This is a genomic window from Streptomyces sp. NPDC001443, from assembly GCF_053597355.1.
On the sequence record NZ_JBSFIA010000020.1, the window covers coordinates 56,964 to 150,137 of the forward strand.

Sequence of the window (93,174 nt, forward strand, 5' to 3'; positions counted from 1 at the left end):
CACGCGCCGAAGGAGGCGCGGGACACGCGGGGGCGGCTCGTGCTGGCCCTGGGCGAGGTGACCGGCCATGCCCACGCGGTGGTCGGTCCGGGCGAACTGATCCGTGAACCCGGGCCGTTCGGGCCGCTGCTGCTGCATCTGCCGGAGGGCGGCCGGGTCGTGCACGAGGAGCATGCGGCGATCACGCTGCCCAAGGGATGGTTCCGGGTGATCCGGCAGCGGGAGTACGTACCGGGTTCCGTGCGGCTCGTGGCCGACTGAGCGGCACTGTGGGCCGGGCGAGCGGGACGGGCGCGACCGGCGGGACGGGCGCGGGGAGAGGGAACGGATGGCGGACGTACGCGTGGCGGGAGAGACGGCGGTGGCGGCAGTGACGGCAGACCTGGTGGCGGGGGACGTGGACGGAACGGACGGGGTGCCGGTGGACGCCCTCCAGGGGTGGCGTGCGTGCGCCGCCGCGGTCGAGCCCGCGGACCGCGCCGAGGCGGAGGCGGGCATCCTGCTGGCCTACCGGCAGGCCGGACTGGCCGCGCCCGAGCGCGTGGTGTGGGCGGGTTCCCCGCGCGAGGGCGTGACCCTGGTACGGGCCCTGTCCGACGCGGACCGGGGGGCGAGCGTGCGGGAGGCGGTGCGCAACGCGCCCTGGGCGGCCGCCCGCCGTGCCGCGCACGAGCGGCTGGGGGCGGCGGGGTGGTCGGCGCACTGGTCGGCGACCGGAGGCCGGCTCTGGGACACCACGCAGGCGCTCGTGGAGCGGATCCGCCGGGGCGTGCTGGACGAACTCGCCGGCGAGGACCTGCGGGTGGAGACGGAGATCCGGCTGATCCTGCTGGACGCTCTGCTCGGCCAGCACGACGCGCCGTGGCTCGCCGCCCTGAGCGCGGACGGACCGGCGCCGGACGGACCGGCGCTGGACGGACCGGCCCGGGTGTGCCGCAGCGCCGGCTGGTGGTGGCCGTTCGAGAAGGTCGTGGTGGTGTGCGAGCGTCCCGTCGCCCTGCACCGGGACGAGGCCGGCCGGCTCGACCGGGGTGACGGCCCGGCGCTGGCGTTCCCGGACGGCTTCGCCCTGCACGCCTGGCGTGGCATGCCGGTGCCTGCCGCCTTCCTCGAGGAGCTGCGCACGCTGACGCCGGAGCGGATCCGCGCCGAGGAGAACGCCGAGCTGCGCCGGGTCATGCTCGAGTACTACGGCTACGACCGCTATCTGAGCGACTCGGGCGCCCGCCCGGTGCACCGCGACGAGACGGGCACGCTCTGGCGGGTCGAGCTGGAGGGTGACGAGCCGGTCGTGATGGTGGAGGTCGTCAACTCCACACCGGAGCCGGACGGCGCGCACCGCACGTACTGGTTGCGGGTTCCGCCGACGACCCGCGAGGCCAGGGAGGGCGTCGCGTGGACGTTCGGCCTGGGCGCCGAGGCGTACGCGCCGCTGCGGGAGACGTGATCCGGTCGCACCTCTGTTCTCGTGGCGCGTGTCGGGCGATGATCCATGCCGTCTCCCGGCACACACCGGGAACCTGGAGCGAGGAGACGGCACGTGGGCACTGAGGCGGCGGCGAGCGTTCTGGTCACCGGCGGAACCGGTTTCGTGGGCAGCCATCTCGTGCGGCGGCTCCTCGAACGCGGCTACCGGGTGCGCACCACGGTCCGCAGCACCGCGGACACCGCCAAGGTGGGGCCCCTCACGCAGATGCGGGAGGCCTTCCCCGGGCGGTTGGAACTGTTCGAGGCGGATCTGCTCGTGGAGAACTCCTTCGACGAGGCGATGCGCGGCTGCCGGGTGGTCTTCCATGTCGCGTCGCCGTTCCTCATGCCGGAGAAGATCAGGGACGGCCGCCGGGACATGGTCGACCCGGCCCTGCTGGGGACACGCAATGTGCTCGGGAGTGTCGAGCGGACCGCGGAGGTCGAGCGGCTCGTGTTCACCTCCACCGTCGGCGCGATCTTCGGTGACTACGCCGACGTACGGGCCATGGACGACGAGGTGTTGACGGAGAAGTACTTCAACACCACGAGCACCGTGGACAACAACCCGTACCACTACGCCAAGACGCTCGCCGAGCGGGCGGCCTGGGACGCGGAGGCCGCGCAGGACCGCTGGCGCATGGTGTCGGTCAACCCCGGTCTGGTGCTCGGCCCCTCGCTCACCCCGGCGTCGCGCTCCGGCAGCCTGTTCCTGCTCGACGAGCTGTTCAAGGGGTACTTCTGCTACGGCGCACCCGACTTCAGCTTCACCACCGCCGATGTGCGCGACGTGGCCGACGCCCACATCGCCGCGGCGGAGAACCCCGGCGCGAAGGGCCGCTACATCGTCGCCGCGGAGACGATGACGTCGTTCCACGAGATGTCCCGCATCATCCGTACCCGTCATCCGCGCAGTCTGCGCCTGCCCCGTACGGCTCTTCCGCACTGGCCGGTGCGGATCCTGGGCCCGGCGTTCGGGCTGACGCAGGACTACATCCGCAAGCACCTCGGGATCCGGTTCCGGGTCGACAACAGCCGCAGCGTGCACGAACTGGGCCTCGTCTACCGGCCGATCGAGGAGACTCTGCTGGAGCACTACGAGGCCTGGCTGCGGCAGCGGCGCGCGTGAGGCGGGCTTCGCCGCGGCAGCGGCAGGCGTGCGGCGGGCGTCCGCGACGGAGATCCCGACGGGGATCGCGGACGTCAACAGGGGCGCGCTGTACGGGTGACGGGGCCGCACGGGATCATGATCCCCATGTCTCACACCTCTCGACGAAGACTCCTCGCCGTCCTCGCGGCCTCCGCCGCCTCCGTACCGCTCGCCGGAGCGGCCGCGGCCCCGGCACGGGCCGCCGGCAACGGCGCCCTCGCGGACGTCGAGCCGTTCGCGGGTCCGGCCGGACTGTCCTCGGCCCGCTCCTCGGTGACCCTGGCCCCGCTGGACGCCTCCTACTTCACCCCGGTGACACTCACCACCCCGCTCACCACGACGGTGCTCGCGGGCACTCCGGCCCGTACCGAGGTCACCTCCGGCGGCAGGCGGGTCGCGCTGCTCACCCAGGGCGCGCGGACGGTCGTCCTGCCGGGCCCGCAGCGCACGTTCGCCGAGAACAAGCGGCCCTTCGCGGACGACTTCCAGCGCACCCTGCCGGATCCGGTGCTCGACGACGGGAAGTACTGGGGCACGTCTCCCGGCGGTGGCAGCTGGTACACGCTGGGACCGGCGGAGACCGACTACGCGGTGGTGCCGGGCAGCGGTCTCATCAGCCTCACCACCGACGGCGCCAGCCGGCACGCCAACCTGCACGACGAGGAGATCACCGACGTCGACGCCCGCTGCACGGTCCGGTTCGACAAGGTGCCCACCGGCCAGGCCTGTTCCGCCGGTCTGACGTTCGGCTACCAGACCACCCACAACAACTACCGGGCTCGGCTGTCCTTCCTGACCTCCGGCGCGGTCGAGCTGCGCGTCGAGAAGGAGGTGGACGACACGGTGACCCAGTTGGTCACCGCCGTCACCCTCGCCACGGGCGTGCCCGCGGGAACCGACTGGACGATCCGGGTGCGCCGGGAGGGCACCCGGATCCGGGCCAAGGCATGGCGTGCGGCTTCCGCCGAGCCGGCCGCGTGGTCCGCCGACGTCGTCGACGCCACCTTCGGCAAGGGCCGGGTGGGCCTGCGCGCCCTGGCCAACACCGGCTGTACGAACCTGCCGGTCACCCTGTCCGTCAGCCGCTTCGAGGTGGACGCCGCGAACTGGGAGACTCCGCCGACCGTCACCCACGGGGACTGGGTGCGGGTGCTGCCGGAGCCGTTCGACGGCACCTGGACGGCACAGTTGGAGCAGACGATCCGCGGCTGGGCCGGTTCCTGCGTTCCCGACGTCCTGGCCCACGCCGCGATGTTCCTCGGCGGCGCGCCGACGGTCACGGCCGGGGCCGGACCGGCCCAGGGCAGACAGGTGCTGGGCGAGGCCGGGTACGGCTACCTGGACCCGCAGGGCTACCGCCTCGAGGGCGCCGACTTCCACGAGTACATGAACACGGGCTGGACCTTCCCGGACGGCACCTACGTCAAGCCGTCCAGCAAGCAGGTGGGCAACATCGACTGCTCGGGCTACACGCGGATGGTGTACGGCTACCACCTGGGCGTGCCGCTGGCCGCCGGCGCGGACACCTCGGGCCGGCGGATCCCGCGCCAGTCGCGGGACATCGCCGACTACGCCCCCGGGGTGGTCGTCGACCGCACCGACGGCACCAATCCGCCCGCCGCGACGCTGCTCCAGCCCGGCGACCTGGTGCTGTTCAACGCCGACTCGGGCGACGACGCCAAGGAGAACACCGTGATCGTCGACCACGTCGGCATCTACCTCGGCAAGGACGCGGCCGGCAAGCGCCGCTTCCTCTCCAGCCGCAAGACGGTCGGCGGGCCCACCATGTCCGACCTGGGCGGGGCGTCACTGCTCGACGGCACGGGCACGTACGCCACGAAGCTGCACACCGTGCGTCGTATCTGAGCCCGGAGCACCGCCGCCCGGCTCACGGCCGCCCGACGGCGGGTCAGCCGACGTCCCACAGGAACCGGTGGGTGTGGATCCCGAAGTACGGGAAGGACTGCACCTGCCGGACCCCGTCGATCGGTCTGACGACGTCGTTGACGAAGTCCAGCAGATCCTTCGGGCCGGGTGTGACCACCTCGGCGAACAGGTCGAACCCGCCCGAGGTGAGTACGGAGTAGACCACCTCGGGGCGTTCCGCGAGCGCGTCGGCGACCCCGCGCGGGTCGCCGTCGACGCCGATGCCGAGCAGTGCCATGGCCTGGCCGCCCATGGCCATCGGATCGGTCACGCCGACGACCTGGACGGCCCGGGAGTCCAGCAGGCGTTGCAGCCGCTGCCGGGCGGCGGAGGCGGACAGGCCGACCTTGGGGCCGAGGTCGGCGTACGCGATGCGGCCGTCGGTCTGGAGTTCCCGCAGGATGGCCCGGTCGATCTCGTCCACGTCTGCTGGCTCCCTTTCCTTCCCGGCGGTTCGGACCCACCCTATCGACGCACGTCAGCCGACGAGTTCGGCGAGGGCGGCGGCGAACAGCCCGGTGTGGGTGTCCACGTCCTGCTCCGTGGTGTCGGGGCACATGAGCGCCATGTTGTGGAACGGGGTCAGCAGGATGCCGCGGTTGGCGAGATGGAGGTGGAGGAAGTCCTCCAGCTCGGTGTCGCCGGCCGCCGCGGACTCGGCGCCGGTGCGCGGCGCGGGGTCGGCGAAGCGGTACTCGGTGCGCGCCCCGAGGCGGCTGACCGACCAGGGCAGGCCGTGGGCGGCGATGCCCGCGCGCACCCCCGCCTCGAAGCGCTCGGACAGCTTCGACATGTGGGCGAAGGCGTCGTCGGTGAGGACGTGTTCCAGGGTGGCGCGCATCGCGGCGACGGAGAGCGCGTTGCCCGCGAGGGTGCCGCCGACACCGCCCATGTCCACCAGGTCGAGATCGGCGCGGGACAGCAGCCGGTCGGCCAGGTCGGCGGAGAGGCCGTAGGCGCCGGCGGGGATGCCGCCGCCGATCGCCTTGCCGATGGTGAGGACGTCCGGCTCCAGCTCCCAGGCCGCGGTGCAGCCGCCCGGACCGGCGGAGAAGGTGTGCGTCTCGTCGTTGATGAGGAGGGTGCCGTACTGCCGGGTCAGGGCGCGGACCCCGGCCAGGTAGCCGGGTTCGGGGAGCACGATGCCGATGTTGGTCAGCGCGGGCTCCATCAGGACGGCGGCCACGTCGCCGTGGGCGAGTTCGCGCTCCAGCCGCTCCAGGTCGTTGAACTCGGCGACCCGGCTGGTCAGCGTGACGTCGCAGGGCGCGCCGACGTTCCCGGGGCGGGGGGCGCCCAGGCCGTCGGGGCCGACGACGATGAGCGACTCGTCGACGCTGCCGTGGTAGCTGTAGCCGTTCACCAGGATCTTGGAGCGGCCGGTGACGGCGCGGGCGAGCCGGATGGCCCAGCGGTTGGCGTCCGTCGCGGTCAGCGAGAAGCTCCACCGGGTGAGCCCGAAGCGGCGGGTCAGCTCCGCGCCGACCCATTCGGCGTCCTCGGTGGGCAGCATCGCGGTCGCCCCGCCCAGTTCGGCGAACCGGTGCCGGACGGCTTCGGCCACCACCGCCGGGGAGTGGCCGGCCATCGCGCCGGTGTCGCCGAGGCAGAAGTCGATGTACTCGTGTCCGTCGATGTCGGTCACCCTGGCGCCGCGCGCGGTGTCCAGATAACGCGGGAAGGCACCGGCGGTCTTGTTCATCCAGGTCATCGGCACCCGGCCGAAGAGGTGCTCGGACCGCGCGTAGGCGGCCTTCGAGCGAGGGTTGCGGCGGTCGGCCTCGGCGCTCTCGCGGGCCAGGAGGTGCTGAAGGCGGGTGCGGTCCATGACTACCTCGCAGAGCGACGGCGGATGAATGCCCAGAGAGTATGACCGAATCATACGCAAACTCAAGATTCGACGAATGAATCGATTGTCGCGACGATCGATTCGCGTGCAGGGATGATCGGGGTGCTGATTGATGCGCGCGCGTCGGCCGAGTCGACGAAGCGCCGGGCGCGACAGCCGCCCCCTCCGCACCCGCTCACCCCCGAACCGGGGAGCGACAGAAGGAAATGAAGGTCACAATTACGTATCGGACATACCGCACTTCAACCTTCACACGAGCCGCACAAATTAGCTAAGTTGGCGCCAGGCCGCTCGGTTCCTCCGGCGAATCCCGCCGGGCCGCGCTGCCTCCGCCGAGTCCGGTGAACCACTGCGGCCGCCGGAGCCGGGGACCCAACCGATCCTCTGGGGTGAATCGGCCCAACCGCCCTGCGGGGCAAGGGCCGTAGGGCACGCCTTCCGGAACCTCCGCCCGAACCCGACAGCTAACTCGGTAGGCGGAGCACGGAAGGAGTACGTCGCCGATGGCGCCAGGACGCGACAAGCGCCCCGAAGGTCTCGGCCTCCCCGGTATGTCGGACGCGGTCAGCGGTGAGGAGATCCGGCAGCGGATCAACACCCTCTACGACCGCGCGGAGACCGACTCGGGGACCTACAACGCCACCCGCGCGATGTCGGTCGGCGATCGCAGGCCCGGCCGGGCTGGGCGTCCCGCCCAGCGCAAGCCGTCCGACCCCGCCCTCGACGCCGTCGCCCGGAAGTGGTTCGACGACGCGCGCTCCAAGATAGGCCCGACCGTCGCGGCCGTGCTGCCCGCCGACCGGATGCCCGCCCTGCCGGGCGCGGCCCGCCCCGCATCGGCGCCCGTGCCGGAACTCCCGGCCGCCATTCCGGCCCCCCGCCCCGAACTGGAGGCACCTGCCCGGCGCGTCCCGGAGCTCACCGCCGGACCCGTCGCCGCCCTCCCGGCCGCGCCCGCGCCCGCGCCGGAGAGCCGACCGGACGCCTTCCCGGCTCTGCCCGCCGCCTCCGCGCCCTCGGCGCCCTCCGCCCCCTTCGCGCTCTCGGCCGGACCGCTCGCGGCCGCACCCGTACCCTCACCCGCCCCTTCGCCCGTACCCGCGCCCGCGCCCGCGGCCACGCCCGTGGCCGACACCGCGGCACGGCAGACCGCGCGGCGGTCGGTCAAGGGGCGGAACCAGGAGAAGCTCACCCAGGCCCGGAGACTGCTGACCCGGCAGGTCGCCCTGCGCAGTGCGCCGCCGGCCCCGGAGAGCGCGCCGGCTGCCGCGCCGCGCTGGCCGGCCCCTGAGCAGGATCCGCTGTTCGGCGAGGGCACCGGATGGCTCACCCAGCCGTCGCCCGGCCCCGACCCCCTCGCCGGGGGCGGCGAGTACCCGGGCGCCTCCGGCGCCACCGGGCAGTACGGCACCGTTCCCAGTGTCGCGGGATACCCGAACACCCCCATCGCCACGGGACAGTTCAGCCTTCCCCTCGACGTCGCCGTCACGAACCCGCCGGCCGACACGGGGCAGTTCAGCGCCATCCCGAGCGTCGCCGCCTACCCGAACACCCCGGTCGACACGGGTCAGTTCAGCCTCCCCCTCGACGCCGGTCTCACCAACCCTCCCGCCGACACCGGGCAGTTCAGCGCCGTCCCGAACATGGGGGCCGTCTACCCGAGCGCCCCCGCGGCCCCCGGCTACCCGAGTGCCCCCGCGAGCCCCGCCTACCCCAGCGCCCCCGCGAACGTCGGCTACCCGAGCGGCCCCGCCGAAACGGCCTACCCGAGCGGCCCGATGAACGCCGCTTACCCGAGCGCCCCCGTGAACGCCGCTTATCCGAGCGCCCCCGCGGGCGCCGCCTACCCGAGCGCCCCGGCGGGCGCCGCCTACCCGGCCACCCCGGCCGACACGGGCCGGTTCGCCCCGCTGGACACCGGACAGTTCGCGGTGCCCGCCGTTCCTGCCATGCCCCCCGTACCCCCGGCACCGGCCGCACCCGTCATGCCCACCATGCCCGCCATGCCCGCCATGCCCGCCCCGGTCGGCGCGCCGGAACCGGCGGGGTACGGCGGCAAGGCCGCGAACGCCCTGGAGTTCGCGCGCGCCCAGATCGGCAGGCCGTGCCTGTGGGGCGCGACCGGCCCCGAGTCGTACGACTGCGCCAGTCTCACCCAGGCCGCCTGGCGGGCCGCCGGGGTCGAGCTCCCCCGCGCGGCAGCCGACCAGGCCCGCGCCGTCTCGGCGATCCCGCTCACCGACCTCCAGCCCGGCGATCTCATCTTCTTCCACGGCGACACCAGCCATGTCGGCGTCTGCGCCGGCCCCGGCACGATGATCCACGCCCCGGGGCCCGGTGCCCTGATCCGCGAGGAGTCGATCTTCTTCGCCGGACAGGCGGCGATCCACAGCGCCGCACGGCCCGCCTGACCCTCGGGATCGCACGCCGAGGACCCACCCGAACCCGAATCCCGAACTGCACCGCGAACTGCCCGGACGGAATGATCCGTCCGGGCAGTTCGCGCGACGCGGCGGCGCGGTACGACGGCATGGGACGGCGCGACGCCCGGACCGTCGGTACCGGTCCGGGCGTCGCGCCGTGGGGTCTCAGCCAGGCGTCGTCACACGGGGCGTCGCCTGGTGCGGATGAGCAGGACTACACCGGCGACGGCGAGCACGCCGCCGAGCGCCGCGGGCCACAGCTGCGCGCCGGTCTCGGCGAGACCGCCCTGCACCGCCTGCGGTTCGGTCTGCGGCACGGTCTGGGGAGCCGGCTGCGCGGCGGAGGTGGCCCGGCCGCCGTCGTCCGCGGCCTGGGTCTGCTCGGCACCGGCCGTCGTACCGGACCCGGCTGCCGTACCGGACCCGGCGGCCGCCGTGTCGCCTGCTTCGGGGGCGGTGGTGACCAGGCCGGAGCCCTTGCCGCCCGAACCCGCCTGTCCCGAGTCGTCCTTCGGGCGGTTGGTCGCCGACGGGGAGGAGTAGGGCTTGGGCTGGGCGTGGCCGGGACGGGTGGCGGTGGCCGTGGCGGCGGGCGGCGCCGTGGTCGCCTGGCCTCCGTTGCCACCGTTGCCCGCGTTGCCTCCGTTACCGGCGTTGCCGCCGTTGCCCGTGTTGCCGCCGGTCTGTCCCTGCACGCCGTTCCCGTCCTTCGGGGGCTCGGGCGTCTGCGTCTGCTGGCCCTGGTCGCCGTTGCCGCCGCCGTTTCCCGCGCCGTTGTCACCGCCGCCGCTGCCGCCGTTGCCGGCCCCGTTGTCACCGCCGCCGTTGCCGCCGCCGTTGGCGCCCACGCCGCACTGCCGGCCGCCGTTGATGCAGTCGACCATCTCGTTCATCAGCTTCTCGTCGAAGACGTTGATGAAGTCGCCGTGGTCCGTGATCGGCTTGTGCAGGTTCTCGGGGAAGGAGTCCACCGCGAACAGCGGGGTCGTACGGCCACCGTCCTGCAGGCTCGGCGCGTCCACGTCGTACACGATGCGCTGCACCAGCTGCGGAATGGCCTGGAAGCCACTCGGGCAGGAGCCGTCGGCGGCGGCGAACGCCACGTGCGTACGGTGGTTGGCGCTGTCGATGTTCCGACCGTCCCAGCAGCTCTGGAACTTGAACGTGCGCACGACGTCGCTGCCGCTCGGGCAGAGCGGGTACTTGTCCTTCAACTGCCGGTCCTCCAGGCCCGTGCAGCTCCAGGACGCGTTGGCGTTGGCGGGGCCGTTGACGAACGCCTTGGCGTCGCCGGTGATGATGCGCAGCAGCCGCGGCATGGCGGTGACCTTGCTGCGGGGGTTGCCCACGAACGTCATCGTCACCTGCTTGGGCGTGACGATCTGACCGGCATTGCCCTCGGTGCCGCCACCGGGCGATCCGGCGTCCCGCTCCTGGGTGCCGTTCTGCAGGCGCAGCACGGGCCAGAAGTACGACGACTTGTCACCCTGGTCCTGGCAGCTCGTCTGTGCGTTCGCCAGGTCGTTGTCACTGGCGAACCCGGTGTTGGACTGGTTGCCGACGTAGTCGTGGAAGTGGTGGGCTCCGTTGCTGACACCCGGGGCGACGATGACATTGTCGGAGTTGAACAGGCCGTTCGCGTTCACACCGCAGCTGGTGGCGAAGGTGCCGCGGGAGGCGTCCGCCTGGAGTGCGGGGCTCTGCGCGGCGGGCTGGACCGAGTTGATGTCCGCGTAGTCGCCGACGACCGGACCGTTTCCGGCCTGGCCGCCGTTTCCGGTCTGGCCCTGGCCCTGGTTCTGCCCCTGGTTCTGCTGACCCTGGTTCGGGTCCTGGCTCGGCTGGCTCGGGTCCTGGCTCTGACCCTGATCCTGCGTCTGCTGGCGCAGCGTGCAGGCGGCCAGCGCCTCCAGGCCCTCCGGGCGATTGCCCGCCTGGCCGATGGCGACCGCGATGCGCTCGATGGTCGCGGTCCGCGTCTCCTTCAGCGGATTCATGATCTCGCTGTCGACGAAGCCGCTGTCGTCCTGGATGGCCTGCGCCGACTCCTGGAGCTTCTGGTAGGCCTCGGCGATCTGCTGGTCGAGCAGCGCGAGTTCCTTGTCGACGTCCGCGCGGGCCGCGTCCGGCACGTCCGTCAGCTTGTCGCCGACGTCCGGGCAGTCGATCGTGCCGGGACCCCACGCCCCGCCCGACTGCTGCGTGTCGCCGCCCTGACCGCCCTCGGTCGCGGAGGCGTACACGTTCGCCACGACCAGTCCTCCGCCGCCCAGGATCAGAGCGGCTGCGGCAAAGGTCGCGCGTCGTGCGCCTGTTGGGCGTCTGCGCGTGTTGCGTCCCACGGAAAACTCCTACGCGTCGTGACGAGGCTCCGGGTATGAAAATCCCTCGTCCCATACGGAGCCGGAGCCGGGTGCGTTCAGGCGCCTCGGGAATTCACAGCATTTTCTTATCGCGTACCGACGGCGTCACAGGGAGTGCCTGATAGGGAGCCTCGCATTCCGAAGCCGTCGAGGCTTCGAGGCTTCGAGGCTTCGAGGCTTCGAGGCCGCCGGTTCGGCGGACCCGGCCCCGAGGTCGGGCACCCGGACTGCGATCATGTGCGGTATCCCGCCCGGTACGGGCGGGATGCACGCACCTCACCCCCTTGTCCCAGGGAGTTGGCATGGCCCTCGACGTCGCGGCGCTCCGCGCCCGGATCCCCGCCCTGAAGTCCGGAACCGCCCGATTCGACGCACCCGGCGGCACCCAGACGCCGCAGCCCGTCATCGACGCCATGGTGGAGACGCTGACCGCGCCCCTGGCCAACCGGGGGCAGACCACCGAGGGCGAACGCAACGCGGAGGCGGTCGTCGCCGCCGCCCGCGCCGCGCTGGGCGACCTGACCGGCGCCCCGGCGCGCGGCGTGGTCTTCGGCCGCAGCGCCACCCAGCTCACCTACGACCTGGCCCGCACCCTCGCCAAGACCTGGAACCCGGGCGACGAGGTGGTCGTCACCCGGCTCGACCACGACTCCAACATCCGCCCCTGGATCCAGGCGGCGGAGGCCGTGGGCGCGCGGGTCCGGGAGGCGGACTTCGACCCGGCCACGGGCGAACTGCTGCCCGAGCACCTCGCGGCGGTGCTGTCGTCGCGCACCCGGCTGGTCGCCGTGACCGCCGCGTCCAACCTGATCGGCACCCGCCCCGACCTGCCCGCCGTCGCCCGGCTGGCGCACGAGGCAGGGGCGCTCCTGCACGTGGACGCGGTGCACTACGCGGCCCACGCGACCGTGGACCTCGCCGAGCTCGGTGCGGACACCCTGGTGTGCTCCCCCTACAAGTTCCTCGGGCCGCACCTGGGCGTGCTGGTGAGCCGACCCGAACTGCTGGAGACGCTGCGGCCCGACAAGCTGCTGCCGTCCTCGGACGCCGTGCCGGAGCGCTTCGAACTGGGCACGCTGCCCTACGAGTTGCTGGCGGGAGCCCGGGCCGCTGTGGACCTCCTCGCCGACCTGGCGCCCGGTGCGCAGGGCACACGGCAAGAGCGCCTGCGCGCCGCCTTCACCACCGTCGAGGCCCACGAGGACGCGCTGCGGGCGCGGATCGAACGCGGGCTGGCGGACCTCGGCGGAGTGACGGTGTACTCCCGTGCCGCGCACCGCACCCCGACCCTGCTGTTCTCCGTGGCCGGCCATCGGTCGGCGGACGTCTCGCGCCATCTCGCGGACCACGGCGTCGACGCCCCGGCCGGTTCCTTCTACGCGCTGGAGGCCTCGGAGCGCCTCGGCCTGGGCAGCGCGGGCGCGGTGCGGGTCGGCCTGGCGCCGTACTCCGACGAGAACGACGTCGACCGGCTGCTCGCGGCACTGGGCACGCTCCGCGCCTGAGCGGCCCCCGGCAGGGGCCGGGCCCCCGCTCACGCCGTAGCTCACCCGCCGCACCACCCGCCCGCGCCGTACGCCCGCCGTTCGTGTCGTGCGCCGTGGCGGCACGGGGCGGGTGAGAGCGTAGGGCGAAGGCCGCTGCGCAGCCGGCCGCCGGAGGTGGAAGGTGAGCGTCCCGGAACCGCTGCCGACGTCGCAGTCGGTGCGACTGGGTGTACTCCTGGCGATGGTCGGCGGGGCGCTCGACGCCTACTCATTCGTCAGCCTGGACGGGGTCTTCGCCAACGCGCAGACGGGGAATGTGGTCCTGCTCGGCATCGAGGCCGCCCACGGGCAGTGGACGCAGGCGTGGCGCCACGTGCCGCCGATCCTGGCCTTCGTGGCGGGTGCCGTGACCGCGGAGACGCTCAAGCGTCCCCGGACGGCGGGCATCGTGCGGTGGCCGCCCGTGGCGGCTCTGGTGCTGGAGATCGTGGTGCTGGTGGGCGTCGGGCTGCTGCCCGCCACCGCTCCGGACGCGCTGATCATCGTACTGATCTCGTTCACCGCGTCGGTGCAGATGACCGCGTTCCGCAAGCTCGTGGACACCGCCTACAACAGCGCGATGACGACGGGGAACCTCCGTACCGCGACGCAGAGCGCGTACGAGGCGATCGTCGACGGCGACCGGGAGGCGGCGCGCCGGGCCGGGCAGTTCACGGCCGTCATCCTGGCGTTCCTGGCCGGCGCGCTCGGCGGTGCGGCCCTCACCATGGCCGTGGGCGTGCGCGCGGTGTGGGCCGCCGCCGCGGTGCTGACCTGCGGCCTGACGCTGTTCGTGCACGACGAACGCATGGCCCGCAGGCGGACCGCGGCGGCGGCCCGCACGGACACCCGGGAGTGAGACCGGGTCAGCCCTGGCGGGCCTTGAAGCGCGGGTTCTTCCTGTTGACGACGAACGTCACGCCCCGTCGCCGGACGATCTGCGCCCCCGGCCTGGACTTGAGCGCGCGCAACGACGTACGCACCTTCATGGCTGCGTTCTCCTTCGGTTCGGTCGGGCGTCGGTGGCCGCGGTCGGCGGCGCGCCGGAGCGGGGACCGGGGTCAGCGCTCCTCGCGGAAGGCGACGTGCGCCCCCGCCACCGGGTCGTACTTGCGCAGGACCAGCCGCTCGGGGTCGTTGCGGCGGTTCTTGCGCGTCACATAGGTCACACCGGTCCCGGCCGTCGACTTCAGTGTCACGACGGGACGGACCTCGTTGCGGGCCATGGATTCTCCTCTCACCGGCAGCGCACCCACTGATCGGTGCATGCCAGTCACGAGGCCTACAACAGGAGACCTCCCCAGGGCATTCCCGCCGGCACACCCACCGCACCCGGTCGCTCCCGCGCACCCGCCCCACCTCCGTACGCCCACGTCACTCCCGGACGCCCGCCAGTGCCGCCGGCCTGCGGCGCAGCGCGACCCAGGCGGGGACCACGGACGAGACCACGGCGAGCGCCGCGCAGGCGCCGACGGCCCGGCCGAGGGCCGTCCAGGGGGGTTCGATCACGGCCCGCACCGACAGCACGCGCAGCGCGCACCACATGCCCGTCGGGCCGAAGCCCGCGACCAGGAGACCCAGCACGGCGCCGACCGCGACGACCAGCAGCGACTCGGCGGCCACCAGGCGCAGCACCTGCCGCCGGGTCGCTCCGGCGAGCCGCAGCAGGGCCAGCTCGCGGACCCGGTCGGAGGTCGCCATGATCATGGTGTTGGCCAGCGAGATGCCCGTATAGAGGAGGGCGATGCCGAGGACGAGCAGCAGGCCGGTCCGGGTCGTCCGGTTGGTCTTCGGGACACTCGCCCGCACCCACTGCGCCCCGGTGAGGACCCGGCCGCCCGAGGCGCGCACCGCCGTCCGCAGCCCGTCGGCCACGGCGGCCGGGTCGGCGCCGTCCGCGAGGGCGACGTCGACCCGGTCGACGCTCGCGCCCGGGGCGTTGCGCGGGGTGACGTAGACGCCCTCGCCGCCCGTGCCCTGCCGCAGCACGGCGGCGATCCGCAGCGTCCTGGGCGTGCCGTCACCGAGCCAGATCCGCACCCGCTGCCCCACGGCGTGCCGTTCCCACTCCTCGTCGACGACGATCGAGTCGTCGTCGAGGGCGCGCACGCTCCCGGCCACGACCGGCAGATCGGTGGTGGCGGCCAGCAGCCGGGGATCGGCCGCTCGGGCCTCGTCCCTGCGGAGCGACACACCGTCCTCGAGGACGTGCACGGCGCTCGCCGAGGTCGCGGACACCTCGGCCCCGGACACCCCGCGCAGCCTGCGCAGCGTCGTCGCGTCGAAACCCGCGTCGGTCGCGGGGACGACGACGAAGGCGGCGGTCGTCCGCTCCGCGATCTCGCCGGCCTTCGCCCGGTCCAGGGTCGCGGTGGCCCCGAGGAGCGAGCCGGTGAGGGCGACGGTCACCAGGACCGGTGCGGCGATCGCGGCGGTACGGCGCACGCCCGCGGCGGCGTTCTCCCGTACGAGCATGCCGCCCGCGCCGGGCAGCCGGGCCGGCAGCCAGGCGAGCAGCCGGGTCAGCGGGCGCACCACGGCCGGGGCGAGCAGCGCCACCGCGCCGATCAGCAGCATCGGCCGGCTCACATAGGTCTTGCGGTGCAACAGGTCGGCCGGGTCGGTGAGCAGGGCGACGGCGCAGGTCACCACGGCGGTCAGTAGCAGCGCGACGCCGGACACCCGACGGCCCCACGTCATCGTCCGGGTGTCGGCGCAGGCCTCGCGCAACGCCTCGGCGGGACCGGTGCGGCCCGCACGCCAGGACGCGGCCGTCGCACCGCACAGCGCGACGAGCAGGCCGGTCGCGAAGGCCGCGCCGTACGGCCAGCCGGCATCGCCCAGGGTGAACCAGTCCGGGGCCAGGCCTTCGTCGACCACCCAGGCGGCCAGCCGGGGTGCCTCGTGACCGCCGAGCAGGCAGCCGGCGGCGGAGGCGAGCGCGCCGGCCAGGAGAGCCTCGAGGAAGACCGTGCGGCGGATCTGCCCCGGGGTCGCCCCGGCCGTGCGCAGCAGCCCGAACTCGCGACGCCGTTGGGCGACCGAGAACGCGAAGGTGGACGCCACCACGAACACCGACACGAAGGTGCTCACCCCGCCGGCGGTGCCGAACACGGCGTTCATCGCGGTGAGTGCCTCGCGGTCCCGGTCGAGGTCGGCGTCGGCCAGGCGGCGCGCGTCGCCCGTGAGGACCTGGACGCCGGTGCCGTCCACCGCCGTACGCACGGCCGACGCCTCGGCGTCCACCACCGCCTGGGTGCTGGTCGGGCACATCCGGGCCGCGCGCCGGTCGGTGTAGAACACGGCGTTCTCGAAGCCGTGTCCGGCGACGGTGCCGACCACGCGCACGATGCCCCGGTCGGTCCGTACGCGCTCGCCGGGCCGGGCCCAGTGACCGCCGACGACGACCTCGTCGTCCGCGGTGGGCCCGCGTCCCGCGTCGATCCCGTACGGCGCGAACGCGGCGGTGGACCAGGGGTGGCCCACCAGGTCGCCCGGTCCGCCCCGGGCCCGTACGGCGAACGACCGGTCCTCGACGACGGGGCCGAGCCGCCTCAGCCGCGCGAGGACGTCGGCGGGCAGGGCGCGCGGCCGGTCGAGCCTGCGCACCCGGTCGCCGTGCGGGGTCGACACGCGCAGGGTGTCGGAGGCCCGCACCACGACGGGCGCGGCCGCGAACCGCTCCGGGTTCCGGTCGGGCGCGTGCAGCGTCGAGGCGAGGGCCAGGCCCATCACGGTGGTCAGCGCGACGCCGAGCGCGAGGGCGACGAAGCTGCCGACGAAGGTGATCCAGCGGCTCCGCAGGGTGCACAGGGCGACGGTCAGCACGGTGCGGCCTCCAGCTTCGTCATACGGGTGGCGATGTCGTCGGCGCGGGCTCCGGCCAGTTCGCTCTCGATCCGCCCGTCGACGAGGAAGACGACGCGGTCGGCGTACGAGGCGGCGACCGGGTCGTGCGTGACCATGACGACCGTGCGGCCCTCGGCGTCGACCATGGCGCGCAGCAGCTTCAGCACCGCACGGCCGGTGTGCGTGTCGAGGGCGCCGGTCGGCTCGTCCCCGAAGAGCACCTCGGGGCGGGTGATCAGGGCCCGGGCCAGGGCGACGCGCTGCTGCTGGCCGCCGGACAGCTCGGCCGGCCGGTGCCGCGCCCGGTCCCCCAGGCCGACCTGTTCGAGCACCTCCCGCACCCGGGCCCGGGGCGGTCGGCGGCGGGCGAGCCGCAGGGGCAGCGCCACGTTCTGCTCGGCGGTCAGGGACGGCAGCAGGTTGAACGACTGGAACACGAACCCGATGCGTTCACGGCGCAGCAGGGTCAGCCCGGTCTCGGACAGCCCCGTCAGGTCGGTCCCGCCGACGACGACCGAACCCGAGGTGGGGCGGTCCAGCCCGGCGGCGCACTGCAACAGGGTCGACTTGCCCGAGCCGGAGGGGCCCATGACGGCGGTGAACGTGCCCCGCGGGACGGCGAGCGAGACCTGGTCGAGCGCCGTCACCCCGCCGTCGCCCGCCCCGTACCGCCTGCTGACGGAGTGCAGTCGGATCGCGTCCTCGTTCATCTGTCCCCACCGTTCTCGACGTCCGTGCCGCAGCGTTCTCGATCTCGTGCTGCTCGGTGACCCCACGAAACCGCGTGACGGCAGGCCCGCGCAGTGCGGCAGGGGCGAGACCTGGGGTAGGGCAGGCACTACCCCAGGCGCTCCGCCTGGGCCGATGGCACCGGCCGGGGCGGAGCTTCTACGGTGATCGCATGCGCCCTCGGAACGTATGGCAGGCCATGGCCGGACCGGGCTTCCTGCTCTCGCCCTGGCCGTGGCGGTCGGCCGCCTACCTGCTCACCGGCGTACCGGCGGGGGTGGTCGCCCTCGTGGGGATCGTGAGCACGACGGCGGTCGGCTGCGCCCTCGCCGTCGTGCTCGTGGGGCTCCCCCTGCTCGGCTGCGTGGCCCTCGCCGGGATCCCGGTGGCGTGGGCGGAGCGGCACCGGCTGCGCCTGGTCGACCGTGACCCGGTCACCGGCGGCCACCGGGTGCCCGCCGCACGGGGTCCGTGGCCCTGGCTGACGACGCGGTTGCGGGAACGGGCCACCTGGCGGGAGCTCGGATACGCGCTGCTGTTCGCCGTCGTGCTGTGGCCGGTCGACGCCCTCGCGCTCACGGTCGGGCTGCTCGTCCCCCTGTCGGTGATCGCGACCCCGCTGCTGCTGGCGACCGTCGGCGGCGGGCGGGAGACCAAGGTGCTCAAGGTCTGGACGGTCACCACCTGGCCGGCCGCCTCCGGACTCGCCGTACTCGGGCTGGCCCTGCTGCTCCTGGGCGGCTACGCGCTGGCGGCGGTCGCAGGCGGCCGGGCAGAACTGACCCGGCTGCTGATCGCGCCGCGCGAGGGCGATCCGGACGAGCGGGTCGTGGAGCTGGCGCGCTCCCGCGTCCGGCTGGTGGACGCCTTCGAGGCGGAACGCCGGCGCATCGAGCGCGATCTGCACGACGGCGCGCAACAACGGCTGGTGGCGCTGACGATGACGCTGGGTCTGGCCCGCCTGGACGCACCGCCGGGGCCGCTCGCCGACCAGCTCGCGAAGGCCCATCAACAGGCGGGCGAGGCACTGGCGGAGCTGCGGGAACTCGTCCGCGGCATCCATCCCAGGGTGCTGGCGGACTACGGCCTCCCGGCGGCGGTCGCCGACGCGGCGGACCGTTCCGCGGTTCCCGTCGACGTCGGCCTGGACCTGTCCGCCCGGCTGCCCCGGAGCGTCGAGGCCGCCGCGTACTTCGTCGTCTGCGAGGCCCTGGCCAACATCGCCAGGCACAGTGGCGCCCGTCGCGCGGAGGTGACCGGGGAACACCGCGACGGACGCCTGTTCCTGCGGGTGCGCGACGACGGCCGGGGCGGCGCGGTCGCCGGGAACGGCAGCGGTCTCACCGGACTTGCGGACCGGGTGTCGGTGCTCGATGGCAGACTCTCCCTGTCCAGTCCACCGGGCGGACCGACCCTCTTGTGCGTGGAGTTCCCTTGCGAGCCGACAGACCGCTGCGCGTAGTGCTGGCCGAGGACAGTGTGCTGTTGCGGGAAGGGCTCGTCGGACTGCTCGACCGCTGCGGACACGAGGTGGTCGCGGCGGTCGGCGACGCGGTGGCGCTGGTCGACGCGGTCGAGGAGCACGCCCCCGACATCGTCGTGACCGACGTGCGGATGCCCCCGGGGTTCCAGGACGAGGGACTGCACGCCGCCGTCCGGTTGCGGGAGAGGCGGCCCGGGCTGCCCGTGCTGGTGCTCAGCCAGTACGTGCAGCGGACGTACGCCGCCGAACTGCTGGACTCCGGCGACGGAACGGCGGTCGGCTACCTGCTCAAGGACCGGGTCGGCCAGGTCGAGGAGTTCATGGACACCCTGGCCGAGGTCGCGGCCGGGGGCACGGTCGTCGACCCCGAGGTGGTACGCCGGTTGCTGCGTCGCCGCCGGGACCCGCTGCAACGGCTCACCCCGCGCGAGCGGGAGGTGCTGGCCCTGATAGCGGAGGGCAGGTCGAACGGGTCGATCGCCCGCGCACTCGTGGTGTCGGAGGCGGCCGTCGGCAAGCACATCGGCAGCATCCTCGGCAAGCTGGACCTGCCGCAGACGGACGAGACCCACCGAAGGGTGCTGGCCGTCCTCGCGTTCCTGCGGGCCTGACCGGGCTCCCCTCGAGACGCCTGCGCACCCCGCGCGGATGCGCACCGGTGCCCGGGGGGCGCATTCTTTCTGTGTCGCCCGCGTGTCGCCCACGTGAGCGGCTCCAGAACGGGGACGAGGTAGGGCCGATGTGACTGGGAGCGCCGGGAACGGGGCAGGAACCGGACGGCTGGCCGGGCTGCTGACCCAGGCAGCGGCGGAGGCGATCCGAACGGCCGGAGGGCCGGTCGCGGGTGTCTACCTGCGGGCCGGCCCACCCGGCCTGCTGCGGCTCGCCGTCCTCGCCGGGCTGCCCGCGCCGCTGTTCCACCCCTGGTGGCGGCTGCACGTGAACCGGCCCTTCCCGGTGGCCGACGCCTACCGGCTCGGGGTCCAGGTGATCCTGCCCAACGCGACCGAGGCGATGCGGCGCTACCCCCAGTTCGCGGCGGGACTGCCCTTCCAGTTCGGCTCCCTCTACGTGCCGGTCGTCGGCGGGGCCGGACCGTTCGGCGTCTTCACGATGCTGCGCCCCGCCGCGGCCGACGCCGCCGAGTTGCGGGCGGACCAGGAGCAGCTGACCCGTCTGGCCGCCGACCTGGGCCGGTCGCTGCACCGTCTGGAGGGCGAGGGACCACCGCTGGCCTGGGACGACCGGCCCCTGTCCGTGCGGACACCGGCCGTCGGGCCGGCCCCGGACCGCTCGGCGGGCTTCTCCTGGGATCCGGCCACGGACCTGGTCACGCCAGACCGTGAGGTGCACGCCCTGCTGGGCCTGCCCCCGGGTGAGTTCCCGGCCACCCTGCGCGACCTGGCCCACACCCTGGCCCCCACCGACTCCCCGCAGCTCCTGGCCCTGCTGCGGGAGACCGCCGAGGGCAGACCGCCGCCCCTGTCCGTGCCGGTACGGGCGGCGGACGGCGCGCTGCGGCTGCTGCGGCTGCGGGCCCCCGAGCCGGGTACCGGGCCCGGCGGAGCGGGCGCCGGGGGCGTGCTGCGCGACCCGAGGGCCGACTCGCCCGCCGACACGGCGGCCGGTCTGCTGCCGGAGGGCGTGTTCTGTCTGGACCGGCTGGGCCTGGTCGTGTACGCCAATCCGCGGGCCGCGCACCTGCTGGGACTGTCCCGGTCCCGGCTGCTCGGCCGCGCGCTGTGGGACAGCGCCCCCTGGCTGCGCCAGCCCGCGTTCGAGGAGCACCTGCGCGGCGCCCTGCTGGCGCCGGACCCCGTGCACTTCCATGTCCGGCGCCCGGCCGTGGACGACGAGGAGGCGTTCGAGGGCGAGTGGCTCGCCGTGTCCGTCTACCCCGGTGCCAACATTCTGACCTGCACTGTCATGCCGTCGAACCGGATCGCCGAACCGGTCGAGGTGCGCCGGACGGCATCGGAGGGGCGCCCGGCCGCCGGCCTGCCCCGGATCGGCGGCCTGCTGTCGGGCACCGCGCCGACGCCCCCGCAGTACCGGCCGATCGTGCTCGCGATCGCGCTGACCGAGGCGGTGACCGCCCGGCAGGTGTCCGCGGTGGTGATGCAGGAGCTGCTGCCCGCGTTCGGCGGCCGCAGCCTCGCCATCTACCTGTTGCAGGACCGGCATCTGTACCTGGCCTGGGAGAGCGGCTTCCCGGAGGGCTTCCTCGCCCCCTTCGAGGGGGTGGGTCTGGACGCCCGGCTGCCGGGCGTCGAGACGCTCACCACCGGCCGCCCGCTGTTCTTCGACTCCATGCAGCAGATGCGGGCCGCCTACCCGGGGATGGCGACGGACGCCACGGAGGGCGCCCGCGTCTTCCTGCCGCTGATCGCCTCCGGCCGCCCGGTGGGCTCCTGCATCCTCGGCTTCGACCGGCCGCACAGCTTCAGCACCGAGGAACGCACGGTGCTCACCGCGCTCGCCGGGCTGATCGCCCACGCGATGGAGAAGGCGCAGCGCTACGACACCGAGGCCGCGCTCGCCCGTGGGCTCCAGCAGGCCCTGCTGCCCCGGCGGCTGTCCTCGCATCCGCTGCTGGAGACCGCCGGGCGGTACCTGCCCGGCACCCAGGGCATGGACGTCGGCGGCGACTGGTACGACGTCGTCGAGGCGGGGGACGGGCTGGCCCTGGTGATCGGGGACGTGCAGGGACACGGGGTGCAGGCGGCCGCCACCATGGGGCAACTGCGCAGCGCCGTCCGTGCCTTCGCCCTCGGCGGTCATCCGCCCGACGAGGTCATGAGCGGGACCAACCGGCTTCTCGTCGACCTGGACGCCGGCCAGTTCGCCAGCTGCTGCTACCTGCAACTGGACCCCGCGACCGGCCGACTGCGAGTCGCCCGCGCGGGACACCCGCCGCCCCTGCTGCGCCAGGCGGACGGGTGTGCGCAGGTCGTGGACATCCCCGGCGGCGTCGTCCTCGGCGTGACTCCCGACGCCCACTACCCGGTGATGGAACTGCGGCTGGAACCCGGCGCGATCCTCGCCCTGTACACCGACGGGCTGGTCGAGCGGCCCGGCTTCGACATCGACGACGGCATCGACACGCTGCGCGAGGCGCTGGACCGGGCCGCCGGCGCGGCCGCCCCGCAGGGCGAGCAGTCCCTGGGGGATCTCGCCGACCGGCTCACCGCGACCGCCCGGCACGCCGTCGACCGGCCCGACGACATCGCGCTGCTCCTGGCCACCCGCCACACCGCACCCCGGCACCGAGGCTGACATCGCGGGGGAACCCAAGGGGTGAGCGGGGGAACCCAAGGGGTGAGGGGGACGCCACACGCGGTGACACCCCTCGCCTCGGGGAGTCCGGCAGTGTAGACAGGGCACATGGTCCGACTCCTGGGTCGAGTGGGGGCTGAGTCAACCCGTCCGGACGGTCGCGGCGTGCCGCGCGCGCCGGACCGCGCCGACGACACGCGCGGGCAGCGGACGCGGGTGCCGTCCGGCACGCCGGACGGACCGCGCGCCGACGGGGAGCGGCCGCGCCGCGAAAAACCCGGGCGACTGCGGTCCGCGCTGGGCGGACGCAGCCTCGCCGCGCAGGTGTTCGTACTGAACGTGGTCATCGTGCTGCTGCTGGCCGTGGCCGCGGCGGTGGCGCTGGTGCTCCAGGTGCGGCACGACACGACCGCGGAGGCCCGCAGCCGTTCGCTCGCCGTCGCCGAGACCTACGCCCACTCCCCCGGCATCCACGCGGCGCTGCGCAGCGCGCATCCCACGGCCGTGCTCCAGCCGTCCGCCGAGGCGGCCCGCAAGGCCGCGGACGTCGACTTCATCGTCGTGACGAACGCCGAAGGAATCCGCTACACGCACCCCAGACCGGACCGCATCGGCAAACAGTTCGTCGGGACGCTGCAACCCGCGCAGGCCGGTGGCACGGTGGTCGAGGAGGTCGACGGGACCATCGGGCGGCTGGTGCAGGCCGTGGTGCCGGTCAAGGCGCCGGACGGAAAGGTCGAGGGCCTGGTCTCGGCCGGGATCACCACCGAGCACGTGGGCGGTGCCGCGGAGCGGGAGCTGCCGCTGATGCTGGGCGCCGCGGCCGCGGGCCTCGGGCTGGCCACGGCGGGCACGGCGCTGGTGAGCCGACGGCTGCTGCGCCAGACCCACGGCCTCGGTCCGAACGAGATGACCCGGATGTACGAGCACCACGACGCGGTGCTGCACTCCGTACGGGAAGGGGTGCTCATCGTCGGCGGTGACGGCGATCTGCTGCTCGCCAACGACGAGGCGCGCCGGCTGCTGGACCTGCCGGAGGACGCCGAGGGCCGCGATGTGCACGACCTCGGCCTCGATCCGGGCACCGCCGAGCTGCTCGCCTCGGGCCGGGTCGCGACGGACGAGGTGTTCCTGGTCGGCGACCGGCTGCTGGCGGTCAACCACCGGCCCACGGACCTGGCGGGCGGGCCGCCCGGCAGCGTGGCCACGCTGCGCGACTCCACCGAACTGCGTGCCCTGTCCGGCCGGGCCGAGGTGGCGCGCGAACGCCTCGACATGATCTACGCCGCCGGGGTGGGCGTCGGCACGAGCCTGGACGTGACCCGCACCGCCGAGGAGCTGACCGACATCGCCGTACCGCGGTTCGCGGACTTCGCCACCGTGGACCTGTTCGACTCCGTGATCGACGGCGGCGAGCCGAAGCCGGGCGACGTGGTGCACCGTGTCGCGTCGGGCGGCATCAACCGGGGCGCGCCGCTGTACCCGCTCGGCTCCCGGATCAGGTTCGTCGCGTCCTCGCCGCACGCGCGCAGCCTCGCCACCGGCCGGGCGGTCCTGGAGCCGCGGCTCGACCGGGCGCCGGGCTGGCGTGCGCAGGACCGGGAGCGCACCGAGCAGGTGGTGGAGTACGGCATCCACTCGCTGATCACCGTTCCGGTGCGGGCGGGGTCGCTGGTCCTGGGCGTGGTCGGCTTCTGGCGTTCGCAGCGGCCCGAACCGTTCCACGAGGACGAGGTGACCCTCGCCGAGGAGCTGGTCGCCCGCGCCGCGGTGTCCATCGACAACGCCCGCCGCTACACGCGCGAGCACAGTACGGCGGAGGCGTTGCAGCGCAGTCTGCTGCCGCGCAGCCTGCCCGAGCAGAATGCCCTGGACGTCGCCTACCGCTACCTGCCCGCGCAGGCGGGCGTCGGCGGCGACTGGTTCGACGTCGTGCCGCTGTCCGGCACCCGGGTGGCAGTGGTCGTGGGCGACGTGGTGGGCCACGGGCTGCACGCGGCGGCCACGATGGGCCGGCTGCGTACGGCGGTGCACAACTTCGCCGCCCTCGACCTGGCGCCCGCCGAGCTGCTCGCCCTGCTCGACGAGCTGGTCAACCGTATCGACCAGGACGAGTCGGCGGAGGGGGCCGGCGCGCCCGTGACCGGCGCGACCTGTCTGTACGCGGTCTACGACCCGGTCTCCCGGCGCTGCTCGCTCGCCCGTGCGGGCCATCCGCCGCCGGCCGTGATCCGGCCCGACGGCCGGGTGGACTTCGTCGACATGCCGGCCGGTCCGCCGCTCGGGATCGGCGGTCTGCCCTACGAGACGGCGGAGGTGGAGCTGGCGGAGGGCAGCCGGCTGGTGCTGTACACCGACGGGCTGGTCGAGGACCGGAAGCGGGACATCGACGAAGGTCTGGAGCTGCTGCGCAACGCTCTGGGGCGGGCCGGGGACTCCCCCGAGGCCACCTGCCGGGCCGTGCTCGACGAGCTGCTCCCCGACCGGCCGGGCGACGACATCGCGCTGCTCGTGGCGCGCACCCGGGTGCTCGGCGCCGACCGGGTCTCGGAGTGGGAGGTGCCGATGGATCCGGCGGCGGTGCAGGACGTACGTGCCCGGGTGACGCGCCGGCTGGCGGAGTGGGGCCTGGAGGAGCTGACCTTCACCTCGGAGCTGATCCTCAGCGAGCTGGTCACCAACGGGATCCGCTACGGTGGCGCTCCCCTGCGCGTACGTCTGCTGCGCGACCGCAGTCTGATCTGCGAGGTCTTCGACACCGGCAGCACCTCGCCGCATCTGCGGCACGCGGCGACGACGGACGAGGGCGGACGCGGGCTGTTCCTGGTGGCGCAGCTGGCCGAACGCTGGGGCACCCGCTACACGCCCGACGGCAAGTTCATCTGGGCCGAGCAGCCGCTTCCCTGACACCCTCCGTCTACCCATAAACGCGGCTTATGGGTCCATAGACCGGACCCGCGTACCAACTAAGGTTTGCCTCAGTTTAGGCTTCCCGTCGAGTCGCCTGTCATCGCTCGAAGGGAACCTGATCATGCCCCGCCCCCTGCGGGTAGCCATCGTCGGAGCCGGCCCCGCCGGGATCTACGCCGCCGACGCGCTGCTGAAGTCCGAAGTGGCCGCCGAGCCCGGTGTCTCGATCGACCTCTTCGAGCGCATGCCGGCCCCGTTCGGCCTGATCCGCTACGGCGTCGCGCCCGACCACCCCCGCATCAAGGGCATCATCACCGCCCTGCACCAGGTGCTCGACAAGCCGCAGATCCGGCTCTTCGGCAATGTCGACTACCCGACCGACATCAGCCTGGACGACCTGCGCGCCTTCTACGACGCCGTGATCTTCTCCACCGGCGCGACGGCCGACCGGGAGATGCGCATACCCGGCATCGAGCTCGACGGCTCCTACGGCGCCGCCGACTTCGTGTCCTGGTACGACGGCCACCCGGACGTCCCGCGCACCTGGCCGCTGGAGGCCGAGAAGGTCGCCGTCCTCGGCGTCGGCAACGTGGCGCTGGACGTGGCGCGCATCCTGGCCAAGACGGCGGACGAGCTGCTGCCCACCGAGATCCCGCCGAACGTCTACGACGGTCTGAAGGCGAACAAGGCGCTGGAGATCCACGTCTTCGGCCGCCGCGGCCCGGCCCAGGCGAAGTTCAGCCCGATGGAGCTGCGGGAGCTGGACCACTCCCCCACCATCGAGGTCATCGTCGACCCCGAGGACATCGACTACGACGACGGCTCCATCGCCACCCGGCGCGGCAACAAGCAGGCCGACATGGTCGCCAAGACCCTGGAGAACTGGGCGATCCGCGACATCGGCGACCGTCCCCACAAGCTGTTCCTGCACTTCTTCGAGTCGCCCGCCGAGGTCCTGGGCGAGGACGGCAAGGTCGTCGGTCTGCGCACCGAGCGCACCGCCCTCGACGGCACGGGGAACGTCAAGGGCACCGGCGAGTTCAAGGACTGGGACGTCAGCGCGGTCTACCGGGCCGTCGGCTACCTGTCCGACAAGCTGCCCAAGCTGCCGTGGGACGTCGAGTCCGGCACGGTCCCGGACCAGGGCGGCCGGGTCGTCGAGGAGAGCGGCGCGCACCTCCAGTCGGTCTACGTCACCGGCTGGATCCGGCGTGGCCCGGTGGGCCTGATCGGCCACACCAAGGGCGACGCCAACGAGACGGTCGCCAACCTCCTGGACGACCACGCGAACGGCCGCCTGGGCGTGCCGGCCTCGCCCGAGCCCGAGGCCGTGGACGCGTTCCTCGCGGAGCGCAGCGTCCGCTTCACCACCTGGGAGGGCTGGTACAAGCTGGACGCCGCCGAGAAGGCGCTGGGCGAACCCCAGGGCCGGGAGCGCGTGAAGCTCGTCGAGCGCGAGGACATGCTCCGCGAGAGCGGCGCCTGAGACGACGCACCGGCCGGCCGTGGGCGACCACGGCCGGCCACCCAGCGGGGCCCGGCGGCACACCTGCTGCCGGGCCCCGCGTCCGTCTCTCCCGCCCGGGCCGCGCGGTCCTCGCGGTCCTCGTGTCCGCCGCGGGAAACCGGGTGAAGTCCCGGGCGATGCCTGCTAGCTTCCCCCGGTGTTCACCCTCCACGAGCCGCCCCTGTTCACCCGCCTGCGTGACGCGCGGCGGATCCTCGTCGCCGGCGCGGGCGGCGGATTCGACATCTACGCCGGGCTGCCGCTGGCCCTCGCGCTGCGGGCGGCCGGCAAGCAGGTCCACCTCGCGAACCTGTCCTTCGCCGACCTGTACGGACTGGACCTGGACGTGTGGCTGGAGCAGGACGTGGCCGCGATCCGCCCGGACACCGTCGCGCGCGGCGACTACTTCCCCGAGCGCACCCTCGCCCGCTGGCTGGAGCTGCACGGCATGCCGTCCACGGTGTACGCGCTGTCGCGTACGGGCGTCACCCCGTTGCGCGCCGCCTACCGCGAGCTTGTGGACCACCTCGGCGGAGTCGACGCGATCGTGCTGGTGGACGGCGGCACCGACATCCTCATGCGCGGGGACGAGGACGGGCTCGGCACCCCCGAGGAGGACATGGCCAGCCTGGGCGCCGTGGCCGGTCTCGACGAGGTGGAGCAGCGACTGGTGGCGTGCCTCGGCTTCGGCGTGGACGCCTATCACGGGGTCAACCACGCGCTGGTGCTGGAGAACCTGGCCGCTCTCCAGCGCGAGGGTGCCTGGCTGGGCGCGTTCTCGCTGCCGTACGACAGCAGTGAGGGCGCCCTCTACGTCGACGCGGTCGCCCACGCCCAGGACAGCACACCGGACCACCCGAGCATCGTCAACGGATCCGTGGCCGCCGCCGTGCGCGGCGAGTTCGGCGACGTGCGGTTCACGGAGCGGACGAAGAACAGCCGGCTGTTCGTCAACCCGCTGATGGCCGTGTACTTCTGCGTCGACGCGGTCGGCCTGGCCCGTCGCAACCTGTATCTGGACCGGATCGAGCACACCGTCCTGACCCGGCAGATCAGCTCCGTCATAGCGGAGTTCCGCGACGACCTGCCGAGCCTGCGCCCGCCCCGCGTGTTCCCGCACTGAGTTCCAGGCGAGTTCTAGGCGGGGACGGGCGACCTCGACAGCAGCACGAGGCCGCTCGCGCCCGCGCACGCCAGGCCCGCCAGCATGCAGACCAGGCTCAGCGCCGGGCCGGACGACCAGTCGACGGAGCGCGCGTGGACGGCGAGGACGACCGTCACCGCGAGCGCGGTCCCGGGCAGGGTCAGCAGGGCCGGGCGGGTGCGGGCGAGATCGTCCTCGGCGAGGGCGCCGAGCACGCCGGTGCCCAGGGCGAGCGCCCATACCCCGAGCGCCTGGGCGTCGGGGCGGGCGACGTCCCAGGGGACGAAGGCGGCCCAGAAGCCCGGTCGCAGCAGCAGGCCGGTGCCGATGCCCAGCCAGGCCGAGCCGAGCACGGCCAACGGCGGCTTCGACCAGTTGGGCAGCGGCAGCGCGCGCGGGCGCGCCGGGCGGGCGGCACCCAGATGCTGCCGGGTCAGGGTGGCGAGCGCGGCCACGCACAGCACCCCCAGCACGAACAGCCAGCCCAGGCTGAACAGCACCGCGACGACGCCGCCACCGCGGGCGACGTACAACCGTCCGGCGTTGAGCAGCGTCACGGCGAACAGGCCGACGAGCACGACACCGAGCGCGTACACGAGCGTACGCACGTCCTGCCAGCGTGCGGCCCGGCCGACGGCGAACAGGCCCGGCGAGGTGCCCAGCATCGCGGCGCCGACCAGCCCCGGGCTGAGGGAGCCGGGCGACGGCCAGGCGCCGAAGACACGACCGGTGAGGCTGACGGCGGCCAGCAGTCCGCCGACCAGGACGCTGATCACCGCCACCGCCGTGGCCAGGACCGCCACCCCGGCGGTCAGCGGCCGTCCGTCCGGGGCGGGTGTGACGGGAGTGTCCGGCACGGTGCTGTCCCTCCGATCCGTTCGAGTCGATTTCGCTGGATGACGCTGGTGTGTTCGGTCGCGGGGGTGATCGCGGCCGGTCGGTTCCGGGCTACGCGACCGTTCCGCCGACCGGTGACGCGGCCGGGGCCGCGACGGGAGCCGTCCGCCTGAGCACCTCGCGGGCGTACACGACCCGCAGGCTCACCACGGTCGTCGCGGCGAACGCCAGGACGCCGCAGCCGATCGACACCCCGGCGACGAGCGCCGTGTGCGGATCGAGTCCCAGCCCCCGTTCCAGCAGCGGGGCCGTGCCGGCCGACAGCACCGGGGCCAGGCACAGGCCCGTCAGCTGCAGCAGCCACTCCTCCCGGGCCCAGGCGCGTCCCTGCCGTCCGGCGCGCCGGGCACTCACAGCCATGACCGCGTAGGCGGCCGCGTACGGCAGCAGATAGGCCCACAGCAGCCGTCGCCCGGGGCCGGACGCGTCCAGGAGGGCGTGCACGATCAGGGCCAGGGCCGCCGCGCCGGCCAGATGGGCGGCGACCAGCACCGGCAGCGGTACCCACGAACGGCCCGCCCCGGCCAGCCGCCCGCGCCGGTCCAGGGTGCGCGAGGCGACGAGCGCGCCGAAGGCGACCACCGAGCCCAGGTGCATGATCGCCACCTGGTTGATGTCCGTCATGGGCAGTCCCGGCAGCAGCCACGGCAGCGCGCCCCACTCCAGCCGCAGCAGCGGCGCGGTCAGCAGGAAGCCGTAGCACAGCAGCATCCAGCGCTGGTGCAGGTCGGGGAAGCCGCCGACGGCCGCGAGGACGCCGAACGTCACGCTGAACACCGTGCCGACCAGGATGACGGCGAGCACGATCCAGAACGCGGCGCCGCTGAACGCGTCCGCGGGCGCGGTACGGGCGAGGTACAGCCCGGCGCCCGCCATCGAGGCGTACACGGTCGCGGCGAAGAGCACGCCGAGGATCCGGTGCGCCCGCCGGCGCCCGCGGGCGGCCGTCAGCAGCTGCGCGGGGCCCAGGAGCATGAGCAGCCCGCCGAGCACGGAGTGCACGATCATCGGCAGCAGGCTGTGCCGGTACGGTCCGATCCTGGTCGCCAGCGCGTCGGCCACGTACCGGGGCGAGACCGCGCGGCCGAGCAGCCACTCGCCGAAGGCCGGCGCGCCGGGACGGGCGTAGGGCCACAGTTCGGTCATCGCGATCGGCGCGTAGGCCACGCAGACCGCGGACACCGCGACGACGGCGCCACGGCGCCAGCCGGCCCTCGTTGGACGACGCACGACGGCTCCCTGCCCGCGGCCGGACCCCGGCCGCCGATAGTCTCTTCTGGACTATCGAGAAGGTAGGGGCGACCCGGCCGCGCGGTCAACGGTCGCGCATGCGTTCCTCGCGGCGGCCCACCCACTCCCAGAAGTCGGCCATCATCCGCTCGTAGCGCAGGCCGAACTCCAGCGCCTCGCGCTGTCCCGGGGTCAGCAGGTCCCCCACGCTCGCGGCGAGTTCCTCGTAGGTGCGCAGGGTGCGGGCGTGGGCGTCGAGCTGTTCGGGGACCAGCGCGTCGGGGCTGCCGCCGAACCACAGTTTGAGGATGCCGCGTTCCCTGGCCTCCACCGGCACGAACTCCGGGTCGTCGAGCCAGCCGCGCAGGGCGCTCCGGCCGGACTCGGTCAGCGTCAGCACCCGGCGGTTGCGGCCGCTCTCCTGCCGCACCTGGGCCAGCAGGCCCGCCGCCAGCAGGCGGTCGCACTGCGCGTACACCTGGGCGTGCGGCACGGACCAGAACGGCGCGACCGTACGGGCCGCCTCCACCTTCACGTCGTACGCACTCGCCTCGCCGAGCTTGTCGATGATGCCGAGGACGAGGAAGGAGGAGGTGGTCAACCGGGCGTCGGACATGGGCTGACCGTATCGTCCCGGAGCGGGCGGGAGCGCCGCACGGCGGGCCGCGTGCGGGGAGGGAGCGCGCGGCCGCCGTGCGACGGGTTGTGCGCCGGAGCGGCGGTCCGCGCCGACGCGGGTCAATCCGTGGTCGCGCCGATGCTGCGAGTGGGGCCAGGGCGGGTAGATCTCCTTCAGCGGCTATCCGCCCGACACCTCCCGCGAAGGACACACGGCCTTGGCTCTCACCTACCCTGACGCACCCTCAGCCCGTCGTCCCGGCAGGTCCTGGACGATCCGGGTGACGGGACATCGCGACCGTACCGCCACCGTAAGCTGCTCCTCGGCGTGCAGCATGCCTCCCCGTTCCCGCGACATCGCCGCCCTGCGCCGGTTCGCCGAAGCCCATGCCGCCGCCCACGCCAAGGCGGCGTCGGTGCGTCCCGACGCGGCCTGTTCGTGCCGTCAGCAGCGCTGCGTGCTGCACGAGAACACCCGGGTGTCCTGCGGGGGCGTGGTGCTCCTCGTCCTGCGCCACGATCCCTCGGTGGGCCAGGTGTGGACGCTCAGCGAGGTCTGCTCCGCGTGCGCCCCTCTGATGTCCCACACCCGGGTGCTGGGCCGGGCCGCGCCGCTCGGGAGGCCGGCCGAGCCGGGTATAAAGCCCCTGCCTCCGGAGTCTCGGGCGGCGACGCGCCTGGTCCCCGGCGGGTTCAGCGGGCCGCCCGGCGGCGACGCGCCCGACCGCGCGGTGCGCGGCCGACGCGGACGTCGTTGACCCGGGACGGTCCGCTCAGATCTCCAGCTCGTTCTCGATCTTGCGCAGCTGGTGCCGGGCCATCGCCAGGTTGGCGCGGTTGGACTCCAGCACGAGGTAGAGGAACAGCCCCGACCCGTCGCGCCCCTTCAGCAGCCGGATCAGGTGGTACTGGCTGCTCAGGGTGATCAGGATGTCCTCGATCTCGCCCTGGAGACCGAGGTGTTCCATCGTGCGCAGCTTGGACCGTACGACATCGGTGTTGCCCGCCGCCGCGACCTCCAGGTCGAAGTCCTTGCCCCCGCCGAGCGTGCCCAGCGCCATGCCGCTGGTGTAGTCGACGAGGGCCGCGGCGGTCGCGCCGTCGATGGAGCTGAGGCATTCCTTGAGGGAGACTTCCAGGTTGGCCATGGGTCATGTCCTTTCAGTTCGAAGGGGGTCGAGCAGGGGCGAGATGGTTCGGAGGTTCTAGTTGCCGGCCTCGGGCCGCAGCCAGTGCCGGGACTGCTGTGGTATCCGCAGCGGAAGGGTGCCGAGCGCGCGCCCCGGGTCGGCGGTGGGCGGCGGATCGTCCGGGAGCTCCCGCCGGAGGCGGCGCACGCCCGCGTCGGAATCGGCCTGGGCCGCGACGAGTTCGGCGATCCGCTTGCCGCTGCGTCTGCCCTCCAGATGGAGCCGGCCGACATTGGCGCGGTCGTCGGCGAGCAGGGTGAGCACGGCGGACGGCCCCGCCGCGTACGTCGCCACGTAGCCGTCGGTGCCGCGCACCAGCAGCTCGCAGAACCCACCGCGCCGGGCGGTGTCCACCATGCGGTGGGCGACACCGAGGGCTGCCGCGGTGAGCGCCGCCAGTCCCTCCGTCTCGGCGTCCGGCAGGTCCTGGGCGAGGACGAGACCGTCGACGCTGGCCGCCACGGATCCCGCGAGCAGGGGTATACGGGTGCGCAGTCGGCGTAGTTCGCTCAGGACGTCGGCTTCGACGGCCATGACCAGTCTCCTTTCGGCACGCTGTCGTCGCGCGCGGATCACAGGGCCTCCAGGGCGTTTCGAAGCCGCCGCAGCAGGGCGGTGTCGATCTCGTCCTGGGCCGCCGGTTGCCAGGGAAGGGCCGGGGCGGGGGGCATGGGCGGGGCGGATACGGTGGTGACGAGGCCGTCGGCGGCGAGGCGCCGCAGTTCGACGAGCGTGGGGAACGTCCGCCAGGCCAGCACCGACGCGATCTCGGCGGCCGTGCGCACTCCGTCGACCTGCGCCAGCGCGCGGCCGCGCCGGGCGGGCAGCGCCGCCGCGCGGACGCCGGGCACCCGCACGAGGGGGGCGTTGTCGATGTCGGGCTCGGGCCAGATGCGCTGGAGCTGGTCACGCCGTCGCTGCGACTCCCGTACGACGGTGTCCACCGGGACGGGCCGGACCGCGCCGAGCCAGTGGCCGATGTCGGGGCGGAAGCGCGGCGCGCGGCTGGTACGGCCGAGGGCGAAGTACGCGGCGTCGAACAGCACGCCCAGGTGGCACAGCTCCAGCGCTCCGGCGGCGAGCCGCCCGCTGTCGACGAGTTGCCGGCCGACGCTGCTGCGTCTGCCGCCCCGGTCGAGCGCCTCCTGCCAGCCGTCGGGGTCGACGGCACCGCTGCCGGTGAGCAGCAGGCCCAGGTCGGGGGCGAACGGGGAGTCCACGTGCGCGACGTGTCCGGCCAGCAGGTAGAAGGTGCCGCGCTCGCCGCTGAGGGCACCGGTCGCGCGGTCGGCGGCGAGGCTCTCGAGCGAGTCCAGGACGGTGGCGTCCGCCGGCGGTAACGGGGTCATCCGAGCACCAGCCGATTCGCCGTCTCGGCCAGCCTGATGCGGGCCAGGGCCAGATTGCCGTCGGCGCGGTTCAGCCAGAGGTGGAGGAAGACGCTGCTGTCGAAGGGGGTGGAGACGAAAGTGATCACGTGGTAGGAGTCGACGGTCGTGACGATCACGTCCTGCACGGGCGGTGCCGTGTCCGGGTCGGCCTCGACCCCGTCGTCGGCCTCCGCCCCGTCGCCGGCGTCCCCGGGCGCGAAGGAGCGGCTCTCCAGCGCGGCCCTGGCGAACTCCGCGGTCTCCGCGGCCGCGGCCTCGTGGTCCCCGCCGGCCGCCTCGCCGACCACGCCCAGGGCGAGCCCGCTGACCCAGTCGACCACCGCCGCGCCTCGGGCACCGGGCACCCGCATGGCGTCCAGGAGACTCTCGTCGATTCCGGGCACGCAGGAACCCCCCTTCCCGCACGGATGTATCGCGAACGTGATGTTGAGACTACGGAATGTGTCGGCCGCGGGTGAGGGCTTTGGCATTTTCCAAAGGAACATGCGCGGTTATGGCCGAGGACGATCGCTGCCCGACTCGAACCGGAGGCACCGCGAGGGCCCGCCCGCGCGGCCCGGGGGCACGGAGGCGACCCGTCCGGCCGCGACCGCCGGGCGCCGGAGCGGGCGCCGGTCACGGGTGTGCGCCGGTGGTACACACAGACCATCGCGCACCGCATGGATGCGACGCGCCGGGCGACCCCCGCCTGGCCGTACGCACCCCGGGACGACGATACTGGCTCTCGCACGTCGCCCCCGCACCACAGATGGACTCATGCCGACCTCTCCCACCGCGCAGCCCACCCATCCCCCGACGGTCTGGCTCGTCCGGGGCCGCCATCTCGGCCCGGCAGCGGCCGACGTCCTGCGCAAGAACCTCCGCTTGCTCAAGGACACCGAAGTGATCCTGGACTGGCTGGAAGTGCCGCAGTCCGACGGCGCCCCGGACGAGCGGATCTTCGAGGCCCGCTGGTCGGCCGGAGCGCAGGTGACCGTGCGGGCGCGGCTGACGCTCACCGAGGACACGGCCTTCGGGCAGGACTGGACGCTGGTCGCGGAGGCCGAGCAGCCGTGGGACCAGCGCTGGCCCTCCCCGGCCGCCATGTTCTGGCCACAGGAGCGGGACACCGCCTGGGACCACGAGGCCACCACCCGTCTGAGGTTCCTCGACACCAACCCGCTCCCCGAGGACGACAAGGAGCTGCGGCGTGTGCTGCGCGCCGCGGTGCGCGGCAGCTGGGCCGTCCATCTCGTCGTCCACGAGGCCATGACGCCCGACCAGCGGGGGCGCCGCCCGCTGACCCCGCTGCTCGGACCCGGTCTGCACCACCGGGTGGTGGAGCACCGCGCCGCGCCGCACCAGCTGCGCTCGGTGAACTGGGCGCTGCGCGAGTTCGATGTGGAACTGCCGCGCGGCGGCGCCGTGGTGCTGCCCGGGACCCCGGCGGCGCCCGGCTACGACGCGTCGGCGTTCTCCGTACGCAGCGTCTTCCTGGACGGCTCGGAGCCGACCGAGGTGCTCGACGCGGTGACACGTTTCGCCGCGTCGCCCAGGCCGCTGCCGGTCGGCGCCGAGACCGCGCTGACCCAGCTGCGGGAGGACTGGCGGCTGCTGACGCTGGAGGAGGAACTGGCGCGTGAGCGCAAGCTCGTGGCGATGTACGCCGAGGCGCTGGAGGCCATGACGCAGTCGCGCGACCTGTACCGGGAGGCCGCCGAGCGGGCGAACGAGGCGCTGGCCGCCTACCGCGAGGGCGGCGCGGCGCGGCCCCCGGCCACCCGCGCGAGCGGTTCTCCGTTCCAGCAGTTGACGCGCACGCTGGAACGCTTCAAGGCCGGTCCAAAGGGACGCCCCTGGACGGCCCCGTCCGCCACGGACACCCCGTCCCCCACCGCCGCCCCGGACGCCCCCGCCGAGACAGCCGGTACGACGGGTACGGAGCCCTCGGCCGACCGCTGAGGGCAGTGCCCGGCGCACGCGTCACGCGGCGCCGAACCGGTTCACGCCCCCCACCGCGTCACGCTTGCGCGTCGCCCTTCCGCGCGGACGGGACACCGACGAGCTTCACCAGGAACCGGTCCACCTGTTCCTCCAACGGGGGCCAGGGCAGCTCGGGCTCGTTGACGCGGAGCGAGACCGCGCCGTGGACGGCCGTGCGCAGATCCAGGGAGACGGTCTCCGCGTCGCCGCGCGGCGCCAGCCCGGCATCCATGCAGCGGCGGATCGCCGCGGTCGTGCGCTCGGCCATCTCCTCCTTGAAGGGCATGTCCCTCCGCCGGTTGAGCGTGCTCTCGTGCAGCACCTTGTACAGCCCCGGATGCTCGCGCGACCACGCGCCGAGCACCGCCGTCCGGGCGCGCAGGGCGGCCACCGGGTCGACGCCCGCCTCCGCGGCGTCCACCGCGCGCAGAAGGCCCGCGTGACAGTGCTCCAGCGCGGCCAGCACCAGTGCGTCGCGGTCGGCGAAGTGGATGTAGACGGAGGTCGCGGCGATGCCCACCTCGCGGGCGACCGCCCGCAGCGACAGCGCCTGGTCGTCGGCGAGTTCGTCCAGCAGTCGCAGCGCCGCCTCGACGATCTCGCCGCGCAGCCGCTCGCCCTGGCCCCGTGGGTTGCGGCCGCGCGGCGCGGTGCGGGCGGTCGTTCGGGCCGGAGTCGTCGCATCCATGGTCGGTCATTGTATTCGGGACACCTTTAAGGCTACGGTCGTAGCCCTACAGGTGTTCACTCAAGGAGTCACCATGACACTGCCGACCCGGAAAACGGTCGCGGAACTGGACCCGGTATTAGCGGAGATGGCTGCGGCGACGTACCGACTCAGCCGTGGCACAACGCAGTTGACGCCGCGTGAGTCCGCACTTCTCGGCCTCGTCGCCGACGTCTGCGAACAGACCCTCGGGATGCCCTTCGAGATGCATGCGCGGGCCGCCCTGGACGCCGGCGTCGACGCCGACGATCTGCGCGAGCTGCTGCGTTTCATCTCCTACGACAGCGGCTACCCGGCGGCGCTGGCCGCCCTGGAGCGGCTGGCCGAGATCGAGCGCGAGCACGGCCTGCCCGGACCGACGGGCCAGGGTCACCGGGTGGACGCGGACGGCACGGGCAGCCCCCTCCCCATGGCGATGCGGGGCGAGGTGCACGCCCTCGACCCGGACTTCGCCGACTACATGGACCTGCAGTCGCGGATGCGCGCCGGCATGTCCCGGATCAGCGTCCGCGAACGGGCGTTCGCCACCATGACGGTGGACGTCCTCTACCAGACCCTCCAGGAGAGCTTCCGCGCCCATGTCGGCCGCGCGCTGGGCGCGGGAGCGACGCCCGACGAGGTCCGCGCCGTCGTCCGTGCCACCGCGCCGTTCGGGATGACCCGCACCTGGCGCGCCCTGCACGTCCTCGACGCGCTGCTGGCCGAGCACGAAGAGCCGCGGACCGGGCAGCCGCGGGCGAAGCAGGCGCAGGCCGAACAACAGGCGCAGCCGCCGGCGTAGAAGCAGGCGGACCTGCGGCTCGGCAGCGGCCGACCGTCCACGGCCCGCACCGCGCAGGAGACCCGGGCCGTCGGACCCCTCCGGCGCGGTGCGGGCCGCGGCCTTCCCGACCCTCCCCGACCGTCACGGAGAGTACGCAACCGACGCCGTGGCGCGCTCGGTCGGGGCACGGCCGCCCTCACCCCGCCGAGGACCGGCACCCGACCCGGCTCAGCTCATGACCAGGTGCCCGTGCCCCCGCGCCGCCGGGTTGGAGCAGCCGGGTGAAGCGGCCTCAGCAAACGTGCTTTCCGCCGACAAAAACGGGCATTCGACTACCGACAGCGGGGGAAAGTTACGGGGGTAGACCAGACGCGGCGCGGCAGACCGCGCGAGGGAGGGTCCGTGGATTCGACCACCACGTTCATCACCGTCGCCGTGGTGGCGGCGGTGCTTCTGTTCGCCCTGGCCGTCGGGGTGTTGGTGCGGCTGGTCCGGGCCCGGCAGGGCCTGCGCCGCGCCGGGCTCCCCACCGGGCCGCGCTGGGTCTTCTGGGGCGCGGTCCTGTATTTCGTACTGCCGACCGACCTGTTGCCCGATCCCGTCTATCTCGACGACATCGGAGTACTCCTGCTCGCCCTCCGCACCCTGCACCGTTCTCCCGACCGCTCCGGTGCCGAGGGCTGACCAACGGGCGCCCCTCGCGCCAAATGTCACGGAGAGTAAGGAAACCAATCACCCGTTCGATTCGTATAAGTACCTGGGGGTCGCACGAAGACAACGGGCCGAGTGACACGGCCGGGCGACACCGCTTGATCGAGGCAGTACCGAAGAGGGAGAGACCATGCAACCGTTCGCGCTCAACTACGCACGCCCAGCGGCGGAGTTGGAGTTCGTGACTCCGTACGCCTACGACTCCGGACGGCAGTTGAACGTGCTCTTCGACGGTCGGATAGCCGCCCGCGACCACGCCCTGCTGAGAGAACTCGGGACCACGACCTCGACGGCGGGCTCGAAGACCCACTTCGACGACTGAACACGAGCGGCCGACCATGACCGTACTGATCCTCACCTGTGAAGAAGACGTCACCACGGACATGGTGATCGTCCACCTCAACGCGACCGGCGTCCCCGTGGTCCGGCTCGACCCGGCGGACCTCACCAACGGCGTCGCGCTGTCCGGCGAGTACGTCCACGGCGCCTTCCGCGGCCATCTGTCCTCCGCGGGGCGCCTGGTGAGCATCGAGGGCCTGCGTTCCGTCTGGGTCCGCAGGCCCGGCGCCCCGGCCGCCCACGCCGCGGGCGCCTCCGCCTGGCTGGCCGAGGAGTCCTCACAGGCCCTCTACGGCATGCTCCGCGGCAGCGGCGCACGCTGGATGAACCATCCCGACGCGGCCGTGCGCGCCCGCCACAAGCCCTGGCAGCTTCATCTCGCCCAGCGCAGCGGGCTGCCCGTCCCGGCCACGCTGATCACGACCTTCCCGCAGGCCGCCCGTGAGTTCGCGGAACGCTATCCGGATCTGGTCGTGAAGCCCGTCTCGGGCGCGCATCCGCAGGATCCGCCGCGGGCGGTGCCGACCAGCCGGGTGGCTCCGGACGCCGACTTCACGGCGGTGGCGTACGGCCCGACCCTGCTGCAACGCCGGGTCGCCAAGAGCGCCGACATCCGGTTGACCGTCGTCGGCGAGCGGATGCTGGCGGCCCGCAAGGCGGCGGACCCGGACGCCGACCCCGACCTGGTGGACGTGCGCTACGCCTCACCCGCCGTGCCGTGGCGCCCCGTCGAGGTGCCGCCACGGGTCGCCGACGGGGTGCGGGCCTACCTCCGCAAGGCGGAACTGGCCTACGGCGCCTTCGACTTCGCCGAGGACGCCGACGGCACCTGGTGGTTCCTGGAGTGCAACCAGTCGGGCCAGTTCGGGTTCGTCGAGGTCGACACCGGCCAGCCCATCGCCCACGTCATCGCGCAGTGGCTGGCCCGGCCGGTGGCGGACGCGCACCCGGAACACGCAAACTGCACCGGTACCGCCATGCCGTGAGCCCCGGCCCGCACCCCCACACCCCGACTTCCCCGGCCCGTACCGTGCGCCCGGGCCCCCGTCCCGACCCGCGCACGCCCCGGCGCGCCCCCGGCCTGCCGAAGGGTCGGTCAGCGCGGCGACTGCCCGGGCATCAGGGCCGTCCGCTGCCACCCGGCACCGGGCGAGGATGCGCGCGGCGCGGTCTCGGGATAGCCGAGCGCCTGCGTCGGGCGCAGCACTATCTCCAGTTCCCGGCTGACGCGCTCGGCCTCCCGGCGCACCTGGCCGGGGATGTCTCCGCGTTCCGCGATGAGTCGGTCGTAGATGGGGGAATCGTGGAACACCGGGCAACGTGCCTTTCGTCTGGTACGCCTCTTGCGCTGCTGCGCCTCGGCACGATTGCCGAGTCTAGGCGCCCTCGCACACCTCGGTGTTAATTCCGGGAGAGACAGGGGAGAACCGGACAGCATTCGACACACCGGTCTTTCCGTACGCCGCGGCCGCCAGCAGGGCGTCGGCCCTGGTGATCGCCTCACGCACCCCCTCCGTTCCCATCAGGACGCACAGGGTGTAGCTCACGTCCTCCAGCTCCCGGGCCGCGGCGGCCAGGCCGTCCCGTTCGGCACGGGCGATCTGCAACGACGCGTATCGGGTGAGCAGCCTTCTGACGACCTTCGGGTCCGGAACCAGCACGCGACGCCCCTCTCTCGGATGTGCGCTCCGTCTGCCCCGTCCGCCGCCTGGCATGCACGGCATCCGAAGCCGCCCGCTTCCAAATCCGCCGAATGCAGTTGAACAAGGGGCACGCCCCTCTGAACGAACGGTGTACCCCGATGTCCCGCTCCAGCCGCTTCCTCTGCGCCCTCTATCTCGTCACCGGCTCCGGACTGGCCTGGCCCGCCGTCCTCGAGTTCCGCTTCGGGCCCGCGTGGGCCGGGTGTCTGTTCGTGGCCGCGAGTCTCGTGCCGGTGATCGCCGTCCTGCGCGAGAGCGTCCTGTGCGACCACCGCAGGGACGCGGCCCGGCTGCGGCGGCTGCACGCGACCTCTGCCGCGCACGCCGGCCGCACCGCCCTGGACCAGGCGGTCCGCTCCCAGCTCGACGCCGCGTGCTGCGAGCGCTGGTGGACCAGCCTGGGCGCCGACCACGACTCGGCGTGCCGGCACCGCACCCACCGGAGCAGCGCGGCCTGACCGGCACCACGGCGGGCGCTCGGGCGTTCGCCGCGCCCGGACGCAGTGGTGCGACGACGAGACGGTACGGGTGGCTCACTCCCCCAGCGCGCGGGCGAGCTCCGTGGTGGCGCGGGCGATCTCGGCGTCGTCCTCGGCCATCAGGTGGCACAGCTCGGCACGGCGCGCGCGGACGGCCTGCCGCGCCTTGCGCTCCCAGACGACGTGGTTCTCGTGGTGGTTGAGCAGTTTGGGATAGACGGCGGCCGTGGCCTCCCACTGGCGGGCGTCGGCGATGTTGCCGAGCAACTCGATGATCTGCGCCCGGCAGGTGACCTGCGGGAGCCGGGCGAGTTCCCAGAGGAACGGGACGGTGGCGGCGGTGGCCTGCTCGACGACGAAGCCGAACTGGCAGATGCGTTTCCTCAGGTCCTCGAGCGCGCTTCTGGCCGTCTCTGCGTCACCCCAGGCGACGCTGTTGAGCAGCAGCGGGATGGCGGTGGCGGAACCGGAGGAGTCCTTGATCTCGTGCCAGGGCACCTGCCCCAGGGTCATCAGGGGTGCGGTCCTGGCCACGCCCCGCGCGGGTGTGTCGCTGTCGGTGCGCTGCGTGCTCGGCTGTGCGGTCGGAACGGGGCGCATGGCGGTGAGCCTTTCGACGACGGTCGTGTCAGCGGCGGGGGCGGGGCGACGGCTCGGCACGGGCGGTGGTGCTCGCGGGGACCGGACGGTCCGGCTCCCGTGGTCGCGCAGGTCCTCGGACAGGGAACGGTCCGCGCCCGGCCGGTGTCCCGGCGGCACGGTGGGCGGGTACGGGCCCTCCGTGGCCGCGGCCGGCACGGGAGCCGCTGGACGAGCCGGCTCCCGGCGGCGGCCGCTCCCCGGGATGTGCGGAGTGGACGGTTCGCACCGGCGCCCCACTGATACCGGTCCCACCTGCCGACAGCGCGGCCTCGCCCGCCGGCCGGACCGCTCCGAATGCAGGTGACGACACGACATCCCCCTGATGTGAGGTCAGGTTGCGGCGTCCACACGGGGGTTGACGCCACAGCTATTATCCACGCTGAAGGCCTCCGCGTGCAATTGCACGAGAAATTGCGCGAAAGTCAGCGGTCGCACGCGGGGTTCGGCGAGAGACGTGAACAGCGGCGAGGAACGAACAGCAAGGAGACGTCGGTGCCAGGAGTACACAACGGTGTGCGGGCCAGTTCACTGGACGCCACCTGGGTCAAGAGCCGTCACAGCAACGCCGAGGGCAACTGTGTCGAAGTCGCCTCGCTGACCGGCGGAGGCATCGCGGTGCGCAACTCCCGCGACCCCGACGGGCCCGCGCTCGTCTACACGCCGGCCGAGTTGGCGGCGTTCCTCGCCGGGGCGAAGGAGGGGGAGTTCGACCATCTGCTGTGAGCCCGCCGCGGCAGCGGACGGCGAGCGCGAGCGGAATCCAACTCCCCTGCTTTCCGGCCACACATGAAGGAGACCGGAAGCTGCGATAGGGTGGTTGACACTTCTGCCGGTCAGCTGGGAGTCAGGATGTCCGCCGAGTCGCATCGCATCTCCCGTCTCGAACCCTATCTGGACAGACCCGAGCCTGCCCCGACTTTGCTCAAGATGCTGGTCGGCGTGCAGCTCGCGGGCTTCCGGGAGGACGCGGGCCTCTCCCAGGACCAGGCGGCGCGCACCCTGGGGTTCAGCGGGGCGAAGCTCTCCCGCATCGAGTCGGGCAAGGGTCGCAGGCCGCCGACGGAGCACGACGTCCGCGCGCTGCTCGAGCTGTACGGCACGGACGCGTACGCGACCTCGGTCCTGCTCAAGCTGCTCCAGCGGGCGGGCGAGCCCGGGTGGTGGCAGCGGTACGACAAGCGGTTGATGCCGGAGTGGTTCGACCGTCTGGTCGGGTTGCAGGAGGCCGCCGCCACCATCCGTACGTTCGAGATCCAGTACGTACCGGGCCTGTTGCAGACGCCTGCCTACACCCGGGCCGTGGTGGAGCGGGGTCTTCCCAACGCGACGGCCGCCGAGGTGCAGCGCCGGGTCGAACTGCGGATGCGCCGGGCGGAGCTGCTGTCACGCAAGGACGCCCCGCAACTGTGGGCGATCGTCGACGAGTCGGTTCTGCTGCGCGTGCTGGGCAGTCCCACGGTGATGCGCGAACAGCTCGCGCACCTGGTCGAGATGGCCCAGCGGCCCCATGTGACCGTGCAGGTCGTGCCCCTGGACGTGACGAACGCGTCGGCGCCCGCCATACCGATCACCTATCTGCGTTTCGGCGGGCTCGACCTGCCCGACGTCGTCTACCTCGAGCACATAAGAAGCGCGAACTTCCTGGAGGACCGGGACGAGACGGAGGAGTACCGGCTCGCGCTGGACCGGCTGGCGGACGAGGCGCTCAGCCCGCGCGAGTCGGTGCGGTTGCTGCGCTCGACGATGGCGGGACGCTACCAGCGGTCGTGAGCGTCGCTCACGGTCCCCGTTCGTGAACGCCGCGGAGCCCCGGACGCGTTCCGCTCCGGGTTCCGCGGCCGTGTTCCGTGCCGGGTCAGCGAAGGCGGCCGACGCCGCCGAACTCGATCCACTCCTGGGTGAGCTGGCGCGGCGCCACCTCGCTGTCCGGGCGCCAGCCGGACACCTCCACCAGGCCCGGTTCCAGGATCTCCGTGCCGTCGAACAGGGCCGCGACGTCCTTCTCCTGGCGAACCCGGCCCCAATGTCCCTGCGTGGCCTTGTCCATGAAGTCGGTGACGAACGCGCGGACCTCGGCGTCCTCGCTGACCAGCTGGCACATCACCAGGAAACTGCCGGGCGCGAGTCGCTCGCTCACCCGGCGGACGACAGCCCGCGGACCGTCGGTCTCGCTGTCCGGGATGCAGTGGAAGACCGAGTTGAACAGCACCGCCACCGGCTCCGAGAAGTCGATCAGACGCCGGGTGTCCGGGTGGTCGAAGATCTGGTCGGTGGCCCGCAGGTCGGCGTGGATGACGGTGGTGCGCTCGTCCTGCTCCAGCAGCGCCCGGCCGTGGACCAGCACCATCGGGTCGTTGTCGACGTAGACGACGTGCGTACGCGGGTCGACGCGCTGGGCGACCTGGTGCACGTTGTCCTGGGTCGGCAGGCCTGAGCCGTGGTCCAGGAACTGGCGGATCCCGAAGTCGGTCGCCAGGGTCCTGACCACCCGCTGGAGGAAGCGCCGGTTGTTCACGGCGAGCCGACGGGTGCTGGGGACGACCTTGTCGAGCTCCTCGCAGGCCGCCCGGTCCGCCGCGTAGTTGTCCTTGCCGCCGAGGTAGTGGTCGTACATCCGGGCGGCGGTCGGCACATTGGCGTCGATCTTCGTGGACAGCTGCTTTTCCATGTGTGTCGCTCCCCCAGCTCTGTACCGCGCCACCTGCCCGACTGACAGTACATCCTAGGGACTTGGCCTTCGGCCGTTCCAGCCTGTGCGCCAAACTCGCCGCGGAACAACCAGGTTGCTCGCGCAACCTGTCAACAGGGCTTTTCTCGTCGGCCGCACCGATCCGCCGCGGACCATCACGGATTCTTCACCTTTCGGACACGCATCAGGCGTCGGGACCTGAGCACTCGCAGGTGATGGATCGCCGGGAGGGGATGTCGTGATCGTGGTCGCCGTTCTGCTGTTGCCGCTGCTGTCCGCCCTGCTGATCGTGATGGACCGGGTGGAGGACCACATGCTGCGTCCCGCCGACGCGAGACGCCGGCACGCCGGTGGGCGTCGGCACCTGCGCCTGGTGCGCGGCGGCCGTCGGGACGCGCAGGAGAACCCCGAGCAGCCCGCACCCGAGGGCTCCGGGACCGCCCCGGCGGCCCGCGCGGCCTGAACACAGTGCGCCGAGCGCCGAGCACCTGCAACAGGCGTGCGCGTCGACCGGGTCGTGTGCGAGGCTCGCCCAGGGCCGTCCGACCACGAGGGCGCCGGTCGGAGGACCGTGCGACACGGTGGAAGGCGGCGGCATGCGCATCGGACTGCTCGGCACCGGACCCTGGGCGCAGTCGGTCCACGCTCCCGCCCTCGCCGCACATCCCGAGGTCGACTTCGCGGGTGTCTGGGGCCGTCGCGCCGACGCGGCGAAGGAACTGGCCGAACAGCACGGCACCCGGCCGTACGACGACGTGGACGCGCTGTTCGCCGAGGTCGACGCGGTGGCCGTGGCCCTTCCCCCGGACGTCCAGGCGGGCCTGGCGGCGCGGGCCGCGCGAGCCGGGTGCCATCTGCTGCTGGACAAGCCCGTCGCCACCGACGTCGAGCGGGGACGCGCCGTGGTCGACGCCGTGCGCGAGGCCGGTGTCGCCTCGGTGGTCTTCTTCACCACCCGCTTCCTGGCGGACTCCGCCGCCTGGATCGGCGAGCAGGCGGGGGTGGGCGGCTGGTTCACCGGGCGGGCGCAGTGGCTAGGCGCGGTGTTCACCTCCGACAGCCCGTACGCGGCCTCGCCCTGGCGGCGGGAGAAGGGTGCGCTGTGGGACGTGGGTCCGCACGCTCTTTCCGTGCTGCTCCCGGTGCTCGGCGACGTCCGCCGGGTGACCGCCGCGGCGCACGGCCCCGGTGACACCGTCCACGTGGCCCTCCGGCACGCCGACGGCGCCTCCAGCACGCTGACCCTCAGCCTCACCGCACCGGCCGCGGCGGCGGGGGCGACGGTCGAGTTCCGGGGCGAGCACGGGGTGACCCTGCTGCCGGAGCGCTCCGAGGGCGCCCTGCCCGCCTTCGGCCGCGCCGTCGACGCCCTGCGCGAGGCCGCCCGCACCGGTGTCCCCCACCCCTGCGACGCCGTGTTCGCCCTCCGGGTCACCGAGATCCTCACCGCGGCCGGGACGTTGCTGGCCGCCGACACGGACTGATCGCGACACGCACCGGCCGACGCGAACCCGCCGACGCGGGCCGAGCGACGCGAGAACGGCCGTCCCAGGGAGCTACCGCACACGCCGACCGTCCGCACACCCCGGGCGACCGCGCACCCCGACCGGCCCGCGCGCCGCACGTCCGGACGCCGGACGCCGACCTCCGGACGTGCGGCGCGCGGGCCGACGTAGGAGCGTGGTGGTGTGGGAAGCGTGCGTGCCGGGTCACCCCGCCGGGACCGCCGGGGCTGGCTGCGGGGCGCGCCGCCGCCCCGCTGGATCCGCGCGCTGCCGCCCGTCCTGATCTGCGTCGTCGCGGTGATCACGCTGCTGAGCCCGAATCCGCTCGACATCGGCTTCCTCCTGGGCGCCATCCCGCCCCTGGCGGTCCTGTCGTACGGGCCGCTCGCGACGGCCCTGCTCGGTCTCCTCGCGGTCGTGGTGCTGATGGTCCCGGTGTTCCAGCTGAACCGTCCGGGCAACACCGACCTGCTGACCGTCTGCTTCGTGGCCCTGCTGAGCATCTTCGTGTCGTACGTGCGCAGCCGCCGGGACGCCCAGCTCGATCTGGAGCGCACGGTGGCCGAGGCGGCGCAGCACGCGGTCGTGCCGGAGGTGCCCGAGCGGGTCGGCCCGGTGCACTGCGCGTCCTTCTACCGCGCGGCGCAGCACGGCACGCTCGTCGGCGGGGACTTCTTCGACGTACGCGAGGGTCCGCACGGGGTACGGGCCGTCCTCGGCGACGTGCAGGGGCACGGGCTGGCGGCGGTGGCGACGGTGGCCCTGCTGCTGGGGGCGTTCCGGGAGGCGGCGCTGGACCACCCGGACCTGGAGTCGATCGTCGGGCGTCTGGACCGCCGGTTGCTGGTGGACGCGGCACAGAACCGGCGCGACGAGCGGTTCGCGACGGCCGTGCTGCTGGACATCTCGCCGGAGGCGGACCTGGTGCGGATCGTGACCTGTGGCCATCCGCCGCCCCTGCTGCTGCACGACGGAACGGCCCGCGAGGTCGGCAGCGCCCCGTGGCCGCCGCTCGGCCTCGGGCTGCCCGACGCCTCCGCGCACGCGGAGGGCACGCTGCGGCTGCGGCCGGGCGACCGCCTCGTGCTGGCCTCCGACGGAGTCTGGGAGGCCAGGAACGCCGACGGGGCCTTCTACCCGCTGCCCGAGCGGCTCGCGGCGCTCGCCGCGGAGCACGGTGACGGCCCCGAAGCCCTGGCCGAGCGGGTGTGGGCCGATGTCCTGCGGTTCTGCGGGACGTCGACGGTCCGCGACGACGTCACGTTCCTCATCCTCGCCCCTGATCTCATCGCACCGCGCTGACCTGGGGATTTCCTGGAATTCAGGCGGTTCGTCGGGCTGGTCGGGGCCGGTTCGGACATCCGGGTGAGTCCGGCCCGTTCCGGGGCACCCGCGTCTTCCGGATGCGCGCCGGGCCCGCGCGATGAATGGTGATAGTGGGCCCCGGCGCAGGCACCGGGCCGAAGCAGTCCCCCACGGACCCGAGGAGCAGTGATCATGGAGACGTCACAGACCGACGCGTCCCGGCAGGTCCGGGAGTCCGTCACCCCGGACAACCTGCTCCACACCCGCACCGGCACGGAGGTGGCACCGGAGGACCTGGTGCTCGCCACCGGCCGGGACGTGACCCCGAGCAATCTGGAATGGGCCCGGCGCAAGCTGGACCGGGAGGGCCCCGCCGCCATGGAGAAGCTGCTCCCGTAGGACGCGGTACGGCTCCCCGTAGCCGGTACACCCTTTCGAAAGGCACCTTCGGGCTGACAGACTCCCGAGGGTGCCAGACTTCGACATGCTCGTCCTCGGTTCAGGACCCGGTGGCCAGAAGGCCGCCATCGCCGCCGCCAAGCTCGGCCGCCGGGTCGCCGTCGTCGACCGCCCCGACATGGTCGGTGGGGTCTCCATACACACCGGCACCATCCCTTCCAAGACGCTGAGGGAGGCGGTGCTCTACCTGACCGGACTCACCCAGCGCGATCTGTACGGGCAGAGCTACCGCCTGAAGGACGACATCACCGTCGGCGATCTGACCGCGCGCACCCGGCACGTCGTCGGCCGCGAGGTCGACGTCATCCGCAGCCAGCTCTCCCGCAACCAGATCTCCCTGTACGCGGGTGTCGGCCGTTTCGTCGACGCCCACACGGTCGCCGTGCGCGAGGCCGACGGCCAGGACCAGTTGCTGACCGCGGAGCACATCGTCATCGCGACCGGCACCCGGCCGGCCCGGCCCGGGACGGTGGAGTTCGACGGGCGGACGATCCTCGACTCGGACAACGTCCTCACCCTGGACGGGGTTCCGCGCTCCATGGTGATCGTGGGCGCGGGTGTGATCGGCATGGAGTACGCCTCCATGTTCGCCGCGCTCGGCAGCAAGATCACCGTGGTCGAGAAGCGGGCCGGGATGCTCGACATGTGCGACGTCGAGGTCATCGAGTCGCTGAAGTACCATCTGCGCGACCTCGCCGTCGCGTTCAGGTTCGGGGAGACGGTCGCCTCCGTCGAGCGCCATGCGCGCGGCACGCTCACCGTGCTGGAGAGCGGCAAGAAGATACCGGCGGACGCGGTGCTGTACTCGGCGGGCCGGCAGGGCCTGACCGACGGACTCGACCTGCACAAGGCCGGGTTGACCGCCGATCCGCGCGGCCGGATCACGGTCGACGAGCACTACCGCACCGAGGTTCCGCACATCTACGCGGTCGGCGACGTCATCGGTTTCCCGGCGCTGGCCGCCACCTCGATGGAGCAGGGGCGTTCGGCGGCGTACCACGCCTTCGGGGAACCGGTCGGGCAGATGGACCACCTCCAGCCGATCGGCATCTACACCATCCCCGAGATCAGTTTCGTGGGCCGGACCGAGGACCAGCTGACCGAGGACTGCGTGCCGTTCGAGGTGGGCATAGCCCGCTACCGGGAGCTGGCGCGCGGTCAGATCATCGGCGACCAGCACGGGATGCTGAAGCTGCTGGTCTCCCCGGAGGACCGCAAGCTGCTCGGGGTGCACTGCTTCGGCACCGGGGCCACGGAGCTGATCCACATCGGGCAGTCCGTCATGGGCTGCGGCGGAACGGTCGACTATCTGGTCAACGCGGTGTTCAACTATCCGACGCTCGCCGAGTCCTACAAGGTCGCAGCGCTGGACGCCACCAACAAGCTGCGCCAGCTCGACCGCATCGGGGACTGATCCGGGGACCGGACCGGGAGCCGGCCGGGAATCGAGCCGGGGATCTTGGGGCTATCATCACTCGCACACTCGGTGTGATCTTTCGCCGACCCAGCGGTTGAACGGCGGCCACCTGCTCCTTCGCCGTCCCTGACCCGAGGTCGTCCCCCTCCGGCGCACGGCGGCCGTACCCCACCCCCGAAGTCGTCGGGGCCGGGTCGGCCGCCCTCGCGTCGTGCACGACGGAAAGCAGCACAGCCATGAGCAAGAGCAGGGGCAGAGGACTTCAGGCCAACGCCCTCGGTACGTTCGACACGGTGGTGATGGCGGTCGCGGGCAGTGCTCCGGCCTATTCGCTGGCCGCGACCACCGCGGTACTGGTCGGCACGGTCGGTGTGGCCAGTCCCGCGGCTCTGCTGTACTGCGTGATACCCATGCTCGGCATAGCGCTGGCGTTCAGCTACCTCAGCCGCATCGACGTGAACGCGGGCGCCAGTTACTCGTGGGTGGGACGTACGCTCCATCCCTTCCTGGGGTTCGTCAGCGGCTGGGCGCTGGTGGTCTCGGCGACCATCTTCATGGTGGCCGGGTCGCTGCCCGCCGGTTCGATGACGCTCGCGCTCTTCGACGAGGGTCTCGCCGACGACACCGCGCTGTCGACGCTCGTCGGCGCCGCCTGGTTCCTGCTGATGCTGGGCGTGGTGCTGGGCGGCGCGCGGCTCACCGTTCGCGCACAACTGCTCATGTCCGGCGTCGAGTTGGCCGTACTGGTGCTGTTCGCGGTGCTCGCGCTCTTCCATTCGGGCAACGCCCGCGCCTTCGACTGGTCCTGGTTCGGGTTCGGTCACTTCGACGGGGTGTCGGGGTTCGCGTCGGGCGCGCTGGTCGCCGCGTTCTACTACTGGGGCTGGGACGTCACCAGCAACCTGAGCGAGGAGACCCGCAACAGCCGCCGTACGACAGGACTCGCGGGCCTGATCGGGGTGGGGACGGTGTTCCTGCTGTTCGAGGTGTTCACGATCGTGGTAAACGTGATCCTGTCCACCGAGCAGGTCGAGGACAACGCCGCCAACGTGCTGGGGGCGCTCGGGGAGGAGATCTGGCCGGGCTGGGGCGGCAGACTGATGGTCGTGGCGGTGATGCTGTCCACCATCGCCACCCTGGAGACCACGCTCATCCAGGTCACCCGCTCGCTGTTCGCGATGGGCCGGGACCGTACGATGCCGGCCGCGCTGGGCCGGGTGCACCGCACCTGGAACACCCCGTGGGTGGCGATCACGGTGGTCGGCGCGGTGGCGCTCGCGATGTTCGTGGCGGCCAACGCGCTGGGCTCGGTGGGCGACATCCTCGCGGACGCCATCTCGGCGATCGGTCTCCAGATCGCGGTGTACTACGGTCTCGCGGGCCTCGCGGTGGTCGTCGCCTACCGCAGGACGCTGCTGAAGTCGCCCGCCCACTTCGTGTTCGGCGGGGTGTGGCCGCTGTTCGGCTCCCTGTTCATGTTCTGGACCTTCGTCGAGTCGCTGGGCGAACTGAGCGCGGCGGCCGTCGCGATCGGCGTCGGCGGGCTGGCCGTCGGGCTGGTCCCGATGTTCTGGTACTGGCGGCAGGGCAGCGACTACTACCGGCCCGCCCGGCTGGACGCCAGCCGCACGGTCGCGACGGAGTACGTCCCGGCCGACCGCGCGGCCACGGCCTCGGCGGCCCATGAGGGTCTCCCCACGGACTTCTGAGGGGAATCCGATGGCGCGAGACCGTTTCGCTCCCGACTTCGACCCCGACTGCGGGGACACGGCCGTCACCTCCGCCCGGCACGACATCGTCATCGGCCGCTGGCAGGGGCTGCGGGAACTGCTGCGGGCCACCGGCCCCGACTGGGCCGCCCGGGGACACCGGGTCCGGCTGCTCGCGCAGGCCTGCATGGACAGTTCGGCGGTCGAGACCTGGCTGGCCGCCGAACCGCACAGCGCGGACGCGCTGGTGCTGCGGGCGGCCACGGAGGCGGTGCGGGCCTTCACCCTGGCCATCGCCGCCGGCCGGGGTGTGCCCATCGAGCAGCACCGGGTCGACACCGCGGTACTGGCGTGCCTGCGGGCGGCCGAGGCCCTGCCCCAGGACCCGACGCCGTGGATCTCCCTGATCTCCGTGGCCCGGCTGTACCCGTCGGGGGTACGGCGGCAGGAACTGGCGCGCTGGTGGGACGAGTTGCACCGGCGCGACCCGTACAGCGTGGAGGGCCACCTCCAGGTGCTGCACTACTACTCCGCGCGCTGGCACGGCACCCACGGTGTCATGTACGACTTCGCGCGCGACACGGCGGGCGCGGCGCCGCCCGGCTGCGCGCTGCCGGTCCTGGTGCAGTACGCCCGGGTGGAGGAGTACCGCTACGCCCTGGACACGGCGCGGGGCGACCAGGCCGTGCTGCGGCTGGGCCGGCACTGGGACGACGCCGGCGCGGTGAGCGACGTACGGCGCACCTGGCAGCGCTGGCTCGCGGACCGCGCCGACCTGGACGCCCCGGTCGAACCGAGTGAGCTGCGTGACCTCAACCACCTCGCGCACGCGGCCTGTCTGGCGGGTGCCGAGGACATCGCGGGTCCGTTGCTGCGGATGCTCGGCCGCCGGGCGACGCGTACGCCGTGGTCGTACACCGGCGATCCGCAGCAGCAACTCGCGAAATGGCACAAGGAGTTGGAATTACCGGTGTGACGTCCGGCCGCGCCCCGCGGCTCAGCGGGCCTTAGGGACGCGGTGGGCGGGCTGTTCGGGGGCCGGGCGGAACGGCGGCGGAGGGACCGGCCGGACCTGGGGGTCGTCGCCGTTCAGGACCAGGGACTCGCCGTGGTGGCGCAGGGTCAGCGGCGGCCCGGACAGCAGGGTGTACGTGGCCGTCTCCTGCCCGATCTCCACGCGCAGGCGACGGCCGCGGTGCTGGAGGCTGAAGGCCAGCCGGCCCAGCCGCTCGGGCAGCCGGGGCGCGAACCGGAGGGTGCCGTCGTCGCGGCGCAGCCCGCCGAAGCCCGCCACCAGCGCCGTCCAGGTGCCGGCCAGCGAGGCGATGTGCAGTCCGTCGCGGGTGTTGTGCTCCAGGTCCGCCAGGTCCATCAGCGCCGCCTCGGCCGCGTAGGCGTGGGCGAGGTCGAGATGGCCGGCCTGGGCGGCGACCACGGCCTGGCAGCACGCCGAGAGCGAGGAGTCCCGTACGGTCAGCGGTTCGTAGTAGGCGAAGTTGCGGGCGACCTGCTCGTCGTCGAAGTGGTCTCCGCAGACGTACATGGCGAGGACCAGGTCCGCCTGTTTGACGACCTGCTTGCGGTAGAGGTCGAAGTAGGGGAAGTGCAGCAGCAGCGGGTACTGGTCGGGCCGGGTGCCCGCGAAGTCCCAGCGCTGGTAGCGGGTGAAGCCCTCGTGCTGCTCGTGCACGCCGAGTTCGTCGTTGTAGGGGATGTGCATCGCCCGGGCCGCGTCCCGCCAGGCCGCGCTCTCCTCCGCGTCGACGCCGAGCCGGGCGGCCCGGCGGGGATGACGTTCGGCGGTGTCGGCGGCGGCCAGCAGGTTCGTACGGGCCATGAGGTTGGTGTACGTGTTGTCGTCCGCGACGGCGCTGTACTCGTCGGGCCCGGTCACGCCGTCGATGTGGAAGGCTCCGCGCGGGTCGTGGTGGCCCAGCGAACGCCACAACCGGGCGGTCTCCACCAGCAGTTCGAGTCCGGTCTCGAGTTCGAAGCCGGTGTCGCCCGTGGCCTGGACGTAGCGCACCGCCGCGTCCGCGATGTCGGCGTTGACGTGGAAGGCGGCGGTGCCCGCCGGCCAGTACGCGGACCCTTCCGAGCCCTCGATGGTCCGCCACGGGAACGCGGCGCCGCGCAGGCCGAGTTGGGCGGCGCGGGCACGGGCGGCGGGCAGGGTGCTCTGCCGCCAGCGCAGCGCCTCCGCGACGGCCTGGGGCGCGGTGTGGGTGAGCAGGGGCAGGACGAAGGTCTCGGTGTCCCAGAAGGCGTGGCCGTCGTAGCCGGAGCCGGTGAGACCCTTGGCGGGTATCGCTCGCCGTTCGGCGCGGGCTCCGGCCTGGAGGACGTGGAAGAGGGCGAAGCGGACCGCCTGCTGGATCTCCTCGTCGCCGTCGACCTCGACGTCCGCGCGCGCCCAGAAGTCGTCGAGGTAGGCCCGCTGGTCGTCGAGGAGGCCCTGCCAGCCGCTGTGCGCGGCCGCCGCCAGGGCGGCCTCGACCTGGTCGCTCATCGCGGGCCGGGAGCGGGCGCCGGACCAGCCGTGGGCGACCGGCTTCTCCACTCTCAGCCGCTCCCCCGGCTCCAGCACGGCGGTGACGGTGAGCCGGGCGACGTCGACGTTGCTCTCGGCGCTCGTGGTGGTCCGCTCGGGGCCGGTCACGGTGTGGTCGGCGGCGACGGCCACCCGCAGACCGCTGCGCCGGGTGCGGTGCACCAGGCGCAGCCTCCGCCCGACGGCGAAGTCCTCCTCCGGTTCCAGCGGCGAGCGCAGCGCCCTGGCCGCGCGCGGGTCGCCGTCCGGTTCGGGCAGGCTCTCGTTGGCGACCAGCTCCGACTGGATCACCACCCGGGCCGGCCCGCCGACGGCCTCCACCTCGTACGCCACGGCGGCGATCGCCCGCTGGGTGAGCGAGACCAGCCGAGTCGAACGCACCCGTACGGTCGTCCCGGCCGGCGAGGTCCACTCGCAGACCCGCTCCAGCACTCCCGCGCGCAGGTCGAGGGTGCGCTCATGGGAGACGAGCCGTCCGTAGCGCAGGTCGAAGGGCTCGTCGTCGACGAGCAGCCGCAGCACCTTGCCGTTGGTGACGTTGATGACGGTCTGGCCGGATTCGGGGTAGCCGTAGCCGGCCTCGGCGTAGGGCAGCGGGTGCAGTTCGTGCACGCCGTTGAGGTAGGAGCCGGGCAGGCCGTGCGGTTCGCCCTCGTCGAGGTTGCCGCGCCAGCCGACATGGCCGTTGGACAGCGCGAACACCGACTCGCTCTGGGCGAGCACGTCGAGGTCGAGGGCCGTCTCGCGCACGGTCCACGGCTCCACGGTGTACGAGCGGTGGGTGATCACGCCCGGCCTCCCAGCTCCGCGAGGTCCTTCACCACGACGTCCGCGCCGTGTGCGCGCAGGGCGTCGGCCTGCCCGGTCCGGTCGACGCCGACGACGTATCCGAAGTGCCCGGCGCGGCCCGCGTCCGCCCCGGCCAGCGCGTCCTCGAAGACGGCGGCGCGGGCGGGCGGCACACCGAGGTCGTGGGCGGCGGCGAGGAAGGTGTCGGGGTGGGGCTTGCCCGGCAGCTTCCGCTCGGCGGCCACCACCCCGTCCACGCGTACGTCGAAGAGGTGCTCGGCACCGATCGAGCGCAGGACGTCGAGGGTGTTGGCGCTGGAGGAGACGATCGCGGTGCGCAGTCCGCGCGCGCGGACGGCGTCGATGTAGCGCAGGGTGCCCTCGTAGGCCTCCACGCCCTGGGTCCGGATCTTCTCCAGGACCAGTTCGTTCTTGCGGTTGCCGAGGCCGTGGACGGTGCCGGCGTCCGGCGGGTCGTCCGCCGTTCCGTCCGGCAGTTCGATGTCGCGGGAGGCCAGGAAGGTGCGTACGCCGTCGGCGCGCGGACGGCCGTCGACGTACGCGGCGTAGTCGGCCGCGGCGTCGAACGGCCGGAAGCGCTCGCCCTCGCGCTCGCGCAGGAACGCGTCGAACGTCTCCTTCCAGGCGGCCGCGTGCACCACGGCGGTCCTGGTGACGACCCCGTCGAGGTCGAAGAGGCAGGCCAGAATGTTTTCGGGCAGACCGAGCTCCGTCATACCTTCACCGTTCCCCGCCGGACGCCGTCCACGGGGTGGCGCGCGCCACATCTCGCGAACTCGGCGGCCCGGGCCGTGGGTCGGCGGTCAGCCCCGCTTGAACTCCACCGGTCCCGCGTTCATCGTGATGGTGCCGTCCGGGTGGAGGACCGGACGGCGTTCCGTCATCCGGCCGCTGTAGGCCTCGATGTGGTGGATCGCCGCATCGTCGGCACCGGTGAAGTCGACCAGGGCGATGGCGACCCAGTAGCGGGTCCTGGTGTTCTCGAAGAGCGGGACGGTGACGGTGGAACCGCGCCCGTCGTCGACGACCACCTGCGCGCCGAAACCGCGGAAGGAGCCGTAGCCGTTGCTGACGGCCGAGTAGGCGCACAGCAGGACGTACCCCTGCTCGTCCGGGCGGACGATACGGATCGACTCACGGCCCGGAACACGTGCGTCGCCGTCGAGTCGGATGTAGGGCGGGCTCTCCACCGACCCGAGGTGCTTGTAGTAGACGACATCGGCGCCCTTGCCCTTCTTCGCCGTGTCCGAGGCGGTCCGGGTGCGGGTCCGGGTCCCGGGCCGCAGCGGCTCGCCCCGCGCCACATGACCGGCCTTGACGAGGGTGCCGGGTGGCGTCTGCCCGCGCACGGCCTTCGAGGCGGGCACGAACAGGGCGTAGAGGTCGAGGTCGGCGCCCATCCTGCGGCGCCGGTCGCTGCCGCCGTCCCACTCCAGGGAGGCGGTGACCACCGACTCGTGGTCCGTCCTGTCCAGCCCGATCGAGATCCGGCCGCCCTTGTCGAGGCTGACCCTGCCCAGCGGGGGCTTGCGCAGGCTCGTCGGACCCGCGGCACCGACGGGCGGCGGGCCGGGCTCCGGCTGCACCACCGCCGTCGGGGTGTCGAGCGGGGAACCGTCGCGGTCGGTGTCTCGGTCGGTGTCGTGATCGGTGTCGCGGTCGGTGTCGTGATCGGTGTCGCGGCCCTCGACGGCCGAGGCCTGCTGCGGCTCCTCGACCCGGATGCCGAAGTCGGTGGCGAGACCGGCCAGTCCGTCGGCGTAGCCCTGCCCGATGGCGCGCAGCTTCCAGACCGGGCCTCGGCGGTAGAGCTCCAGCAGCAGCACGGCACGCTCGCCGTCCACGAGGGCGGGCGGACGGAACCGCACCGGTTCGGCGCCGTCCTGCTCGGCACGTACCAGCACGTCCTTGACGTCACTGAAGGTGCGGGTCGTGTCGTCGGGGTCGCAGCTGCCCACCAGGACGACCCGGTCCACGTCCGCGGGAAGCGCGGCCGGATCCACGGCGATCCGCTCGCGCCCCTCGGTGTCGGCGGCCAGGTGCCGGACGGCTCCGGACTCGGCGGAGGGCTGGTTGTAGAAGACCAGGTCGTCGTCGGACCTGACCTTCCCGTCCGCGGAGACCAGCAGGGCACTGAGGTCGACCGCGTCACCACCCACCGTGCGCAGTTCGACGGTGACGCACCCGGAGCCCACCGCCGTGTTCTCACCTTTGCGAAGCTCGGGCATGCCGTCCTCCCCGTGGTCTCCCCGTCGACTTCGTCACACCTTGTCACATCACGGCCGCGGGGCCGAGCCCCTCCTCGTCCCGCCGGTCGCGACCGCGCTGCACCCGGAAGTTCCGCATCCCGCCCCGGACGGAGTTCCCGCACCTATCATCAGGTGTGCCGCCCGGTCGCCGACCGCTGCCGGGGACAGCCGGTCACAGGGGGCGTGATGGGTCTCGCAGACGCGTATCTGGGTGCCGCGGCCCAGACGGTGACGTTGCTGAGCGCGCCGGAGGTCGCCGCTTCCTGGGAGAAACCGAGCGCGCTGGCGGAGATGACCGTCGCCGCCCTGGCCGGTCATCTCGCGTACCAGATCTTCAGCGTGACCCCGGCCCTGCGGGAATCCGCGTCGGGACGGACGCCACCGATCCCCCTTCTCGAGCACTATGCGCGCGCCGCGTGGATCGACGCGCCGCTCGACGGCGAGGTGAACACCGGTATCCGGGCGAAGGGGGAGGAGATCGCGTCCGGGGGTCCCCGAGCGCTGCTCGACCGGGCCCGCGCGGAACTCGCCGGACAGCGGTACGCCCTGCCGGGGGTCCGGGGCGACCGGGCCGTCTTCCTGCCCCAGACGGGATGGGCCCTGAGCCTCGACGACTTCCTGGTGACGCGCATGACGGAACTCGCCGTGCACATGGACGATCTGGCGGTCAGCGTGGGCATCCCCGCACCGGAGATCCCGGCCGCCGCGTTCGAACCCGTGCTGGCCCTGCTGGCCAGACTAGCCACCCGTCGGCACGGCCGGACGGCACTGCTGCGCGCCCTGACCCGCGCGGAACGCGCACCTTCGGCGATCAACGCGCTCTGAGGCCGCTCGGTCGTCCCGTTCCCTGGCCAGGGCGGCTGATCGGCTGGATGATCGGCTCATGTCCCATGACGCACCACCCGCCGAGTCCGATCCGTCTTCGGGGACGGGCGCATCGCGCCTGAGCTCCGCCGACCTGCTGCGGCGGGCCGCCGCGCTCGTGCGGCCGGGGCGGCGGGCGATCCTCGGGGTCGCCGGGAGCCCGGGAGCGGGCAAGAGCACCCTCGCAGCCTGGCTGGTCCGGGAGCTGAACGGGGACGGGCCCGCCTGGGTCGCGCACGTCCCGATGGACGGCTTCCATCTCGCCGACGTGGAGCTGGACCGGCTCGGCCGCCGCGACCGCAAGGGCGCGCCGGACACCTTCGACGCCGCCGGTTACGCGGCGCTGCTGCGGCGGTTGCGGGAGGAGTCGGACGGGGACGACATCGTGTACGCGCCCGGGTTCGAACGGGTACTGGAACAGCCGCTCGCGGGGGCGGTCCCGGTGCCGTCGGCGGCGCGGCTGGTCGTGACGGAGGGGAACTACCTGCTGCTGGAGACGGGTGCGTGGGCTCGGGTGCGGCCGCAGCTGGACGAGGTGTGGTTCTGCGAGGTGGACGAGGAGGAGCGGATCCGGCGACTGGTGGCCCGGCACGAGGAGTTCGGCAAGGGGCACGAGGAAGCCGTGGCGTGGGTGCTGGGCACGGACCAGCGCAACGCCGACCTGGTCGCGGGCACCCGGGAGCGGGCTGATCTGGTGGTGCCGGAGACGGCCGTGCCGCGGGCCGCGGCGGACGCCTGACCCCGGGCCAAGTGATGGCGGGAGGTCCCTGACCCGGGTACGGGGTGGTCGCGGGAGGGTCCCGACACGGGTGCGCGGCGGCCCCGGCGAGCTTCCGGGGGGCGGGACGGCCGTCGCTCACGCGTGCAGGGTCAGTTCCGGTTCCCCCGACGCGTCGCCCGCCGACTGCCCGATCAGTGCGGTGAAGGCCTCCGTGCGGACCGTCAGGCCCGTCCCGCCGTCCTCGAGGACGGGGACGAACGGGCCGCCCTCGGGGCCGTGGCGCACGGCGAACACGTGCAGGTGTTCCGGGGCGCCGGGTGCCGGGTCCGCCTCCAGCGCGCTGGAGGACACCAGGTGCCGCCAGCCCTCGTCGGGGTTGCCGTACACCCGCGGGTCGGCGGCCAGGGCGAAGGCGGCCTGCTCCTGCGTCGTCTCGGCGCGGGCGTCGAAGTGGTCGACGCCGGTGGAGCGGGGGTGGGTGAGCCGCAGCGGGCCCGCGCCCGTCACGTGTGCGTGCGCGGTCCTGCGTACCCGGTCGCCGTCGTCGGCGGCGTAGGGCAGTCCGGCCAGCAGGTACGGCGTGCCGTCCAGCCTCTGCACGACGACCGTCGTCCACAGGCTCGTGCCGACGGTGACGTACAGGGACCGCACATGGCGCAGGGCGTGGTCGCGGCCGACGACCGGTTTGGTGACCAGTTTGGCCGTCAGGCCGTCCGCGCGCACGTCCCGGACCCGGACCTCGCCCGTCGGACGGCACATCAGGAAGCCGTCGAGCACCGGTCCGAAGCCGTGCTGACGGTTCACGGCGGCGGCGAGGAGGTACGTGCCGGCCGCCTCGACGAGTGTCGGGGTCATCCGGTCGTCGAAGGCCACCGATACGGTGCCCGCGCGCAGTTGGTGCCGCGCGGTCGAGGCGGCGGGTGCGCGGTGCCAGCGCGTGGGGTCCTGGATCTGCCAGACCAGCATGAACGCGAAGTGGCCGTCGAGACCGCCGTCGGCCCTGGTCGCATGACGGCCCCAGCGGCTGTCGCCCCGGTACCGGCCCAGGTCCGAGCCGATGCGCCGGCCGAAGTAGCGCAGCCCGAGGACCGATTCGAAGCCGGAGTGCTGTTCGCTGTAGCGGGGGCCGCCGATGTCGAAGCCGCCGTTGGTCAGCCGGGCGTCGAGGTAGCGGGCCAGCACGTCCCCGTCCTCGGCGAACATCGCCTCGCCGCTGACCCGGTGGGCCTGGGCGAGGAAGGAGAGGGAGATCGGGCCGTAGTTGTTGTCGTACGCCCCGCGGTGCTCGGGGGGCAGCAGCGCGCCCCGGTCGCGGACGCGGTGGGCGCGGATCTCCTCGGCGTACAGCGTGAGCGCGCGTGAGCGCACCGACTCCCCTTGTTCCGGCGGGAGATGGCGGGCCAGCATCAGCCCGCCCACGACACAGCCGATGGCCTGGTTGCCCGCCTCCTGCGGGTTGAAGAAGGTCGCCTCGGTGAGCCAGCGCCAGTAGCCGTGCGCGGTGTCGAGCAGTTGCGCGCGCTGTGCGTCGGCGACCAGTCCGTCCGCCGCGTCCAGCACGTTCACCGCCTGGAGCAGCGCCCACACCGTGCTCGGCCAGTCGCCGATCGGGTGCGCGCCGGTCTCCAGGACATAGCGGGCGTACGGCAGTTGCGCGTCGCGCCGCCGGAGGTTGGGGTAGCCGGGGTTGTCCTCGCGGTGGACGCGCTCACGGAGGTGGAAGGCGATGCTGCGGGCGACCGCCGTGGGCAGGCGCGGGTCCCGGGAGCGCTGCCAGGCGAGCGCCAGCAGCGAGGTGACGCCGAGCGAGGTGTCGCCGATGTCGTCGCCGCCTGCGGGGTGTTCGAGGCTGCCGTACGGGGTCAGCCGGGCCAGGGCCTGCTCGGTGACGTCGGCGAGGACGGCGTCGTACGCCTGCGGGCTGTCGGGCAGGTCGTGCAACGGGCCGCGCTGGTAGGGAAGGCGCATGGATGCTCGGCCCTTCGATGCGGCGGTCGCCGTGCTCCCGGCCAGCTTCTTCGGGGAAGAGAGGAAGCAGGTGAGCGCGGGCGGGACCGCGGGCGTCCACCGGGCGAACATCGCGTGGCACGGTGTGCGGAACCGGCCCGCGGGCGCCGCGCGGGCGGTCCGCGCACGGGGGCTGAACCCCGGCCCGCCGCGGGCCGTACCTGTCCACACGGCGGAAGGTCTGCCGGTACGACTCCTGAAGCGGTGCCGTCCCGCGGGGCGGGAGCTGAGGCAGAGTACGTCCATGAGGCGGCTCAGGAGCGCTCCCACCGGCCCACGCGGGGCGGACGCCGGGGCGGATGATGGCGAGCGAAGTGACGACGGTCGTGCTCGGCCGTGAGAAACCGGCCGGTCCGGCGGCCGCCGGGCCGGTGGGAGCGGCGGGGCGGCCCCGGCGGTGGCTGCGGCGGCACCGGCGCCGGGTGCTGCCGCTGGTCGTGGTCGTGCTGCTGGCCCAGATGGCCGTGGCGATGGTGACCACGGCCTTACGGCAGACCCCGACCATCGACGAACCGGTGTACGTCGGCACGGCCGCGGTCTCCCTGCACGAGCACCGGCTGCGCTACAACCCCGAGCACCCGCCGCTGGGCAAGCTGATCGTCGCGGTCGGGGTGGCGCTGGCCGATCCGCATGTCGACCTGGCCTTCACCGGTGACCAGGTCCAGGTCGGGCGCCATCTGCTGTACGGGTCCGGGAACGACCCCTGGCGGCTGATGCTGTGGGCCAGGCTGCCGGTGATCACGCTGACCCTGCTGTTCGGCCTGGTCGTGTTCGGTTTCGCCCGGGACCTGGCCGGTGCGCGGGGCGCGGTCGCGGCGCTCGCGCTGTACGCCTTCTCCCCCGATGTGATCGCGCAAGGGTCGCTCGCCACGCTCGATCTCCCGGTGACCGGGTTCCTGGTCACCTCGGTCTGGCTGGTGTGGCGGGCCCGTCGGCGTCCCCGGCTCTGGCTGCCGCTCTCCGGGGTGGCGCTCGGCGCCGCGCTGGCCACGAAGATGTCCGCGCTGCCCGCGGTTCCGGTGCTGATGGCCCTGGCCGCCGGGTCCGTGTGGGTGTGGCACGGCCGCCGGGGGGACGTGCCGCCCGCGGCCCCCGCCGCTCCCCCGGCCCCCGCCGCTCCCCCGGCCCGGCGTGGCACGCTGTCGCGGATCGGCGCGCGTCGACTCGGCATGCTGTCACGGATCGGCGCGGACCGGCGTGGCGCGCTCCTGGGCGCCGTCGCGGGCGCCGCCGTGGTGGCGCTGACCGCCGTCGCCGTCGTGTGGGCGGCGTATCTGGCGGTCGATCCCCGGCTGCGGTGGACGCCCGAGCAGCACATCCCCGCCACGCACGGCCTGCACGGCCTCCTGGTACGTCTGATGCCCTTCCCGGACGCCTACCGGGACGGCATGCGCATCCAGTTCGCCTTCCAGAACGCCCCCTGGCAGGGCTTCCTGTTCGGGCGGCTGTACTCCGGCCCGCTCTGGTACTACCTGCCCGCCGCGCTGCTGGTGAAGACGCCGCTGGGCATGCTGGCCCTGTGGGCGGCCGGCGCGCTCGCGCTGGTGACGGTACGACGGCTGCGGCCCGCCGCGTCCTATCTGCTCGCGCCGACGGCCGTGCTGCTCGCGGCGGCCATGCTGGGGTCGCGGGACTTCGGCACCCGCTACGCGCTGTTCGTGCCGGTGTTCCTGGCGGTGGCGGCGGGCTGCGCCCTGGCGGTACGCCGACGGTGGACGCCGGTGGCGACGTGGGCACTGGTGCTGTTCGTGGCGGTCAGCTCGATGCGCACGTACCCGTACTATCTGCCGTACTCCAACGAGGCGTTCGGCGGGCCCGCCAGGACCCATCTGCGGCTGCACGACTCCAACGTGGACTGGGGCCAGGACCTGGGCGCGCTGGCCGACCGGTTGCGCGACCGCTACCGGGGCAAGCGGGTCTGGCTGGTGTACAAGGGCAGTGGGGTGCCGTCGTACTACGGCATCCGCGCGGCCGATCCGCGCAAGCGGCCCGCCGCCGAGGTGCGCGGGCTGCTGGTCGTGTCCGACTCGGCCGTGGCCAAGGCGACGGGGCGGCTGGCCGCACTGATCCACGGCAGCCGCGAGATCGACGAGGTCGGACACTCGATCACGATCTACCGGCGTTGACCGCGCCGGGACGCGGCTTCGGCGAACTCCTCCGCGCTGACGTGGGGCATCACCCGACTCGCCACCCGGTAGCGGCCGTTGGGGACGTCCGCGGACCGCACGACACGGACCGTGAGCGGTCCCGCCCACGCGTAGCCCTCGCGATCCGCGTGCCGGACCAGGCTGTCGGTCAGGGCCTGGCCCACGGCACTGTCCCGGCGCGTCAGTTCGTCGTGGACGGTGGCGTCCAGCTCGACGTCGTAGGCGTTGGGGACCACGACGAGGCGCTCGCTGCACACCACGGCGTGGTCGTCGCACTCGCGGCGCAGCGCGGCGAGCAGTTCGACCGGCTCCTTGCCGACGACGCGGGCCCACAGGGCCTCCCAGTGGTGTTCCAGAGTCAGTTCCAACGCGCTGAGCGCACCCATGTGTGTTCACCTGCCTGCTCGGGGTCGGTGTTCCTCGGCGTCGGGTGCCCGGGGTGCGCCCGGATATCCCCACCGGTGTCCGGAGCACCGGAGCCTGCTCCACAATCCCTGGTCACCGCGGTGGGTGAGCTATGTTGGCTCTCCGTGGGAGACAAAGAAGACGCGCCGGCCCCCTCGTTGCAGCAGGCGCGCGCACAGGCATCGGCGATCACGTCGGGGAAGACCGACCCGCAGGCGGAGGTCTCCCCCACCTCCCGGCTCAGGGCGCTCTTCGACGGGCCTCATCTGTCTCCCGGGCAACGTCGTATCGCGCAGTACCTGATCGAGCACATCACCGAGGCCGCCTTCCTGTCGATCACCGACCTCGCCGACCGGGTCGGCGTGAGCCAGCCCTCGGTGACGCGGTTCGCGGCCGCGGTGGGCTTCAGCGGCTACCCCGCGCTGCGGGAGAAGCTCCAGGCGATCGCCCTGGGCACCCTGGCCGGGGGTCCCGCGGCGGACGAGGTGAACCGGGGCAACGAGCTCCAGGCGGCGGTGGACGCCGAGATCGAGAACCTGGAGAACCTGCGGCGCGACTTCGCGGATCCCGACCGGGTCATCGAGATCGGCCGCGCGTTGTCGGAGTCGTCGCCGTTGACGGTGCTCGGGCTGCGCATCTCGGTGTCGCTGGCCGAGTACTTCGCGTACGCGGCGCGCCGCGTCCATCCGGACGTGCGGCTGGTGACTCTGGGCGGCAGTGTCGCCTACGACGCGCTGCTGCAGTCCCGGGCGGCGGGCGGCACCTGGGTGCTGGCCTTCTCCATGCCCCGGCACGCGCAGGAGACCCTCGCCGCGCTGCGGGTCGCGCGCGGAGCCGGACTGCGGGTCGCGCTGATCACCGACCTGGCGCTGGGGGCTCTCGCCGATGAGGCCGACGTCACCTTCGCCACCGGCACCGGTTCCCGGCTGGTCTTCGACTCCTACGCGGCGCCCGGTGTGCTGGCCGCCGCGCTGCTGCAGGCGATGACGGACGCCGGGCCCGAGCGGACCCAGGCGCGGCTGGAGGAATACGAACAGATCTCCGAGCAGCACCAGTTCTTCCTGCGGGAGTGACGGCGGCCCCGCACGACGAGGTGTCCGCCGTGGTCACACGACAAAGTGTCCGCCGTGGCCAAACGGCGTCACACACGGATCATTCAGAACAGATCGCGCATGAATGTTTTCATGCACCTTGCAAAGCAGACGGCATATATAAATACTGCTCACGGCCGCACCCGCCCCGAGCCCGCCGTCCCTACCCACGTCGGCGCCGGGGCGCGGTCGGGCGTCGCCTGCGCGCGCCCGTGGCGGCTCCGGTCATCCCCTGGACCGGGGCCGCCCCACCTCGTCGGACCACCCGTCCCGACGCCGCACACCCGGAAGCGATGATCATGACTCTCACGACGACGCGCATCAGCCCGGACTGGCCCTGCCAGGTCAAGACGCCCGGCAGCTACGACTGGGAACGTTCGGCGGCCAAGTGGCTGCGGGAGCTCGTCCCGGCCCGCTACGCGAGCTACCCGGTACTGCTGCGCCACCCCGTGCTCCTGGCCCGGCACGCGACGATCCAGGTCCAGCAGGAGATCCGGGTCGCCCGCACCGCGCTCCAGACCGCGCGCGCCGATCTGCCGCGGCTGGGCCTGCCCGAGTCGGTCATCGAGCACACGATCAAGCTGTACGCGGCCGAGCTCATGCAGCTCCAGCACATCGCGCGCAGCGTCCGGGCGGTCACCGAGGCGCTCGCGGAGCACGCCGCTGCCGCCGCCCGCTGACCGCGCCGGCCGGGCGGTCACTCGTCGTCGCGGTGCCTCCAGTACCAGAACGCGCCCACGACGAGGGCCAGCAGGAAGAGTGCGGGCAGCAGCAGGCCCGGAATGCGGGAGCCGGTCATCGCAACGGCCTTCGTTCGAGGCGGGCCGGCCGCCCCGTCGCGTCGGCCCCCGAGATCATCGTGAGTCCGCCCCCACCCCCCGATCACGACGCTTTCCTCAGCTATTACCCGGCGTTCGATTCATTGGCCGTCAGCCGCCGTTCGTGCGCGCCTCCAGATCACGGCGGGTGTCGTCGCCGTAGACGCCGGACTCGTCGCCCCGGATGCCGTACCAGACCTGGAAGCGGGCCACCGCCTCGGTGAGTTCGGCGCCGTAGCGGCCGTCGGTCGCTCCGTGGTCGTACACGTTCGGGATGCGCAGCAGGCGCTGCTGGAGGTCGGTCACCTCGGGGCCGGAGTCGCCCTCGCGCAGGGTGCCGACGCCGTCGGGGTCGGTCGTCGCCTCGGTGGTCGGAGCGGGAGCGGAGGCGGACGGGGCGGGAGCGGCCGCGGAGGCGTCGTTCATGCGGGGCAGCAGGAGGGCGCCGGCGAAGCCGACGAGGGCCGCCGCGCAGACGCCCAGGGCGACGGCGGCACATCGCTGCCACGGGCTGCCGCCCCACCCTTCGCCGCGCCGTCCGGGACCGCCGTTCCCCGGTGCCGGCCGGTCGTGGAGTCCACCGGTCCCCGGTCCCGGCCGGTCGTGGAAGGGCGGCAGCTCCTGGGTCTCCGCCTCGGCCGGGGCGTCACGCACCGGCACGGACTCGTAGGCGGCGTCCTGCGTCATCTCGCGGAAGAGGTCCGCGAGCGCGTCGGTACGACGGGGGCGCAGGACCCGGATCGGTTCGAGGACCGGGCGGTCGTACGGCTCGCCGGGCTCGGGCGGTGTCGGCACGCTGCTCTCCTTCGGTACCTCGGAATCCCCGGGGAGTGATACGGGCGTGCCGGTGCCCGGGTTCAGTCCGCGAGGAAGCGGCGCAGGGATCGCGCCGTCGCGGCCACGAAGGCGTCCCGACGGCTCTCGTCGAGGGCGTCGAGGGAGAGATAGGGGTTGAGGTCCTCCAGCTCGACCAGCAGCAGGCGGCCGTCGGGGGCACGGCAGGCGTCGACCCGCTGGATACCGGCGTCGAGGGTGTTCCAGGCGATGAAGCGGTGGGCGAACTCCAGATCCTCACCGGTGGGTTCGTACGGCCGGAGCTCCCAGCGCCGGTCGGGGTCCGGGGCGTGGAGGGCGTACTGGAAGTCGTGGTCGACGAAGTAGAAGGAGACCTCGTACGTGAAGTCGATCCGCGGCTGGACCAGGACCGTGCCGTCGGCGAGGCCCGGCAGCTCGTCGGCGGTGACCGTGCGCAGACCTATGGAGTCGGCGCCGAGCTTGGGCTTGACGATGTAGTGCTCGGCCTCGGGCAGCAGTCCCAGGTCGGCCGGACGGTCGACGGTGGGGATCACGGGCAGCCCTTCGGCGCTCAGGTCGAGGAGGTACTGCTTGCCGGCCATGTCCGCACTGCCGGTGAGCGGGTTGTAGACCCGGGTGCCGCTGCGCAGCGCCTGCTCGCGGAAGGCGTCGTACTGCTCCTGGTACGCGAGGACGGGACCGCTGTTGCGGACGACGACGGCGTCGAAGGCGTCCATCAGGGCGGCGGCGTCCCGGGGATGGCACAGGGCCAGGTCGAAGTCCGCGCGCAGCCGCGCGGTGAGGAGGATGTCCTCGTCGCAGTAGCGGCGCCCGCGGGCCGGGTACGCCAGATCGGTGACATAGAGGACGCGGGGGCGGGCGGCGGGCATGCCGGGGTCTCCTCGGAAGCGGGTGTACTGCGACGCAGCGGATGTACTGCGACGCAGCGGGTGTCCGCAGTGCAGCGGGTGTCCTGCGGTGCAGGAAGGTTACGCCGGGCATCGCGGAGCCTTCACGGGGGACACTCAGTTCCCCCACGGGAGGGAACTGAGTGCCATCCTGCGGACCAGGTGCTACGTTCCCCTCCATGAGCTCCAGTAACAAGACGGAGGAGGCGGCCGCGAAGCCGCCCATGCGGGACGCCCTGGTCGCGGCGGCCTTCCAGTTGTTCCTGGAGCGTGGCTACGAACAGACGACGGTCGACGACATCGTGGCGCTGGCCGGGGTGGGCCGGCGGTCGTTCTTCCGCTACTTCCCCTCCAAGGAGGACGTGGTCTTCCCCGACCACGAGCGCTGCGTGGCCGACATGACGGCCTTCCTGGCCGCGAGCGGCGACGAGGACGAACCCGTGCGGCGGGTCTGCGACGCGGCCCGGCTCGTGCTGCGGATGTACGCCGAGAACCCGGCGTTCTCCGTGCAGCGCTACCGCCTCACCAAGCAGGTGCCGGGACTGCGGGCGTACGAGCTGTCGGTGGTGTGGCGCTACGAACGCGCCCTCGCCGCGTACCTGCGCGCCCGCTTCGCCGGCCGCCCCGACGGCACCCTGCGGGCCGATGTGATCGCGGCCGCCGTGGTCGCGGCGCACAACAACGCGCTGCGCTCCTGGCTGCGTTCGGACGGCGAGGACGACGCCGGGGCCGCGGTCGACCACGCGCTCGGCCATGTCCAGGAGACCTTCGCCCGGCCGTCGGGGGCGGCCGCCGGGCACCCGGCCGGGGACCGGGAGGACGTCGTCGTGGTCGTCTCCCGGCGCGGAGCACCCCTGTGGCGCGTGGTGCAGGAGATCGAGACGACGCTGGCCCGCGACTGATCCCCCCGCAATTTTGGGGTACCGAGTGCCTTTACGAGTGACACTCAGTGCCATACGCTGTGGCCGTGCACGGTGGCACGGCCGACCGGGCACAGGCGTGCCCGGGCGTTCCGGGCACGCGGTTTCCGGCCCGGCGCAGGGAGTTGACAGCGTGTACCACCACTCAGGAAGCGCAGTTCAGCAGGGAACCGGCTCCGCCACGGGCGTGCTCGAACCGGCGGCCGCGAACACCGAGACGATCCTCTACCAGCGTTGCACCTGGTGCGGCACCGCGATGTACCACCGGCTGCTGTGTCCGGCGTGTCAGGGCGGCGACCTGCGCACCGAGCGCAGCGAGGGCACGGGCACCGTGCGCCACGCCACGGTGGTGCACCGCAACACCCCCGCCGCGCGCAATGTGTCGCTCATCGAGATGACCGAGGGCTTCGTCGTCCGGGGCCGGGTGATGGGACCGCTCATCGGCATCCACAGCGGTGACCGCGTACGGCTGTCGACGGCCAAGGACCCGGTCCGGGGCGAGCCCGTCTTCCAGCTCGTCGACGAGCCCTTCCGGGCCTGGCACTGAGGGGCCGCCACGAAACGGTCATGAATGGCCGATTTCCGCTCCGTTGTCACATCGGATCGCACAACACAGGCAACCCACAGATTCCCTTTGCCCTCCTTCGGTAGGCGAGAGGCGCCCGTTACGGACGAGGCGCCCGCGCACGAGACCGGAGGAGGGGAACATTGTTCCGTGCCCGGCGAACCGCAGTCGCCGCCGTGGCGGTGCTCGCGGCACTGGCGGGATCACCAGGACTGGCGCAGGCCCGGCCGACCCACGGGAGTCGGCCGTCGGCCGCCGTGTCCGACGACGGGCTGCCACCGGGCTGGCGGCTCACCGGGGCGGGTGCCGAACGCGCCCTGGTCTGGCGGTCGTCCGCGCCCGTGCCCATGGGGGACGCTCGCGTGGAGTTCCACGCCGCGGGCGGGCTGCTCGGCGTGCCGTCGGCCGACCGGGACGGCAGAACGTTCCGGCTGGAGCTGGCCGATGCCCGCGCCGCAGATCTGACAGACCTTCGAGTCCAGGCCGGAGGGCGCCGGTTGGACCAGCCCAGCGCGCCCGCCGCCTCCACCGCACCCGGCACACCTGGCGGCGGACCGGGCGGGACCCCGTCCGTCGCCGCCCCGCAGCCGCCCGCCCCGCTCCCCGCGGGCTCGGTCGACCCCGGCAGGCCGGGCCCGTTCCGCACGCTCACCGGCGAGTACGACCTCGCCCCGGTGCGCCTGCCCGGGTTCGCCGCGCCGGTCGAGATGCGCGCCGTGGTGGTGGCGCCGAGGGGCGCCACGGGCAAGCGTCCGCTGGCGCTGTTCCTGCACGGCCGCCACGCCACCTGCTACGCCGGGGCCGACGTGACCGGCGACTGGCCCTGTCGGGCCGGCGCGAAGCCGATCCCGAGCTACCGCGGCTATCTGCGCGACCAGCGACTCCTCGCGTCCCAGGGCTATGTGACGGTGTCGGTGTCCGCGAACGGCGTCAACGGCCAGGACTTCGCCGCCGACGACGGCGGCGCGCAGGCCCGTTCCTCGCTGGTCCGGCAGCATCTGGCCCGCTGGGCCGGCTGGGCCGCCCACCCGGCCGGCGCTCCCGCGGTGGTGCGCCGGGCGCCGAGGGCCGACCTGTCCCGGGTCCTGCTCGTCGGGCACTCGCGCGGCGGCGAAGGCGTCAACCGCGCCGCGATGGACAGCCTTTATCCCCCGCCCGCCGCCCAGGACGGCTATCGCGGACCGGTGCGCTGGCACATCCGCGGCACCGTCCTGATCGGCCCGACGGTCTTCGGACACAACCCGGTGGCCGACGTGCCCTCGGCGACGATCCTGCCGGGCTGCGACGGTGACGTCTCCGACCTCCAGGGCGAGGTGTACGTCGACGGCACCCGCGGGGTCGGCCGGGGCGCCGCGCTGCACAGCGCCGTCTACGTGGTCGGCGCCGACCACAACTTCTTCAACAGCGAGTGGACCCCGGGGCAGGCCGTGGCGCCCGCCGAGGACGACTTCTGGGACGACCCCGAGCACCCGGACCCGGTGTGCTCGACGCACGCCCGGACCCGGCTGACCGCCGACCGGCAGCACCGCGCGGGCGCCACCTACATCGCCACCGCGGCCCGGCTGTTCGTCGCCGGCGACGACCGCGCGCGTCAGTTGCTCGACGGCACGGGCCGACGGGCCCCTTCGGCGGATCCCGCCCGGGTCCTGACCCACGCGGTGGGCGGGAACCGGGGTGCCGGGTTCCTGCCGGACGGCCCGGTGACGGTGTCCGGCGCGAAGCTGTGCTCGGCGGTGGACCCCGACCCGGCCGCGGCCTGTCTCGGCTCGGCCACGAAGGGGTCCTCGCCGCACTTCGTCCCCTGGTACGTCGGCCGGGAGCAGGACCGCAGGGCCGTGGCCCTGCGCTGGTCGTCGGCCGGCCACGCGGTACGGGTGCGCCCCGCGAAACCGGTCTCGCTGAGCGGCGCGCAGGCGCTGACGCTGCGCGTGATCGTGCCGCCCGGCAGCCACGGCACCCGGCTGGACGTCTCCGTCACCGACACCGCCGGCCGACGGGCCGTGCTCGGCCGGGTCGGCGTCGACGGTCTGCCGGGCACGGAGCGGACCTCCTCGTACTGGGCCCGTGAGATACGGGTCCCGCTCACGGCCGCCGCCCGCGCCGGTCTCGACCTGCGCCGGGTGAAGTCCCTCGACCTCACCCCGCGGACCCGGTCGGGCCGGGCCTGGCTGATGGACGCCTGGGCCTGGCGGCCCGGCACCCCGGCCGTGCGCGCGTCCGCGCTGCCGCGCGTCGACCTCGGCACCACCACCGTGCGGGAGGGCGACTCCGGCACCCGCACCTACCGGGTGCCGGTACGGGTGTCGGGCCACGGCAGCGGCCAGGTGCGGGTCTACGTCGTCGACCCCGTCACCGGGAAGGCGAAGGACCGGCTGGTGACGGTCCGGGCGGGCGGGCACGACATCGACGTACGGGTGCGGGTGCAGGGCAACACGCGCTTCTCCTACGACGTCCCGCACGACGTGTTCGTGAAGGCCGTCCGGGGCGCGGTGGTCGGCACGCCCCACGGCGGGATCCTGGTGCGCAACGACGACCCGATGCCGAAGCTGTCGGTCACCGCGGTCGCGGGCCGGGTGACCGAGGGGCATCCGCTGCGCTGGCGCCTGTCCCTGTCGGAGGCCGCCGACACGGACACGTACGCCACCTTCGTGGTGCGGCCGGTGTCCGGCGGCGCCGAGCTGTCCACCAAGGACGTCGACCCTGCCTGGCTCATGGACACGGCCGGCGCGTCCGCCGACCCGGAGCGCCCGCTGTCCGCGGTGGACCACCTGTACCTCTGGGTGACCTTCCCCGCGGGCCGGACCTCGGCTGACCTGAGCCTGCCCACCGTGCGCGACCGGGTGGCCGAGCCCGAGGAGTCGGTGCGGTTCCAGTGGGCCGACGACTCCGGCGAGCCGGGCGACGGACCGGTGCTGACCGGCACGGTGCTGGACGCGCCCTAGCGTGCATCCGCTGCGGGCCGGCCGTGTCGTGCGGCCGGCCCGCTCCCGGCTCAGCCGGGGAAGGTGATCCGGATCCCGACCGTGCCGTCCTTCCCGCGCCGCAGGCGGCTGCCGAGGAGGGTGAGCCGGCCGAGGATGCCGTACTTGCGGGCGAGCAGGTCCCGGTAGCGGGCGGTGGTCTCGGCGTCGCAGATCTCGGCGGTGGCCGGGACCGGGTCGCCGGTCGGGTTGCCCCGCACGTCGCACGGTCCGACCAGGACGTCGCCGCGGGCCCGGATCCGCTTCACCTTCCAGGAGTCGGCGACCGTCCAGGCCCCGAGGGCCTCGCCGTCCCGCACCACCCACACCGGGGTCGGCACACCCGTGCCGTTCTTGCGGTAACTGGTGATCAGCAGATACTTGCCCGCACCGAGCCGGGCCACCGACGTCTCGTCCATGCGGCGCAGTCTAGGCAGCGGCCCGGTCCGGCGGCGCGGCGGACCGGGGATGCGGGGTCCGGCACGACGACCCGGCACGACGACCCGGCACGGCGGACCGGCACAGCGGACCGGCCGTCCAGCGGCACGACGGTCCGGCGGCGCGGCGGACCGGGGGTGCGGGGTCCGGGGGTGCAGGGTCCGGGGGTGCAGGGTCCGGGGGTGCAGGGTCCGGCACGACGGACCGGCACAGCGGACCGGCCGTCCAGCGGCACGACGGTCCGGCGGCGCGGCGGACCGGGGGTGCGGCGGACCGGCACGACGACCCGGCGCGGCGGCCCGGCACAGCGGACCGGCCGTCCAGCGGCACGACGGTCCGGCGGCACAGCGGCACGGCGGCGCGCCCCTCAAGCCACCGCCTTCGCCATCCTGTGCACGGCTTCCGTGATCACCTCGGGCGAGGTCGCGAGGTTCAGCCGTACGTGCCCGGTGCCGCCCGTGCCGAAGTCCGTCCCCGGGTTGAGGGCCACCCGGCCGCGCTCCAGGAAGACCTCCGCCGGATCGTCCCCGAGGCCGAGCGCCCGGCAGTCGAGCCACGCGAGATAGGTGGCCTCGCTCGGCCGGTACCCGATCGCGGGCAACTGCTCGGCGAGGAGCCCGGCGAGCAGGCGCCGGTTGTCGTCGAGCCCGGCCAGCAGGGCGTCCAGCCAGGCGGTGCCCTCGCGCAGGGCGGCGGTGTGGGCGAGGACGCCGACATGGCTCGGCCCGTGGCTCACCTCCTCGGGCAGCCGGGCCAGGTCGGCCGCGGCCGCGGGGCCCGCCACCGCCAGGGCGGCCTTGAGCCCGGCGAGGTTCCACCCCTTGGAGGCCGACATCAGCGACAGACCGTTCTCCCCGCCCGGCACGCTCAGATACGGCACGAAGTCCACGCCCGCGACGACCAGCGGGGCGTGGATCTCGTCGGCGACCACGCGCACCCCGTACCGCTCGGCGAGCGCGGCCACCGCGGTGAGCTCGTCGGCGGTGTGCACCGTGCCGGTCGGGTTGTGCGGGCTGCACAGCAGATAGGCGGCGGGCCTCCCTCCGGCCACGGCCCCCCGGAAGGCCTCCTCCAGCGCGCCGAGGTCCAGCCTCAGGTCCGGGCCGAGCGGCGCCTCGCACAGCCGCCGGTCCATGTGGCCGACGAACTGGAAGAACGGCGGATAGACGGGCGGGTTGACGACGACGGCGTCTCCCGGCCCGGTCACCAGCCGCAGCATCTCCACCACGCCCAGCATCACGTCCGGCACGATCGCGGTGCGCGGCACCGCGAGTCCGTCCCAGCCCCACCGCTCGGCGGCGAAGGCGGCGAGCGCCTCGGCGTAGGCGGTGCCCGCGGGGTAGCCGGTGTCGCCGAGCTCCATCGCGTCGGTGACGGCGCGCACGACCGGCTCGGCGAGCGGTACGTCCATCTCGGCCACCCACAGGGGCAGCACGTCCTGCGGGTAGGTGCGCCACTTCATGCTCGTACGACGTCGCAGGCGGTCGAGGGTGAGTGCGCGCAGGGGGTTCCGCTCGGCGGGCGTGACGTGCGGGATGCGTGTCATGGGGCACAAGATAGGCCGCCGGACGGTGCGCCGGAACGAGGCGTCCGGGACACGGCCGGAACACCCGGACGTTCGGCGCCGATCTTGCGCGCGGTGAACACCCGCCGGTCGGCGTACGTATGGGAGTCCGGGCGCTCGATGACCGGAGGGCCCCGCGGTGTGACCACCGCGCGTTCGGGGTTCGGGAGCCATGCATGAGGCACGCACGACGACGGGTCGTCCGGCGGGCGACACAACTGACGGCCGTCGGCGGACTCCTCCTCGGAGGGGTGATGGTGACGCAGGCCATGGCGAGCGAGAAGCCGGCCGCGACCGCCGTCCCGCGCAGCTCCGCGCAGTCGGTCGCGGACACCGGCTCGCAGCTCGTGTCGCGGCTGGGCACCGCCCGTACGGCGGGCAGTTGGATCGGCGCCGACGGCAAGCCGGTCGTGGCGGTCACCGACGAGGACGCGGCGGCCGAGGTCCGCAAGGCGGGTGCCGAGGCCAAGATGGTCGGGCACAGCATGAACGAGCTGAAGTCGGCCACGACGGCGCTGCGTTCGGCGCCCCGGGTGGCCGGCACGGCATGGTCGGTGGACCCCCGCACCAACCAGGTCGTGGTGCTGGCCGACCACACGGTCTCCGCGGCCGACTGGTCGGCGATGACCCAGGTGGCGGGCAAGATCGGCAGCTTCGTGCGGATGGAGCGCACCACCGGCGCGTTCACCACGCGGATCAACGGCGCCCAGCCGATCCTGTCGACCGGGGGCCGCTGCTCGGCGGGCTTCAACGTGACCAACGGGCAGAGCGACTTCATCCTCACGGCCGGCCACTGCGGGCCCACCGGTTCGCTGTGGTTCGCCGACAACCAGGCCACCCAGCAGGTCGGCAGGACGGTGAACAGCTCGTTCCCCGGGGCCGACTTCTCGCTGGTGCAGTACGCGAGCGGCCGGGCGGGCGGCGGCGCCGACATCGTGGCCATCGGCAACGGCAACGGGGTGCGGATCACGGGCGCGGCCGATCCGACCGTCGGGCAGCGGGTGTTCCGCAGCGGCAGCACCAGCGGGCTGCACGACGGGACGGTGACCTCGCTCAACGCGACGGTCAACTACCCCGAGGGCACGGTCACGGGCCTGATCGAGACGAACGTGTGCGCCGAACCCGGCGACAGCGGCGGGCCGTTGTTCTCCGAGGGGATCGCCCTCGGCGTGACCTCGGGCGGCAGCGGGGACTGCACGACCGGCGGCACCACGTTCTTCCAGCCGGTGACCAGGGCGCTCTCGGGGCTGGGGGTGCAGCTGATCGTGTCGAAGCAGGCCGCCGGTCAGGGCGGCGCGGCCTCGTCGGCCGCCCCTTCGGCCCCGTCCGGTTCCGCCACGCACAGCGCGATCGCGCCCAGTGCCGCCTCGCCGGGGTCGACGGCTCCGGTGGCGGGCGGCACGACGGACTCGACGCTGCTGTCGGTGTTCACGGACCCGGACAACCTCGGCCCCGGCCTGTTGGTGATCGCGGTGAGTCTGATCGCGCTGGTCGCGACCCGGTACATCCGCGCGGAGCAGGACCGCAAGGCCTATCAGCGGTACTACTCGGCGACCTGGGGATGATGCCCCGTCCCGGCACACGCGGGACGGGGTGACGCTGTGGCCACGGCATCGGTGCGATGCCGTGGCGTACGGAAGCCGGTGGGAGACCGACGGAAGACCGGTGGGAGCAAGGCACCCGGGCGCTCGCGGCGCCGGCGATGCCGCGGTGTCGTCGCCGCGCACCGTTCCCGGAGGGACTGGCGGGACGGCTCTCAGGCCGCCCGCTGCGACTGCGACTGCGGGACCGCGGCGGCCCACTCCAGGACGAGCCGCTGGTACTCCTCGCGCTGCTCGCCGCTCAGTGTCCCGCCCGACCGGAGCCACAGGGCCCGGATCTCCTCGTTGACCTCCGCCGCCGATCGGTCGGATACGGGTTCAACACTGGTGGACATGCCGTGAAGCATACGACTCACTGCGTGAAGGCCATGTGAGTAATCGGGAATATATCGGACATACGCGACAGTGTTGCTGATCACGTCCATCCGGCTGAACCCGGACCGGGGTTCAGTGGCGCGGGTGTGCCCGCATGTCGATTCACGCCGGAAACCACCGCATCACGTCATAATTGTTCCGCTCCCGCGGTGAACACGTTCCTCTCCTAGTGTCCTAGTGAAAGGCACGCACTCCATGACGTTCTCGCTCGGCATCGTCGGCGCCGGCCAGTTCTCCGGCCGGTTCGCCCTGCTGTTCCAGGCCCACCCCGGTATCGACGACGTCCATGTCACCGACCTGCTGCCCGAGCGGGCCGAGCGGCTCGCCGCCGCCCAGGGACTCGCGGGCACCTTCCCCTCGTACGAGGCCATGCTGGAGTCGCCGGACGTCGACGCGGTCGCGGTCTTCACCCAGCGCTGGACGCACGGCCCGCTGGTGCTCCAGGGACTGCGGGCCGGCAAGCACGTGTACTCCGCGGTCCCGATGGCGGTCACCGTCGAGGAGATCGCGGCCATCGTCGACGCGGTCCGCGCCACCGGACTGACGTACATGATGGGCGAGACCAGCCAGTACCACCCGGCGACCGTGCACGCCCGCAACCGGATCGCCGAAGGCGCCTTCGGGCGGCTCTTCTACGCCGAGGGCGACTACGTCCACGACATGGACCTGGGGTTCTACGACGCCTACCGCTACAGCGGGGGCGAGAACTGGAAGGCGACCGCCAGCTATCCGCCGCTGCTCTACCCGACGCACTCGGTGGGCGGGGTGCTCGGCGCCTGGCGGACGCACGCGGTGAGCGTGTCCGCGATCGGGGTGGCCGACGAGCGCCAGGACGGTGTGTTCGACAAGGAGATCAGCCAGTTCGGCAACGACCTCTCCAACGCCACCGCGCTGTTCGCCGTGGCCGGCGGCGGCTCGTTCCGTACCAACGAGTTCCGGCGGGTCGGCTACCCCTCGCACATCAGGGAGTCGCGCTTCCGCTTCTTCGGCACGGAGGCCAGCATGGAACAACTGGCCACGGTCGCGCTGTGGCAGGACAAGAAGGGGGTGCAGGACATCAGCGACCTGCTGGAGCCCAGGCCCACCCTCGCCCCCGACGACCCGTCGATCCAGCACATCGCCCCGGAGCTGCGGGCCGCCTTCACCTCGGGCTCGGCGCCGGTGCACGACCGCTCCCGGCTGCCGCGGGTGTTCGACACCCTGCACAACGGCCACGAGGGCAGCCACCACTTCCTGGTGGACGACTTCGTGACCGCCGTCGAGAGCCGCACCCTGCCGTCCGTGAACGCGTGGGTGGCGGCCCGCTACACCCTGCCGGGCATCATCGCGCACGACTCCGCGCGGCAGGGCGGGACGCGCCTCGACATCCCGGACTTCGGGGACGCGCCCGAGATGTGACCGGCCCGGCGGGCCGGGTGTCGTCAGGTGCCCGGCTTGCGGCCGTACACGAAGACGTCGTCGCCGGTCTTCAGCAGCGACCAGTACTTCTTGGCGTCGGTCTTCGTCATGTTGACGCAGCCGTGCGAGCCCGGCGGGTTCCACATGCTCAGGCCGACCGAGTGGAAGGCCTGGCCGCCGTCGAAGAACTGGCTGTACGGCATGGACACGTTGTAGATGTTGGAGACGTGGTCGATGTCGCGCCAGTAGATCTTCTTCAGGCCGGTGCGGGTCTCGTACCCGTTGCGTCCGGTGCGCACCGGGACGGGTCCGTAGACGAGCCTGGAACCGTCCTGGATCCAGCTGAGCTGGAGCGTGAGGTTCACACAGGCGATACGGCCCTTGTTCGTCGGGCACTTGCCGGCCGCGTTGGGCTTCTTGCCGACGGCCTTCTGCTTGTTCATCAGGTCCATCACGCCCCAGGTCACCGACCCTGCGTAGCCGATGTTCGGCGTGATGCCGTGCTTGGTCTGGAAGGCCTGGATGGCCTTGCAGTCGGCGGCGGACTGCCTGCCGTCCACGGGACGGCCGAGGAACTTCTCCACCTGCTTCTGGTACGGGCCGGCCGTCGTCGTGCAGCTCGCGGCCTGGGCCGGCGCGGCGGTGACCGCGAGTGTGAGCGGGGCCACCAGTGCGGTGATCCCCAGCGCGACGGCGCCCCGTCTGTGCATGTCCCCCATGGCGGACTCCCTCTCGTACGTCCTGCGATCTCAATTGCCTAGACCGGCGGTACGAGAGGAAAGTTGCACGGCCGACCGCGCCGGGACACAACGGTTACACGCCGGGCGCCGACGGGCGCACGCCGGTGCCGGCTCACGCTTCCCGGCTTCCCCTGGCCGCGTGGAAGCCGGTGTTGACCGCCGTGAGGCCGCCGTCGACCGTGAGGGCGGTCCCGGTGATCCAGGCCGCGTCCCGGGAGGCGAGGAAGGCGACGGCGGCGGCGATGTCCTCGGGTTCGCCGACCCGGCCCAGCGGGTACAGCCCGCCGATCTCCTCCAGCCGGTCCTCCTGCCCCTCCCACGCGGTGGTGCGTACGGTGCCGGGGACGACCATGTTGACCCGCACCCCGCGACCGGCGGCATGCCCGGCGAGCGTGCGGGTCAGCGATCCAAGGCCCGCCTTGGCTGCGCTGTAGGCGTGATTGCCGAAGTCCTGGAGGCCGTTGACCGAGCCGACGCTGACGACGGCGCCGCGCCCCGACGCCTCGAGGTGCGGCAGGGCCGCCCGGCAGCAGCGGTAGGCGCCGGTCAGGGTGAGGTCGAGGTCGCGGGCCCACACCTCGTCCGGTTCGTCCTCGAAGCGGGCCGCGTCCGGGGTGCAGCCGTAGGCGTTGTTGACCAGGACGTCGAGTGCGCCGAAGGTGTCGACGGCGTACCCGACCGCGCGCTCCACGGAGGTGCGGTCCGCGACGTCGCAGCCGAACGCCTCGGCGCCGAGCCCCTGTTCGCGCAGTCCCGCCGCCGTCCGCTCGGCCGCGGGCAGGTCCACGTCGGTCACCAGGACCCGCGCGCCCTCCCGGGCGAGCCGCCCGGCGGTGGCGGCGCCGATGCCGCGGGCAGCTGCGGTGACGAGGACGGCGTACCCCTGGAACCGTGAACTCTCGGAGTGTGTCATGGCCTACCGATACCCGGTCACGTCCGCCGGCTTGCCCCGGTCCTGCACCTCGGTCAGATAGCGCCAGGCGTCCGGGCGGCTGCCGTCGAGGTCGGTGAAGCCGTACTCCCGGGCCAGGCCGCCGCTGGAGAGGGAAAGGCCGTTGAACCGGGCCACCTCGGGGTCGGCGGCCAGGGCGGCGACGGCGCGGCCCACGTAGTGCGGTGTCTCCGAGATCGCGAAGTGCGGCTCGCGGTCGAGGGCGTCGCGCCAGTTGTCCTCGCGCACCCCGAACGCGTCGAGCATGATCTCCGAGCGCATCCAGCCGGGGGTGAGCGCGACGGCGGTGGCGCCGCGGGGACCGAGTTCGTGGCCGAGGGCGAAGGCCATGCGCAGCACGGACGCCTTGGCGAGGTCGTAGAAGAGGTTGACCCGGTAGGTGTCGCGGTTGTACTCGGCGGTGCCGTCCGTCATCTCCACCACCAGTCCCCCGGTCCCCTCCAGCAGCAGGGGCAGGGCGTGGTGGCTGGTGATAGCGTGGGTCTCGACGGCGAGGCGGAGCAGTGTGAGTCCGTTGTCGAGGTCGTGCTCCCAGACCGGGGTGTCCCACTCGAAGAGCTTCTCGCCGCCCCAGATGTCGTTGACGAGGACGTCGAGGCGGCCCTGTTCCCGCGCGATCCGGTCCACGAGCGCGCGGACCCGGTCCGGCACGAGGTGGTCGGTGGGTACGGGGATGCCCCGGCCGCCCGCCACGGTGACCAGGTCGGCGGTGTCCTCGACGGTCTCGGGGCGGTCGTAGGCGGAGCGCCGGGCGCGGGTGCTGCGTCCGGTGACGTAGACCGTGGCGCCCGCCGCGCCGAGTTCCACCGCGATCCCGCGTCCCGCTCCGCGCGTGGCCCCCGCGACCAGGGCGACCTTGTCTGCCAGCGGTCCGGACATGTCCGACCTCCCGTACCCGTACGACCGATGTCGTCTTCGAGGGTGCCGGGTGAACCGGACATCTTCTGTCGCCTTTGGCGCGGTGTCCGTCGTCGCGCCCGGCCGGTCACCCGGCCGGGCGCGAGGCGGTGCCGGTCGCTCCTCAGTGGCCGCGCGCGATCCAGTCCTCCAGGTGCGGGGCCTCGGCGCCGACGGTCGTCGGGTCGCCGTGGCCGGTGAGCACCTTCGTCTCGGGCGGCAGGGTGAGCAGGCGGTCGCGGATCGAGTCGATGATCGTCGGGAAGTGGGAGTAGGAGCGGCCGGTCGCGCCGGGGCCGCCGTGGAAGAGGGTGTCGCCGGTGAAGACCGTGGCCAGCCCGGGTTCGTAGAGGCAGACCGCGCCGGGCGCGTGGCCCGGGGTGTGCAGGACGGTCAGGTCGGCGCCCGCGGTCTCGATGACCTGACCGTCGGCCAGATGGTTGTCGGGCTCGCGGTCCGGGTGGGTCTGGTGCCAGAGCGGCAGGTCGTCGGGGTGCAGCCAGATGGTGGCGCCGGTCAGGTCCGCGAGGGCGGGCGCGGCGCCGATGTGGTCGTTGTGGGCGTGGGTGCAGATGATGGCCGTCAGGCGGCGCTCGCCGACGGCCTCGGCGATCGCCTCGGCGTCGTGGGCGGCGTCGATGACGACGACCTCGCGCTCGTCGCCGACGATCCACACGTTGTTCTCGACGTCCCAGGTGCCGCCGTCGAGGGTGAACTTCCCGGGGATGACGAGGCGTTCGATGCGTACGGTCATCAGAGCACCACCACGGAGCGCAGGACGTCGCCCTGGTGCATGCGCTCGAACGCCTTCTCCACCTCGTCGAGCTGGATGGTCTCGGTCACGAACGCGTCCAGATCCAGGCGGCCTTGCAGATGCAGGTCGATCAGCATGGGGAAGTCCCGGGAAGGCAGGCAGTCGCCGTACCAGGAGGACTTCAGCGAGCCGCCGCGGCCGAAGACGTCCAGCAGCGGCAGTTCGAGCTTCATCTCCGGGGTCGGCACGCCGACCAGGACGACCGTGCCGGCCAGATCGCGGGCGTAGAAGGCCTGCTTGTACGTCTCCGGGCGGCCGACCGCCTCGATGACGACGTCGGCGCCGAAGCCGCCGGTCAGTGCGCGGATCGCCTCGACGGGGTCGGTGTCCTTGGAGTTGACGGTGTCGGTGGCGCCCATCGTGCGGGCGGTGGCCAGCTTGCGGTCGTCGATGTCGACGGCGATGATCTTCGCCGCGCCGGCCAGCCGCGCGCCGGCCACGGCCGCGTCCCCGACCCCGCCGCAGCCGATGACGGCGACCGTGTCGCCGCGGCCGACGTTGCCCGTGTTGATCGCGGCGCCGATGCCCGCCATCACTCCGCAGCCCAGCAGTCCGGCGACCGCCGGGGAGACGGCCGGGTCGACCTTGGTGCACTGGCCGGCCGCGACCAGGGTCTTCTCGGCGAAGGCGCCGATGCCCAGGGCCGGGGAGAGCTCCTGGCCGGTCGAGGCGAGCGTCATCTTCTGCTTCGCGTTGTGGGTGTCGAAGCAGTACCAGGGCCGTCCCCGCAGACAGGCCCGGCAACGGCCGCACACGGCACGCCAGTTGAGGATCACGAAGTCACCGGGCGCGACGTCGGTGACGCCCTCGCCGACCGACTCCACGACACCGGCCGCCTCATGGCCCAGCAGGAAGGGGAAGTCGTCGCTGATACCGCCCTGCTTGTAGTGCAGGTCGGTATGGCAGACACCGCAGGCTTGGACGCGCACGACGGCCTCCCCGGGCCCCGGGTCCGGCACGACGATCGTCTCGATCCGGACCGGCTCGTTCCTGCCCGGTGCGATCACGCCGCGTACTTCCTGCGCCATGGTGCTCAGCCCTTTCCTTTGACGGGGATCCGTCCCGGTCCGACCCTACGCGTCACCGATCGGCGGTGGCACACCCTCACGACGGCCACGCCGACGACCACGGCGGCCGGCCCGACGTCCACCCTGCGAAAAATACCCCCGGGGGTACCTCTGCTACGGTGGTAGACATACCCCGGGGGGTAATTTCCAGCGTGTTCACCACGAGAGGAGTGCTGCCGTGTACTTCGTCGACACCATCGACGTGCCGGGGCTCGGCAACCGCGGCTATCTGGCGGGCGGGGCGCACGGCGCCGTGGCCGTCGATCCGCCGAGGGACGTCGACCGGGTGCTCGCGGCCGCGGCGCGGCGGGACGTGCGGGTGACGCACGTCGTCGAGACCCACGTCCACAACGACTACGTGACCGGCGGCCCGGAACTCGCCCGGATCACCGGCGCCGCCTACGTCGTACCGGCCGCGGCCCGGATCGCCCACCCGCACACGCCCGTCTCTGACGGCGACGTCGTCGAGGTCGCGGACGGTCTGGCGGTGCGCGCGCTCGCCACCCCCGGCCACACCCCGCACCACACCTCCTACGTCCTGGAGGAGGCCGGACGCGCGGTGGCCGTCTTCACCGGCGGTTCGCTGCTGATCGGCACCGTCGGCCGTCCCGACCTGGTGGAACCCCGTCTGACCGCGCGGCTGGCGCGGGCCCAGTACGACTCCGCGCACCGGCTGGCCGCCGCTCTGCCGGACGACACCGCGGTCCTGCCCACCCACGGCTTCGGCAGCTTCTGCTCCGCCGCGCAGGCCGAGGGCGGGGCGACGACCACCATCGGCCGGGAACGCGCCGTGAACGAGGCGCTCGTCAAGGACGTCGACACCTTCGTCGCCGACCTGCTCGCCGGGCTGGACGACGTACCCGCGTACTACGCGCACATGGCCCCGCTCAACACGCGCGGTCCCGCTCCGGTGGACCTCACCCCGCCGCGCCGGGCCGACGCCGACGAGATCGCCGCCCGGCTGGCCGCCGGGGAGTGGGTGGTCGACCTGCGCAACCGGGTCGCGTTCGCCGACGGGCACGTCGACGGCTCGCTGAACTTCGCGGCGGAGGGGCAGCTCGCCACCTATCTGGCCTGGCTGCTGCCCTGGGGCAGGCCGGTCACCCTGCTCGCCGAGTCGGCCGGACAGCTCGCCGCCGCCCAGCGCGAACTGGTCCGGGTCGGCATCGACCGGCCGGCCGCGGCCGCGACCGGCTCCCCCGCGCAGTGGGTGCGCCCCGGCGAACGGCCGCGCGCCTTCCCGCGGGCCGACTTCGCCGCGCTCGCCGCGGCGACGGCCCGCGCGGACGACCCGGTCGTGATCCTCGACGTGCGGCGCGACTCCGAACGCGCGGCCGGGCACATCACGGGATCCGTGCACATACCGCTGCACCGGCTGCGCGACCGGCTCGCGGAGATACCGGACGGCACGGTGTGGACGCACTGCGCCGGCGGTACCCGGGCCGCGATCGCGGCCTCGCTGCTCGACGCGGCGGGCCGGGACGTCGTCGCCGTAGACGACGGCTTCGACGCGGCACGCGCGGCCGGACTCCCGACGACCCGCGCCACCCCGGCCGACACCCGCGGGCGGACGACGCCGTGACCGCGCTCGTCCTCGCCCTCGTCGCCGGTGCCGTCACCGGCATCGCGCTGGGCGCGCTGGGCGGCGGCGGCAGCATGCTGGCCGTACCAGCACTGATCTACCTGCTCGGTTCCACCCCGGCCGCGGCCACCACCGCGAGCCTCGTCGTCGTCACCGTCACCTCCGTCACCGCGCTGGCCGCGCACGCGCGGGCCGGCGCCGTGCACTGGCGGGCCGGCGCGCTGTTCGCCGCGGCGGGACTCGTGCCCGCCGCCGCGGGCGGGGCGCTCTCCACGCGCCTGCCGCCGGCCCTGCTCACCGGCGCGTTCGCGGTGATCGCCGGGATCGCGGCGCTGCGGATGCTGCGCCCCGCGGGCCCGGCCCCCGACGGCTCCGAGGTACGTCCGCTGCGGGTCGCCGGAGCCGGGGCTGGGCTCGGTGCGGTGACCGGGGTGCTGGGGGTGGGCGGCGGCTTTCTCGCCGTGCCCGCCCTGGTGAACGTGGTCGGCCTGCGGATGCGGGTGGCGGTCGGTACGAGTCTGCTGGTCATCACCGTCAACTCGCTCGCCGCGCTGGCCGCCCGGGCGGGAGCGGCGGTGAGCGTCGACTGGACGCACCTGGCGCCGTTCACCGCGGCCGCCGTGCTCGGCGCGTGGGACGGCAGACGGCTGTCGGCCCGGCTCTCCTCGGACCTGCTGCGCCGCCTCTTCGCCTGGGCGCTGCTGCTGGTCGCCGCGGTGATGCTGGCCGACGCGGTGCGGTGACCCGGGCCCGCGCCGACAAACCACTGCGAACTGCCGCGAACCGCTAGGCCAGCGACAGGAACAGCTTCTCCAGCCGCGCCTTCATCTGCTCCGTCGTCTCCGCCCCGCCGTCGCCCGCGTCGGTCAGGCACTGCTGGAGACCGGTCGCGATGATCGCGAAACCGGCCCGGTCGAGGGCGCGGGAGGCAGCGGCGAGCTGGGTGACGACGTCCTCGCAGTCGCGCCCCTCCTCGATCATCTTGATCACTCCGGAGATCTGTCCCTGCGCCCGGCGCAGCCGGTTCAGCACGGACTTGAGCTCATCGCCCTCGAACTGAAGCTCCACGATCACTCCTCTACATACCCTTGGGGGTATTTTACCCTCCCCCTCGGATCCCCCTGCCGACTCGGCCATCCCCGAAAGGATCGCACCGTGACCACTCCCCCCACTCCCCCCGCGCCCTCCGCCCTCGACGCGAGCGAGGCCCACGCCCGGCTCGCCGCGCTGACCGTCATCGACGTGCGGACGCCCGGCGAGTACGCCTCCGGCCATCTGCCCGGCGCCCACAACATCCCGCTGGACCGGATCGGGCACGCCGTCACCACGCTGCGCGAGGTCCGCGGCGAACTGCTCGTGGTCTGCGCCTCCGGGGCACGCTCCGAGAGCGCCCGCCAGGTCCTGGCCGGGCACGGCGTCCACGCCCTGTCCCTGACCGGCGGCACCCAGGGCTGGGTGCGGGCCGGCCACGAGGTGCACCGCCCGGCGGGCGCCCGCACCGGCTGGGCGATGGAACGGCAGGTCCGCCTCACCGCGGGCACACTGGTGCTGGCCGGGCTGGGCCTCGGACTCCTGCATCCCGCCTGGCAGTTGATCTCCGCGGGCGTGGCGGGCGGGCTGGTGTACTCGGCGCTCACCGACACCTGCGGCATGGCCGCCCTGCTGTCCAAGCTGCCGTACAACCGGCCGCGCGGCCCGGAACTGGAGGCCACCCTGGCCGCGTTGACACAGCGTTGACCGTCGGCGGCTCTCCCGTGCCCCGGACCCGGTCCGGGAGCCGCACGGGCTCCCGCCGCCGTTGCGCAAGTCGGCGGTACAGCAAGGAAGTCCGGCCCGACCGGTGAGGAGCACCGTGACCACCGCACAGACGCAGCCCGGCCCGCCCCCGTGGCGGCTGCTGCTGGGATACGTACGCCCGCACCGCTGGGCCCTGGCGGCCGGGGCCGTGCTGTCGCTGGTCACCGGCGCCACCGGGCTGCTGCTGCCACTGGTGGCACGCGGACTCATCGACGACCTGGCGCACGACCGGGCGATCACCGGGGCCCTGTTGGCGATGGCGGGCCTGGTCGTCACCAACGCGGCGGTGGGCGCGCTGGGTTCGTACGTCCTGCGGCGCACCGCCGAGTCGGTGGTGCTCGGGGCGCGGCGCTCGCTGGCGTCGTATCTGCTGCGGCTGCGGATCCCGGCCGTCGACCGCAGCGAGCCGGGCGATCTGATGGCCCGCGTCACCTCCGACACCACGCTGCTGCGCGAGGTCACCACCGACTCGCTGGTCGGGCTCGGCACCGGTGGGCTCACGCTCGTGGCGACGATCGTGCTGATGGGGCTGGTGGAGCCGGTGCTGCTGGCGGTCACGCTGGCCGTGATCCTCGGCGCGGGCCTGGTGCTCGGGCTGATCGTGCCGCGCATCAACCGGGCCAGTCGGCGCGCGCAGGACGCGGTCGGCGTGATGGGCGCCTCGCTGGAGCGGGTGCTGGGCGCGCTGCGCACGGTGAAGGCGTCGGGCGCGGAGCAACGGGAGGAGCAGACGCTGCACGCGGCGGCCGAGGAGTCCTGGCGGCAGAGCGTGCGGGCCGCCAAGTGGGCGGCGGCCGCGGGCAACACGGCCGGGCTGGCGATGCAGATAGCGTTCATCACGGTGCTCGCGGTGGGCGGAGCGCGAGTGGCGACGGGCGCCGTCGACATCGCCACGCTGGTGGCGTTCCTGCTGTACGTCTTCTATCTGATGTCGCCGATCCAGCAGGTCGTCGGCGCGATCACCCAGTACCAGACGGGGGCCGCGGCCCTGACCCGCATCCAGGAGGCGCTGCGACTGCCCGCGGAGCCGCCCGCGCGTCCGGCACCGCTGCCGTCCGCCGACGCCCGGCCCGCGTCGCTCGCGTTCGAGGACGTCCGCTTCCGGTACGCCGACGAACTGCCGTACGTGCACCAGGGGGTGACGTTCGCCGTGCCGGCCCGGGGCATGACGGCGTTCGTCGGCCCGTCGGGCGCGGGCAAGACCACCGTCTTCTCCCTCATCGAACGGTTCTACGAGCCCGGTTCCGGGGTGATCACCCTGGACGGGCTGGACCTCACGGAATGGGAGCTGCCGCGGCTGCGGTCCGCGATCGGCTATGTCGAACAGGACGCGCCGGTCCTGTCCGGCTCGCTCCGTGACAACCTGCTGCTGGGCAGCCCGGAGGCGGACGACACGGCGCTCGCGCACGTCCTGAAGACGACCCGGCTCGACGGCCTGGTCGCCCGGCTGCCCCAGGGGCTCGACACGCTCGTCGGACACCGCGGCACCCGGCTGTCCGGCGGCGAGCGGCAGCGGGTGGCGATCGCGCGGGCCCTGCTGCGCCGGCCCCGGCTGCTGCTCCTGGACGAGGCCACCTCGCAACTGGACGCGATGAACGAGGCGGCGCTGCGCGACACCGTCGCGGACGTCGCCCGGACGACGACCGTGCTCGTCGTGGCGCACCGGCTGTCGACGGTCACGATGGCGGACCGGATCGTGGTCATGGACGCCGGCCGGGTCCGCGCGGTCGGCACCCACCGGGACCTGGTGTCGGCCGACCCGCTGTACGCGGAGCTGGCGGCCACGCAGTTCCTCGCGACCGCGGACGGCTGATCCCGGAGGGCGAAGGGCCACTCCGAGGGGCGGCCCCGCACCGTGCGGGGCCACCGCACCGTGCGGTGGCCCCGCACCGTGCGGTGGTCGTCACCGGCCGACCGGTGATCACCGTGCGGCAGTGATCACCGGTCGGCGCGGGGGATCACTGGACGGCGGGCAGCAGTCCCGTCACGGGCGCCGCGAGGTCGGTGAGCTGGTGGAGCTGGCCGAGGTCGTTGAGCTTGCTCAGGCCCGACAGCTGCTGGCGGACCCCCGGGACCCTGCCCTGGTACTGCGCGGGGACGTCGCCGGCGGCCAGGGAGTCCAGTACCGCGATCGGGCTCAGCTTGCCGTCGGCCGGGGCGGTCGCCTCGGCGGCGCTCGCGAGCGGGGCGGCGAGGCCGGTGACCCCGGCGGCGAGGCAGGCGGCGGCGACGATGCGTCGAGTGGAGATCATGCTCTGGGCAACGGCACGGACGCGGCGGCGGACACGGGCGCGGCGCCGCACTCACCCGTCAGGGGGAGCCTCCCGTCCCGCTTGCCGAGCCCGGCGAGGCGGGGGAGGCTCGGAGGTGGGAGTGCCGCGGCCCGTCCGTCCGCCGGGCCGCGACCCTCGTGAGGAGGTCAGCATGGGCACCGCGGCAGGCTCCGCCTTCGACACCGACACCCTGCGTCAGGGCATCGAGGGAAGCACGGCGGAGACGCTCCTTCAGCTCTACGCGGACGACGCCGAGATACGCGTCATCGACCGCAACTCCCAGCCGAGCCACCCGAAGATCCTGCGCGGCCGTGACGAGATCGGCACGATGCTCGACGACGTCTACAGCCGCGACATGACGCACAAGCTGGAGAACTGCGTGATCCAGGGGAACAGCGCGGCCTTCAGCGAGTCCTGCGCGTACCCCGACGGAGTGCGCGTCCTCGCCGAGTCGATGATCACGCTGCGCGACGGCAGGATCAGCGAGCAGATCATGATCCAGGCATGGGACGAGTAGGCGGCAGAGCGGCGAGGGTCCAGGTCACCTCCAGGCTGACCTGGACTTTCACTGCTCGGGCGACACTGGGGGCAGGCCGGTCTCGGCGGCCGCGACCAGTTTCCGCAGCAGGTCTGCGAGTGTCCGCTGCTCTGCTGCGCTCAGCGCTGCGAGCAGCGCGTGCTCGCCCGCGGCCTCCGACGCCGCGTGCGCTTCGAACGCGGCGTGACCGGTGGCGGTGAGCCGGACGCGTACCCGGCGCCGGTCCCCCGTCTCGTGCGTACGGACGATCAGCCCGGCCTCCTCGACGGCCGCGAGCCGCGCCGAGAGCGCGCCCCGGGTCAGCCCGAGCTCGTCGGCCAGCCGCGAGGGGCTGCTCTCGTAGGGCGGCCCGGGCCTGCGCAGCTTCAGCAGGATCTTGAAGTGCCCGTACGGAAGTCCGTCCTCGTCCAGTACGTCACGCCGGGCCTGGGCCGCGTGCCGCGCCAGGACCGCCAGCCGGACGAAGATCGCCTCCTTGACCGGGTCCATCCAGGCGAGTTCCTTCGTCCACTCCGCCACATGGCGGTCGGCCGAGTCCTCCATCTGCTGCCTCCCGCAGTGATTTTCTTGTGGATAGTTTTTCAAATAACTACCTTCCCTGTCATGACGATTGCCACGAGCGCCGCGAACCTGTCCGTTCAGGCCGATGAACTATTAGGCGCAGCAACGGAGTTGGGACTGTCCGGGCGATGGGACAGGGCGCTGGCGCTGCTGGACTCGGCGACCGCCGACGCACCGGGAATCCGATCTCGAATCGTCCTGACGGCTGCTCATATCGCCCTGGAAAAAGACTGGTTCACCGGGGGCGACAGCGCACGGGAGCGGCTGGCGGTCGCGGAGCGGGAACTGCCCGACGGCGACCGGGACACGGGCTTCGCCTGGGACGTGGACTTCGCCCGGCTGCGGCACACCTACCGGCTGCTGCTCCTCGTCGACGGCGCCCCGCGCTTCGGCCCGGCAGGCAAGGACCCCGAGGCGCTCGGGACCCTGCGCCGACAGGCCGAGGCACTGCGCGACCGCGCCCCGGACGAGGGACGCCGCGGCTGGGCAGCCATGTACGCCGGACTCGTCGCGGACAACCACTTCGCGGACCGCGCCGCCGCCCCCGCCTGCTACGTGGCCGCGCTGGACGCCGCGGAGTCGGCCGACGACCCCCTGCTGGCCAGGGAGGCCCTGCGCCACCTCGGCGACCACGACCACGACGACGGCGACGACGGTCTCGCCCTGGAGCGCTGGCGCCGGGCGACCGCGCTCGGCGCCGGCGCGGGCGCGGTACCGGGCACGCTCTCGCAGCAGTTGCTGCTGGCGGTGCTGACCCGGGACACCGGCGACCGGGCCGGGGCCGCGGCCCTGGCGGCGGAGGTGGCGCGCTGGGCGGACGCCCTGGGGGCCGCCCCGCTCGCGGCGCAGGCGCGCGCCTTCCTGACCGGCACCGACCCCACCGCCCCGCCACCGCCCGCAACCGACGAGCCGGCCAGGCCCTGAGCCTGCGTCCTGAGTCTGCGCCTTGGCTCTGCGCCTTGGCTCTGCGCCTTAGGTCTGCGTCCACCGCTGATTGGCGCCGCCGTTGCAGGTCCACAGCACCATCCGGGTGCCGTCGGTGGTACCCGCACCGTAGGCGTCCAGGCACAGGCCCGCGTTGACGTTGGTGAGGGTGCCGTCGCTGTTGACGTTCCACTTCTGGTTGTTCTGGCCGTTGCAGTCCCAGATGACAACCTTGGTGCCGTCGGTGGTGCCGAGGTTGTAGGCGTCGAGGCACTTGTCGCCGTACAGCACGAGTTCCTTGCGGGAGGTGTACGTCCAGGCCTGGTTGGGGCCGCCGTTGCAGGACCACAGCTCGGCCTGGGTGCCGTTGGTGATCGTGTTGTCGTAGACGTCGAGGCAGCGGCCCGACTGCGCGCCGACCAGGAGCGTGCCGTTCGTGCCCGGCAGGGGGCGCACGGTGAGGTCGGCGAGCGTGGGGGCGCCGGAGAAGGTCAGGGTGTTCGAGGCGCCCTTGGACAGGGACACGGCGACGGAGACCGTGCCCTGGGCGGAACCCGTCGGCGGGAACGAGACCGTCGTCGCCGTCTGGCCGTCGACCTGGAGGGTCGCGGTACGGGCGGTGGCGGCGGTGTTGGTGTAGGCGACGTCGACGACGTCCAGGCCGGTGTGCGCGGCGCTCACGCCGGTGAAGCTCGACGTGCCGGTGTAGGTGGCGCCGGCCGCCTCGGTGCCGCCGGTGACGGTGAGCAGCACGGAGCCGCCGGCCGGGACGCTCGCGGTGTACCCGGTGGCGTAACTGCCGAGGCCGGTGCGCGACCACAGGTCGCGTACGGCGGCGGAGGCCGAGGTCAGGCCGAGGTCGGCCCAGCGCACGGTGATGTTCTGTGCGGCGGAGGTGCGGTTGAGCAGCACGACGGCGCGGTTGCCGGTGCCGGCCAGGACCCTGCCGTACACCTGCGCCCCCGTGGTGTCCTCGGCGACTTTGACACCCTGGAGGCCGCGCGGGTCCTGGTCCACGGCGATGACCTCGGGGTTCTTCAGGACGGCGGCGGTCTCGGAGGTCATCGTCGCCAGGTTGTTGCCGGCCAGCAGGGGTGCGCCGGAGATCGCCCACAGGTTCATGTGGGTGCGGTTCTGGGCGGTGGTGAAGCCGTCCATGCCGACCATCAGCATGTCCGGGTCGTTGTAGTAGCCCGTGTGCTGGGCGGTGGGGTGCAGGGTCTGGTCGAAGTTGGACAGCAGGTTCGACATGGCGGGCCGGTCGCCCCAGTAGATGATGTCGGTGCTGGTCCGGTACATGGGGGCGAGGCCCGGGGCCCAGTTCCAGGGGTTCTGTTCGCCCCAGTTGCACAGGGAGAGGGTGAGCGGGCGGCCCGTCGCGGCGGTGGCCGCGGTGACCGCGGCGCTGATCGACCGGTACGTGCTGGGCGCGTCGAGCCCCTCGGCGTGACCGCCGCACCAGTCGACCTTCACGAAGTCGAAGCCCCAGGTGGAGAACTGGAGCATGTCCTGGGCGTAGTGGCCCTCGCTGCCGCTGCCGGGCGCGGCGGGGCGGCCGGTCGGATAGTAGTAGCCGCAGCCGTCCTTGCCCGCGTCGGTGTAGATGCCGGCCTTCAGGCCCTTGCTGTGGATGTAGGCGGCGACGGCGCTCATCCCGCCGGGCCACTCCGTCTCGTCGACGGTGATGTTGCCCGCGCTGTCCCGGGTGCCCTGCCACCACCCTTCGTCGATGTTGATGTACTGGTATCCGGCCGCGGGAAGACCGGCCGCGACGAACGCGTCGGCCTGCTGTTTGATCACCCCGTAGTCGATCTGGGCGGCGAAGCTGTTCCAGGAGGCCCAGCCCATCGGGGCGGCGGCGACGGGGATCTGACGGCTGGTCGCGGCCTGGGCGGGGCCGGGCTGGGCGAACAGGAGTGCGGCGGTCGCGGTCAGCGCCAGCACGAGAGCACGTACGACGGCCTCCCGGCGACGCCGAGCGCGGCTCGTTCGAGGTGGGGGGAACATGCGGCTCCTTCGACCGGAGACATCCCGGCTGATTCGAAATATCGAACGCGGATCGGCTTTCCGAACAGTTCGGCGCGCCGAAGGTAGAGCCGTGGGAGAACGAAGTCAACGGATGTGACGTCAGATGCCAACTCGCCACCGCACAAACACCGTTCACTCGAGGAAGTCGCGCGCAAATCTGAAGATCTCGCAGGCGGCGTTCCGCAGCCCGGCGGCCCCTCGGTGACGCTCCCAGGAAACCTCCGCAACCCGGACGACCCCGAGTGCCGTCCGTCCGGCGGCCCCGTCAACTACGTCATCACACGGGACGGCACCCAGCCAACCTCGAACCCACCGTTCCCCACGGACTCCTGAACCCCGAAGCGACCGGGCACGCGGCGGGAATGAAGGGCTGACGCCCGACGCTCCCGCCGCACCGGGCCCTGCGGTCACGGCCTCCGAAGCCGTGTGCGGGGGCTCGAACCCTGCCGGGGGCACTTCGCAGGAAGTGCCCAAAGACCCCGTCACCAGCGGAAACGCTGAGGACGGGGTCTTCGTGTTTGTGCAGGCGTACGCCGCTCGAAGCGGGCGTATGTCGGGGTCTGTGGACGAGGCGTGGACGGGATCTTCGTCTATTGCCGCAGGCCAGCCCGGAAACGAATAGCTCCTCCGGGCAGGGACGCGGAGCCTCTGCCGCGGAGCCGGCCACCACTGCAACCTCAGCGGCGACCGGTGTGTCCTAGCTCGTAACGGGGCGAGGAGGCGCAGATGTGTGAGCGCAGGTCCGTACGGAGCGACAGCCGGGGGAAGTACCGCTTCCTCAAGGGGTGGGCCTCGCTGGCAGGCGTCGTGGCCTTCGTGGTGTGGCTCGCATTCGATCCGTTCGAACTGACCTGGAACCAGGTTTTCGGCGGCGCAGTGGCACTGTCCGCAGCGGGCGCTGTCGCGAGCTTGCTGCTACGGCGGTGGGGCTGGGCTCGTCGTCGGGCCGGCCGAATTCCTCCACCGGGCCGCCTCGCAGGGGGGCTGGTCACCAGGGTTGGTGTGCCATCGCCGCTGCTGAACCCCCGCTGGGCCAGAGCCCGATCGACTGCTGTGGGTTTCCTGCTGTTCGCCACCATCGCCGGATACATGGGATGGAAAGCCGGCCAGGAGGACCAGATGCTGCAGAACCTCCGGGAGCACGGCCAAAGGACCGAAGCGACCGTAGTCGCCATTGCCGGCCGGTCGGAAGAGGGCCGGGCGAACTCCTTAACCGTGCGCTTCACTGCACCGTCCAGCACGGTGCAGGCGGATATCGATGTCGGAGACGGCTCGGGAAACGACGCGAAGCCCGGAGGCCAAGTACCCATCGTCTACAACCCGTCGGACCCCACGGAGGTCCGCCACGCTGACCGCCTGGACGGATCCGACGCCGACGGAATTCGACAGGGTTCCGTGGTGGTCGGACTGCTCGCGGCAGGTTTTCTGGTGGGGACCGTCCGAGAGGTGGTGCGTGTCAAGGAGCAGTACGCAAGCTCCGCTGCAGCACCAACCGGATCACCGACATCGTGAAGGCCGTCGTCGTCCTTCACCACGCCTCAACCTGAGGTCGGAAAGGGCTCCCTGCCAAGCGGCGACGTCGTCCACACCGTGAAGGCCGCGACCCGGGGCGCGACAAGCGTCGGCTGCCTCATCACTCGGAGCCGTGCCAGATCCGTGCCAGGCGGGGCGGAGAGCACAGGGAATGGCGGGGTACCGAACCGCTGACGCCGAAGCGGTTCGGGACAGTCGGCCGCAGGTCAGGTACCCAACAGGCCCTGGAACACCTCAGCTTCCCAAGCTCAGAGCGGAGCACGAAGACGACCAGGGTCCAAAGTGTGGAGGCCGCTGGTCATTTCGGCTGCGCTCCCCGTGTCTGTACCACGCTCCGGCAGAATGCGAGTGTGTCCCTCGATGCCGTCGACGCCGTGAACTGGTCCGCGATACCCAACCCGACGGCCCACCCATCCGATGATCCGGAGCGCGTAGCCCACGCGCTGCGACGGCTGGCGGTTTCCACCACCGCCAACGAGACAGGTGACGCGGCATCCCTGCTCGCCGGTGGCGGCTTCGTCTGCAGCCACGCCGGCATGGTGTTCCCGGCCGCCTACGCGGCCACCCCGATCCTGCTCGATCTTGTCGAGCACGGCCGACGGGCGCGCATCAAAGACGCAGCTCTCGGCCTCCTCTTCGACGCACTGTGCTCCTTGCCGCCCGCCGGCCACAATCGGGTGGACACCCCCCACGGCACCAACGCCCCACTTTGCTGCGCCATAGCCGGGCGCATCCGCAGCCGTCACACTGTCCTTCGCGCCCACGGGCGTTTTGGCAGGCAACTCCTCGCAGAAGCAGAGCTTCACTGGCAGCTGACCATCGAGGAGACGGAGCTCCAACCCGACGGCACGCTCACGGCCATTGCCGCACTCCAAGGCACGCCGCTCCCAGCGCCGGCTCAGGCCGAACTGCACGTGCCGCCCTTCGTCCAACCTGCCGCGACAGTAAGTATCGAAGCCCTGACGGTCGACTCGTCCGGCGCCGCGTTCATCCAACTCGAGCAAACACCGGCCAAGATCATCCCGGGATCAACCCTGTACGCGACGGAATGCGGCCTCCGCGAACACTGAACGCCGCGCCGCCCACTCTCTGAACAGCCGCATCACAACCGCACCGGATCGAGCGGGGAACAGCGGCGACTCACGGTGAAAGCAACCGAGCCTCCGGAGCCACGCATCAGCCCTTCGCCCAGTTCAGCCCACCAACTGGCCTCAGAGTGCCCCAGCTTCCCAAGCCGATGGCCCGGCAGCTCAGTACGGCCGCGGGATCCGGTGCTCGCCCAACGCCGCCTCATACCGTGCCAGCAGAGCATCCAGGTTCGCCAGAAGAAAGCCGGCGGAGTCCCGAGCCTCATCCAGGTCGCCTCGCTCGCACGCCTCGACCACCTCGGCCACGTCATCGCGGAGGATGCGAAGGGAGTCTCCCTGCACCACGATCCCTGGGAACCGCCTACCTGGCATGCGAACCACGGCGTCGTTGCCGCCGTCGGTAAACAGTTCGACCTCAACGCGCTCCATCGGCCCATCCAACCTGACATCACCAGTTGACATCAACGTCGTTGTCCAGGCGTATGCCGCTCGAAGCGGGCTCTGGTCATTGCGCTCACGGCTGTCAGCCACGACTTGTCCCATACAGCGTCAGTATCAGCGTCACAACGGCAACGCCGGCCAAGAGCGCGGCGCCAAGCTGTTCGTCACGCCGAGATTCACGCACGACGAAGAAGCCGACAACGGCGATCAGGGCGAGAGTCGACGTGTCAGGCATTCACGCCTCCCGCTCTTTCGCCGCGGAGTCGGCCACTCGACCGATGGCAGGCGGCCGGGCTGCTCGGATGCGGGAGGTTTCCTCGCCATCCTGACTGTGGCGCGTGCGGCGGCCAAGCCGCTTGAGCTTGCGGCGCACTCGCTCGCCCAAGGCTTCGGCGTCACCCTGCGGCTGGGAGGTGAGTTCCAACACACTGGCGGCCGCCTCGGTCCAACTCTGCGTTCCCGGACGGGACCAGGCGAGCGCGACGGCCTGCTCGACAGGAGACATCTGCTCCAGCACGGCGAGCACATGCGGGTTGTCAGGCAGTGTTGCGGTAAGGATGTCCGCAGGGTCGGGACCTCCTGCGACGAGGTCGGCGAGAGTCAGCCCATTCTCCAGAATCGGGACATCCAGGCTGAGCAGCCGCTCCCCGGCGCAGCGTCGGCGCCACAGTGGCGTGAGCTGTCGGTGGATCTCCCTCACCTCACGCATCAGTTGGGCGAGAGCCCCCCGGCGGATGGTGCCGTGTGTGTAAAGGGTGCTCGCCCAGTCGCCGAGGAGAGCCGTGGTAACCGGTTCCTGCCAGCGAGCACCCCGCCACAAGCCCAGGTCAACGGCCATGAACTGCTCGATGAGTTCTGCGTTGCCGAGCGCGGCCTCGTTCCGTGCTTCCACGGCCCGCGCCGCGAGCATGGCTTCACGGGCCTCGGCACGGGCCTCCGGAGACTTCGGCTTCTCGGCGATCCGTTCTTCAAGGGCGACTCGACGCCATCTGTTATCGACCTCTCCCCCAGTCCAGGTCCGCACGATGCGTCCCGGGTGGAGCCGAGGGCTCTCCAGGAATAGGCGTCCTGCAAGCAGTCGTCCACCATCCCTTTCATTCCCGAAATAGAAGTAGGAGCTGTCGCGGACTTCCCCGTGGCCCGCATATGCGATGAGGTCGTCCTCCCCCAATACAGGGAGGCCGTGAGCGGACCGTGGATCAATGGGCACAGGTTTCGGCTCAGGAAGTACCCGCCACCGCCTCTCCAGGCCGTACTGCGCCCAGAAGGCGTCGAGGTCCTTGAGTTCTTCCGTCGCCGACGTGTCCGTCCCTGAGGGCGGTCATGTCCCGTGGGGTGGTGTAGTCACGGCAGCTGTTTCGGTTCCGGTTGTGGGGTGATCTGCGGTTCGGGTTCGTCCGGCTCGGTGGTGAAG

At 72.9% G+C, this 93,174-nt stretch carries 88 protein-coding genes and 1 riboswitch (1 of these 89 cut by a window edge); of the genes, 47 read left to right on the top strand and 41 right to left on the bottom strand.

The genetic code is table 11. The annotated features are described in order from the left end of the window. The 4 genes from ACWC24_RS21425 to ACWC24_RS21440 form a co-directional block, all read left to right on the top strand. Positions 1 to 261: the 3' portion of a hypothetical protein gene (locus ACWC24_RS21425; RefSeq protein WP_450664507.1), read on the top strand. It extends 66 nt beyond the left edge of the window; the window shows 261 of its 327 coding nt (coding positions 67–327); the start codon falls outside the window, past its left edge; it ends in the stop codon at positions 259 to 261. Between the two features lie 67 nt (positions 262 to 328). Beyond that, the gene (locus ACWC24_RS21430; protein WP_450664423.1) at positions 329 to 1,447 is read left to right on the top strand and encodes a DUF6745 domain-containing protein; all 1,119 of its coding nucleotides are present in this window, start codon (positions 329 to 331) and stop codon (positions 1,445 to 1,447) included. 93 nt (positions 1,448 to 1,540) lie between these two features. Further along, positions 1,541 to 2,596: an NAD-dependent epimerase/dehydratase family protein gene (locus ACWC24_RS21435; protein ID WP_450664424.1), complete on the top strand. Its 1,056-nt coding sequence runs from the start codon at positions 1,541 to 1,543 to the stop codon at positions 2,594 to 2,596. A gap of 126 nt (positions 2,597 to 2,722) precedes the next feature. After that, complete coding sequence (locus ACWC24_RS21440; RefSeq protein ID WP_450664425.1) at positions 2,723 to 4,483, top strand: NlpC/P60 family protein; 1,761 nt, start codon at positions 2,723 to 2,725, stop codon at positions 4,481 to 4,483. Between the two features lie 43 nt (positions 4,484 to 4,526). Here ACWC24_RS21440 and ACWC24_RS21445 read toward each other — a convergent pair whose 3' ends face one another. Then, complete coding sequence (locus tag ACWC24_RS21445; RefSeq protein ID WP_375978508.1) at positions 4,527 to 4,967, bottom strand: Lrp/AsnC family transcriptional regulator; 441 nt, start codon at positions 4,965 to 4,967, stop codon at positions 4,527 to 4,529. A 54-nt stretch (positions 4,968 to 5,021) separates the two neighbouring features. Continuing rightward, on the bottom strand, positions 5,022 to 6,371 hold the full coding sequence (locus ACWC24_RS21450) for a transaminase (protein ID WP_450664426.1): 1,350 nt from the start codon (positions 6,369 to 6,371) through the stop codon (positions 5,022 to 5,024). 341 nt (positions 6,372 to 6,712) lie between these two features. Continuing rightward, positions 6,713 to 6,887: riboswitch (cyclic di-AMP (ydaO/yuaA leader) on the top strand. Positions 6,888 to 6,895: 8 nt separating this feature from the next. Here ACWC24_RS21450 and ACWC24_RS21455 point away from each other — a divergent pair. Beyond that, positions 6,896 to 8,803, top strand: coding sequence for an NlpC/P60 family protein (locus ACWC24_RS21455; protein WP_450664427.1), 1,908 nt, complete (start codon positions 6,896 to 6,898; stop codon positions 8,801 to 8,803). A 191-nt stretch (positions 8,804 to 8,994) separates the two neighbouring features. Here ACWC24_RS21455 and ACWC24_RS21460 read toward each other — a convergent pair whose 3' ends face one another. Beyond that, on the bottom strand, positions 8,995 to 11,157 hold the full coding sequence (locus ACWC24_RS21460) for a DUF1996 domain-containing protein (RefSeq protein ID WP_450664428.1): 2,163 nt from the start codon (positions 11,155 to 11,157) through the stop codon (positions 8,995 to 8,997). A 323-nt stretch (positions 11,158 to 11,480) separates the two neighbouring features. Between ACWC24_RS21460 and ACWC24_RS21465 the strand changes: the two genes are divergently transcribed. Together ACWC24_RS21465 and ACWC24_RS21470 are read left to right on the top strand one after the other, a co-directional pair. Continuing rightward, positions 11,481 to 12,683 carry a cysteine desulfurase-like protein gene (locus ACWC24_RS21465; RefSeq protein WP_450664429.1) on the top strand — a complete coding sequence of 401 codons (1,203 nt, stop codon included), beginning with the start codon at positions 11,481 to 11,483 and terminating at the stop codon, positions 12,681 to 12,683. Between the two features lie 163 nt (positions 12,684 to 12,846). Then, positions 12,847 to 13,563, top strand: a complete 717-nt coding sequence (locus tag ACWC24_RS21470) for a YoaK family protein (protein WP_450664430.1) — start codon at positions 12,847 to 12,849, stop codon at positions 13,561 to 13,563. A gap of 7 nt (positions 13,564 to 13,570) precedes the next feature. On the opposite strand, the gene ykgO is transcribed toward ACWC24_RS21470, so the two are convergent. The 4 genes from ykgO to ACWC24_RS21490 all read right to left on the bottom strand — a co-directional run bounded on the left by ykgO (position 13,571) and on the right by ACWC24_RS21490 (position 17,263). Further along, entirely contained in the window at positions 13,571 to 13,693 is a 123-nt protein-coding gene (gene ykgO / locus ACWC24_RS21475; RefSeq protein WP_450664431.1) for a type B 50S ribosomal protein L36, read from the bottom strand. A 72-nt stretch (positions 13,694 to 13,765) separates the two neighbouring features. Beyond that, complete coding sequence (gene rpmG / locus ACWC24_RS21480; RefSeq protein ID WP_450664432.1) at positions 13,766 to 13,930, bottom strand: 50S ribosomal protein L33; 165 nt, start codon at positions 13,928 to 13,930, stop codon at positions 13,766 to 13,768. A gap of 148 nt (positions 13,931 to 14,078) precedes the next feature. Next, positions 14,079 to 16,532: an FtsX-like permease family protein gene (locus ACWC24_RS21485; RefSeq protein WP_450664433.1), complete on the bottom strand. Its 2,454-nt coding sequence runs from the start codon at positions 16,530 to 16,532 to the stop codon at positions 14,079 to 14,081. Further along, complete coding sequence (locus ACWC24_RS21490; protein WP_450664434.1) at positions 16,526 to 17,263, bottom strand: ABC transporter ATP-binding protein; 738 nt, start codon at positions 17,261 to 17,263, stop codon at positions 16,526 to 16,528. The genes ACWC24_RS21485 and ACWC24_RS21490 overlap by 7 nt, the downstream gene beginning before the upstream one ends. 191 nt (positions 17,264 to 17,454) lie before the next feature. On the opposite strand from ACWC24_RS21490, the gene ACWC24_RS21495 reads away from it, so the two are divergent. The 6 genes from ACWC24_RS21495 to ACWC24_RS21520 all read left to right on the top strand — a co-directional run bounded on the left by ACWC24_RS21495 (position 17,455) and on the right by ACWC24_RS21520 (position 27,581). Beyond that, positions 17,455 to 18,744, top strand: coding sequence for a sensor histidine kinase (locus ACWC24_RS21495; protein WP_450664435.1), 1,290 nt, complete (start codon positions 17,455 to 17,457; stop codon positions 18,742 to 18,744). After that, positions 18,744 to 19,376 carry a response regulator gene (locus tag ACWC24_RS21500; RefSeq protein ID WP_450664508.1) on the top strand — a complete coding sequence of 211 codons (633 nt, stop codon included), beginning with the start codon at positions 18,744 to 18,746 and terminating at the stop codon, positions 19,374 to 19,376. Before ACWC24_RS21495 ends, ACWC24_RS21500 begins: the two co-directional genes overlap by 1 nt. Before the next feature lie 130 nt (positions 19,377 to 19,506). Then, positions 19,507 to 22,041 (top strand): SpoIIE family protein phosphatase, encoded by a 2,535-nt coding sequence (locus ACWC24_RS21505; RefSeq protein ID WP_450664436.1) that lies wholly within the window; start codon positions 19,507 to 19,509, stop codon positions 22,039 to 22,041. A gap of 108 nt (positions 22,042 to 22,149) precedes the next feature. Next, complete coding sequence (locus tag ACWC24_RS21510; RefSeq protein ID WP_450664437.1) at positions 22,150 to 24,948, top strand: SpoIIE family protein phosphatase; 2,799 nt, start codon at positions 22,150 to 22,152, stop codon at positions 24,946 to 24,948. A 124-nt stretch (positions 24,949 to 25,072) separates the two neighbouring features. Next, positions 25,073 to 26,437 carry an FAD-dependent oxidoreductase gene (locus ACWC24_RS21515; protein ID WP_450664438.1) on the top strand — a complete coding sequence of 455 codons (1,365 nt, stop codon included), beginning with the start codon at positions 25,073 to 25,075 and terminating at the stop codon, positions 26,435 to 26,437. 178 nt (positions 26,438 to 26,615) lie between these two features. Beyond that, the gene (locus ACWC24_RS21520; protein WP_450664439.1) at positions 26,616 to 27,581 is read left to right on the top strand and encodes a DUF1152 domain-containing protein; all 966 of its coding nucleotides are present in this window, start codon (positions 26,616 to 26,618) and stop codon (positions 27,579 to 27,581) included. 14 nt (positions 27,582 to 27,595) lie between these two features. On the opposite strand, the gene ACWC24_RS21525 is transcribed toward ACWC24_RS21520, so the two are convergent. From ACWC24_RS21525 to ACWC24_RS21535, 3 genes are all read right to left on the bottom strand, one after another. Further along, positions 27,596 to 28,459 (bottom strand): hypothetical protein, encoded by an 864-nt coding sequence (locus ACWC24_RS21525; protein ID WP_450664440.1) that lies wholly within the window; start codon positions 28,457 to 28,459, stop codon positions 27,596 to 27,598. 91 nt (positions 28,460 to 28,550) lie between these two features. Beyond that, positions 28,551 to 29,729 carry a DUF2306 domain-containing protein gene (locus ACWC24_RS21530; RefSeq protein WP_450664441.1) on the bottom strand — a complete coding sequence of 393 codons (1,179 nt, stop codon included), beginning with the start codon at positions 29,727 to 29,729 and terminating at the stop codon, positions 28,551 to 28,553. Positions 29,730 to 29,814: 85 nt separating this feature from the next. Then, positions 29,815 to 30,345: a helix-turn-helix transcriptional regulator gene (locus ACWC24_RS21535; protein ID WP_450664442.1), complete on the bottom strand. Its 531-nt coding sequence runs from the start codon at positions 30,343 to 30,345 to the stop codon at positions 29,815 to 29,817. A 337-nt stretch (positions 30,346 to 30,682) separates the two neighbouring features. Here ACWC24_RS21535 and ACWC24_RS21540 point away from each other — a divergent pair, with 337 nt between their 5' ends. Further along, positions 30,683 to 31,105: a hypothetical protein gene (locus ACWC24_RS21540; RefSeq protein WP_450664443.1), complete on the top strand. Its 423-nt coding sequence runs from the start codon at positions 30,683 to 30,685 to the stop codon at positions 31,103 to 31,105. Positions 31,106 to 31,120: 15 nt separating this feature from the next. Here the strand turns inward: ACWC24_RS21540 and ACWC24_RS21545 are convergent, their stop codons facing one another. From ACWC24_RS21545 to ACWC24_RS21560, 4 genes are read right to left on the bottom strand one after another with little or no spacing between them, the layout of a single operon-like run. Beyond that, positions 31,121 to 31,495, bottom strand: coding sequence for a hypothetical protein (locus ACWC24_RS21545; protein ID WP_450664444.1), 375 nt, complete (start codon positions 31,493 to 31,495; stop codon positions 31,121 to 31,123). Positions 31,496 to 31,552: 57 nt separating this feature from the next. After that, positions 31,553 to 32,071: a roadblock/LC7 domain-containing protein gene (locus ACWC24_RS21550; RefSeq protein ID WP_450664445.1), complete on the bottom strand. Its 519-nt coding sequence runs from the start codon at positions 32,069 to 32,071 to the stop codon at positions 31,553 to 31,555. Positions 32,072 to 32,109: 38 nt separating this feature from the next. Continuing rightward, complete coding sequence (locus ACWC24_RS21555; protein ID WP_450664446.1) at positions 32,110 to 32,886, bottom strand: hypothetical protein; 777 nt, start codon at positions 32,884 to 32,886, stop codon at positions 32,110 to 32,112. Then, positions 32,883 to 33,311 (bottom strand): hypothetical protein, encoded by a 429-nt coding sequence (locus tag ACWC24_RS21560; RefSeq protein WP_450664447.1) that lies wholly within the window; start codon positions 33,309 to 33,311, stop codon positions 32,883 to 32,885. The genes ACWC24_RS21555 and ACWC24_RS21560 overlap by 4 nt, the downstream gene beginning before the upstream one ends. 373 nt (positions 33,312 to 33,684) lie before the next feature. Here ACWC24_RS21560 and ACWC24_RS21565 point away from each other — a divergent pair, with 373 nt between their 5' ends. After that, positions 33,685 to 34,869 carry a hypothetical protein gene (locus tag ACWC24_RS21565; protein ID WP_450664448.1) on the top strand — a complete coding sequence of 395 codons (1,185 nt, stop codon included), beginning with the start codon at positions 33,685 to 33,687 and terminating at the stop codon, positions 34,867 to 34,869. 58 nt (positions 34,870 to 34,927) lie between these two features. Here the strand turns inward: ACWC24_RS21565 and ACWC24_RS21570 are convergent, their stop codons facing one another. Continuing rightward, the gene (locus ACWC24_RS21570; RefSeq protein WP_450664449.1) at positions 34,928 to 35,578 is read right to left on the bottom strand and encodes a TetR/AcrR family transcriptional regulator; all 651 of its coding nucleotides are present in this window, start codon (positions 35,576 to 35,578) and stop codon (positions 34,928 to 34,930) included. Between the two features lie 73 nt (positions 35,579 to 35,651). On the opposite strand from ACWC24_RS21570, the gene ACWC24_RS21575 reads away from it, so the two are divergent. The 4 genes from ACWC24_RS21575 to tgmB all read left to right on the top strand — a co-directional run bounded on the left by ACWC24_RS21575 (position 35,652) and on the right by tgmB (position 38,416). Beyond that, on the top strand, positions 35,652 to 36,398 hold the full coding sequence (locus ACWC24_RS21575; RefSeq protein ID WP_450664450.1) for a carboxymuconolactone decarboxylase family protein: 747 nt from the start codon (positions 35,652 to 35,654) through the stop codon (positions 36,396 to 36,398). A 384-nt stretch (positions 36,399 to 36,782) separates the two neighbouring features. Next, positions 36,783 to 37,064: a DUF1232 domain-containing protein gene (locus tag ACWC24_RS21580; RefSeq protein ID WP_162468528.1), complete on the top strand. Its 282-nt coding sequence runs from the start codon at positions 36,783 to 36,785 to the stop codon at positions 37,062 to 37,064. A 157-nt stretch (positions 37,065 to 37,221) separates the two neighbouring features. Next, positions 37,222 to 37,413, top strand: a complete 192-nt coding sequence (gene tgmA, locus ACWC24_RS21585; RefSeq protein ID WP_152887452.1) for a putative ATP-grasp-modified RiPP — start codon at positions 37,222 to 37,224, stop codon at positions 37,411 to 37,413. A gap of 16 nt (positions 37,414 to 37,429) precedes the next feature. After that, positions 37,430 to 38,416 (top strand): ATP-grasp ribosomal peptide maturase, encoded by a 987-nt coding sequence (gene tgmB / locus ACWC24_RS21590; protein ID WP_450664451.1) that lies wholly within the window; start codon positions 37,430 to 37,432, stop codon positions 38,414 to 38,416. Between the two features lie 110 nt (positions 38,417 to 38,526). Here the strand turns inward: tgmB and ACWC24_RS21595 are convergent, their stop codons facing one another. Together ACWC24_RS21595 and ACWC24_RS21600 are read right to left on the bottom strand one after the other, a co-directional pair. After that, positions 38,527 to 38,742, bottom strand: a complete 216-nt coding sequence (locus ACWC24_RS21595) for a hypothetical protein (protein ID WP_450664452.1) — start codon at positions 38,740 to 38,742, stop codon at positions 38,527 to 38,529. Positions 38,743 to 38,806: 64 nt separating this feature from the next. Further along, positions 38,807 to 39,091, bottom strand: coding sequence for a DUF5133 domain-containing protein (locus ACWC24_RS21600; protein ID WP_450664453.1), 285 nt, complete (start codon positions 39,089 to 39,091; stop codon positions 38,807 to 38,809). Between the two features lie 140 nt (positions 39,092 to 39,231). On the opposite strand from ACWC24_RS21600, the gene ACWC24_RS21605 reads away from it, so the two are divergent. Then, positions 39,232 to 39,591 (top strand): hypothetical protein, encoded by a 360-nt coding sequence (locus ACWC24_RS21605; protein WP_450664454.1) that lies wholly within the window; start codon positions 39,232 to 39,234, stop codon positions 39,589 to 39,591. A 75-nt stretch (positions 39,592 to 39,666) separates the two neighbouring features. Here ACWC24_RS21605 and ACWC24_RS21610 read toward each other — a convergent pair whose 3' ends face one another. Further along, positions 39,667 to 40,212, bottom strand: a complete 546-nt coding sequence (locus tag ACWC24_RS21610) for a hypothetical protein (protein ID WP_450664455.1) — start codon at positions 40,210 to 40,212, stop codon at positions 39,667 to 39,669. 534 nt (positions 40,213 to 40,746) lie between these two features. Between ACWC24_RS21610 and ACWC24_RS21615 the strand changes: the two genes are divergently transcribed. Beyond that, on the top strand, positions 40,747 to 40,977 hold the full coding sequence (locus ACWC24_RS21615; RefSeq protein ID WP_450664456.1) for a DUF397 domain-containing protein: 231 nt from the start codon (positions 40,747 to 40,749) through the stop codon (positions 40,975 to 40,977). Positions 40,978 to 41,103: 126 nt separating this feature from the next. After that, positions 41,104 to 42,024, top strand: coding sequence for a helix-turn-helix domain-containing protein (locus ACWC24_RS21620; protein WP_450664457.1), 921 nt, complete (start codon positions 41,104 to 41,106; stop codon positions 42,022 to 42,024). Between the two features lie 85 nt (positions 42,025 to 42,109). Here the strand turns inward: ACWC24_RS21620 and ACWC24_RS21625 are convergent, their stop codons facing one another. Then, the gene (locus ACWC24_RS21625; protein WP_450664458.1) at positions 42,110 to 42,922 is read right to left on the bottom strand and encodes an SAM-dependent methyltransferase; all 813 of its coding nucleotides are present in this window, start codon (positions 42,920 to 42,922) and stop codon (positions 42,110 to 42,112) included. A gap of 259 nt (positions 42,923 to 43,181) precedes the next feature. Here ACWC24_RS21625 and ACWC24_RS21630 point away from each other — a divergent pair, with 259 nt between their 5' ends. The 7 genes from ACWC24_RS21630 (at position 43,182) to ACWC24_RS21660 (ending at position 50,314) form a co-directional block, all read left to right on the top strand. After that, on the top strand, positions 43,182 to 43,406 hold the full coding sequence (locus ACWC24_RS21630; protein ID WP_450664459.1) for a hypothetical protein: 225 nt from the start codon (positions 43,182 to 43,184) through the stop codon (positions 43,404 to 43,406). 133 nt (positions 43,407 to 43,539) lie between these two features. Further along, entirely contained in the window at positions 43,540 to 44,427 is an 888-nt protein-coding gene (locus ACWC24_RS21635; RefSeq protein WP_450664460.1) for a Gfo/Idh/MocA family protein, read from the top strand. 204 nt (positions 44,428 to 44,631) lie between these two features. Further along, positions 44,632 to 45,750, top strand: coding sequence for a PP2C family protein-serine/threonine phosphatase (locus tag ACWC24_RS21640; RefSeq protein ID WP_450664461.1), 1,119 nt, complete (start codon positions 44,632 to 44,634; stop codon positions 45,748 to 45,750). A gap of 195 nt (positions 45,751 to 45,945) precedes the next feature. Continuing rightward, positions 45,946 to 46,152, top strand: a complete 207-nt coding sequence (locus ACWC24_RS21645; protein WP_450664462.1) for a hypothetical protein — start codon at positions 45,946 to 45,948, stop codon at positions 46,150 to 46,152. A gap of 70 nt (positions 46,153 to 46,222) precedes the next feature. Further along, complete coding sequence (sthA, locus tag ACWC24_RS21650; RefSeq protein ID WP_450664463.1) at positions 46,223 to 47,626, top strand: Si-specific NAD(P)(+) transhydrogenase; 1,404 nt, start codon at positions 46,223 to 46,225, stop codon at positions 47,624 to 47,626. A 239-nt stretch (positions 47,627 to 47,865) separates the two neighbouring features. Beyond that, positions 47,866 to 49,338: an APC family permease gene (locus tag ACWC24_RS21655; protein ID WP_450664464.1), complete on the top strand. Its 1,473-nt coding sequence runs from the start codon at positions 47,866 to 47,868 to the stop codon at positions 49,336 to 49,338. Positions 49,339 to 49,348: 10 nt separating this feature from the next. After that, positions 49,349 to 50,314, top strand: a complete 966-nt coding sequence (locus tag ACWC24_RS21660; RefSeq protein WP_450664465.1) for a hypothetical protein — start codon at positions 49,349 to 49,351, stop codon at positions 50,312 to 50,314. 21 nt (positions 50,315 to 50,335) lie between these two features. On the opposite strand, the gene ACWC24_RS21665 is transcribed toward ACWC24_RS21660, so the two are convergent. The 3 genes from ACWC24_RS21665 to ACWC24_RS21675 form a co-directional block, all read right to left on the bottom strand. Continuing rightward, positions 50,336 to 52,678 (bottom strand): glycoside hydrolase family 65 protein, encoded by a 2,343-nt coding sequence (locus tag ACWC24_RS21665; RefSeq protein WP_450664466.1) that lies wholly within the window; start codon positions 52,676 to 52,678, stop codon positions 50,336 to 50,338. After that, entirely contained in the window at positions 52,675 to 53,415 is a 741-nt protein-coding gene (locus ACWC24_RS21670) for an HAD family hydrolase (RefSeq protein ID WP_450664467.1), read from the bottom strand. Before ACWC24_RS21670 ends, ACWC24_RS21665 begins: the two co-directional genes overlap by 4 nt. Positions 53,416 to 53,502: 87 nt before the next feature. Beyond that, positions 53,503 to 54,927, bottom strand: coding sequence for a TerD family protein (locus ACWC24_RS21675; protein WP_450664468.1), 1,425 nt, complete (start codon positions 54,925 to 54,927; stop codon positions 53,503 to 53,505). A 207-nt stretch (positions 54,928 to 55,134) separates the two neighbouring features. On the opposite strand from ACWC24_RS21675, the gene ACWC24_RS21680 reads away from it, so the two are divergent. Both ACWC24_RS21680 and ACWC24_RS21685 read left to right on the top strand, forming a co-directional pair. Further along, the gene (locus ACWC24_RS21680; protein ID WP_450664469.1) at positions 55,135 to 55,773 is read left to right on the top strand and encodes a maleylpyruvate isomerase N-terminal domain-containing protein; all 639 of its coding nucleotides are present in this window, start codon (positions 55,135 to 55,137) and stop codon (positions 55,771 to 55,773) included. A gap of 58 nt (positions 55,774 to 55,831) precedes the next feature. Then, positions 55,832 to 56,551: a nucleoside/nucleotide kinase family protein gene (locus ACWC24_RS21685; protein WP_450664470.1), complete on the top strand. Its 720-nt coding sequence runs from the start codon at positions 55,832 to 55,834 to the stop codon at positions 56,549 to 56,551. Between the two features lie 117 nt (positions 56,552 to 56,668). Here the strand turns inward: ACWC24_RS21685 and ACWC24_RS21690 are convergent, their stop codons facing one another. Further along, a complete protein-coding gene (locus tag ACWC24_RS21690) occupies positions 56,669 to 58,501 on the bottom strand; it encodes a hypothetical protein (RefSeq protein WP_450664509.1) in 1,833 nt (610 codons plus the stop codon). 338 nt (positions 58,502 to 58,839) lie between these two features. Here ACWC24_RS21690 and ACWC24_RS21695 point away from each other — a divergent pair, with 338 nt between their 5' ends. Further along, positions 58,840 to 60,666, top strand: a complete 1,827-nt coding sequence (locus ACWC24_RS21695; RefSeq protein WP_450664471.1) for an ArnT family glycosyltransferase — start codon at positions 58,840 to 58,842, stop codon at positions 60,664 to 60,666. Here ACWC24_RS21695 and ACWC24_RS21700 read toward each other — a convergent pair. After that, positions 60,654 to 61,073, bottom strand: a complete 420-nt coding sequence (locus ACWC24_RS21700) for a DUF3662 domain-containing protein (RefSeq protein ID WP_450664472.1) — start codon at positions 61,071 to 61,073, stop codon at positions 60,654 to 60,656. The genes ACWC24_RS21695 and ACWC24_RS21700 overlap by 13 nt on opposite strands. Before the next feature lie 144 nt (positions 61,074 to 61,217). Between ACWC24_RS21700 and ACWC24_RS21705 the strand changes: the two genes are divergently transcribed. Together ACWC24_RS21705 and ACWC24_RS21710 are read left to right on the top strand one after the other, a co-directional pair. Next, positions 61,218 to 62,165 (top strand): MurR/RpiR family transcriptional regulator, encoded by a 948-nt coding sequence (locus ACWC24_RS21705; RefSeq protein WP_450664473.1) that lies wholly within the window; start codon positions 61,218 to 61,220, stop codon positions 62,163 to 62,165. Positions 62,166 to 62,476: 311 nt separating this feature from the next. Continuing rightward, positions 62,477 to 62,863 (top strand): hypothetical protein, encoded by a 387-nt coding sequence (locus tag ACWC24_RS21710; protein WP_450664474.1) that lies wholly within the window; start codon positions 62,477 to 62,479, stop codon positions 62,861 to 62,863. Between the two features lie 249 nt (positions 62,864 to 63,112). Here the strand turns inward: ACWC24_RS21710 and ACWC24_RS21715 are convergent, their stop codons facing one another. Both ACWC24_RS21715 and ACWC24_RS21720 read right to left on the bottom strand, forming a co-directional pair. Next, complete coding sequence (locus tag ACWC24_RS21715) at positions 63,113 to 63,796, bottom strand: peptidoglycan-binding domain-containing protein (protein WP_450664475.1); 684 nt, start codon at positions 63,794 to 63,796, stop codon at positions 63,113 to 63,115. A 62-nt stretch (positions 63,797 to 63,858) separates the two neighbouring features. Beyond that, positions 63,859 to 64,686, bottom strand: coding sequence for a hypothetical protein (locus ACWC24_RS21720; protein WP_450664476.1), 828 nt, complete (start codon positions 64,684 to 64,686; stop codon positions 63,859 to 63,861). A gap of 242 nt (positions 64,687 to 64,928) precedes the next feature. Here ACWC24_RS21720 and ACWC24_RS21725 point away from each other — a divergent pair, with 242 nt between their 5' ends. From ACWC24_RS21725 to ACWC24_RS21735, 3 genes are all read left to right on the top strand, one after another. Next, on the top strand, positions 64,929 to 65,606 hold the full coding sequence (locus tag ACWC24_RS21725; protein WP_450664510.1) for a TetR family transcriptional regulator: 678 nt from the start codon (positions 64,929 to 64,931) through the stop codon (positions 65,604 to 65,606). Between the two features lie 151 nt (positions 65,607 to 65,757). After that, positions 65,758 to 66,171 carry a Zn-ribbon domain-containing OB-fold protein gene (locus tag ACWC24_RS21730; RefSeq protein ID WP_450664477.1) on the top strand — a complete coding sequence of 138 codons (414 nt, stop codon included), beginning with the start codon at positions 65,758 to 65,760 and terminating at the stop codon, positions 66,169 to 66,171. Between the two features lie 161 nt (positions 66,172 to 66,332). Then, positions 66,333 to 69,131: a hypothetical protein gene (locus ACWC24_RS21735; RefSeq protein WP_450664478.1), complete on the top strand. Its 2,799-nt coding sequence runs from the start codon at positions 66,333 to 66,335 to the stop codon at positions 69,129 to 69,131. A 50-nt stretch (positions 69,132 to 69,181) separates the two neighbouring features. Here ACWC24_RS21735 and ACWC24_RS21740 read toward each other — a convergent pair whose 3' ends face one another. Both ACWC24_RS21740 and ACWC24_RS21745 read right to left on the bottom strand, forming a co-directional pair. Further along, positions 69,182 to 69,568 (bottom strand): PPOX class F420-dependent oxidoreductase, encoded by a 387-nt coding sequence (locus ACWC24_RS21740; protein ID WP_450664479.1) that lies wholly within the window; start codon positions 69,566 to 69,568, stop codon positions 69,182 to 69,184. Between the two features lie 386 nt (positions 69,569 to 69,954). Then, complete coding sequence (locus tag ACWC24_RS21745) at positions 69,955 to 71,133, bottom strand: MalY/PatB family protein (protein ID WP_450664480.1); 1,179 nt, start codon at positions 71,131 to 71,133, stop codon at positions 69,955 to 69,957. Between the two features lie 194 nt (positions 71,134 to 71,327). Here ACWC24_RS21745 and ACWC24_RS21750 point away from each other — a divergent pair, with 194 nt between their 5' ends. Next, positions 71,328 to 72,716: a S1 family peptidase gene (locus ACWC24_RS21750; protein WP_450664481.1), complete on the top strand. Its 1,389-nt coding sequence runs from the start codon at positions 71,328 to 71,330 to the stop codon at positions 72,714 to 72,716. 191 nt (positions 72,717 to 72,907) lie between these two features. On the opposite strand, the gene ACWC24_RS21755 is transcribed toward ACWC24_RS21750, so the two are convergent. Continuing rightward, a complete protein-coding gene (locus tag ACWC24_RS21755) occupies positions 72,908 to 73,099 on the bottom strand; it encodes a hypothetical protein (protein ID WP_450664511.1) in 192 nt (63 codons plus the stop codon). 223 nt (positions 73,100 to 73,322) lie between these two features. On the opposite strand from ACWC24_RS21755, the gene ACWC24_RS21760 reads away from it, so the two are divergent. Then, on the top strand, positions 73,323 to 74,525 hold the full coding sequence (locus tag ACWC24_RS21760) for a Gfo/Idh/MocA family protein (RefSeq protein ID WP_450664482.1): 1,203 nt from the start codon (positions 73,323 to 73,325) through the stop codon (positions 74,523 to 74,525). Positions 74,526 to 74,548: 23 nt separating this feature from the next. On the opposite strand, the gene ACWC24_RS21765 is transcribed toward ACWC24_RS21760, so the two are convergent. The 5 genes from ACWC24_RS21765 to ACWC24_RS21785 all read right to left on the bottom strand — a co-directional run bounded on the left by ACWC24_RS21765 (position 74,549) and on the right by ACWC24_RS21785 (position 78,956). Continuing rightward, positions 74,549 to 75,244: a L,D-transpeptidase family protein gene (locus ACWC24_RS21765; protein WP_450664483.1), complete on the bottom strand. Its 696-nt coding sequence runs from the start codon at positions 75,242 to 75,244 to the stop codon at positions 74,549 to 74,551. A 133-nt stretch (positions 75,245 to 75,377) separates the two neighbouring features. Beyond that, entirely contained in the window at positions 75,378 to 76,178 is an 801-nt protein-coding gene (locus tag ACWC24_RS21770) for an SDR family NAD(P)-dependent oxidoreductase (RefSeq protein ID WP_450664484.1), read from the bottom strand. A gap of 3 nt (positions 76,179 to 76,181) precedes the next feature. Next, positions 76,182 to 77,096 (bottom strand): SDR family oxidoreductase, encoded by a 915-nt coding sequence (locus ACWC24_RS21775; RefSeq protein ID WP_450664485.1) that lies wholly within the window; start codon positions 77,094 to 77,096, stop codon positions 76,182 to 76,184. A 142-nt stretch (positions 77,097 to 77,238) separates the two neighbouring features. After that, positions 77,239 to 77,868, bottom strand: coding sequence for an MBL fold metallo-hydrolase (locus tag ACWC24_RS21780; protein WP_450664486.1), 630 nt, complete (start codon positions 77,866 to 77,868; stop codon positions 77,239 to 77,241). Next, complete coding sequence (locus ACWC24_RS21785) at positions 77,868 to 78,956, bottom strand: S-(hydroxymethyl)mycothiol dehydrogenase (protein WP_450664487.1); 1,089 nt, start codon at positions 78,954 to 78,956, stop codon at positions 77,868 to 77,870. The genes ACWC24_RS21780 and ACWC24_RS21785 overlap by 1 nt, the downstream gene beginning before the upstream one ends. Before the next feature lie 217 nt (positions 78,957 to 79,173). Here ACWC24_RS21785 and ACWC24_RS21790 point away from each other — a divergent pair, with 217 nt between their 5' ends. Continuing rightward, positions 79,174 to 80,577, top strand: coding sequence for an MBL fold metallo-hydrolase (locus tag ACWC24_RS21790; RefSeq protein WP_450664488.1), 1,404 nt, complete (start codon positions 79,174 to 79,176; stop codon positions 80,575 to 80,577). Further along, positions 80,574 to 81,320 carry a sulfite exporter TauE/SafE family protein gene (locus ACWC24_RS21795; protein ID WP_450664489.1) on the top strand — a complete coding sequence of 249 codons (747 nt, stop codon included), beginning with the start codon at positions 80,574 to 80,576 and terminating at the stop codon, positions 81,318 to 81,320. Before ACWC24_RS21790 ends, ACWC24_RS21795 begins: the two co-directional genes overlap by 4 nt. Before the next feature lie 43 nt (positions 81,321 to 81,363). Here the strand turns inward: ACWC24_RS21795 and ACWC24_RS21800 are convergent, their stop codons facing one another. Continuing rightward, positions 81,364 to 81,645: a metal-sensitive transcriptional regulator gene (locus ACWC24_RS21800; protein WP_385534364.1), complete on the bottom strand. Its 282-nt coding sequence runs from the start codon at positions 81,643 to 81,645 to the stop codon at positions 81,364 to 81,366. Between the two features lie 87 nt (positions 81,646 to 81,732). On the opposite strand from ACWC24_RS21800, the gene ACWC24_RS21805 reads away from it, so the two are divergent. Continuing rightward, complete coding sequence (locus ACWC24_RS21805) at positions 81,733 to 82,314, top strand: rhodanese-like domain-containing protein (protein ID WP_450664490.1); 582 nt, start codon at positions 81,733 to 81,735, stop codon at positions 82,312 to 82,314. 115 nt (positions 82,315 to 82,429) lie between these two features. Beyond that, a complete protein-coding gene (locus tag ACWC24_RS21810; protein WP_450664491.1) occupies positions 82,430 to 84,187 on the top strand; it encodes an ABC transporter ATP-binding protein in 1,758 nt (585 codons plus the stop codon). 145 nt (positions 84,188 to 84,332) lie between these two features. Here ACWC24_RS21810 and ACWC24_RS21815 read toward each other — a convergent pair whose 3' ends face one another. Continuing rightward, positions 84,333 to 84,626, bottom strand: coding sequence for a hypothetical protein (locus ACWC24_RS21815; protein WP_450664492.1), 294 nt, complete (start codon positions 84,624 to 84,626; stop codon positions 84,333 to 84,335). A 172-nt stretch (positions 84,627 to 84,798) separates the two neighbouring features. Between ACWC24_RS21815 and ACWC24_RS21820 the strand changes: the two genes are divergently transcribed. Further along, positions 84,799 to 85,164: a nuclear transport factor 2 family protein gene (locus tag ACWC24_RS21820; protein WP_450664493.1), complete on the top strand. Its 366-nt coding sequence runs from the start codon at positions 84,799 to 84,801 to the stop codon at positions 85,162 to 85,164. Positions 85,165 to 85,212: 48 nt separating this feature from the next. Here ACWC24_RS21820 and ACWC24_RS21825 read toward each other — a convergent pair whose 3' ends face one another. Next, the gene (locus tag ACWC24_RS21825; protein WP_450664494.1) at positions 85,213 to 85,728 is read right to left on the bottom strand and encodes a MarR family winged helix-turn-helix transcriptional regulator; all 516 of its coding nucleotides are present in this window, start codon (positions 85,726 to 85,728) and stop codon (positions 85,213 to 85,215) included. A gap of 60 nt (positions 85,729 to 85,788) precedes the next feature. Between ACWC24_RS21825 and ACWC24_RS21830 the strand changes: the two genes are divergently transcribed. Next, a complete protein-coding gene (locus tag ACWC24_RS21830) occupies positions 85,789 to 86,670 on the top strand; it encodes a hypothetical protein (protein ID WP_450664495.1) in 882 nt (293 codons plus the stop codon). A gap of 48 nt (positions 86,671 to 86,718) precedes the next feature. Here ACWC24_RS21830 and ACWC24_RS21835 read toward each other — a convergent pair whose 3' ends face one another. Continuing rightward, positions 86,719 to 88,677: a ricin-type beta-trefoil lectin domain protein gene (locus ACWC24_RS21835; protein ID WP_450664496.1), complete on the bottom strand. Its 1,959-nt coding sequence runs from the start codon at positions 88,675 to 88,677 to the stop codon at positions 86,719 to 86,721. An 828-nt stretch (positions 88,678 to 89,505) separates the two neighbouring features. On the opposite strand from ACWC24_RS21835, the gene ACWC24_RS21840 reads away from it, so the two are divergent. Further along, entirely contained in the window at positions 89,506 to 90,210 is a 705-nt protein-coding gene (locus ACWC24_RS21840; protein WP_450664497.1) for a DUF3592 domain-containing protein, read from the top strand. A gap of 371 nt (positions 90,211 to 90,581) precedes the next feature. Further along, on the top strand, positions 90,582 to 91,301 hold the full coding sequence (locus ACWC24_RS21845) for a hypothetical protein (protein ID WP_450664498.1): 720 nt from the start codon (positions 90,582 to 90,584) through the stop codon (positions 91,299 to 91,301). A gap of 180 nt (positions 91,302 to 91,481) precedes the next feature. On the opposite strand, the gene ACWC24_RS21850 is transcribed toward ACWC24_RS21845, so the two are convergent. The 3 genes from ACWC24_RS21850 to ACWC24_RS21860 form a co-directional block, all read right to left on the bottom strand. Further along, positions 91,482 to 91,748 carry a DUF6959 family protein gene (locus ACWC24_RS21850; protein ID WP_450664499.1) on the bottom strand — a complete coding sequence of 89 codons (267 nt, stop codon included), beginning with the start codon at positions 91,746 to 91,748 and terminating at the stop codon, positions 91,482 to 91,484. Positions 91,749 to 91,842: 94 nt separating this feature from the next. Further along, positions 91,843 to 91,995: a hypothetical protein gene (locus ACWC24_RS21855; RefSeq protein WP_450664500.1), complete on the bottom strand. Its 153-nt coding sequence runs from the start codon at positions 91,993 to 91,995 to the stop codon at positions 91,843 to 91,845. Beyond that, positions 91,996 to 92,784: a hypothetical protein gene (locus ACWC24_RS21860; protein WP_450664501.1), complete on the bottom strand. Its 789-nt coding sequence runs from the start codon at positions 92,782 to 92,784 to the stop codon at positions 91,996 to 91,998. Between the last annotated feature and the right edge of the window lie 390 nt (positions 92,785 to 93,174).

What these genes read in the sequence shown, in the direction of transcription:
- ACWC24_RS21430 (WP_450664423.1), top strand. Translation starts at nt 329, where the DNA reads ATGGCGGACGTACGCGTGGCGGGAGAGACGGCGGTGGCGGCAGTGACG.
- ACWC24_RS21645 (WP_450664462.1), top strand. Translation starts at nt 45,946, where the DNA reads ATGGAGACGTCACAGACCGACGCGTCCCGGCAGGTCCGGGAGTCCGTC.
- ACWC24_RS21780 (WP_450664486.1), bottom strand. Translation starts at nt 77,868, where the DNA reads ATGACCGTACGCATCGAACGCCTCGTCATCCCCGGGAAGTTCACCCTC.
- ACWC24_RS21675 (WP_450664468.1), bottom strand. Translation starts at nt 54,927, where the DNA reads ATGCCCGAGCTTCGCAAAGGTGAGAACACGGCGGTGGGCTCCGGGTGC.
- ACWC24_RS21750 (WP_450664481.1), top strand. Translation starts at nt 71,328, where the DNA reads ATGAGGCACGCACGACGACGGGTCGTCCGGCGGGCGACACAACTGACG.
- ACWC24_RS21740 (WP_450664479.1), bottom strand. Translation starts at nt 69,568, where the DNA reads ATGGACGAGACGTCGGTGGCCCGGCTCGGTGCGGGCAAGTATCTGCTG.
- ACWC24_RS21700 (WP_450664472.1), bottom strand. Translation starts at nt 61,073, where the DNA reads ATGGGTGCGCTCAGCGCGTTGGAACTGACTCTGGAACACCACTGGGAG.
- ACWC24_RS21575 (WP_450664450.1), top strand. Translation starts at nt 35,652, where the DNA reads ATGACACTGCCGACCCGGAAAACGGTCGCGGAACTGGACCCGGTATTA.
- ACWC24_RS21835 (WP_450664496.1), bottom strand. Translation starts at nt 88,677, where the DNA reads ATGTTCCCCCCACCTCGAACGAGCCGCGCTCGGCGTCGCCGGGAGGCC.
- ACWC24_RS21655 (WP_450664464.1), top strand. Translation starts at nt 47,866, where the DNA reads ATGAGCAAGAGCAGGGGCAGAGGACTTCAGGCCAACGCCCTCGGTACG.
- ACWC24_RS21540 (WP_450664443.1), top strand. Translation starts at nt 30,683, where the DNA reads ATGCCTCCCCGTTCCCGCGACATCGCCGCCCTGCGCCGGTTCGCCGAA.
- ACWC24_RS21680 (WP_450664469.1), top strand. Translation starts at nt 55,135, where the DNA reads ATGGGTCTCGCAGACGCGTATCTGGGTGCCGCGGCCCAGACGGTGACG.
- ACWC24_RS21765 (WP_450664483.1), bottom strand. Translation starts at nt 75,244, where the DNA reads ATGGGGGACATGCACAGACGGGGCGCCGTCGCGCTGGGGATCACCGCA.
- ACWC24_RS21465 (WP_450664429.1), top strand. Translation starts at nt 11,481, where the DNA reads ATGGCCCTCGACGTCGCGGCGCTCCGCGCCCGGATCCCCGCCCTGAAG.
- ACWC24_RS21745 (WP_450664480.1), bottom strand. Translation starts at nt 71,133, where the DNA reads ATGACACGCATCCCGCACGTCACGCCCGCCGAGCGGAACCCCCTGCGC.
- ACWC24_RS21695 (WP_450664471.1), top strand. Translation starts at nt 58,840, where the DNA reads ATGATGGCGAGCGAAGTGACGACGGTCGTGCTCGGCCGTGAGAAACCG.
- ACWC24_RS21620 (WP_450664457.1), top strand. Translation starts at nt 41,104, where the DNA reads ATGTCCGCCGAGTCGCATCGCATCTCCCGTCTCGAACCCTATCTGGAC.
- ACWC24_RS21710 (WP_450664474.1), top strand. Translation starts at nt 62,477, where the DNA reads ATGATCATGACTCTCACGACGACGCGCATCAGCCCGGACTGGCCCTGC.
- ACWC24_RS21775 (WP_450664485.1), bottom strand. Translation starts at nt 77,096, where the DNA reads ATGTCCGGACCGCTGGCAGACAAGGTCGCCCTGGTCGCGGGGGCCACG.
- ACWC24_RS21685 (WP_450664470.1), top strand. Translation starts at nt 55,832, where the DNA reads ATGTCCCATGACGCACCACCCGCCGAGTCCGATCCGTCTTCGGGGACG.
- tgmA (WP_152887452.1), top strand. Translation starts at nt 37,222, where the DNA reads ATGCAACCGTTCGCGCTCAACTACGCACGCCCAGCGGCGGAGTTGGAG.
- ACWC24_RS21760 (WP_450664482.1), top strand. Translation starts at nt 73,323, where the DNA reads ATGACGTTCTCGCTCGGCATCGTCGGCGCCGGCCAGTTCTCCGGCCGG.
- ACWC24_RS21720 (WP_450664476.1), bottom strand. Translation starts at nt 64,686, where the DNA reads ATGCCCGCCGCCCGCCCCCGCGTCCTCTATGTCACCGATCTGGCGTAC.
- rpmG (WP_450664432.1), bottom strand. Translation starts at nt 13,930, where the DNA reads ATGGCCCGCAACGAGGTCCGTCCCGTCGTGACACTGAAGTCGACGGCC.
- ACWC24_RS21510 (WP_450664437.1), top strand. Translation starts at nt 22,150, where the DNA reads ATGGTCCGACTCCTGGGTCGAGTGGGGGCTGAGTCAACCCGTCCGGAC.
- ACWC24_RS21815 (WP_450664492.1), bottom strand. Translation starts at nt 84,626, where the DNA reads ATGATCTCCACTCGACGCATCGTCGCCGCCGCCTGCCTCGCCGCCGGG.
- ACWC24_RS21660 (WP_450664465.1), top strand. Translation starts at nt 49,349, where the DNA reads ATGGCGCGAGACCGTTTCGCTCCCGACTTCGACCCCGACTGCGGGGAC.
- ACWC24_RS21555 (WP_450664446.1), bottom strand. Translation starts at nt 32,886, where the DNA reads ATGACCCCGTTACCGCCGGCGGACGCCACCGTCCTGGACTCGCTCGAG.
- ACWC24_RS21450 (WP_450664426.1), bottom strand. Translation starts at nt 6,371, where the DNA reads ATGGACCGCACCCGCCTTCAGCACCTCCTGGCCCGCGAGAGCGCCGAG.
- ACWC24_RS21820 (WP_450664493.1), top strand. Translation starts at nt 84,799, where the DNA reads ATGGGCACCGCGGCAGGCTCCGCCTTCGACACCGACACCCTGCGTCAG.
- ACWC24_RS21570 (WP_450664449.1), bottom strand. Translation starts at nt 35,578, where the DNA reads ATGGATGCGACGACTCCGGCCCGAACGACCGCCCGCACCGCGCCGCGC.
- ACWC24_RS21565 (WP_450664448.1), top strand. Translation starts at nt 33,685, where the DNA reads ATGCCGACCTCTCCCACCGCGCAGCCCACCCATCCCCCGACGGTCTGG.
- ACWC24_RS21825 (WP_450664494.1), bottom strand. Translation starts at nt 85,728, where the DNA reads ATGGAGGACTCGGCCGACCGCCATGTGGCGGAGTGGACGAAGGAACTC.
- ACWC24_RS21495 (WP_450664435.1), top strand. Translation starts at nt 17,455, where the DNA reads ATGCGCCCTCGGAACGTATGGCAGGCCATGGCCGGACCGGGCTTCCTG.
- ACWC24_RS21690 (WP_450664509.1), bottom strand. Translation starts at nt 58,501, where the DNA reads ATGCGCCTTCCCTACCAGCGCGGCCCGTTGCACGACCTGCCCGACAGC.
- ACWC24_RS21490 (WP_450664434.1), bottom strand. Translation starts at nt 17,263, where the DNA reads ATGAACGAGGACGCGATCCGACTGCACTCCGTCAGCAGGCGGTACGGG.
- ACWC24_RS21850 (WP_450664499.1), bottom strand. Translation starts at nt 91,748, where the DNA reads ATGGAGCGCGTTGAGGTCGAACTGTTTACCGACGGCGGCAACGACGCC.
- ACWC24_RS21755 (WP_450664511.1), bottom strand. Translation starts at nt 73,099, where the DNA reads ATGCTTCACGGCATGTCCACCAGTGTTGAACCCGTATCCGACCGATCG.
- ACWC24_RS21455 (WP_450664427.1), top strand. Translation starts at nt 6,896, where the DNA reads ATGGCGCCAGGACGCGACAAGCGCCCCGAAGGTCTCGGCCTCCCCGGT.
- ACWC24_RS21515 (WP_450664438.1), top strand. Translation starts at nt 25,073, where the DNA reads ATGCCCCGCCCCCTGCGGGTAGCCATCGTCGGAGCCGGCCCCGCCGGG.
- ACWC24_RS21535 (WP_450664442.1), bottom strand. Translation starts at nt 30,345, where the DNA reads ATGTCCGACGCCCGGTTGACCACCTCCTCCTTCCTCGTCCTCGGCATC.
- ACWC24_RS21770 (WP_450664484.1), bottom strand. Translation starts at nt 76,178, where the DNA reads ATGACACACTCCGAGAGTTCACGGTTCCAGGGGTACGCCGTCCTCGTC.
- ACWC24_RS21855 (WP_450664500.1), bottom strand. Translation starts at nt 91,995, where the DNA reads ATGCCTGACACGTCGACTCTCGCCCTGATCGCCGTTGTCGGCTTCTTC.
- ACWC24_RS21625 (WP_450664458.1), bottom strand. Translation starts at nt 42,922, where the DNA reads ATGGAAAAGCAGCTGTCCACGAAGATCGACGCCAATGTGCCGACCGCC.
- ACWC24_RS21440 (WP_450664425.1), top strand. Translation starts at nt 2,723, where the DNA reads ATGTCTCACACCTCTCGACGAAGACTCCTCGCCGTCCTCGCGGCCTCC.
- ACWC24_RS21605 (WP_450664454.1), top strand. Translation starts at nt 39,232, where the DNA reads ATGTCCCGCTCCAGCCGCTTCCTCTGCGCCCTCTATCTCGTCACCGGC.
- ACWC24_RS21725 (WP_450664510.1), top strand. Translation starts at nt 64,929, where the DNA reads ATGCGGGACGCCCTGGTCGCGGCGGCCTTCCAGTTGTTCCTGGAGCGT.
- tgmB (WP_450664451.1), top strand. Translation starts at nt 37,430, where the DNA reads ATGACCGTACTGATCCTCACCTGTGAAGAAGACGTCACCACGGACATG.
- ACWC24_RS21670 (WP_450664467.1), bottom strand. Translation starts at nt 53,415, where the DNA reads ATGACGGAGCTCGGTCTGCCCGAAAACATTCTGGCCTGCCTCTTCGAC.
- ACWC24_RS21830 (WP_450664495.1), top strand. Translation starts at nt 85,789, where the DNA reads ATGACGATTGCCACGAGCGCCGCGAACCTGTCCGTTCAGGCCGATGAA.
- ACWC24_RS21545 (WP_450664444.1), bottom strand. Translation starts at nt 31,495, where the DNA reads ATGGCCAACCTGGAAGTCTCCCTCAAGGAATGCCTCAGCTCCATCGAC.
- ACWC24_RS21785 (WP_450664487.1), bottom strand. Translation starts at nt 78,956, where the DNA reads ATGGCGCAGGAAGTACGCGGCGTGATCGCACCGGGCAGGAACGAGCCG.
- ACWC24_RS21550 (WP_450664445.1), bottom strand. Translation starts at nt 32,071, where the DNA reads ATGGCCGTCGAAGCCGACGTCCTGAGCGAACTACGCCGACTGCGCACC.
- ACWC24_RS21635 (WP_450664460.1), top strand. Translation starts at nt 43,540, where the DNA reads ATGCGCATCGGACTGCTCGGCACCGGACCCTGGGCGCAGTCGGTCCAC.
- ykgO (WP_450664431.1), bottom strand. Translation starts at nt 13,693, where the DNA reads ATGAAGGTGCGTACGTCGTTGCGCGCGCTCAAGTCCAGGCCGGGGGCG.
- ACWC24_RS21610 (WP_450664455.1), bottom strand. Translation starts at nt 40,212, where the DNA reads ATGCGCCCCGTTCCGACCGCACAGCCGAGCACGCAGCGCACCGACAGC.